The sequence below is a fragment of the Superficieibacter electus genome (assembly GCF_002915575.1).
Taxonomy (GTDB): domain Bacteria; phylum Pseudomonadota; class Gammaproteobacteria; order Enterobacterales; family Enterobacteriaceae; genus Superficieibacter; species Superficieibacter electus.
Genome location: NZ_PQGD01000014.1, coordinates 1 through 115,343 on the forward strand (window position 1 = coordinate 1; position 115,343 = coordinate 115,343).

The 115,343-nt window shown below is 52.9% G+C and carries 106 protein-coding genes and 1 rRNA gene; 51 read left to right on the top strand and 56 right to left on the bottom strand.

Features of this window, described 5'->3' with window-relative positions:
- The first annotated feature begins 163 nt into the window (after window positions 1-163).
- Window positions 164-279: ribosomal RNA gene (gene rrf / locus CHU32_RS17230) — 5S ribosomal RNA — on the top strand.
- Between the two features lie 77 nt (window positions 280-356).
- Window positions 357-734 carry a YjaA family stress response protein gene (locus CHU32_RS17235; protein WP_103677290.1) on the top strand — a complete coding sequence of 126 codons (378 nt, stop codon included), beginning with the start codon at window positions 357-359 and terminating at the stop codon, window positions 732-734.
- Between the two features lie 18 nt (window positions 735-752).
- Here CHU32_RS17235 and CHU32_RS17240 read toward each other — a convergent pair whose 3' ends face one another.
- Window positions 753-1,193: an acetyltransferase gene (locus tag CHU32_RS17240; protein WP_103677291.1), complete on the bottom strand. Its 441-nt coding sequence runs from the start codon at window positions 1,191-1,193 to the stop codon at window positions 753-755.
- A 155-nt stretch (window positions 1,194-1,348) separates the two neighbouring features.
- Here CHU32_RS17240 and metA point away from each other — a divergent pair, with 155 nt between their 5' ends.
- The 6 genes from metA to CHU32_RS17270 all read left to right on the top strand — a co-directional run bounded on the left by metA (window position 1,349) and on the right by CHU32_RS17270 (window position 8,233).
- The gene (gene metA, locus CHU32_RS17245) at window positions 1,349-2,278 is read left to right on the top strand and encodes a homoserine O-acetyltransferase MetA (RefSeq protein ID WP_103677292.1); all 930 of its coding nucleotides are present in this window, start codon (window positions 1,349-1,351) and stop codon (window positions 2,276-2,278) included.
- 266 nt (window positions 2,279-2,544) lie between these two features.
- Window positions 2,545-4,146: a malate synthase A gene (gene aceB, locus CHU32_RS17250; RefSeq protein WP_103677293.1), complete on the top strand. Its 1,602-nt coding sequence runs from the start codon at window positions 2,545-2,547 to the stop codon at window positions 4,144-4,146.
- A gap of 28 nt (window positions 4,147-4,174) precedes the next feature.
- Complete coding sequence (gene aceA, locus CHU32_RS17255; protein ID WP_103677401.1) at window positions 4,175-5,479, top strand: isocitrate lyase; 1,305 nt, start codon at window positions 4,175-4,177, stop codon at window positions 5,477-5,479.
- 55 nt (window positions 5,480-5,534) lie between these two features.
- A complete protein-coding gene (gene aceK, locus CHU32_RS17260) occupies window positions 5,535-7,265 on the top strand; it encodes a bifunctional isocitrate dehydrogenase kinase/phosphatase (protein ID WP_103677294.1) in 1,731 nt (576 codons plus the stop codon).
- A 145-nt stretch (window positions 7,266-7,410) separates the two neighbouring features.
- The gene (locus CHU32_RS17265; protein ID WP_245880232.1) at window positions 7,411-7,725 is read left to right on the top strand and encodes a type II toxin-antitoxin system TacA family antitoxin; all 315 of its coding nucleotides are present in this window, start codon (window positions 7,411-7,413) and stop codon (window positions 7,723-7,725) included.
- Entirely contained in the window at window positions 7,700-8,233 is a 534-nt protein-coding gene (locus CHU32_RS17270; protein WP_103677295.1) for a GNAT family N-acetyltransferase, read from the top strand. Before CHU32_RS17265 ends, CHU32_RS17270 begins: the two co-directional genes overlap by 26 nt.
- Window positions 8,234-8,264: 31 nt before the next feature.
- Here the strand turns inward: CHU32_RS17270 and iclR are convergent, their stop codons facing one another.
- A complete protein-coding gene (iclR, locus tag CHU32_RS17275) occupies window positions 8,265-9,092 on the bottom strand; it encodes a glyoxylate bypass operon transcriptional repressor IclR (RefSeq protein ID WP_103677296.1) in 828 nt (275 codons plus the stop codon).
- Window positions 9,093-9,272: 180 nt separating this feature from the next.
- On the opposite strand from iclR, the gene metH reads away from it, so the two are divergent.
- From metH to CHU32_RS17290, 3 genes are all read left to right on the top strand, one after another.
- Complete coding sequence (gene metH / locus CHU32_RS17280) at window positions 9,273-12,956, top strand: methionine synthase (protein ID WP_103750896.1); 3,684 nt, start codon at window positions 9,273-9,275, stop codon at window positions 12,954-12,956.
- 37 nt (window positions 12,957-12,993) lie between these two features.
- Window positions 12,994-13,434, top strand: coding sequence for a hypothetical protein (locus CHU32_RS17285; protein ID WP_103677298.1), 441 nt, complete (start codon window positions 12,994-12,996; stop codon window positions 13,432-13,434).
- 157 nt (window positions 13,435-13,591) lie between these two features.
- On the top strand, window positions 13,592-15,223 hold the full coding sequence (locus tag CHU32_RS17290) for a Na/Pi cotransporter family protein (protein WP_103677299.1): 1,632 nt from the start codon (window positions 13,592-13,594) through the stop codon (window positions 15,221-15,223).
- 98 nt (window positions 15,224-15,321) lie between these two features.
- On the opposite strand, the gene pepE is transcribed toward CHU32_RS17290, so the two are convergent.
- From pepE to CHU32_RS17310, 4 genes are all read right to left on the bottom strand, one after another.
- The gene (gene pepE / locus CHU32_RS17295; protein ID WP_103677300.1) at window positions 15,322-16,011 is read right to left on the bottom strand and encodes a dipeptidase PepE; all 690 of its coding nucleotides are present in this window, start codon (window positions 16,009-16,011) and stop codon (window positions 15,322-15,324) included.
- Window positions 16,012-16,368: 357 nt separating this feature from the next.
- The gene (ompL, locus tag CHU32_RS17300) at window positions 16,369-17,064 is read right to left on the bottom strand and encodes a porin OmpL (RefSeq protein WP_103677301.1); all 696 of its coding nucleotides are present in this window, start codon (window positions 17,062-17,064) and stop codon (window positions 16,369-16,371) included.
- A 114-nt stretch (window positions 17,065-17,178) separates the two neighbouring features.
- Complete coding sequence (locus CHU32_RS17305; protein ID WP_103677302.1) at window positions 17,179-18,417, bottom strand: oligosaccharide MFS transporter; 1,239 nt, start codon at window positions 18,415-18,417, stop codon at window positions 17,179-17,181.
- A gap of 1 nt (window position 18,418) precedes the next feature.
- The gene (locus CHU32_RS17310) at window positions 18,419-19,720 is read right to left on the bottom strand and encodes a BNR repeat-containing protein (protein WP_103677303.1); all 1,302 of its coding nucleotides are present in this window, start codon (window positions 19,718-19,720) and stop codon (window positions 18,419-18,421) included.
- Between the two features lie 757 nt (window positions 19,721-20,477).
- On the opposite strand from CHU32_RS17310, the gene rluF reads away from it, so the two are divergent.
- On the top strand, window positions 20,478-21,353 hold the full coding sequence (gene rluF, locus CHU32_RS17320) for a 23S rRNA pseudouridine(2604) synthase RluF (protein ID WP_103677305.1): 876 nt from the start codon (window positions 20,478-20,480) through the stop codon (window positions 21,351-21,353).
- Here rluF and CHU32_RS17325 read toward each other — a convergent pair.
- From CHU32_RS17325 to panS, 6 genes are all read right to left on the bottom strand, one after another.
- On the bottom strand, window positions 21,350-21,622 hold the full coding sequence (locus CHU32_RS17325; protein ID WP_103677306.1) for a YjbD family protein: 273 nt from the start codon (window positions 21,620-21,622) through the stop codon (window positions 21,350-21,352). The two genes, rluF and CHU32_RS17325, sit on opposite strands and share 4 nt — an antisense overlap.
- A gap of 62 nt (window positions 21,623-21,684) precedes the next feature.
- Complete coding sequence (locus CHU32_RS17330; protein WP_103677307.1) at window positions 21,685-22,443, bottom strand: DeoR/GlpR family DNA-binding transcription regulator; 759 nt, start codon at window positions 22,441-22,443, stop codon at window positions 21,685-21,687.
- 49 nt (window positions 22,444-22,492) lie between these two features.
- Window positions 22,493-23,293, bottom strand: a complete 801-nt coding sequence (locus CHU32_RS17335; protein ID WP_245880233.1) for a Cof-type HAD-IIB family hydrolase — start codon at window positions 23,291-23,293, stop codon at window positions 22,493-22,495.
- A gap of 22 nt (window positions 23,294-23,315) precedes the next feature.
- Entirely contained in the window at window positions 23,316-24,155 is an 840-nt protein-coding gene (locus CHU32_RS17340; protein WP_103677308.1) for a histidine biosynthesis protein, read from the bottom strand.
- 28 nt (window positions 24,156-24,183) lie between these two features.
- Window positions 24,184-25,770, bottom strand: a complete 1,587-nt coding sequence (locus tag CHU32_RS17345) for a PTS sugar transporter (protein WP_103677309.1) — start codon at window positions 25,768-25,770, stop codon at window positions 24,184-24,186.
- A gap of 236 nt (window positions 25,771-26,006) precedes the next feature.
- Window positions 26,007-26,945, bottom strand: a complete 939-nt coding sequence (gene panS, locus CHU32_RS17350) for a ketopantoate/pantoate/pantothenate transporter PanS (RefSeq protein ID WP_103677310.1) — start codon at window positions 26,943-26,945, stop codon at window positions 26,007-26,009.
- Window positions 26,946-27,165: 220 nt separating this feature from the next.
- Between panS and CHU32_RS17355 the strand changes: the two genes are divergently transcribed.
- On the top strand, window positions 27,166-27,726 hold the full coding sequence (locus CHU32_RS17355) for a serine acetyltransferase (RefSeq protein ID WP_103677311.1): 561 nt from the start codon (window positions 27,166-27,168) through the stop codon (window positions 27,724-27,726).
- Between the two features lie 58 nt (window positions 27,727-27,784).
- On the opposite strand, the gene rtcR is transcribed toward CHU32_RS17355, so the two are convergent.
- Window positions 27,785-29,368, bottom strand: a complete 1,584-nt coding sequence (gene rtcR, locus CHU32_RS17360) for an RNA repair transcriptional activator RtcR (protein ID WP_103677312.1) — start codon at window positions 29,366-29,368, stop codon at window positions 27,785-27,787.
- A gap of 484 nt (window positions 29,369-29,852) precedes the next feature.
- Here rtcR and CHU32_RS17365 point away from each other — a divergent pair, with 484 nt between their 5' ends.
- Entirely contained in the window at window positions 29,853-30,986 is a 1,134-nt protein-coding gene (locus CHU32_RS17365) for a slipin family protein (protein ID WP_103677313.1), read from the top strand.
- Entirely contained in the window at window positions 30,986-31,771 is a 786-nt protein-coding gene (locus CHU32_RS17370) for a nucleotidyltransferase domain-containing protein (protein ID WP_425444899.1), read from the top strand. Before CHU32_RS17365 ends, CHU32_RS17370 begins: the two co-directional genes overlap by 1 nt.
- A 12-nt stretch (window positions 31,772-31,783) precedes the next feature.
- On the opposite strand, the gene CHU32_RS17375 is transcribed toward CHU32_RS17370, so the two are convergent.
- From CHU32_RS17375 to CHU32_RS17470, 19 genes are all read right to left on the bottom strand, one after another.
- Window positions 31,784-32,239, bottom strand: coding sequence for a hypothetical protein (locus CHU32_RS17375; RefSeq protein ID WP_103677314.1), 456 nt, complete (start codon window positions 32,237-32,239; stop codon window positions 31,784-31,786).
- Window positions 32,236-32,943 carry a DUF4376 domain-containing protein gene (locus CHU32_RS17380; protein ID WP_103677315.1) on the bottom strand — a complete coding sequence of 236 codons (708 nt, stop codon included), beginning with the start codon at window positions 32,941-32,943 and terminating at the stop codon, window positions 32,236-32,238. Before CHU32_RS17380 ends, CHU32_RS17375 begins: the two co-directional genes overlap by 4 nt.
- Complete coding sequence (locus tag CHU32_RS17385) at window positions 32,940-34,823, bottom strand: phage tail protein (RefSeq protein WP_245880234.1); 1,884 nt, start codon at window positions 34,821-34,823, stop codon at window positions 32,940-32,942. Before CHU32_RS17385 ends, CHU32_RS17380 begins: the two co-directional genes overlap by 4 nt.
- A 2-nt stretch (window positions 34,824-34,825) precedes the next feature.
- A complete protein-coding gene (locus CHU32_RS17390; RefSeq protein WP_103677316.1) occupies window positions 34,826-35,542 on the bottom strand; it encodes a phage tail protein I in 717 nt (238 codons plus the stop codon).
- Window positions 35,535-36,650: a baseplate assembly protein gene (locus tag CHU32_RS17395; protein ID WP_103677317.1), complete on the bottom strand. Its 1,116-nt coding sequence runs from the start codon at window positions 36,648-36,650 to the stop codon at window positions 35,535-35,537. The genes CHU32_RS17390 and CHU32_RS17395 overlap by 8 nt, the downstream gene beginning before the upstream one ends.
- Complete coding sequence (locus CHU32_RS17400) at window positions 36,641-37,000, bottom strand: GPW/gp25 family protein (protein ID WP_103677318.1); 360 nt, start codon at window positions 36,998-37,000, stop codon at window positions 36,641-36,643. Before CHU32_RS17400 ends, CHU32_RS17395 begins: the two co-directional genes overlap by 10 nt.
- Window positions 37,001-37,099: 99 nt before the next feature.
- Window positions 37,100-37,843, bottom strand: a complete 744-nt coding sequence (locus CHU32_RS17405) for a phage baseplate assembly protein V (protein ID WP_103677319.1) — start codon at window positions 37,841-37,843, stop codon at window positions 37,100-37,102.
- Window positions 37,844-37,852: 9 nt separating this feature from the next.
- Window positions 37,853-38,893, bottom strand: a complete 1,041-nt coding sequence (locus CHU32_RS17410) for a phage late control D family protein (RefSeq protein ID WP_103677320.1) — start codon at window positions 38,891-38,893, stop codon at window positions 37,853-37,855.
- Complete coding sequence (locus tag CHU32_RS17415) at window positions 38,881-39,090, bottom strand: tail protein X (RefSeq protein ID WP_103677321.1); 210 nt, start codon at window positions 39,088-39,090, stop codon at window positions 38,881-38,883. The genes CHU32_RS17410 and CHU32_RS17415 overlap by 13 nt, the downstream gene beginning before the upstream one ends.
- Window positions 39,090-40,043: a phage tail protein gene (locus CHU32_RS17420; RefSeq protein WP_103677322.1), complete on the bottom strand. Its 954-nt coding sequence runs from the start codon at window positions 40,041-40,043 to the stop codon at window positions 39,090-39,092. Before CHU32_RS17420 ends, CHU32_RS17415 begins: the two co-directional genes overlap by 1 nt.
- On the bottom strand, window positions 40,043-42,337 hold the full coding sequence (locus CHU32_RS17425) for a phage tail tape measure protein (RefSeq protein WP_103677323.1): 2,295 nt from the start codon (window positions 42,335-42,337) through the stop codon (window positions 40,043-40,045). Before CHU32_RS17425 ends, CHU32_RS17420 begins: the two co-directional genes overlap by 1 nt.
- 187 nt (window positions 42,338-42,524) lie before the next feature.
- Window positions 42,525-42,842: a phage tail assembly protein gene (locus CHU32_RS17435; protein WP_103677325.1), complete on the bottom strand. Its 318-nt coding sequence runs from the start codon at window positions 42,840-42,842 to the stop codon at window positions 42,525-42,527.
- Window positions 42,843-42,889: 47 nt separating this feature from the next.
- The gene (locus CHU32_RS17440; protein ID WP_103677326.1) at window positions 42,890-43,414 is read right to left on the bottom strand and encodes a phage major tail tube protein; all 525 of its coding nucleotides are present in this window, start codon (window positions 43,412-43,414) and stop codon (window positions 42,890-42,892) included.
- Window positions 43,414-44,829 (bottom strand): phage tail sheath subtilisin-like domain-containing protein, encoded by a 1,416-nt coding sequence (locus CHU32_RS17445; protein ID WP_103677327.1) that lies wholly within the window; start codon window positions 44,827-44,829, stop codon window positions 43,414-43,416. The genes CHU32_RS17440 and CHU32_RS17445 overlap by 1 nt, the downstream gene beginning before the upstream one ends.
- A complete protein-coding gene (locus CHU32_RS17450) occupies window positions 44,819-45,016 on the bottom strand; it encodes a hypothetical protein (RefSeq protein ID WP_103677328.1) in 198 nt (65 codons plus the stop codon). Before CHU32_RS17450 ends, CHU32_RS17445 begins: the two co-directional genes overlap by 11 nt.
- Window positions 45,013-45,468, bottom strand: a complete 456-nt coding sequence (locus tag CHU32_RS17455; RefSeq protein ID WP_103677329.1) for a Gp37 family protein — start codon at window positions 45,466-45,468, stop codon at window positions 45,013-45,015. Before CHU32_RS17455 ends, CHU32_RS17450 begins: the two co-directional genes overlap by 4 nt.
- A 170-nt stretch (window positions 45,469-45,638) precedes the next feature.
- Window positions 45,639-45,956, bottom strand: coding sequence for a hypothetical protein (locus CHU32_RS17460; protein ID WP_103677330.1), 318 nt, complete (start codon window positions 45,954-45,956; stop codon window positions 45,639-45,641).
- A 15-nt stretch (window positions 45,957-45,971) separates the two neighbouring features.
- Window positions 45,972-46,574 (bottom strand): transglycosylase SLT domain-containing protein, encoded by a 603-nt coding sequence (locus tag CHU32_RS17465; protein ID WP_245880235.1) that lies wholly within the window; start codon window positions 46,572-46,574, stop codon window positions 45,972-45,974.
- Window positions 46,575-46,576: 2 nt separating this feature from the next.
- Window positions 46,577-46,864, bottom strand: coding sequence for a putative holin (locus CHU32_RS17470; protein WP_103677332.1), 288 nt, complete (start codon window positions 46,862-46,864; stop codon window positions 46,577-46,579).
- A gap of 658 nt (window positions 46,865-47,522) precedes the next feature.
- Between CHU32_RS17470 and CHU32_RS17475 the strand changes: the two genes are divergently transcribed.
- Window positions 47,523-47,870 (top strand): Mor transcription activator family protein, encoded by a 348-nt coding sequence (locus CHU32_RS17475; RefSeq protein ID WP_103677333.1) that lies wholly within the window; start codon window positions 47,523-47,525, stop codon window positions 47,868-47,870.
- A gap of 42 nt (window positions 47,871-47,912) precedes the next feature.
- Here CHU32_RS17475 and lysC read toward each other — a convergent pair whose 3' ends face one another.
- Window positions 47,913-49,274 (bottom strand): lysine-sensitive aspartokinase 3, encoded by a 1,362-nt coding sequence (lysC, locus tag CHU32_RS17480; RefSeq protein ID WP_103677334.1) that lies wholly within the window; start codon window positions 49,272-49,274, stop codon window positions 47,913-47,915.
- Window positions 49,275-49,703: 429 nt separating this feature from the next.
- On the opposite strand from lysC, the gene pgi reads away from it, so the two are divergent.
- From pgi to psiE, 6 genes are all read left to right on the top strand, one after another.
- Window positions 49,704-51,353, top strand: coding sequence for a glucose-6-phosphate isomerase (gene pgi / locus CHU32_RS17490; RefSeq protein ID WP_103677336.1), 1,650 nt, complete (start codon window positions 49,704-49,706; stop codon window positions 51,351-51,353).
- Between the two features lie 334 nt (window positions 51,354-51,687).
- Window positions 51,688-51,930, top strand: a complete 243-nt coding sequence (gene yjbE, locus CHU32_RS17495; protein WP_103677337.1) for an exopolysaccharide production protein YjbE — start codon at window positions 51,688-51,690, stop codon at window positions 51,928-51,930.
- Window positions 51,931-51,995: 65 nt separating this feature from the next.
- Entirely contained in the window at window positions 51,996-52,634 is a 639-nt protein-coding gene (locus CHU32_RS17500) for a YjbF family lipoprotein (RefSeq protein ID WP_103677338.1), read from the top strand.
- Window positions 52,631-53,368 (top strand): capsule biosynthesis GfcC family protein, encoded by a 738-nt coding sequence (locus CHU32_RS17505; RefSeq protein ID WP_103677339.1) that lies wholly within the window; start codon window positions 52,631-52,633, stop codon window positions 53,366-53,368. The genes CHU32_RS17500 and CHU32_RS17505 overlap by 4 nt, the downstream gene beginning before the upstream one ends.
- Window positions 53,368-55,464, top strand: coding sequence for a YjbH domain-containing protein (locus tag CHU32_RS17510; protein WP_103677340.1), 2,097 nt, complete (start codon window positions 53,368-53,370; stop codon window positions 55,462-55,464). Before CHU32_RS17505 ends, CHU32_RS17510 begins: the two co-directional genes overlap by 1 nt.
- Before the next feature lie 392 nt (window positions 55,465-55,856).
- On the top strand, window positions 55,857-56,267 hold the full coding sequence (psiE, locus tag CHU32_RS17515) for a phosphate-starvation-inducible protein PsiE (RefSeq protein ID WP_103677341.1): 411 nt from the start codon (window positions 55,857-55,859) through the stop codon (window positions 56,265-56,267).
- Between the two features lie 89 nt (window positions 56,268-56,356).
- Here psiE and malG read toward each other — a convergent pair whose 3' ends face one another.
- From malG to malE, 3 genes are all read right to left on the bottom strand, one after another.
- On the bottom strand, window positions 56,357-57,247 hold the full coding sequence (malG, locus tag CHU32_RS17520) for a maltose ABC transporter permease MalG (RefSeq protein WP_103677342.1): 891 nt from the start codon (window positions 57,245-57,247) through the stop codon (window positions 56,357-56,359).
- 14 nt (window positions 57,248-57,261) lie between these two features.
- Window positions 57,262-58,806 carry a maltose ABC transporter permease MalF gene (gene malF, locus CHU32_RS17525; RefSeq protein WP_103677343.1) on the bottom strand — a complete coding sequence of 515 codons (1,545 nt, stop codon included), beginning with the start codon at window positions 58,804-58,806 and terminating at the stop codon, window positions 57,262-57,264.
- Between the two features lie 210 nt (window positions 58,807-59,016).
- The gene (malE, locus tag CHU32_RS17530; RefSeq protein WP_103677344.1) at window positions 59,017-60,207 is read right to left on the bottom strand and encodes a maltose/maltodextrin ABC transporter substrate-binding protein MalE; all 1,191 of its coding nucleotides are present in this window, start codon (window positions 60,205-60,207) and stop codon (window positions 59,017-59,019) included.
- 369 nt (window positions 60,208-60,576) lie between these two features.
- Between malE and malK the strand changes: the two genes are divergently transcribed.
- The 5 genes from malK to ubiA all read left to right on the top strand — a co-directional run bounded on the left by malK (window position 60,577) and on the right by ubiA (window position 65,697).
- Window positions 60,577-61,686 carry a maltose/maltodextrin ABC transporter ATP-binding protein MalK gene (gene malK, locus CHU32_RS17540; RefSeq protein ID WP_103677345.1) on the top strand — a complete coding sequence of 370 codons (1,110 nt, stop codon included), beginning with the start codon at window positions 60,577-60,579 and terminating at the stop codon, window positions 61,684-61,686.
- A 75-nt stretch (window positions 61,687-61,761) separates the two neighbouring features.
- On the top strand, window positions 61,762-63,099 hold the full coding sequence (locus CHU32_RS17545; protein WP_103677405.1) for a maltoporin: 1,338 nt from the start codon (window positions 61,762-61,764) through the stop codon (window positions 63,097-63,099).
- 110 nt (window positions 63,100-63,209) lie between these two features.
- Window positions 63,210-64,136, top strand: coding sequence for a maltose operon protein MalM (malM, locus tag CHU32_RS17550; RefSeq protein ID WP_103677346.1), 927 nt, complete (start codon window positions 63,210-63,212; stop codon window positions 64,134-64,136).
- 174 nt (window positions 64,137-64,310) lie between these two features.
- Window positions 64,311-64,847, top strand: a complete 537-nt coding sequence (ubiC, locus tag CHU32_RS17555) for a chorismate lyase (RefSeq protein WP_103677406.1) — start codon at window positions 64,311-64,313, stop codon at window positions 64,845-64,847.
- On the top strand, window positions 64,822-65,697 hold the full coding sequence (gene ubiA / locus CHU32_RS17560; RefSeq protein WP_103677347.1) for a 4-hydroxybenzoate octaprenyltransferase: 876 nt from the start codon (window positions 64,822-64,824) through the stop codon (window positions 65,695-65,697). Before ubiC ends, ubiA begins: the two co-directional genes overlap by 26 nt.
- 302 nt (window positions 65,698-65,999) lie before the next feature.
- Here ubiA and plsB read toward each other — a convergent pair whose 3' ends face one another.
- On the bottom strand, window positions 66,000-68,420 hold the full coding sequence (plsB, locus tag CHU32_RS17565; RefSeq protein WP_103677348.1) for a glycerol-3-phosphate 1-O-acyltransferase PlsB: 2,421 nt from the start codon (window positions 68,418-68,420) through the stop codon (window positions 66,000-66,002).
- A gap of 129 nt (window positions 68,421-68,549) precedes the next feature.
- Between plsB and CHU32_RS17570 the strand changes: the two genes are divergently transcribed.
- From CHU32_RS17570 to CHU32_RS17580, 3 genes are all read left to right on the top strand, one after another.
- Entirely contained in the window at window positions 68,550-68,918 is a 369-nt protein-coding gene (locus tag CHU32_RS17570) for a diacylglycerol kinase (protein WP_103677349.1), read from the top strand.
- A 109-nt stretch (window positions 68,919-69,027) separates the two neighbouring features.
- On the top strand, window positions 69,028-69,636 hold the full coding sequence (lexA, locus tag CHU32_RS17575; RefSeq protein WP_103677350.1) for a transcriptional repressor LexA: 609 nt from the start codon (window positions 69,028-69,030) through the stop codon (window positions 69,634-69,636).
- A 207-nt stretch (window positions 69,637-69,843) separates the two neighbouring features.
- Window positions 69,844-70,053, top strand: coding sequence for a CsbD family protein (locus tag CHU32_RS17580; RefSeq protein ID WP_103677351.1), 210 nt, complete (start codon window positions 69,844-69,846; stop codon window positions 70,051-70,053).
- Window positions 70,054-70,130: 77 nt separating this feature from the next.
- Here CHU32_RS17580 and zur read toward each other — a convergent pair whose 3' ends face one another.
- Window positions 70,131-70,643, bottom strand: coding sequence for a zinc uptake transcriptional repressor Zur (gene zur, locus CHU32_RS17585; protein ID WP_103677352.1), 513 nt, complete (start codon window positions 70,641-70,643; stop codon window positions 70,131-70,133).
- 162 nt (window positions 70,644-70,805) lie between these two features.
- On the opposite strand from zur, the gene CHU32_RS17590 reads away from it, so the two are divergent.
- From CHU32_RS17590 to pspG, 4 genes are all read left to right on the top strand, one after another.
- Window positions 70,806-71,087 (top strand): type II toxin-antitoxin system RelB/DinJ family antitoxin, encoded by a 282-nt coding sequence (locus tag CHU32_RS17590; protein ID WP_103677353.1) that lies wholly within the window; start codon window positions 70,806-70,808, stop codon window positions 71,085-71,087.
- Complete coding sequence (locus CHU32_RS17595) at window positions 71,062-71,370, top strand: type II toxin-antitoxin system YafQ family toxin (protein WP_103677354.1); 309 nt, start codon at window positions 71,062-71,064, stop codon at window positions 71,368-71,370. Before CHU32_RS17590 ends, CHU32_RS17595 begins: the two co-directional genes overlap by 26 nt.
- Window positions 71,371-71,494: 124 nt before the next feature.
- Entirely contained in the window at window positions 71,495-72,502 is a 1,008-nt protein-coding gene (gene dusA, locus CHU32_RS17600) for a tRNA dihydrouridine(20/20a) synthase DusA (RefSeq protein WP_103677355.1), read from the top strand.
- 136 nt (window positions 72,503-72,638) lie between these two features.
- Window positions 72,639-72,881, top strand: a complete 243-nt coding sequence (gene pspG, locus CHU32_RS17605) for an envelope stress response protein PspG (RefSeq protein ID WP_103677356.1) — start codon at window positions 72,639-72,641, stop codon at window positions 72,879-72,881.
- Window positions 72,882-73,045: 164 nt separating this feature from the next.
- On the opposite strand, the gene CHU32_RS17610 is transcribed toward pspG, so the two are convergent.
- The gene (locus tag CHU32_RS17610; protein ID WP_103677357.1) at window positions 73,046-74,029 is read right to left on the bottom strand and encodes a quinone oxidoreductase; all 984 of its coding nucleotides are present in this window, start codon (window positions 74,027-74,029) and stop codon (window positions 73,046-73,048) included.
- A gap of 63 nt (window positions 74,030-74,092) precedes the next feature.
- Between CHU32_RS17610 and dnaB the strand changes: the two genes are divergently transcribed.
- From dnaB to CHU32_RS17650, 8 genes are all read left to right on the top strand, one after another.
- On the top strand, window positions 74,093-75,499 hold the full coding sequence (gene dnaB, locus CHU32_RS17615; protein ID WP_103677358.1) for a replicative DNA helicase: 1,407 nt from the start codon (window positions 74,093-74,095) through the stop codon (window positions 75,497-75,499).
- A gap of 38 nt (window positions 75,500-75,537) precedes the next feature.
- The gene (alr, locus tag CHU32_RS17620; protein ID WP_103677359.1) at window positions 75,538-76,617 is read left to right on the top strand and encodes an alanine racemase; all 1,080 of its coding nucleotides are present in this window, start codon (window positions 75,538-75,540) and stop codon (window positions 76,615-76,617) included.
- Between the two features lie 24 nt (window positions 76,618-76,641).
- The gene (gene pnuC, locus CHU32_RS17625) at window positions 76,642-77,199 is read left to right on the top strand and encodes a nicotinamide riboside transporter PnuC (protein ID WP_103677360.1); all 558 of its coding nucleotides are present in this window, start codon (window positions 76,642-76,644) and stop codon (window positions 77,197-77,199) included.
- Window positions 77,196-78,206, top strand: coding sequence for an AAA family ATPase (locus CHU32_RS17630; RefSeq protein WP_103677361.1), 1,011 nt, complete (start codon window positions 77,196-77,198; stop codon window positions 78,204-78,206). Before pnuC ends, CHU32_RS17630 begins: the two co-directional genes overlap by 4 nt.
- Window positions 78,207-78,276: 70 nt before the next feature.
- Window positions 78,277-79,470, top strand: coding sequence for an aromatic amino acid transaminase (tyrB, locus tag CHU32_RS17635; protein ID WP_103677362.1), 1,194 nt, complete (start codon window positions 78,277-78,279; stop codon window positions 79,468-79,470).
- A gap of 191 nt (window positions 79,471-79,661) precedes the next feature.
- On the top strand, window positions 79,662-80,375 hold the full coding sequence (gene aphA, locus CHU32_RS17640) for an acid phosphatase AphA (RefSeq protein WP_103677363.1): 714 nt from the start codon (window positions 79,662-79,664) through the stop codon (window positions 80,373-80,375).
- Between the two features lie 109 nt (window positions 80,376-80,484).
- Complete coding sequence (locus CHU32_RS17645; RefSeq protein ID WP_103677364.1) at window positions 80,485-80,901, top strand: secondary thiamine-phosphate synthase enzyme YjbQ; 417 nt, start codon at window positions 80,485-80,487, stop codon at window positions 80,899-80,901.
- Between the two features lie 2 nt (window positions 80,902-80,903).
- Entirely contained in the window at window positions 80,904-81,257 is a 354-nt protein-coding gene (locus CHU32_RS17650; RefSeq protein WP_103677365.1) for an MmcQ/YjbR family DNA-binding protein, read from the top strand.
- 1 nt (window position 81,258) lies between these two features.
- Here the strand turns inward: CHU32_RS17650 and CHU32_RS17655 are convergent, their stop codons facing one another.
- From CHU32_RS17655 to uvrA, 3 genes are all read right to left on the bottom strand, one after another.
- Entirely contained in the window at window positions 81,259-81,597 is a 339-nt protein-coding gene (locus CHU32_RS17655) for a hypothetical protein (RefSeq protein ID WP_103677366.1), read from the bottom strand.
- 3 nt (window positions 81,598-81,600) lie between these two features.
- A complete protein-coding gene (locus CHU32_RS17660; RefSeq protein ID WP_103677367.1) occupies window positions 81,601-82,029 on the bottom strand; it encodes a hypothetical protein in 429 nt (142 codons plus the stop codon).
- 139 nt (window positions 82,030-82,168) lie between these two features.
- A complete protein-coding gene (gene uvrA / locus CHU32_RS17665) occupies window positions 82,169-84,991 on the bottom strand; it encodes an excinuclease ABC subunit UvrA (protein ID WP_103750897.1) in 2,823 nt (940 codons plus the stop codon).
- Between the two features lie 246 nt (window positions 84,992-85,237).
- On the opposite strand from uvrA, the gene ssb1 reads away from it, so the two are divergent.
- Complete coding sequence (gene ssb1 / locus CHU32_RS17670; RefSeq protein ID WP_103677369.1) at window positions 85,238-85,777, top strand: single-stranded DNA-binding protein SSB1; 540 nt, start codon at window positions 85,238-85,240, stop codon at window positions 85,775-85,777.
- A gap of 54 nt (window positions 85,778-85,831) precedes the next feature.
- Here ssb1 and CHU32_RS17675 read toward each other — a convergent pair whose 3' ends face one another.
- Window positions 85,832-86,113, bottom strand: a complete 282-nt coding sequence (locus CHU32_RS17675) for a YjcB family protein (RefSeq protein WP_103677370.1) — start codon at window positions 86,111-86,113, stop codon at window positions 85,832-85,834.
- An 833-nt stretch (window positions 86,114-86,946) separates the two neighbouring features.
- Here CHU32_RS17675 and CHU32_RS17680 point away from each other — a divergent pair.
- Complete coding sequence (locus CHU32_RS17680; protein ID WP_103677371.1) at window positions 86,947-88,536, top strand: EAL domain-containing protein; 1,590 nt, start codon at window positions 86,947-86,949, stop codon at window positions 88,534-88,536.
- On the opposite strand, the gene soxS is transcribed toward CHU32_RS17680, so the two are convergent.
- Window positions 88,521-88,850: a superoxide response transcriptional regulator SoxS gene (gene soxS, locus CHU32_RS17685; protein WP_103677372.1), complete on the bottom strand. Its 330-nt coding sequence runs from the start codon at window positions 88,848-88,850 to the stop codon at window positions 88,521-88,523. The genes CHU32_RS17680 and soxS overlap by 16 nt on opposite strands.
- 85 nt (window positions 88,851-88,935) lie before the next feature.
- On the opposite strand from soxS, the gene soxR reads away from it, so the two are divergent.
- The 4 genes from soxR to CHU32_RS17710 all read left to right on the top strand — a co-directional run bounded on the left by soxR (window position 88,936) and on the right by CHU32_RS17710 (window position 93,661).
- The gene (soxR, locus tag CHU32_RS17690; protein ID WP_103677373.1) at window positions 88,936-89,394 is read left to right on the top strand and encodes a redox-sensitive transcriptional activator SoxR; all 459 of its coding nucleotides are present in this window, start codon (window positions 88,936-88,938) and stop codon (window positions 89,392-89,394) included.
- A 47-nt stretch (window positions 89,395-89,441) separates the two neighbouring features.
- The gene (locus tag CHU32_RS17695) at window positions 89,442-90,110 is read left to right on the top strand and encodes a glutathione S-transferase family protein (protein ID WP_103677374.1); all 669 of its coding nucleotides are present in this window, start codon (window positions 89,442-89,444) and stop codon (window positions 90,108-90,110) included.
- Between the two features lie 405 nt (window positions 90,111-90,515).
- Window positions 90,516-91,865, top strand: coding sequence for an NCS2 family permease (locus tag CHU32_RS17705; protein ID WP_103677375.1), 1,350 nt, complete (start codon window positions 90,516-90,518; stop codon window positions 91,863-91,865).
- A 149-nt stretch (window positions 91,866-92,014) separates the two neighbouring features.
- On the top strand, window positions 92,015-93,661 hold the full coding sequence (locus tag CHU32_RS17710; RefSeq protein ID WP_103677376.1) for a Na+/H+ antiporter: 1,647 nt from the start codon (window positions 92,015-92,017) through the stop codon (window positions 93,659-93,661).
- 27 nt (window positions 93,662-93,688) lie between these two features.
- On the opposite strand, the gene CHU32_RS17715 is transcribed toward CHU32_RS17710, so the two are convergent.
- Entirely contained in the window at window positions 93,689-94,576 is an 888-nt protein-coding gene (locus tag CHU32_RS17715; protein WP_103677377.1) for a LysR family transcriptional regulator, read from the bottom strand.
- 103 nt (window positions 94,577-94,679) lie between these two features.
- Between CHU32_RS17715 and CHU32_RS17720 the strand changes: the two genes are divergently transcribed.
- Both CHU32_RS17720 and CHU32_RS17725 read left to right on the top strand, forming a co-directional pair.
- Complete coding sequence (locus tag CHU32_RS17720) at window positions 94,680-95,090, top strand: CidA/LrgA family protein (RefSeq protein WP_103677378.1); 411 nt, start codon at window positions 94,680-94,682, stop codon at window positions 95,088-95,090.
- Entirely contained in the window at window positions 95,083-95,772 is a 690-nt protein-coding gene (locus CHU32_RS17725) for an LrgB family protein (protein ID WP_103677379.1), read from the top strand. The genes CHU32_RS17720 and CHU32_RS17725 overlap by 8 nt, the downstream gene beginning before the upstream one ends.
- A 36-nt stretch (window positions 95,773-95,808) precedes the next feature.
- On the opposite strand, the gene actP is transcribed toward CHU32_RS17725, so the two are convergent.
- The 3 genes from actP to acs all read right to left on the bottom strand — a co-directional run bounded on the left by actP (window position 95,809) and on the right by acs (window position 99,802).
- A complete protein-coding gene (gene actP / locus CHU32_RS17730; RefSeq protein WP_103677407.1) occupies window positions 95,809-97,458 on the bottom strand; it encodes a cation/acetate symporter ActP in 1,650 nt (549 codons plus the stop codon).
- Window positions 97,458-97,769: a DUF485 domain-containing protein gene (locus CHU32_RS17735; RefSeq protein ID WP_103677380.1), complete on the bottom strand. Its 312-nt coding sequence runs from the start codon at window positions 97,767-97,769 to the stop codon at window positions 97,458-97,460. The genes actP and CHU32_RS17735 overlap by 1 nt, the downstream gene beginning before the upstream one ends.
- Window positions 97,770-97,843: 74 nt before the next feature.
- Window positions 97,844-99,802, bottom strand: a complete 1,959-nt coding sequence (acs, locus tag CHU32_RS17740) for an acetate--CoA ligase (protein ID WP_103677381.1) — start codon at window positions 99,800-99,802, stop codon at window positions 97,844-97,846.
- Between the two features lie 414 nt (window positions 99,803-100,216).
- Here acs and gltP point away from each other — a divergent pair, with 414 nt between their 5' ends.
- Window positions 100,217-101,530 carry a glutamate/aspartate:proton symporter GltP gene (gene gltP / locus CHU32_RS17745; protein ID WP_103677382.1) on the top strand — a complete coding sequence of 438 codons (1,314 nt, stop codon included), beginning with the start codon at window positions 100,217-100,219 and terminating at the stop codon, window positions 101,528-101,530.
- A gap of 415 nt (window positions 101,531-101,945) precedes the next feature.
- Here the strand turns inward: gltP and CHU32_RS17750 are convergent, their stop codons facing one another.
- From CHU32_RS17750 to CHU32_RS17790, 8 genes are all read right to left on the bottom strand, one after another.
- Entirely contained in the window at window positions 101,946-102,926 is a 981-nt protein-coding gene (locus tag CHU32_RS17750) for a hypothetical protein (RefSeq protein ID WP_103677383.1), read from the bottom strand.
- Between the two features lie 779 nt (window positions 102,927-103,705).
- Window positions 103,706-105,853 (bottom strand): formate dehydrogenase subunit alpha, encoded by a 2,148-nt coding sequence (fdhF, locus tag CHU32_RS17755; protein WP_103677384.1) that lies wholly within the window; start codon window positions 105,851-105,853, stop codon window positions 103,706-103,708.
- Between the two features lie 204 nt (window positions 105,854-106,057).
- Window positions 106,058-107,515, bottom strand: coding sequence for an MdtP family multidrug efflux transporter outer membrane subunit (locus CHU32_RS17765; RefSeq protein ID WP_103677386.1), 1,458 nt, complete (start codon window positions 107,513-107,515; stop codon window positions 106,058-106,060).
- Window positions 107,512-109,536, bottom strand: coding sequence for a multidrug efflux transporter permease subunit MdtO (mdtO, locus tag CHU32_RS17770; RefSeq protein WP_103677408.1), 2,025 nt, complete (start codon window positions 109,534-109,536; stop codon window positions 107,512-107,514). Before mdtO ends, CHU32_RS17765 begins: the two co-directional genes overlap by 4 nt.
- Window positions 109,536-110,567: a multidrug transporter subunit MdtN gene (gene mdtN / locus CHU32_RS17775; protein WP_103677387.1), complete on the bottom strand. Its 1,032-nt coding sequence runs from the start codon at window positions 110,565-110,567 to the stop codon at window positions 109,536-109,538. The genes mdtO and mdtN overlap by 1 nt, the downstream gene beginning before the upstream one ends.
- A 19-nt stretch (window positions 110,568-110,586) precedes the next feature.
- A complete protein-coding gene (locus CHU32_RS17780; protein ID WP_103677409.1) occupies window positions 110,587-110,862 on the bottom strand; it encodes a YtcA family lipoprotein in 276 nt (91 codons plus the stop codon).
- Window positions 110,863-111,179: 317 nt separating this feature from the next.
- The gene (locus tag CHU32_RS17785; RefSeq protein WP_103677388.1) at window positions 111,180-113,168 is read right to left on the bottom strand and encodes an alkyl/aryl-sulfatase; all 1,989 of its coding nucleotides are present in this window, start codon (window positions 113,166-113,168) and stop codon (window positions 111,180-111,182) included.
- A 105-nt stretch (window positions 113,169-113,273) separates the two neighbouring features.
- Window positions 113,274-115,259: an alkyl/aryl-sulfatase gene (locus CHU32_RS17790; RefSeq protein WP_103677410.1), complete on the bottom strand. Its 1,986-nt coding sequence runs from the start codon at window positions 115,257-115,259 to the stop codon at window positions 113,274-113,276.
- Between the last annotated feature and the right edge of the window lie 84 nt (window positions 115,260-115,343).

Here is a 115,343-nt window from a genome sequence, read left to right on the forward strand (position 1 = left end):
CCGGGTGTGTAAGCGCAGCGATGCGTTGAGCTAACCGGTACTAATGAACCGTGAGGCTTAACCTTACAACGCCGAAGGTGTTTTGGCGGATTTGAGAGAAAGATTTTCAGCTTTGATACAGATTATATCGACAGGTCAGAGGACGTGTTGATAACAGAATTTGCCTGGCGGCACTAGCGCGGTGGTCCCACCTGACCCCATGCCGAACTCAGAAGTGAAACGCCGTAGCGCCGATGGTAGTGTGGGGTCTCCCCATGCGAGAGTAGGGAACTGCCAGGCATCAAATAAGTGAAAAGCCCATCCGTCAGGATGGGCTTTTTGCATTTTTATGTTTTAATGATGAAAAAGGAGTTTTCATGCCCATTCTCTATATTCAGATCCGTAAAAATCACATCATCCTGCGCGATGTTGAACACAAAAAGGAAGTATCAGGGCAGGCACGTTTTAGTAATACACGCCTTTTAATCGCTGAGTTTTTCCAGGCGGAGAAGGTCCTTTTCGATCTCATTCAACAGATTTACCCGCCAACATGGTTGAATCGCTTACTAAGAACCCGGCGTTTTGACATCGTGGTCAGCGCCCTGGAAATGAATGAAGGTGGCTTATCTCAGGTCGAGGAACGTATCCTCCAGGAAGTGGTTGCGGGAGCGACGGCAATGAAATATCGCCAGCTAAAAATACATGCGCAAACTCATCCGCTGAGTGACAGTGCTGTACTGGCGATGCTTGAGTAAAGACACAAACGTGTCAGCCTAGCTGCCATATTGCAGATGCAGTAAGGGATAGGGCCGCCCCAGATCGTCCACTGGCGAGCGTCCCGTCACGCTAAATCCCAACTTTTGATAAAATCCCACGGCCTGATGATTCTGTTCATTTACGTTAGTCGTCAGCTCAGGAGCAAGCGTTAACGCGTGCCCGACCAGTAATCGCCCTACGCCTTCACCCCGGAAATCAGGATCAACAAACAGCGCATCCATATGCTGAGCCGTAAGTAACATAAACGCGACCGGCTTATCTTGCTCCGTGACCGCTACCCACAGCGGCGCTTCAGGAAGAAAAGCCCGCACCAGTTCTTCCAGCTCCGTCCGGTAGGCGGGCGAGAGAAAATCGTGTGTGGCATCGACTGAACGACACCAGATATCGGCCAGTACATCCACTTCATCATGCCTCGATCGGCGGATTTTAATAACCATCTTCTCTCCTTTTAACCATGCTTATATTCTAACGTAATTCCTGCCTTGAAACTTTCTCACCTTCCGCCTGCATGCTCGACATTATGGATATTCCTGGGTATTGTCAGCTATCTGGATGTCTAAACGTTTAAACGTATGCAGTGAGGATATAAGTTATGCCGATTCGGGTGCAGGATGAGCTACCAGCCGTTAATTTCTTGCGTGAAGAAAACGTCTTTGTGATGACGGCATCGCGCGCAACAGGTCAGGAAATTCGTCCGCTAAAGGTACTCATTCTCAATTTGATGCCGAAAAAAATCGAAACGGAAAACCAGTTTCTGCGCCTGCTGTCAAACTCGCCGCTGCAGGTTGATATCAGGCTGCTACGAATCGATGCACGTGAATCACGCAACACACCGGCAGAGCACCTGAACAACTTCTACTGCAATTTCGACGAGATTTGTCACGAAAACTTTGACGGGCTGATCGTCACTGGTGCGCCTTTAGGACTGGTAGAGTTCAACGATGTGGCTTACTGGCCGCAGATCAAGCAGGTACTGGAATGGGCGAAAGATCACGTCACCTCAACGCTTTTTGTCTGTTGGGCAGTACAGGCTGCACTGAATATTCTCTACGGTATCCCGAAGCAAACCCGCAACGACAAGCTCTCCGGCGTCTACGAACATCATATATTACACCCGCACGCATTATTAACCCGTGGTTTTGACGATTCATTCCTCGCACCGCATTCACGTTTTGCGGATTTTCCCACGGCACTGATCCGTGATTACACCGATCTGGAGATCTTCGCTGAAACCGAGGGCGGAGATGCCTATCTGTTTGCCAGCAAAGACAAACGTATCGCCTTTGTCACCGGCCATCCGGAGTACGATGCCAACACGCTGGCCGGCGAATACTTTCGTGACGTTGAAGCGGGCCTCAGCCCGGATGTTCCGTACAACTACTTCCCGAAAAACGATCCGCAGAACACCCCACGCGCCACCTGGCGCAGCCATGGCAATCTGTTATTCACAAACTGGCTCAACTATTACGTCTACCAGATCACCCCATACGATTTGCGGCATATGAATCCTACGCTGGATTAATCTTCTGCTGTTCAGATCCTAAAGCGTTTCAGCACGCTATCTCAGGCACCTGCGGGTGCCTTTTTTGTTTCCGAAAACTGCTTCTCTCCTTGTAAAAATTTATCTCTATTGTTATCAATATGTTGTATTTAATTTATATTTAAAATGGAAATAGTTTTTGATTTTGAAATTTATTTAAGTAGTCTTGATTGTGCTGAACGAAAAAAACACAACGATCTTTCGTTTGCACTGAAGACGATCATGGATCAACGACGAGGAGCAGCGCAATGACACAACAGGCAGCAATAGCAGATGAACTGACGTTTAATCAGCCTTATGGCGAGCAGGAGAGGCAAATTCTGACGCCGGAAGCCACTGAGTTTCTCAGCGAACTGGTGACCCGGTTTACGCCGAAGCGTAATCAACTTCTTGCCGCTCGCGTGCAGCAGCAACAAGATATTGATAACGGCACACTGCCTGGTTTTATTTCGGAAACCGCTTCCATTAGAAATGGTGACTGGACGATTCGTGGCGTCCCGGATGATTTGCAGGATCGCCGTGTCGAAATCACCGGCCCGGTTGAACGCAAAATGGTGATTAACGCCCTGAACGCCAATGTAAAAGTGTTTATGGCCGATTTTGAAGATTCTCTGGCTCCCGACTGGCATAAAGTGATCGACGGGCAAATCAACTTGCGTGACGCGGTCAACGGGACTATCAGCTATACCAGCGATGCCGGAAAAATTTATCAGCTCAACCCTGACCCCGCCGTTCTGGTGTGCCGCGTACGCGGTCTGCATTTGCCGGAAAAACACGTGACCTGGCGCGCAGAAGCCATCCCCGGCAGTCTGTTCGACTTTGCGCTGTATTTCTTCCATAACCACAAAGCGTTACTGGCGAAAGGCAGCGGCCCGTACTTCTACCTGCCGAAAACCCAGGCATGGCAGGAAGCGGCCTGGTGGAGCGAAGTTTTCAGCTATACGGAAGACCGTTTTGACCTGCCGCGCGGTACCATTAAAGCAACGTTGCTGATTGAAACGCTGCCTGCCGTCTTCCAGATGGATGAAATCCTGCACGCCCTGCGCGATCATATCGTTGGCCTGAACTGCGGCCGCTGGGATTATATTTTCAGCTATATCAAAACGTTGAAAAATTACCCGGACCGTGTGCTGCCTGACCGCCAGGTCGTCACCATGGACAAACCATTCCTCAGCGCCTATTCGCGCCTGCTGATTAAAACCTGCCACAAGCGCGGTGCCTTTGCGATGGGCGGCATGGCGGCGTTTATTCCCAGTAAAGACGCTGCGCGTAATGCGCAGGTACTTAACAAAGTAAAAGCGGACAAAGCGCTGGAAGCAAACAACGGTCATGACGGTACCTGGGTCGCTCACCCCGGTCTGGCAGATACGGCCATGGCGATTTTCAACGAGGTTCTGGGCGAAAATAAAAATCAGCTGTCGGTAACCCGTAATGACGATGCACCCGTTAGCGCCGAACAGCTACTGGCTCCCTGTGAAGGTGAACGCACTGAAGAAGGCATGCGTGCCAACATTCGTGTCGCGGTGCAGTACATTGAAGCGTGGATCTCCGGCAACGGCTGTGTACCTATTTACGGCCTGATGGAAGATGCTGCGACAGCAGAGATTTCCCGCACCTCCATCTGGCAGTGGATACACCACCAGAAAACGCTGAGCAACGGCAAACCCGTCACCAAATCTCTGTTCCGGCAAATGCTGGCTGAAGAGATGCAGGTGATCCAGGAAGAACTCGGCGAGCATCGTTTCAGCAGCGGCCGCTTTACCGACGCCGCGCGCCTGATGGAACAAATCACCACCTCAGATGACTTAATCGACTTCCTGACGTTGCCAGGCTATCGCCTCCTGGCTTAATTCACCCTATAAAATGGAGCATCTGCATATGAAAACGCGTACCCAACAGATCGAAGAATTACAAAAAGAATGGACACAGCCGCGCTGGGAAGGCATTACCCGCCCGTATAGCGCAGAAGAAGTGGTGAAATTACGCGGCTCGGTAAATCCGGAATGCACACTGGCGCAGCTCGGCGCGGCCAAGATGTGGCGACTGCTGCACGGTGAAGCGAAAAAAGGCTATATCAATAGTCTCGGTGCGTTGACTGGCGGGCAGGCCCTGCAACAGGCGAAGGCCGGTATCGAAGCTATCTACCTTTCTGGCTGGCAGGTTGCGGCAGATGCGAACCTGGCGTCCAGCATGTATCCGGATCAATCGCTGTACCCGGCTAACTCGGTGCCAGCGGTGGTCGATCGGATCAACAATACGTTTCGCCGCGCCGATCAGATCCAGTGGTCAGCCGGTATTGATCCAAACGATCCGCGCCATATTGATTATTTCCTGCCGATCGTCGCCGATGCGGAAGCGGGATTTGGTGGCGTGCTGAACGCGTTTGAACTAATGAAATCAATGATTACCGCCGGTGCCGCCGCCGTTCATTTCGAAGACCAACTGGCCTCGGTGAAGAAATGCGGACATATGGGCGGCAAGGTACTGGTCCCGACCCAGGAAGCGGTACAAAAACTGGTTGCTGCACGTCTGGCCGCTGATGTGATGGGCGTACCGACGCTGGTGATTGCCCGTACTGATGCCGATGCGGCGGATTTGATTACCTCCGACTGCGATGCTTACGATAGTGAATTCATCACAGGCGAGCGCACCAGCGAGGGCTTCTATCGTACCCGAGCCGGTATTGAGCAGGCGATCAGCCGCGGTTTGGCCTATGCACCCTATGCCGACCTCGTGTGGTGCGAAACCTCCACGCCGGACCTTGCGCTGGCAAAACGCTTTGCTGACGCCATCCATGCAAAATATCCCGGCAAACTGCTGGCCTACAACTGCTCGCCGTCATTCAACTGGCAGAAAAACCTGGACGATAGCACCATCGCCAGCTTCCAGCAGCAATTGTCAGATATGGGCTACAAGTACCAGTTCATCACCCTGGCGGGCATTCACAGTATGTGGTTCAACATGTTCGACCTGGCCCACGCGTATGCGCAAGGCGAGGGCATGAAGCACTACGTCGAGAAGGTTCAGCAGCCGGAGTTCGCGGCGGGCAAAGAGGGCTACACCTTCGTTTCCCACCAGCAGGAAGTGGGTACGGGATATTTCGATAAAGTGACGAACATTATTCAGGGCGGCGCGTCGTCGGTGACCGCGCTGACCGGCTCGACGGAAGAATCGCAGTTCTGAGCCGCATCCTCCCCTCAGGGGGAGGGTGAGGAAATCCCGTCAGACAGGAGCCACCATGACGCGCAGCCTGGAATTACTGATAGCCCAGACCATTCTTCAAGGCTTCGATGCGCAGTACGGGCGATTTCTGGAGATCACGTCCGGTGCCCAACAGCGATTCGAGCAGGCGGACTGGCACGCCGTGCAGCAGGCGATGAAAAATCGTATTCATCTCTATGACCATCATGTCGGGCTGGTGGTTGAGCAACTGCGCTGTATCACCGATGGCAAAAGTACGGATGTCGACTTTTTGCTGCGCGTAAAACAGCACTATACCGACCTGCTTCCGGATTACCCTCGCTTCGAGATAGCGGAAAGTTTTTTTAACTCCGTCTATTGTCGGTTATTTGACCACCGCTCGTTAACACCCGAGCGGCTTTTTATTTTCAGCTCTCAGTCAGAACGCCGCTTTCGCACCATCCCTCGCCCGCTGGCAAAGAGCTTCGCACCCGAACATGGCTGGGAAACACTGCTGAATAACATGTTAAGCGATCTGCCGTTGCGCCTGCCATGGCAAAATCGCCATCGTGACGTTGGTTTTATCATAACGCAATTAACGGAAACCTTCGGTGAGGACTTTTTACGCCAGGCGAATCTGCAGGTGGCTAACGAACTTTTTTACCGTAACAAAGCCGCGTGGCTGGTGGGTAAAATCGTGACGCCCTCAGGGACGCTGCCTTTTTTACTGCCGATCCACCGTTCTGACGAAGGCGAACTTTTTATTGACGCCTGCCTGACCGGCATCGACGAAGCCAGCATCGTCTTTGGTTTTGCCCGTTCTTATTTCATGGTATACGCGCCACTCCCGGCGGCGCTGGTCGAATGGCTCAGAGAGATCCTGCCGGGCAAAACCACTGCCGAACTGTACATGGCGATCGGCTGCCAGAAACATGCAAAAACCGAAAGCTACCGGGAATATCTGGCCTACCTGAAAGGTTCTGACGAGCAATTTATCGAAGCTCCGGGCATTCGCGGCATGGTGATGCTGGTATTTACCCTGCCAGGCTTCGACCGGGTATTCAAAATTATCAAAGACCACTTTGCCCCGCAAAAAGAGATGTCCGCCGCTCACGTCCGTGCCTGTTATCAACTGGTTAAAGAGCATGACCGCGTCGGGCGAATGGCAGACACCCAGGAATTTGAAAACTTTGTGCTGGAGAAACGGCAAATCTCCCCGGCGCTGATGGCGCTGTTTCTGCAGGATGCGCCGGAAAAAATCACCGATCTGGGTGAACACATAGCGATTCGCCATCTTTATATTGAACGTCGTATGGTGCCGTTAAATATCTGGCTCGAACAGGTGGAAGGCCAGCAGCTCCGCGATGCGATTGAAGAGTACGGCAATGCCATCCGCCAGCTTGCCGCCGCCAACATTTTTCCCGGCGACATGTTGTTTAAAAACTTCGGTGTCACCCGTCACGGGCGCGTAGTGTTCTACGACTACGATGAAATTTGCTATATGACCGAAGTGAATTTTCGCGATATCCCCCCGCCGCGCTATCCGGAAGATGAACTGGCAAGTGAACCCTGGTACAGCGTCTCGCCAGGCGACGTCTTCCCGCAGGAGTTTCGTCACTGGCTATGCGCCGATCCGCGCATTGGGCCGCTATTTGAAGAGATGCATGCCGATCTGTTTCGCGCCGACTACTGGCGCGCATTACAGACGCGTATTCGCGAAGGACATGTCGAAGATGTCTACGCTTACCGCCGCCGCCAGCGTTTTAGCGTGCGCTATGGCGCGGTGTAAGCGGCGCTTTTGCGAGCCGCTTTCCAGCAATGACACGCGTGACTTGCCGAACAAAATAAGCCGCTATATTTTGACGCAGATGGTAAAAAGCCCTACTCTGTTGATACGGCTATTAGCCGTATCAACAGAGAACAGAGAGGCAGTTATGACTAAAGCCACTACCCTAGCAGGCGACGTCAGGGGAATGAAAAGCGCCCGGGTCGAATTAAAAACCAATCCTGAGTTGAAAGCATTACTACGAGAAGCCGCCGCCGCCGCAGGGCTTGATTTGAGCGCGTTTATCCTCAATGCAGCGCTGGAGCGCGCAGAGAATGTGCTGGACAATCAGCGTCGCCGCCAGCTCTCGGCTCAGAGCTGGCAGCAATTGAATCAGCTTCTGGCTGAGCCTGCCGCGCCGACCCTTGCCTTACAGGAATTGATGCAAAGGAAGAACAATGGAAGTAATGCAAACGGAAAATAAAGTGATAGTTTGCCCTTACCAGTGGGACATTACTTATCCAGGAAACAAGCATTTCGATTGCGGAAATGCTGTTATCAATTCATTCGTACGTAATTCACTGAAAAAAAACGTTAAGGATGGCAATTGCGCCGCCAAAGTACTGGTTGATAGCTGTTCAGGGGAATTGGTGGGTGTCTGCACGTTTACCGGGTATTCTCTAAGCCGTGAACGACTGCCCAATGTTATTGCAGGCTCCATGCCCAGCGATATTAGCGTTGTACGGCTGGTTATGCTCGGTATATCAAGACGTCAACAAAAGCAGGGTTATGGCCTGGACTTACTCTGTGAATTCTTTGCTCATGTCAAAACGATTCATCAGGTCCTTCCGGTAAAAGGGATTTACCTGGATGCAGACCCGGCGGCGATTAATTTTTATGCTCGTTTAGGCTTTGTTCAGTTGAATGAGCCGCCGAATACATTTGCTGCTGTACCCATGTTTCTGGCTATTCAGCATATTCTTGCTGCGTAAACGTTGATGGCTTCTCGTCTGTCTGCCAGAATCACCGCACTCCCCCATACGCCAGCGTCACTTCTTTCGCCGCCTTAATCACCATTGCGCCAAATTCGGTCACCCGGTCGTCGGTGATCCGCGATATCGGTCCCGAAATAGAAATCGCGGCAAACGGCTCGCGGTGTTCATCGTATATGCATGATGCCACGCAGCGCAGGCCGAGCGCGTGTTCCTCATCATCAAACGAATAGCCGCGTTTACGCGTCTGGGCGAGATCGTCTTTCAGATGCAGCGGCGATACCAGCGTAGCATGCGTATAGGCATGCAAACCCTGACGATGCAGCAAGCCGGTCACCTGCTCCTCGCTTAACTGCGAAAGAAACGCTTTCCCCGCGCCAGAGGCGTGCATCGGCAGTTTGCCACCGATAGGCGCTGACATACGCATTAACTGCGTACACTGCACCTGATCGATAATAATCGCCTGATGATCGCTTTGGTCGAGCACCGCCAGATTCACCGTCTCGCCGGACTCTTCCATTAGCGCACGCAGGATCGGATGGACAATCGCCAGCAGATTACGGCTCTGCAAAAAGCTGCTGCCAACCATAAACGCATGCGCGCCCACCGACCAGTGTCCCAGCTCGCCCACCTGACGGACAAAGCCAAGCTGCTGCATAGTGGTTAAAAGACGATGCGTTGTGGAGTTCGGTAAGCCTGCCTGCTGTGCCAGCTCGGTCAGCGCGACGCTACCATTAGATTCAGCAATCCACTCCAGCAGCTTTAAACCACGTGTCAGGGACTGAACCTGACCGGTTACCTGCTGGGCAGCGGCGGGGGCAGGTTTTCTGCCGCGTTTCGCGGGAACGGGGGCGACCATAAGCGACTCCTTTTCTGTATCGTGGAAATCATTTTCGTTTTATTCAAGTATAATGCAACAACTACTATGCTCATCGGATGAGTGTGAATGAACTTGTCTCATGTTAGGGGCTGCTCTCTTTTCCACCTGCACACTTTATGCCAGTATGGCGTGTTACGTTGAGCGTTGTCGGGAGCGAGTGTGAGCAGCAAAGTGGAACAACTGCGTGGGCAGTTAAATAAGCGGATTCTGGTGTTGGACGGGGGCATGGGCACCATGATCCAGGGCTACCGTCTGAATGAAGAGCACTTTCGCGGCGAGCGCTTCGCCGACTGGCCGTGCGATCTGAAAGGCAATAACGATCTGCTGGTGCTCACTCAGCCAGAGACTATTACGGCTATCCACAACGCTTACTTTGAGGCGGGCGCGGATATCATCGAAACCAACACTTTCAACTCCACGACCATCGCGATGGCGGATTACCAGATGGAATCGCTGTCGGCGGAAATCAACCTGGCGGCGGCGAAGCTGGCCCGCGCCTGTGCCGATGAGTGGACCGCGCGCACGCCGGAAAAACCGCGCTACGTCGCGGGCGTGCTTGGCCCGACTAACCGCACGGCGTCCATTTCGCCGGACGTCAACGATCCGGCGTACCGCAATATCACCTTTGATCAACTGGTGGCGGCGTATCGTGAATCCACCAGAGCGCTGGTGGAAGGCGGCGCGGATCTGATATTAATCGAAACCATTTTCGATACGCTCAACGCCAAAGCCGCCATCTATGCGGTGAAAGAAGAATTCGAGGCGCTGGGCATTGAACTGCCGATCATGATTTCCGGCACCATCACCGACGCCTCCGGCCGCACGCTCTCCGGCCAGACCACCGAAGCCTTCTATAATGCACTGCGTCATGCCGATGCGCTCACCTTTGGCCTGAACTGCGCGCTGGGGCCGGACGAACTACGCCAGTACGTGCAGGAGCTGTCGCGCATTGCCGAATGCTACGTCACCGCGCACCCGAACGCCGGGCTACCCAATGCCTTTGGTGAATACGATCTCGATGCCGACACCATGGCGACGCAGATCCGCGAATGGGCGCAAGCCGGCTTCCTGAATATCGTCGGCGGCTGCTGCGGCACCACGCCGGAACATATTGCCGCCATGAGCCGTGCAGTAGAAGGGCTGCCACCGCGCCAGTTACCGGACATTCCGGTGGCCTGCCGCCTTTCCGGTCTTGAACCACTGAACATCGGCGATGACAGCCTGTTCGTCAACGTCGGCGAACGTACTAACGTCACCGGTTCTGCTAAATTCAAACGCCTGATTAAAGAAGAAAAATACAGCGAGGCGCTGGATGTGGCGCGCCAGCAGGTGGAAAGCGGCGCGCAGATCATCGACATCAATATGGACGAAGGGATGCTCGACGCCGAAGCGGCGATGGTGCGTTTCCTGAACCTGATCGCCGGTGAGCCGGACATCGCCCGTGTCCCCATTATGATCGACTCCTCCAAATGGGAGGTCATCGAAAAAGGACTGAAGTGCATTCAGGGCAAAGGCATCGTTAACTCCATCTCAATGAAAGAGGGCGTTCAGCCGTTTATTGCGCATGCGAAAAAGGTGCGCCGCTACGGTGCCGCCGTGGTAGTGATGGCATTTGATGAAGTCGGCCAGGCCGATACCCGCGCGCGCAAAATCGAGATTTGCCACCGGGCGTACAATATTCTCACCGCAGAGGTGGGCTTCCCGCCGGAAGACATCATTTTCGACCCGAATATTTTTGCCGTGGCGACCGGCATTGAAGAGCATAACAACTATGCGCAGGATTTTATCGGGGCCTGCGAAGATATCAAACGTGAGCTGCCGCACGCGCTGATCTCCGGCGGCGTCTCTAACGTCTCGTTCTCGTTCCGCGGCAACGACCCGGTGCGTGAAGCCATACACGCGGTTTTCCTCTATTACGCCATTCGCAACGGTATGGACATGGGCATCGTTAACGCCGGACAACTGGCGATTTACGACGATCTGCCCGCTGAACTGCGCGATGCGGTCGAGGACGTGATCCTCAATCGTCGCGACGACGGTACCGAGCGTCTGCTGGATCTGGCCGAGAAATACCGCGGCAGCAAAACCGATGACGCTGCTAACGCGCAGCAGGCGGAATGGCGTAGCTGGGACGTAAAAAAACGCCTTGAATATTCGCTGGTCAAAGGCATCACCGAATTTATTGAGCAGGACACCGAAGAAGCGCGCCAGCAGGCCACGCGTCCGATTGAAGTGATCGAAGGTCCGTTGATGGACGGCATGAACGTGGTTGGCGATCTGTTCGGCGAGGGCAAAATGTTCCTGCCGCAGGTGGTAAAGTCCGCCCGCGTGATGAAGCAGGCGGTGGCGTACCTCGAACCCTATATCGAAGCCAGCAAAGAAAAAGGCTCCAGCAACGGTAAGATGGTCATTGCCACCGTGAAGGGCGATGTGCACGACATCGGCAAAAATATCGTTGGCGTGGTATTGCAGTGTAATAACTACGAAATTATCGATCTGGGCGTGATGGTCCCGGCGGATAAGATCCTCAAAACCGCGAAAGAAGTGAATGCTGACCTGATTGGCCTCTCCGGCCTGATTACGCCGTCGCTGGATGAAATGGTTAACGTGGCGAAGGAGATGGAGCGTCAGGGCTTTACCATTCCGCTGCTGATTGGCGGCGCGACCACCTCGAAAGCACATACGGCGGTGAAAATCGAGCAGAACTACAGTGGGCCGACAGTGTATGTACAAAATGCCTCGCGTACCGTGGGTGTAGTGTCAGCCTTGCTGTCTGACACCCAGCGCGATGAATTTGTCGCCCGCACCCGTAAAGAGTACGACACCGTGCGCATCCAGCATGGCCGCAAAAAACCGCGCACGCCGCCGGTGACGCTGGCGGCGGCGCGGGAAAACGATCTGGCCTTTGACTGGTCCAGCTATACGCCACCTGTCGCGCATCGCCTGGGCGTGCAGGACATCACCGCCAGCATCGACACTCTGCGTAACTACATCGACTGGACGCCGTTCTTTATGACCTGGTCGCTGGCGGGCAAATACCCGCGCATTCTTGAAGACGAGGTAGTAGGGGAAGAGGCGCAGCGTCTGTTTAACGATGCTAACGCCATGCTCGATCAATTAAGCGCAGAAAAATCGCTCAACCCGCGCGGCGTGGTGGGGCTTTTTCCGGCTAACCGTGTCGGCGATGATATCGAAATCTACCGCGATGAAACCCGCACCCATGTGCTGACGGTCAGCCGTCATTTGCGCCAGCAGACGGAAAAAGTCGGCTTCGCGAACTACTGTCTGGCCGACTTTGTGGCACCGAAGCTGAGCGGCAAAGCGGACTATATCGGCGCGTTCGCCGTCACCGGCGGGCTGGAAGAAGATGCACTGGCCGATGCTTACGATGCGCAGCATGATGACTACAACAAGATCATGGTGAAAGCCATTGCCGACCGACTGGCGGAAGCTTTCGCCGAGTATTTGCACGAGCGGGTGCGTAAAGTGTACTGGGGCTATGCGGCGCATGAAAACCTGAGTAACGAGGAGTTGATCCGCGAGAACTATCAGGGCATTCGTCCCGCGCCAGGCTATCCTGCCTGCCCGGAACATACCGAAAAAGGCACCATCTGGCAGTTGCTGGACGTGGAAAAACATACCGGTATGAAGCTGACCGAGTCGTTTGCCATGTGGCCAGGGGCATCGGTTTCCGGCTGGTATTTCAGTCATCCGGACAGCAAATACTATGCTGTGGCGCAGATCCAACGCGACCAGGTCGAAGATTATGCCCGGCGTAAAGGGATGAGCGTGGCGGACATTGAACGCTGGTTAGCGCCAAATCTGGGGTATGATGCGGATTAATGACTAACGGATTAATGATACGGAAAGGAAGCACACTATGCGTTTAAAAAAGGGAATTTATATTTTTTGGGGGATCATGGATGTGCTGGCGCTGGCGATTTATGTGGTGCTGGCAATCCATATGGGCAGGATCCCGTTTTATACCGATATTGTCCATTTTCAGGATTCAGCGATCCACTACAGTGACGGCGGCGGGCTGATCATCTGGATGCTGGCGCTATTTGCCGCTGGTTTTCTTCTGCGGCTATCGCTGTTTTACTCGGCATGGTCGTTTATCGGCAAAAAAGAAATCAACACATTGTTTTTTATCCTTCAGGAAGCAGGGCGAGTGATTACCTTCACGGGTTCTCTGCCTCTCCTGACGCTGTTAGCCTATGACGCTGGCATCGTGAGCGTTGCCGTGACCTTGTCCCTTTTCATCGTCTCTGAAATACTGAAAATCGGTTCTATTATCTGGTGTAAAACGCGGCCATTCTGACATAGCGTCTTACAACTCAACTAACGCTCTTTGAGCCTGTTGTCTCTTTATTACAATTAACCTCTTATACTGTAATAAACGTCAGGCCGCCCTGTGCGGCCTCATCCGGCGTTTTTGTCCCAGGGAACCCAATAACAATTAAGGAGGCACACCTTCCGTGTTAACGCTGTTACACCTGCTTTCTGCTGTCGCCCTGCTGGTCTGGGGCACCCACATCGTGCGAACCGGTGTGATGCGCGTCTTTGGCGCGAGACTGCGAACCGTCCTCAGCCGCAGCGTTGAGAAAAAACCGCTCGCCTTCAGTGCGGGCATCGGCGTTACTGCGCTGGTGCAAAGCAGCAACGCCACCACCATGTTGGTTACCTCGTTTGTTGCCCAGGATCTGGTGGCACTCACCCCGGCGCTGGTGATTGTACTGGGTGCCGACGTGGGTACTGCGCTGATGGCGCGTATTCTGACCTTCGATCTCTCCTGGCTGTCGCCCCTACTTATTTTCGTTGGCGTCATTTTCTTTCTCGGACGTAAACAGACCCGCGCCGGACAACTCGGGCGCGTGGCGATCGGCCTTGGCCTGATTTTGCAGGCACTGGAGCTTATCGTGCAGGCCGTGACGCCGATTACTCAGGCCAACGGCGTGCAGGTTATCTTTGCTTCGCTGACCGGCGACATCATGCTGGATGCGCTGATTGGGGCGGTCTTCGCCATCATTAGCTACTCAAGCCTCGCGGCAGTACTGCTGACCGCGACGCTGACCACGGCGGGGATTATCTCCTTCCCGGTCGCGCTGTGCCTGGTCATCGGCGCAAACCTCGGTTCCGGGCTGCTGGCGATGCTTAACAACAGCGCCGCCAATGCCGCCGCCCGCCGGGTAGCGCTCGGCAGCTTATTATTCAAGCTGGTGGGCAGCCTGATCATCCTGCCTTTCGTGCATGTCCTGGCCAATGCAATGGACAGCCTGCCATTACCGGAAGCCGAAATGGTGATTTACTTCCACGTTTTCTACAACCTGATCCGCTGTCTGGCGATGGTACCCTTTGCGGGTGTGATGGCGCGTTTTTGCGAACGAGTGATACGTGATGAGCCAGAACTGGATGCGCGCCTGAAGCCGAAACATCTGGATACCAGCGCGCTGGACACGCCGACCCTTGCGCTTGCCAACGCCGCGCGGGAAACCCTGCGTATGGGCGACGCGATGGAGCAGATGCTGGAAAGCCTGAAAAAGGTGATGCACGGCGAACCGCGCCAGGAAAAAGAGCTGCGCAAGCTCGCCGACGATATCAACGTGCTGTATACCGCCATTAAACTCTACCTGGCACGGATGCCGAAGGATGAACTGGCGGAAGAAGAGTCGCGCCGCTGGGCAGAGATTATTGAGATGTCACTCAATCTTGAACAGGCGTCAGATATTATCGAACGTATGGGCAGTGAAATTGCTGATAAATCGCTGGCGGCCCGCCGTGCGTTTTCACTGGAAGGGCTTAAAGAGCTGGATGCGCTTTACGAGCGGCTGCTGGGCAACCTGCAACTGGCGATGACGGTCTTCTTTTCCGGGGACGTCACCAGCGCCCGTCGTCTGCGGCGCAGCAAGCACCGTTTTCGCATCCTCAACCGTCGTTACTCGCACGCGCACGTTGACCGCCTGCATCAGCAGAACGTACAGAGCATTGAAACCAGTTCGCTACACCTGGGGTTGCTGGGCGATATGAAGCGCCTGAACTCACTGTTTTGTTCAGTGGCATACAGCGTGCTGGAACAGCCGGACGAAGATGACGAGCGGGATGAGTATTGATAACGGTCTTATGTGGCATGTACCAACCTGCTCACGCCAGAGCACGCGCCGCGTAGGCCGGATAAGCGCAGCGCCATCCGGCATTAGAGCACCAGTTGTCAAAAACGGTAGCCTGCCTCAAGGGCAACCGCGTCCTCTCCGGCCCTGAACACATAAGTCGTGTTCGGGCCGCCGAGGACCGCCTGATCCTCGCTCACCTTAATCCAGTTGCCTTCTGGTAGCCCAATCACCGTCAGCTCCGGCGCAACCACCAGCAGCTCGCGTATCCGCTGCTCACGAGTTTCGCCTTTGTGACCTTCCGGCAACGCGTTGGTGAAATGCGGGTTAATCTGCAAGGGGAACAACCCCAGTGCATCAAAGCCCTGTGGATCGACAATCGGCATATCGTTAGTCGTACGGATGGACGGGCAGGCCAAATTGGCCCCTGCACTCCAGCCGATATACAGCGCTCCGCGCTTAACCGCCTCAGCAACCGGCTCTAGCAGGCCGCGCGTCCGGCACTCCCTCAGCAACTGAAATGTATTACCTCCACCGACAATCACCAGCTCCGCGTTCTGAATCGCCATTACCGGATCGGCAGCACAGTGAATCCCCGTTACTGAAACGCCGAGCGGCGTAAAGAGTGCCGCCGTTTTCGCCGTGTAATCGTCCCAGCTCTGCGTAACGCCCGCAAACGGGATAAATACGGCGCTGCGGCGTCCCTTTAACTGGTCGACAATCAGCGGCAGCGCATGCTCCATCCAGCCTTTACCTGGCAGCGTTGAATTACTCAGTAATAACAATTCCATTTTTTCTCCCTGTGGTCAGAAAAATACAACACGCAGCAAGGCTAACATGGCTGGCGTAATGGCATGATGAGGTAAGTCACGGTGTGGGAAGACGCTATTCTATAGCGGGCAAACTATGGATGTACTCACTTTTTATTCATCGCCTGGCCATAATCCGGACACGCGAGCTGAGCCTGATGCGCCACTATAAACTCCCTGACCCCTGCCGAGCGGCAGGTAAAGGCCGTAAACGCTTAGACATCATCTCCTCTCTCAGTAGCTCGCTTACTGATGGCGGGACCAGTCTCTGCCAATATATCCTTTCTAAAAATAGATGATTAATTAGAACATCCCGCCATAAACGGGATGCCAAAATCATTAAAAATAATACCGGATTCCCGTCCTAAAACGGTATTGCTCGCGATCATATTGATTCCAGCGATCAAGCCAGGAGACTTCAAAATACGGCTTCCATTGAGGTGTTAATGTATAAGTAATTTTATTGTTTAGTTCCCAGTTATGGTCTTTACCATTCTTGCTGTGAAAATCATTTACATGGATGAAATAATCGGGTTCAAAAGTATAAGCCCATTTGTCGTTAAGTTTGAGATTCCAGTACATAACAAACTGATGAGTGCTGTCTTTATTTTCATCGCCATTAAGGTCAACGCTATCATAGTTCTTATTGTTATATCGATATCTAAACGTAACATTAAAATCTGGAGTGAATTTATAGTTAAAATCTACATACGGTGATACGGTTGAACCGTCCGTGTTGTCAGTAAGAATCAGTGCAGGTAAAATTGTAAACTCAGTTGTTGGTTTAAAAAGCGGGTACCATCCTTCAAGTTCATTATAACTATGCTTAAACTGATCCAGTTTGCCTGTATTGTAGGCATTAGTCAGCATGATGCCTGCACCCTGCTCAAAATTATATCCTCCTCGTAGCACAAACTCATGCTCTTCTGAAGCGGTGTTATAGGCTTCACGGCCTTCAATCCATGCGCCGGCCGCGAGCGATGAAAGGGGATAGGCAGTACTTATAATAATAAGGAGAGGTAACTTTACTTTCATTTTATTTTCCTGAAAATTGGGAAATGGTTGTTATAATGCCAGTCCAAATAAATGGCGTTAATATTAATTAATATGTAGAGGGTCTTATTTTACTACGTTTGCATGGGCTATTACTTAGCCTGGTAATTCCTGTAAAGATATCGCTTTTTGTTTGCCTAAAAATTTAATTCCGATAAGTGTTATCAGCCACGCTATGCACCCCATAACCATATATGTATATGCAAATCCATATTTGTCATAAAAATATCCGGCCAATGGGTTAATCGCAGTAATGCCGAGATAATTAAAGCATCCGAGCACCATATATATGGTTCCGGTCAGGCGTTTGTCGAAGTGTTCCGCAAGGAATTTAAAAATAGAAACCAACAAAAGTGCCATCTCCAGGCCATAAAGCGGTTTAATAACAATAATCATCCATGGATGTGTAGCGAGTGCAGACAGCACCAGGCGAAGCCCAATAAAGAATCCAGCCAGCAGAAGACCATTCCTTGCCCCAATGCGGTTAATTAAAAAGGGAATAGAGAACATGAGAATAAATTCACACGCGGACTGAACAAATCCCATGTATCCCAGCACGGCATTACCTGTCCGGTGATCGGCAAAGAAAGTAACAAAATAACGTGGGAATTGTTGTTCTGCACTTTGCATCATCCAGATGATGCCTCCGTAAAAGAGCATCAGAACCCAGAAACTGGCATGCTGGAACAGTACCCGGACGTCTTTACGATTTACTGGATCTTTTCTTGATTCATTAACCGCCTGCCAGTCAATCTCATCGCCTTGTGTTTTGAGGGTAAGGAGGATGAGTAACACCGCAACGGCACCACATGACGTTATCATGAAGTTAAAATGAGGATTGATGTTAAATAACTGTCCGGCAAAGATAGACGCTATTGCCCAGCCAAGAGATCCCCACATTCTGACGCGGCCGAATTCAAATCCGAATGCCCGACTGTATCGATCTGCATAGGTTTCAAAAACCAGCACACCCGCGAGGTAAGCAGTTCCCAGATATAAACCTCCCAGGATCATCCCTATAACCATACTGGTCATCAGAAAATACTGATATACATAAATAAAAAATGGTGCGGCGAAGACAGAAGCAATTGCCACACAAGTGAGCAACGATTTTTTCAGCCCTAGCTTGTCCATGATGAAGCCAAACACAGGTTTTATGGCAAGTGCAAACAATGCATTTACAGACAAAGTGTACCCTATCTGGGTACTGGTAAATCCAACATTATCTCCCAGCCATATCGCCAGAAAGGACCACGTCGCAGACCATGAAAAATAAAAAAGAAACAAACATAAGCTTATGCGGATATAAGCGTTTTTAGATGCTGAAAGATTCATTTCAATCTCCTTCCTTTCCCGATGAAAGCCCGGAACATACCAGCGTCAACATACTGGGACGTATAGTTTTTCCTGATGAGATATCTCTCTGTATAGGTAATGCCTCCCAGCGCAGGAAATATTTTGGTGAAGATGTATAAAGTTCAGGAATGATCTGCACTTTCGCCTCAGGATCAAGTTCTTCACAAGGTATATAAAAATCTTCCGGAAGAGGCGAAACAGAACAGGCATCCGTCCTGATCACTTTTAATGTTTCTTGATTCAATAGCCAGGTTCCGCTTTTACCGGAAGATAATTTAAAATCAACGCAGATATCCGTATCTTTTAAATAAGGTGCAGAAATGATGACATCTGGAGGAATTGAACCCATCCCGCTGAAGTCCCAGCGAAACTTCCAGTTGCTAATTTGATTTATCCGCCATTTATTTCCTTCTGGTCTGGCAATCCATGCCTGAGAAAAACCGTTATTATCATAACGGTGCCAGGTAATCAGCGGACGGCATTTGGCATCAAAACCGATATTCTGACTCATATTAATCAGCCCGCGTTTAACAGGACTCGCATCAACAATATCGCCCTTTTGCAGAGTGATGGGCACAGGTAAACGATACCCGTCGTGCGAGTACCATTTAAGCAGGTCCGGACTACGTGCATAGGAGAGGTCGTGGCAAGTCTCGCAATGCGGAGTATCTCGCCACATCCAGATCATATGCCACTGATTATCCGGGCCAGCTACCGGCAAACGGGCGTATGCATTTCTGAGTCCTTCACCACTGAGCAATGGGTTTTCCTGTAGTCTGATCCATTTACTGTCTGCTTCGTTCCAGTAGTTATAAATATCATCACCATTTCCACTTTCACCATCACGGTAACGGAAAAAAAATTCTCCGTTGTTGCCATAGAAAAATAGTGGATATGTAACACTATCTTCTCTTTCGCCCGTCATCGTTTTGGGTATAAGGGAATGAATATCGTAAGGTTTCGTTGAGTGGAACCAGACCATTTTATCTTTATGCATATTACCTGAAAGATGAATGTGACCTTTATTATCCATTGCCAGGGTCAGATAATTGTGGCTGTCATATTCAGTCTGATGCATAAACCGTTGTTTTTCAGGTAACCATTCTCCTTGCGGATGACTGATTACCCAATCATCTTCCTCAAAAGTACGGCTTGCTACCGTTATATGATGATTCTCATCATAGTAAGCGACATAGAATTTATCTTTCACCAGAAGAGCATAATCTACAGTAAAATCAGAACAACATGATCCAATTTTAGATATCATTATTTCCTGATGCATTTCAATCTTCCTCTTGCCAAATTCTCTTTGCTGATATTATGTATTTTACTGAAAGCATGAAAATATTAACGGCTTTTCGCCGGAGACATAAGCCGTTTAATGAAATGATAATAAAAACATAGATGCTGACAAAATGTTATCCACATCACAAAGAAACCTTGTTTTGATATATTATTCAGGGAAATTTAAACTGATTGCACACTAAAAACCAACGCTAACGTTAAATTTAATTTTATTGTCTTTGACCAGTTGCCAGCTCCAGCAAAATGTAGGAAATTAAGCACATTGTACTGAAAAAACATTGGGATTTTGCCAGGGGTAATAAAATCATGGCAGTAATACAAAGAATAAATCGTGGTATATGAAGCTGCCCGAATCGACTACGCGCTCTGCTATCCTGACCATATTCAGCCCACGACGGAACAAAACCTGGCGGGTCTCTGGCACACGCTCAATTTTCTCAGCGCAAGGCTGATAACCCTGGCCAGTGAAAACCTTGAACCTGTCTCTGATGAGCGCGAACTTCAGAAATGGACAAGGGAAAACGAAAAATCGATCGAGATGCTTAATCAGTGGGTGGATCGTTCAGTGACTTTCAGAGACCGTTTTGTTGAGCGAAATCTGGACACGCTTAAGGCGTTCGCTACTTTCTCCTTTAATCCAAAGCACCACAAACCGCATTTATCTAACGGAACCCGCACGCGACGGTTTTTCCTCCCCATCAGGTGCGGTATATTTCGCTTTTACAGGAGAATTTATGCTGCCCGACTCATCTATCCGATTAAATAAATACATCAGTGAAAGCGGCATCTGCTCGCGTCGCGAGGCGGATCGCTTCATTGAACAAGGGAATGTCTTTATCAACGGCAAGCGCGCCACCATTGGCGATCAGGTGAGTCCTGGCGACGTGGTCAAGGTCAACGGCCAGTTGATTGAACCGCGCGAAGCGGAAGATCTGGTGTTTATCGCCCTGAACAAACCGGTGGGCATCGTCAGTACAACTGAAGACAGCGAGCGCGACAACATCGTCGATTTCGTCAACCACAGCAAGCGCGTGTTCCCGATTGGCCGTCTGGATAAAGACTCCCAGGGGCTGATTTTTCTTACCAACCACGGCGATCTGGTAAATAAGATTCTGCGTGCCGGTAATGATCATGAAAAAGAGTATCTGGTGACGGTTGATAAGCCGGTCACGGACGATTTTATTCGTGGCATGGGCGCAGGCGTGCCGATCCTCGGGACGGTGACGAAGAAGTGCAAGGTTAAAAAAGAAGCGCCGTTTGTGTTTCGTATTACCCTGATCCAGGGGCTGAACCGCCAGATCCGCCGCATGTGTGAGCATTTTGGTTACGAAGTCACGAAGCTTGAGCGCACGCGCATTATGAACGTCGGCCTGTCGGGATTGCCGCTGGGTGAGTGGCGCGATCTGACGGATGACGAGCTGATTACGCTGTTTAAGCTTATTGAGAACTCGTCTTCAGAAGCGAAACCGAAAGCGAAAGCAAAGCCAAAAACAGCGGGTATTAAGCGCCCGGTGGTGAAGATCGAAGCCTCCGCCGGGAAAGAGAAAGCGCGCCCGGCGTCAAACGGTAAGCGTTTTACCGCGCCGGGACGCAAGAAGAAGGGGCGTTAGCGCCTGCCGCGCGTCGGCGTACTGGCTGACCAGGAGAACGACGCCTCGGTATCGGGTTTATAAGCCTGCTTTTTCTTTAACTGGCGGGCTTTTTTGGCGTCTGCTTCTCGCTGCACCATTAACTTATCAATGTACTCTTTCTTCACGCTGTTGGTCTCTGCGTTAGTCAGCAGACGACCGTGCGCAATACGGGCGCGGTCGAGCAGCGTTTTCAGTTCGCGCTGTTCACGCTCTGTCATCTCTTTTTGGGTAATACGCGGGAGTGCCATGTGGGTGCCCTCAGTCAACCGGATAACCCAGTGTACGGCAATACACAAAGGGCGGACAGTATTTACTCCGCCATCCGCACCTTCCCGGCGAAATCCTGCTGGCTATAACCAGTGGTTTTAAAGCCTTTATCGGTAATGATGTTATCGATCTCTTTCATAGTGGCGATGCACATCACGCCGTCCTGACCAAATTTAGTATGGTCAGCGAGGATCACTGATTTTTTACTCATGGTAATCATTGCTTTCGCCACGTAGGCTTCGTCAAAGCTTTTCACCAGCACGCCATGTTGAGGGGAAATACCGCCTGCGCCAATAAAACAAATATCGGCATGGATGGCGTTAATTTGCTGGCACACCGACACGCCGAGGTTGGCGCGAAAATGGTAATCATATTCGCCGCCCAATACATAAACACGGGCCTGAAGGTTATTTTCTTTAATTTTGTCGGCAATTAAGGCGGAGTTGGTAATAACGGAAAAGGCGACAAGCGGTAAGTGCCCGGCAAGAATCAGATTGGTGGTGCAGGAATCAATAAACAGCGTGTCGCGCTCGCTAACCATACCGGCGGCGAATTTAGCAATCGCCATTTTCTCTTCGCGGTGGGCATCAATTCGCGCGCTGAAGGCGTCTTCCTGAACGACTTGCTTTTTGACTGCGCCGCCGTGAATTTTGGTGATTTGACCTTCGGTCTCCAGCAAAGAGAGATCGCGGCGAATGGTTTCTGACGTGACGTTTAACGTTTCCGATAATTTAACAACGGTGACTTCACCGAATTTGTTTACTTCATCAAGAATATGTTTTCTTCTTTTTATCGGGTTCATTATGGTCCGCCAGCGTCATGCTTTGCCGCATGGTAACTGGATGCGCAGGTCAACGCAACCACTCCAACGCCCGGACGATACCCTCGTCATCGTTGGTGGCAGTGACGTAGCTGGCCCGCTGTTTTACCGCTTCCGGCGCATTACCCATCGCAATCCCGATGTCGGCCGCAGCAAACATACTGACGTCGTTTTGCTGGTCGCCAATCGCCACAACTTTGGTTGCAGCTGGAGATATATGGCGAATAAGCTGGCTGACCGCATAGCCTTTATTAATTTGCGCACGTTGAATATCGATATAATTTCCGCCGGTAATGGTGGCAATAAATCCAGGCGGAAGCTGGCTATTAATGTCGGTATGCAGCTGATTTATTTTTGATTGCTCCGCCACAACGGTAATTTTATAAATATCCGTGCGGCTAATAATGACGCCGGGCGCGGCGGGGATCAGCGGCAGCATAAACAATTCGGCCTCATAAGTTGTCCAGGGAGCAACGGGCCGGTCGTAACGGTGATAAATCGCCTCTGCGCTAAAGAAATGGTGCGCATAACGTGAAAGAGAAATATGTCGGTCGATATCGCGCAAATCCATGCCGGAGAGCGGCGCAGCATGCGTAATAGCGTGCTGCGCCATCTCCAGAATCTGCCCGCCGTTAAAGCCGGCGCACCAGCTAAACAGCGCGTCGACGTTTTGTTGTTCCAGCAGGTGCACCATGGAAGAAACCGGTCTGGCAGAACAGGCGGCAAGCAGACCGCCACGCTGGTGAAATTCCCCCAGCGCCTGACGCGTGCGCGGACTGATGGTCTTTTGCGACGTCAGCAAGGTTCCATCCAGATCGGTAACCAGTAACATATTTCCTTTCCCTGAACGTGAATTAATGGCTGATAAACGGTGTAACGGCCTGTTTAGCGGCGTTGCAGACCATGTTGTCGATGGCCGTGCCAACCACCAGAATATTAACGCCGGTGTCCTTAAACGCTTTGGCATTGGCGACGTTAATGCCCCCTTCGGCCAGCGTCGGCACGTTGACCGCGCCTACCAGCGCCTGAAGGCGATCTTTAATGGTTTGCGGGATATCACCCGCCGCCACGCCTTCATAGCTCATGCCGGTCATCAGGCCGATCATATCGACGCCAATCTCCTCCATCCGTTTCGCCACGCTGGCGACTTCGTCCGGGGTGCGGGCTGCAATGCCGAAGGTGTGCAGATCGTCCGGATGACCGATATAGGCATCGACGGTCAGCCCGTACTGATGGGCCAGGTTAACAATATCCTGCAAATCGTCCCAGTCGGATTTATGCGTGTGTAAGCCATCGGCACCGGCGCGGGCAATCTCCAGAATCTCCGTTTCGCTGAGCGGCACGGGCAGGGTTTCAGTAAAACCACCTGCAATGCCAACGGTGATGAAGATATCGTCCGGGACCACATTACGCACGCCCTGTACCGCCTCGGCCATCTGGCCGTTGGTGATTTCGTGGCGGATCTGCTCTGCCGCGTGCATGTTACTGACGCCTTTGTGACCGCGCGCCAGTGCCAGCGCGGGATGGTTCGGCTCCAGCAGCTTGACGCCTGCTTCGCATACCGCCTTCGCCAGCCGAGCATCGTCGCCGGTGATCCCGGTGCTGAGGATGGTTTGCCCGCCGTGAAGCGCGATGGCATCTTTGACTTTCTGTAACGCTTTGGCGCGTTTTTTATTCATATCGCCTTTAAACATGATGTACCTCTGGTGTTGGTGCATGAACTTAGTGAGCTGCCGTAACGGATTCTTTCTGTACGACGGCCTTAAAACGGTTAGCAATGATGGTGGTGATACAGGTCAGTACCATGATGGTGAACATCACAATCGCCATCTGTAGCGCATTGCTGGACAGGAACGGTGAGGCGAACGCAGGCACATAGGCCACGCCTTTGACGTTAAAGAAGCCGAGCATCATGCCGCCGAGGCCCGCCCAGACGATGGCAGAGCCGAAGACAATTTTGTTGGCGAACATAAACGGATAAGCGGATTCGACGAAGGTGCCGAAGCCCAGGTTGATAAGCAGGCCAGGCGTGGCAACCGCCGCTTCGCTTTTTTCCCGTGGCGCGATGACGTTAGCGAGGTTGATACCGGCAGCAACCATCACCAGGCCGACCATGTCGACTGCGCCGAGGAAGCTGACGCCGGATTTCTCCATCTCCAGCAGGACCAGCGGCAGGATCACTGCATGGTAGACGCCGCCAAGAATGGCGGGCCAGATCACCAGTCCCGCCAGCAACCCGGCCAGCACCGGGCTGAATGCCAGCGTGCTTTCGATCGCCAGTTTGATGTAGTTACCTGCGCCCAGCGCCAGCGGACTCAGCAGATAATGCATGATTAACCCGGCGGCCAGGCCCGAGATCCCGCCTGCCACAATGTTGACGGTGGTCATCGGGAAGCGCCAGTTGAGGCACAGTTCAAACAGCCAGCGCACGAATATACCGGCCAACAGGCCGCCGATAATCCCGCCGATCAGACCGCCTTCAACCGAGAGCACCCCGGCGACCACCCCGGAAACGATGGAAACTTCATCCAGCTCGGAAATCTGTTTCGCCGCGAGCACGGCGACCAGTACCGGCAGGCCCTTGAGCAGGATTTCAAAGATGTCGTTAAGTTTTTCCAGCCCCGGAATATGGCTGAGCGCCAGAACAATCGCCATGGCGATAAAGCCCGGCAGGGCAGGGATCATAATGCTGCGGATGTTAAAGCGCTTAAGTAGGCTTTTCCCGGAGCCGCCCTGTGAAGGGGAGGCGCTGCCCAGCTGCGGTTTGTACTTGATGCCCCAGTGTTTACACAGGGAGGCAACAAATGAAACCGCGCGGGTACGGCTGGTGGTGCCCGTTGTGCCCGATGTTGCAACCACGTTCGCACCTTTTGCGGCCACCAGCGCCATGGAGGTGCCGCCGGTGCCGACAATCGGCGTTTTCATCTCTACAGCCGCTGCGAAAACGGCCTGGTTGGCATTCACGGGATCGGCGCTCATGACCACGATCCCGTCGATCTCGCCGTTGCGGATCATCTCCGCGATCCGCCGATCGCTTTCCACCACCGAGGCGTTCACTTCCGACAATTTGCCCTGGAAGATGCGCTGTGGTTTTTGTTGGTTTTCTGTGGTTAATGCAAAAACGGATGCCGGCGTCGTGGGTTTGGCGACATCCATTGACGCTTCCGCCGCGATAAACTGCACGGCGGCGACATTGACACCTGCGGCGTCACATTGCTGGTAAATTTCCTGGAGCAGCTTTTCAGGCTCTGCGCCACCCAGGTTGTAGAGGTTGCCTCCACTGCTTCCAATAATCGCAATTTTTTTCATAGCGGCCTCGAAGATAGGGTAAGAGTATTTATCTGTGTTGTAGTGGAACTATAATTCCAACTAAAACAAAATAAAGCAACATTTAAAGACTGGCTATAAAGGGGTGAATTAGCTTATTATTAATATAATCCATTGAATTAAAATGATATTTTCTTTATGTTGATATTTGTTGTTTTGTGATGAATGTCAAAAGAAATGGCTAAATAATGGAGGGGAACCCCTCCATCATGCGGTGATCACAGACGCTTCACCGCGTCGCGCTTTTTATCAACGGGCTTTCCTGACCAGTAACCCGCCAGCAGCGAGCCGGAAAGGTTGTGCCATACGGAAAACAGCGCGCCGGGCAGGGCGGCCAGCGGTGAGAAGTAAATTTTACCCAGCGCGGCGGCAAGGCCGGAGTTTTGCATACCCACTTCGATCGCCAGCGTGCGGCAGGTGGATTCATCAAATCCAAACAATTTGCCGCCCCAGTAGCCGCCGAGCAGTCCGATGGCGTTATGCAGGATCACCGCCACGATGACCACCAGACCTACCGACGCAATATGGCTGGCGCTCCCGGCCACCACGGCACTAATAATTGCCAGAATGCAGAGCATTGAAAAGGCCGGCAGATAAGGCTCCACTGCCCGCACCACACGCGGAAAAAGGTGATGAACAATCAGACCAAGCGCTATCGGGATCACCACAATTTGCAGGATGCTTATCAGCATGCCCATCACATCTACCTGAATATGTGCGTCAACGTACAAACGCGTCAGCAGCGGCGTGGCCACCACGCCGACCAGCGTCGATACGGAAGAGATCGTCACGGAGAGCGCGACATCGCCTTTTGCCAGATAAATCATCACGTTTGACGCCGTCCCGCTGGCGACGCTGCCCACCAGCACCATTCCGGCGGACAGATCCGGCGGCATTTTAAACAGCAGCGCCAGCAGCCAGGCGGCCAGCGGCATCACCAGATAATGCAAAAAAATCCCCGCCGCCACAGGCGCAGGCCGTGATAACACGCGCTTAAAATCTGCAAGATTCAAATGCACGCCCATGCCGAACATAATCAGCATCAACAACGTGCTGACCCATGGGCCAATGGGCACGAATGTTGTGGGAGTGTAAGACGCGATAACGGAGAGCAGCAGCGCCCACAGCGGGAACAGCCGGGTCAGAATGGAGAGCATCGTGTTTTCCTCAGGGATGTTGTGTTTTGTTATAAAAAAGCCGGGATCGAGCCCGGTCATAGGTATTGTGTATCGTGCGATGAGGTTTTATTCAAACAAATTATGATGAAGAGGCTTCATGTCAGCGGGCAGAGGATGACAGCAGCGCATGCTTTACACTCGAGGTGCAGATCATCCACAATATCGTTAAAATCGTGCCAAAGGAAAAGGGCAGAAGACGATGATTCACATTATTATATTTTTATTATCGAAAAAAAGTGCTGATCTGAAAAGCTTCTGGCGCGAAGAAATAACGACTAAAAATAAAATTAGCCTGTTTCGTCTGTATCTTGCGCATAAAAATCGCAACCGACATTTTTTATTGTGGTGGCGGCTTGCCAGCCAGATGTATCTTCATGGAAATACGCGGCAAAAGCGAGTCGCCAAAAAAATTAACTGGTCACTACAGTCCCGATATGCATCCGATATCGCATTAAAAGCCACCATCGGGCGGAATCCTAAGTTTATTCACCTGACCGGAGTGGTTATTTCTGGGAAATCTATTATTGGCGATAACGCCGTTATCTATCAAAACGTAACTATCGGGTTACGCAAAGATGACGATCCGGCTGCGGCAACAGTAGGTAATAATGTTAATATTGGCGCGGGTACATGCATTATGGGCAACGTGAGCATCGGTCATAATGTTAATATCGGCGCGATGTCGCTGGTGTTATCTGATATTCCTGATGATGCGACTTATGTTTGTAAAATAAATCCGGAGATTATTTTGCGCTGTTAAGAATATTATGCGCCGGTGCGGTACCGGCTTTCAGTGAATTAACTGCTTGTAGCTTCATTCACGCGTTGTTGCGCACGCTCTCCCAGCTTAACCCAAATCGCGCCAGATACTTTCGCAGGCGATCCGCATCGTTCGGGTTGCTTTTCTTCTGCCGCGAAACGGCAAACAGCATCCGTCCGGCTTCAGAGAGTGAATGGCACTGGCGACAAACGCGGATCACCGTTTCCAGCTGACTCTGCTCAAAAAGGTCGATCTCCTCGCTTATGACCGGGAGAGCTTTTTGTGACGCAGGCTGCCAGCTTTGCGTCAGCCTTTGTATCTCTTCGTCCACCAACTCCACCGTGATCCGCCCCTGTTCAGCAAGCGTAGCCATACGGGCCACGGACGAACTCAGCTCGCGAAAATTACCCCGCCAGGCAGCCTGGGGAGAACGGGCAAAACGCAGATAACGCTCGCGAGCCTCTTTATCAAAGCGGACCTGCATCTGACGGCTGGCGGCAAAACGTTGCAGCTCATACTCCACGTTGGGCGCAATATCTTCGCGCCGTTCAGCAAGGCCCGGCAGGGCAAAGGTCCACATATTGATACGGGAATAGAGATCTTCCCGAAAGCGGCCCTCAGCTACCCAGGTCGGCATATCCCGGTGCGTACCGGCAATAAGCTGAAAGTCGCTGTAAACTTCTTTATCTGAGCCAAACGGGAAAAAGGTTTTCTCTTCAATCGCTTTCAGCAGCATCGCCTGTTCGTCCAGCCCCAGCTCTGCAATTTCATCCAGAAACAGTACGCCGCCGTCGGCTTCGCGCAGCAGGCCCGTGCGCGGCTGAAGTGCGCCGGTAAATGCACCTTTGACATGGCCAAACAGCGTTGACATGGCGTTATCCCCCCGCAGCGTGGCGCAGTTTACCGCCACCAGCTTGCCCGCCACTAAATGACGTGACTGGCGAAGCTGATAAATACGCTTCGCAAGGAAAGATTTACCGGCACCGGTCGGCCCGATCAGTAATATCGGCGCATCCGAGCGCAGGGCCACACGTTCAATCTGGTCGATCATCCGGTTGAACGTCGCGTTGCGGGTATCGATCCCGCTTTTCAGGAAGGAGACAGATTGTTGCTGTTCGTGCTGAAAACGGCTGGTCAGGGTGGTGTACCGGCTGAGATCGAGGTCAATAATCGAATACGTGCCTGCCGCGCGGTTATCGTCGTCGCGATTTTTCACAGGGCCGGTTTGCAGCAGGCTGGCGGGGAGATAGCGCGCTTCCGTTAACAGGAACCAGCAAATTTGCGCCACGTGGGTGCCGGTCGTGATGTGCACCAGATACTCTTCATTTTCGGTATCGAAGGCGTAATGGCGGGCGAAATCGAGAAACGCCGCGTAGACCTCTTCAAAATCCCACGGATCGTCAATGGCGACGGTATGCGTGCGCACCTCAGTGTGCGGAGAAACCTCGCGGATATCGTCGCTAAGTTGCTCCGTCATTCCCCGGTCTTTGGCCTGATAGAGCAATTCCAGACGGTCAACCGGCAGGTCCGGCTGCTGGCATAGCCCGACAGTTGGCCGCCATTTCACCCAGCGATTAGCCCGTTTACCACGCTTATCCAGTACGGTGCCAATTACACCGATGACAACCCGCCGCTTTTTCATTCTTATCCTTAAAAATAAGTTCTGATTTAACAGGATAAATTAAGCATAGCATCAGAAATTGATTACTCCAATGACCTGAAAATAAAAATGTTATATATCAATGAATTAAAAAATTAATTTACTGAATCAGGATTCTGGCACATTTCTGGCAATAGTAGTTTTGTCAGCACGCCGGGCTACGCAGGGGATTATACCCCGCCGGCGCTCCGGGAACGGCAAAGGCCGTTATCCAGGGAGCGTTCCGCCAGCGGAAAGACATTTGCGAAAAGTCGATTAACGCGGGTTCGATTCCTGCATTCGCCTCCATCAGGTGAACACTGGTTGTTTACAGCAGCAGTACCCGGCAGTCCGCAGTCAGGATTGCCTCAGGCTGAGGCCGGTAATGATGCTGGGTCAGCGGCAAAATCGTCAGGTACCCGATGGCGATTCCCCGCTGGCTTCGCAGCTGCACCCGCCTCAGCATTGATAAACAGAGGGAGTAAAAATGAATAAAATGAAAATACGTAAAGGGCAGTTAGGGTTACTGGCCAAAGAAGGTGACTACTACCAGATTCTGGAAGCGGGCGAGCACCGCATGCCGTGGTTTTCCACTCCTGACGTGACGCTGATTGCCCGCGATGGCAGTGAGGTCGCCGCGGATTTAGGCGACACGCTGCGCCGCTTTCACCCGGAGTGGGTCGAAAAATATTGCCTGGTGGCGGATACCACCGAACACGAGGCCGCCGCGCTTTATTCTCACGGCGTGCTGCTGGAGATTATCCCGCCCGCCTCGCGTCGCCTGTTCTGGCAGGATAGCGATAACCTGCGTCTGGTGCGGATGGATACGCGTGATGTGTCCGTGCCGACAGAGATTATGCAGGCGGTATTGCAGCCGCGCACCCGCGATAAAACGGTTAAAGGACGGGATATTATCCTGACGGTTAACGTACCCGCCTGGCATGCCGGCGTGCTGAAAATTGACGGTGAAACGCAGGCATTACTGCCGCCAGGGCTGTCTGCGTACTGGAAAGTTAATCATCTGGTGGAGGCGGAAATCGTCGATTTACGCCTTCAGGTACTGGAAGTGGCCGGACAGGAAATTTTGACGCGTGATAAAGTCAATTTACGCCTGAACCTGGCGGCGAACTGGGGCTACAGCGATGTATTACAGGCATTTAGCCAGCTCACAAAGCCTGTGGATCATCTTTACCGGGAACTGCAATTTGCATTACGTGAGGCAGTAGGGACACGAACGCTGGACGAACTGCTGGAAAATAAGCAGGTCATTGACGAGGTAGTGAGTGCGCAGGTGGCTGAACGCATGGCCTCTTTCGGGATGACCGTGGCTTCCCTCGGCGTAAAAGACATCGTGTTACCCGGTGATATGAAAACTATCCTGACCAAACTGGTGGAAGCGGAGAAATCCGCGCAGGCTAACGTCATCCGCCGTCGGGAAGAGACCGCAGCAACGCGTTCGCTGTTAAATACCGCCAAAGTGATGGAGAGCAACCCGGTGGCGCTGCGCCTGAAAGAGCTGGAAACGCTGGAACGCGTGGCCGAACGTATTGATAAAATTTCGGTCTTCGGTGGGCTGGATCAGGTGCTGCACGGCCTGGTAAATATCAAAGGAGGGGCCTGATGAATAACGTCAGTGAAGATATGCAGGTTCGCGTGAGGCGAAGCCTGCGCGACATTGAAGAAAAATACGCGGTGAAAGTACTGTACGCCTGCGAATCCGGCAGCCGTGGCTGGGGATTCGCGTCGCCAGACAGTGATTACGACGTGCGGTTTTTATACGTTCATCCGCCGGAATGGTATCTGCGGGTGGAAGCTCCGCGCGATGTGATTGAGCTGCCAATTGATGATGAGCTGGATATTAGCGGCTGGGAATGGCGCAAGGCGCTGGGCCTGTTAAAAAACGCCAACCCAACGCTCATCGAATGGCTGGATTCGCCGGTGATCTATGAGCAGGATGCGTCCGTCATGGCGACGTTACGCCATGAGGTGCCCCGCTGGTTTTCACCCCTGCGCGCACGCTGGCATTACTACTCCATGGCGCGGAAAAACTTTCGCGGCTATTTGCAGGGCGATGAGGTAAGGCTAAAAAAATACTTTTACGTGCTGCGCCCGTTGCTGGCCGTTCGCTGGATCGAAGCGGGGAAGGGTATGCCGCCGATGCGTTTTGCTGAGCTGCTGGCAGGAAGTGAGCTGGATGCCGCGCTACGTCAGGAAATTGATGAACTGCTGGAACGTAAACAGCGCGCCGGAGAAGCCGAATACGGCCTGCGCCGTCCGTTACTGCATGCGTTTATTCGTGCAGAACTGGCGCGGGGTGAGATTGCGCCTGTACTTCCTGATAGCCGGGAGGGCGATGTCAGGGCGTTAGACAGGCTGCTGTACCAGACGGTAATGCGCCGGGCATAATGCCCGGCGTTTTTACGGATGATATTGCCAGCTGCTGACCAGGGCATACAGGTGATTGGGCGAATAGCGCCAGCTATCGTTAAGCTGGAGAAATTCAGCGCAAAACTCACTGCAAAAGAGCCGCTCGCGCTGCTGTTTATTGCCCAGCACGATCCCGAGCGCCCCCTGCCAGTCATAGCTTTTACCGCTGTGTTTGCGGAAGAAAGCTTCCACCTCCTGCATGTCCGCCTGTAGTGGCAGTTTATCCCACTTATCCTCCGGGAGAGTCATTAACTTACCGCGCACGCCGCGATCGCGAAACGACGCGGAGTAGCACAGATACGTCTTCTCGCCGTGGGCCACCGCCAGCTCACAGTGGGAGTAGATCCCACGGGTGATTTTGCGGGTGGCCCAGTCAGCAAGCCGGGTGATGCCGCGATGCTCTGTCCGGCCTTTATAGCAGGCAAGCCAGACGGTCGGATCACTCATGGTTGCCAGCCGGTAGAGTAGTCATAATCAAGCACCGCCTGGATGTCCTCCAGCGCTTCCACCGCCGCGATATGACGCTGCGCGTTGGCAAACAGACGCATATCGTGGTCCATCGTTACCGACTCAAACTGCGCGGCGATCTCATTGGTCAGGGCAATCAGACCATTGTTTTTGGTCTGCCACATTAACCCTTCCGGGATCTGCTTCGTCTGTCCCATGCGGGTAAGCGACATCTGCTGGATGCGGCTGTTGGCGTCGCTGTGAAAATGGTTGCCGGAGATGATGATGTAGTCGGCGGTGACGGCATCGCGTTGGGCTTTGATTCCAGCTACTTTAGCCTGTTTTGCATCGGTGATGGAGGGCTGCCAGCTTTCACCATTCCAGCGATCAAAGGTGCTGGAGGGAGAAATCACCGTAGTACTTTCGGGCAATGCGCCTAATTCAGAAACGATAACTTCGTTACCGTATTGTTTATCATAGACAACCTGTCCCCGATGGTCTTCAACCAGTTCCCATTGTTCATCTCCCCAGACGGGAGTGAACCCGGCAGGGGCTTCAGGTGGCGTAATAAGCGTACAATACTCGGGCAAGCCAGTATTTGGGGCAACGTATACGTCAGACTCACCAATAAATTCTTTGGTATCTGGCGAAATATTAAAAATAGAAAAAATTTGTGGTTCGTCGGAAAAATTAAAGGTATTCATGCAAGCCTCACGATATAGTTAAATGCGATATTTTTTACGGTGTTTTCGTTATTGCCCATGTTGTTAATAGTAATACTATGTCCATGCCAACCCAGCGTAATATTATGAGCGTGGGAACCCAGTCCAATAGAATGAGCATGTGCTCCAATGGCAACACTATGAGAGTGATTACCATCAGTTGAGGTAACGTCATGGAACCCTTCATCACTATTATCGGTATCTTCAAGCGCTTTTACATTTGAGGACCCACTGGCATCGGTTGGTATTTTATGGTTATGCGCACCTCCAGTGCTTGTGTTTTTTGTTCCGTAATTAAAAGAGTTAGTGGTTTTTGAACCCAGGTCTGTAGTACTGCTATTTTTTGTCCCTAAATCAGTATTGCCGATATTACCAGTATGATTATGCGATTTGATCCCATCCTGTTCTACCGAAAGAATGGCCCGCCCACTGGCTGGCTTACCTTTTATTGTCCAACCGCGCATGTCCGGTATTTTTCCGGAGGGATAAGCCACCGCCAGTTTTGGATATTTTGTTTTATCAAAGGATTGACCGGTCATCAAGGCATAGCCCGAAGGTGCTTTGTCAGATGGCCAGGGGATTGGCGCACCAACGGGCAGTAATTCCGCAGGTTCGAAACCCTCATGGTAAAGGCGCACAGCTTTTGCTTCAGTTAATGTACCAATGTCATCTCGCCCGCGTGCGAAGATCTGTAGCCCTCCTTGACTATCCATTGATGAGCCATTAAAGAAAAGTTGGTAAGCACCATTATTGCCGCTGCGGCCATTGCCAACAGATATTACACCATAATCATAACCTTTAAGCATATCACCATCAGGGCCAGACCAACCCAACCAGGAATCTGTAGTCAATTCTCCCGGCTTGCTAGTTTGTAATATATGCTCAACGTAAACTTTATTATTAAATAATTCAATTAATGACCATTTTCCGGACATGCGATTCATTAATAGAACTTTATTTTGAAAGGCAGCACCATACTTACTTACTAATAATACGGCTGTCTGAGTATTGTCATTTGTTACATCAGTTGCCTGGACAACTGCCTGAATGAAACCGGTTAAAGGAAAGCCATCCGGTGCATTGGTACATTTGCTGGTATCGATTAATAGATGTTGGCCTGTCGTAAATTGAAATTGCGACCAGTCAAAAAATGTTGCTATCTGATTGGTAGAACCAATACCAATAGCGGGAGTAATATCCCCCCATTTATGCTTATGTGCGATATTTGTCCCGGCTTTTTCCAGTGCCTCAGTCGCCTTATCCATTGCCGCTTTCACCGCCTTCGGCGTCGCCGCCTGCGTTTCCAGCGTACTGTTAGTGGAACTATTCAGCTGCGTAAACCCTTTCTGCGTCAGCGTTGCATCCGGATGATTGCGTGATTTCTCATGCTCATCAATGCTGTTATCCACATACTCCCGCGTTGCCAGCACAATCGACGGATCGACCATCAACGTTACCGCCGCTGCGTTAGTGACCTCCATAACGGCGCGGATAACGATCTGCTTGCTTGCCCCCGCAGGCAGCAACGGTTTATACGTTTCCGGAAATTTGCCAATCGCGATTAGCGTGCCATCGGCGTCCAGCAGGCCCACTTCACGAACGTACCAGCCGCCGACGGACTCTGGCAGTACGGCTTCGGCAATTACCCATGCCGGGTTGTCGGGAGCGATTTTCAGGGTGTTAAGCTGGCCGCGCCAGACCTCATGGACCACTTTTGTCTGGCTTTCTTTCGGCTCGACATATTTGCCATTGCCGTCGCCGACGACCATCGTTTGCAGGCGGATCTGTTTTTGTTCCGCCAGCGCGGAGGCAATCTTCGATTTCCCCGCGGTGGTTAATATAGTAAAAAATTCATCAGACATAATTACTCCGGATAAACAGACATAATTTCAATACTCCAGTACCCTGCGCCAATAGAAACTGGCAGGGGTTGCGTAATACGATCGGGTTGGTAAGGCAGCAGCAGGGTATATTCCGTGGTGCTGCATCCCGTCGCGGTATAAATAATGGAAGACTGGCTGACGCTTTCCGCTATTGGCGGTAATACGGTGATCACTTCACCGCCTTGCGTGGCACAACCTATAACCGGGATCTGGCTCTGGTTAATTATCCAGATCGTGATCGCTTCCAGTTTTGAACGAACGTTTTTATATTCATGAATAAGCGCAAGCAGCGCATTAAATTCTTCTTCATGTAAACCCCGGTCGATTAATTCAATTTCCACTTTAAAAAAATAGGCTTTGCCGCCATATTCAAACCATTCTGCAATCGTGCCCGGCAACGATAATATTTCCAGTACGCGACGGACGGCCCAGACGGTGCCTTTATATTTGTGTAGCTCAATTGCCTGCTTAATTAATTCCCGTTTTTCCTGTTGGTTACTGGCAAATAGCCAGCCTTCCAGCCCCTGAACATGAAACTGTTCAGCCAGCGAGGGCAGGGCGGAGGCATCGACCAGATCCACCAGGTAAACCAGCAGCGCCGTCAGGTCAATTTGCGCAAAGCGCTCGGCGGCAATGTTCGCCAGGATCGAAAAGCGTTCATCACTGGCCAGCGGCGGCGGCAGAAGCAATTTATCCATCGCTGACTCCGGCAATCGTCACGTCGATGGCGGTGCATTCCGCCCATTCATGCGCCTGTAAAACCTTTTTGGCTGGCAGTTCCAGCGCGACGTCGTAAACGCCATCCACCTGCAACACTTTGATGATTTGGTTTGGCACGATGTCCTGACCCAGCCGGGTCTGGCGTTGCTGCGCCCATACGTTAATCGCTTCACGGGCGGCAGCAAGCGTGGACTCCTGATCGGCCGTGGTGAACAGCGTCAGCCGGGCGCGGATGGAATACGTTATCCGCGGTGATTTTTTGGCGCTCACCTTGTCGGTCAACGGACGCTTTTTCTCCTTGCTGACTTCCCGTTCTATCTGCTCAAGCAATTCTGCACCCGGCAGGCCATTAAGGGTCAGTGGATAGATCTCCACGCAGCCTTCAGGAAGCCCTTCGTCCGGCCCCAGTACTGCCACGTCAATAATGGACGGGCTGACCGAGAGCGTATGAAAACGATACGCGCCATAGCTGCCCGCATTACTGAAACTTTCCGGAGCCAGCTGGATGCGCATACGTAGCGCATCATCGTTTTCTTCCCCGCAGCCGCCTGTTGAAACCGTCAGGTTGGTTACGTTGATGTCGTCATTGCCCACACGATCTACCAGCGCGCTGATTTGTGCAGGTTGCCAGCCGTTGCCCGCCTCGCCCGTGGCGGTACAGGTGGCCGTCACGGCAATGCTCAGACTTCCGGATGGCAGCAGCACATCTTCATCGGTGGCAAACATAATGCTATCGGATGCACTGGCCCGGGTCCCTTGCGGGATCAGGATGTTATTCCTGTTAATCGTCTCGACAGAAAACTGTAATGTGGTTCTTGCCGACTGTGCGGGCAGGCGATGAACGCCTACCAGCTCACCTAAATAATCCAGCATGGGCGCGCGGGAATACGCGACCAGGTTTTGCTTCGCCGCTTCCTGGATGGCGATGCGCACAAGGTTTTCACGATAGGCAAACAGGTCGATGAGCAATCGCTCAGCCTGTGCCGGGTAGAGTTTTTTCCCGCTGGCATCCTCGTACTGCGCAATCATCTCTCGGGTGATTTGCGCCGGATCGCGGTCGATAAAATCGGGTTCGGCTATCGCCATAACACCTCCGTCGTGTTGATTACGTCATCTGTGGCGCGCCACTGCACGTGAAGCGTCAGGTGTTCGCCATCAATCTTCGGCGTCACTTTCAGCAACCGGCAGCGCGGCTCCCACATCCGAATCGCTTCTACCGATTCCCGCACCACGTGCGGGATCGCACGTTCAATCGGGTAATCGAGATAGCGCCACAGATTGCTGCCAAAGCGCGGTCTGTGGGGATCGCTGCCGCGCGGCGTGCGCAGGATGATATGTATCGCCTGATGAATATCATCCAGCCCACAGACGTATTCTTCAGGACGCTGCAAGGCGGGTTGCCAGTGCAGCGTTGAGGGTCGTGTTTTCGTGTTCATGAGGCTATTTTCGCCCCCGGACCGGGGAAGAGATAGTAAAGTGCTTTAAGGAAACTAGTTGATTACACAAACAAAACCCGCCGTTGCGGCGGGTCAGAATTAATGGGAATGATGGTTAGAGTTGCCGCCACTATCGATGAGTTTGCCACTGGTACTCACGTTACCCAGCACGTTAACGTTGCCGGTGATCACCGCACTGTTACCCACGCCACCGCTGCCTGCCATACCGCCAAGCCAGGTCAATTTTTTCATGACCGTCACGTCGCCGGTAAAGGTGCTGAGTGGCGCATCCACGGTAACGTCCATTGCTTTGATGCCGGTGCGGGCCGACTCAACGTGAACGTCCAGCGCCTTAACGTCCACGGTACTGGCCTCAACGCTAACGTCGGTGGCTTTTACGCTCACCGTGTCAGAGGTCACACAGACCTGCTGCGCCTTTACCTCCACGAGTGGCGAAGTGAGGCTGGTACTGATCTTGACGTCGATGACGATTTTTTCAATGCCGCCGTTGATGGTTAGCTGGTGTAGCTGACGGTCGTACTCAAATGCCGCGCCATCGGAAAACTGTACGTAGCGTTTATCGCGTGAAGCCAGAGGCGCAGTGTCTACGGTGGAGTAGACCGCTCCCAGCACTACACCGTCTTCACCATTATCGTCGAGCAGTATTTCGACCTGTTCGCCGATATCGGGCAGCCAGTAATCCTTATTATCCTGCGAGTTGCGATGCAGGATCGGTAGCCAGTTGCTTTTCAGGTTATCGCATTCCGGCAGCGTCACCCTGACGCGCACGGCCGCTTCATCAATATCGCTGATAATCCCTGTCTGGCGGGTAACACCTTTCATATTATCTCCTTACTGGCTGGTGGCTGGCCCACGTGAAATGTCGATTTCAGTGGTGTAGCCGCTACGGGTGAATTTATGCATCGACTTGTCGATGAGCCACTGGCCTGAAAGCACACCAAACCCGCTTAATTCGATTTTATTGCCCGCCGTCAGTTGCGGGCAGCCCATCATGGTGAGCGTACCGGTCTGCTGATATTCGTTATGGCTGTCCAGTGCCGCCGTTGCTTTAGCCTGCGCTGCGCCTGCGTCCGGGGCGCGGCTATTGAGCTTCAGTGTGTCAGCGCTGGTGGATGCACCCCGCGGCGAGGTTTTCTCCTGACTGTCGTGTGTGTAAATAACCAGTTCTTTTTTCTGGCTATTTTGATGCTGCACGGTGGCGTTTTTGTAGATACGGTTAATCGTATCTTTAAACGAGAAATGCGAAACTTCCGTTCGGGAAAGGGTGCGCAACGGAGCCAGACAGCGCAGCGTTGGCAAATGTGAAAAGATCAGTTCTTTTATCGTCACCTTCACGGTATACCCATATTCGCTTGCCAGACGCCGAAGAAACGCCAGGTCGGTTTCGGCATACTGCGTTACCCGATCAATCGTCAGTGGCGCAATGCGCCCCACCAGCGTTAAGCCGTGCTTTTGCGCGATACGGCTGGCGATGGCTGAGAGCGTGGTTTTCTCAAAACCCTGGCTGTTTTTAGTGCGCAACGCTTTGCTCACTGACGTGGCGATACCGTCGATATTGACGCTTGATGGCGGCGCTGAGACATCAATTTTATCAATGATATAGCTTCCACAATCGAGCAGTTCCTCGCCCTGATAGCCGAGATGAAGCGTCAGCATATCGCCTTTGCCCGGATACCATTCATTCAGCCAGCGACCAGCGGCATCTTCAAGCGTAATGGCTATCACGTCTGACTCGTTTTTAATACTGTCGCTGTAGCTGATGCTGGTAACGTAAGGGGCGATGTCATAAGTGATATTCTTGTGCTCATACCAGAGTGTAAAAATGGGTGTCAGAGTGGCGGATACACCACCAGAGACGGTTATCTCAGCCATGGCGGTAGTTCCTCTGTAGTTTGAGTAACACTGATAACCGGAATAATTAACCGTACCCCTGACGGTAATAGCGGCATGATGGCGACATGCGGATTGGCCGCGATAATACGTTCGTAGACCAGCGCATCACCGTAATAACGCCAGGCGAGGTTATCCCAGCGCTCGCCGTCGGTTGTCACATGTTCAAGGTAGTGCATTACAAACTCCTCGTAATATTTGCGGCAGCAAGCTGACTAACGGCGGGGGTGACTTGCCGTACCGTACCGCGTGCCTGGTTCACCAGCGAGCTGGCGCTATCGTAAGTTTCCTTCGCCACGCCGTCGGTTATCGCCGTAAATAACGTTTCGGCCTGTTTGATTAGCGCGGTTGCGTCGCTGGCGCACTGATGGATACCCGGCAGGCTGTTGATCAACTCCTGGACTTTCGCCGCCAGCGCTTTTGGCATCGCGGCCAGCGTTTTTAGATCCAACGGCTGCTTAAAAAGCGCTTCTATCCCGTCGATGGTTTTCTTCAGCGAGGCGATAATTTTGCTGCATTTTTCCTTCAGTGCTTTGGCTTGCTTCACCAGCGCTTTCACCTTAGCGATCGTTTTTTTGATGTCATCAATGGCATCGGCGATCTCGTCGAGCATTTCTTTGGCATCGTGCATGCCGTCCTCAATGGTGTGAATCAGGTCATCGAACCAGCTGTCTTTGAGCGCGGGGAAATCTTCCAGCATTTCGTCAATGTTGGGTTCTTGTGTCGTGATCGCTGGCGGCAATAACGGGTTTTTCGGATCGCCGATGTACTCCTGCAATGTCAGACTGCCGCTCTGGGCAATGACGTTGCCGTAAGGGTCGGTATGTTTATGGGTGGCCGTCAGGTCAGTAATCACGAACCAGCCGCGATACTCACCGTTGCCGAACACCAATGCCATCGCCTGATGCGCCGTCATCGCGCTGCGCAGGCGGTTCATCTCCGTTGCTGGCTGGCAAAACTGGCTGTGAAAGCTAAATTGCAGGGTGATTTTTTCCAGCTTATCACCAATAAACTGCACGCTCGGTTTGCCTTCAATACGGGCATGACTGGCGTAATCCACACCCATCGTGCTTTCAAAATTGTCCCAGCAAGCGACGACTTTGAATTCAATGTCTCCTAATACCGCATACATCAGGCGTACTCCCGGCGCTGTTTTTGCACCATTATGTCGTTGACCATTCGCTCCAATTCTCGTTTGCTCAGCGCCAGCACGTTGTGGATATCCCCTGCGGCATTCGCGGCGTTCCCTTGCACCGTGACCTGTGGAGAAAAATGGACCTGGACAGTACCCGGCGCGCGTGGCGGTTGCGGCACGGGCTTCGCGGCTGATTTTTCCGGTATGGCGAGGGGAGCTGGTGGGATTTTTGTTCCCGGCGTTAACGCTGGACTGACGGGACGAGGCAGCAGCGTTCCGGCTACGCCGGGCAGGGGAGCCGCGGCCATCGGTTTTTCTACGCTGATGCCCAGCGTGCTTTTCGCCCAGTCAGGGATCTGGTTTTTTATCTGCGCAATAGCCTCCTTCAGGAACGGCAGCGCGTTCAAAATGCCGTCGATCAGGCTATTGAGCAGTTTGCTTCCGAATTCGCTAAAACTGGCGGGTAGCTCAATGCCAAACCAGTCCATCACACTGGCAAACGCGCTATAAAAAGCGCCCAGCGGCGACCAGTCATAAATCAGACCGATAATACCCGCCAGACCGCCGTCAAAAGCTGTTTTGATACGCGCCCAGACGGCGGAAAAGAAAGCGCAAAGCGGTTCCCAGTAGCGATAAATCAGGTATGCCGCGCCTGCAATGGCGGTGATAGTTAAGCCAATGGGATTCATGAGCAGCGCCCGTCCCAGCCAGATAAATGCCTGGCCGACCCATTTCAGCGTGCTGACCAGCTGTCCTCCCAGCAATGTTGCCAGCGTTTTCGCGCCGTTACCCAGCGATTTCAGGAACGCCAGCGTTTTGCTGATACCGCCGCCCAGCGCCAGGCTGGCTTTTACCTTCAGGAAAATATCAATCAGGTTAATGAACGGTGAAGCGATAAGGTTTACCCCCAGCCGGAGGAGATTCAGTGCGCCGTTGAACAGCCACATAGCCGCAACCATTTTGGCTATTCCCTGTACCAGTACCGGATTTTCCCGCAGCCAGGCGCTGAACTGTCGAACGAGCGGGGTGAGAGTCTGCGCCATTTCACCCATGGCGGGCAGTAATTGCTGGCCGACGGTAAGCCACAGATCGTTTAACGCCAGCTGTAACGCTTTGGTTTGTTCCGTGGGTAATGCCATTCTGATAGTGAAATCATCGTCGATCAGGTTTTGGCTCATGGCCTGCATCGCGTCGGTCTTTAACTGGCGGTACTCGTCCATACTCGCCAGCATCGGGGTAATAAATTCCAGCGCCTGCGCGTCGTCGAACATGGCATTCAGATTGAATTGCGTCGAGAGAGCCTTTAGCGCATCGCCGCGGGCAGAAAGATCCTCAACCTTCATGGTTTGTTTTAACGCATTGAGGATCTGCGGGTTCATTTTATCCAGCTGCATCTGCACGATATGCGCCATTGCTTCCGTCACACCAACGCCGTTCTGCTGATGTTCCAGCAGGGAGCCACGCAGATCCACGCCCTGACTGGCGAACCAGTTATCGGTTTTTTTCGAGAAGGTCGCTTGCAGAAAATGGTCATAATTCTCTGCCGCCGCGCCAGCGTTCGGCGCATTTTGCATCGCGATTTGCATTGTCGCTGCCAGCGTGGCGAGACCTTCAGTCCCTGTCGCCATCGTTTTAGGGGCAAAGCGAGTGATCCACTGTGCTTGTTCCGCCACAGAAACGCCGCTGTTTTTGCTGACGCTGAACAGCATATTCTGCGCGGATCGGAAGTCAGCGGGATCAATATTAAGCTGACTGCGGGTCGCGATCGCCGCCTGCGCCCAGCTCTCCGCGCTATCGCGGGTGGCGGTGGCGGCTTTGGCGATATCCGGCATATAACGGCTAAGATCCTGTAATGAGGTGATGCCGCCCTCCATCATTGAGGCTGCCGCGTCTTGCAGGACCTGTTGATCCTGATTGAAATCCATACTCCAGTCGCGAAGACTCAGGCTTAGGGCGTCCCGCGTCCCGTCATCCATGCCGCCTTTAATCGCCATATCGACCATCTTGTCCTGAAAATGGTAAGGCAAGCTCCAGTCAGGGGCTTCAATAGTAAGAAGTTTGCTGAATTGCCCGGCGAAACGTTGCGTTTTTCCCAGTAATTCGCCGCGTAGCTTATCGTTTTCTTCCCGACGGAAGGCGGAATCGATAAGTTGCTGCGTCAGCCGGGTCATTTTGATTTGCTCAGTGCTGAGCGATTGCAGCGTGCTGGCATTGAGTGAGCCGTAACGGGCTATTGCCTGCGTCAACGTCTCATTACGCGCCTGAAGCTGAGTAATAATATCGTTGGCCAAAATGGTTTCTCATATAAGTTGATGATGGCCCGGTAACAGGTTTGTCGGAAAGAAGCAGGAGCAGCGTGAACCGGGCGCAGGTCTGGAGACCCGCAGGCTTTATTCCTGCGAGTCGTATTCATGTTTGATTTGTGTGCCGGCTTCATCCAGCCAGCAGGTAAAGTCGTCGACCGTCAGCGCGTCTATTTCACTGGGCGGAAAGCGAAACCATCTCGCCAGGAGTGCCATCGCCTGCCACAGTTGCTGCGGATTCTGTAGCCACGCCAAGCATGGCTTGAAATCGTTTCTGCAATGCCTGATAGTCCAGCAGATCCATCTCCGCCAGATCTTCCGGTACCAGCCCGGTCATCGCCGCCATAAGCGGTTCATCCCACTCTTCTGGTTTGGCACTGGTACGGCGCGCAGCACGCATATCTTTAACTTTCAGGCGATGCAGGGTGAGTTTTTCAATACGCTCACCGGCTCCGGAGGTAAAAGGGAATTGCAAAGTGTATTTTTCGTTCATGATATTTATCCTGAGTCAGTGGAATTCGGGGCCGCAGCCCCGAATGATTAGCCGCCGATGTTATTGCGGTAGGGGCTTAATTGATCCGTGCCGTTTACACGGAAAATATTCGCCATATAATCCAGTTCAAGAACCGTTTCACCGTCTATTACCTGTTTAATATAAGTACAGCTAAAACCGCTGCTGATATCCGGGTTTTCGTTTTGTTTAAACGTACCCAGCGGGTTCTTTTTAAACATCACTGTCATGTGCGTAACCAGCGCCAGCTGATCGGCTTTCCCTTGCGAGTTATAGCAGTCGATACTGGAACGGCACTGTAACGCCACCGCTTTCCACGGGTTGGCCGTTTTTCGCATGACTTCCGGATAAAACGCGTTCCATTTAATTTCACCTTCCAGTTTGTCAAAACCGGCAGGCAGTTCGATTTTGCCAACCATCCCCAGCGCTTTATGCTCCTGCATAATCATGCTGATATCCGGCAATTTAATTTCGCTTGCGCGACCTAAAAGGTTATTACCGTCGAGATAAATATTGGCGTTAGTAATACGGTTAATTTGAATTTTTCCGGCCATTAGCTATTGCTCTCCAGAGAGACTAAATATTCAGAGGTAATTTCAGTTTCAAATGTCAGGCGTTCCAGCGGCGGTGGCGGCGTGAATTTGTAGCTCAACAGAAGGTGCCCGGCCGCCAGTTCCGTCTGCGGATTACGCGCCGGGTCATACCAGCACTCGAAGCCCAGCAGCGCGCCGTCGGCAATCAGCTTGCGACCCCAGGTATTTACCGACTCGGTCAGGGCGTCGATCAGCGCCTGATTAATCGGCATATCCATATATTGTTGGCTGAAATAACGAATTGATTCGTTAATCATATCGCCGGTACGACGTACGTTCTCAAAGTTGCGCATATGCGTCACGGTTGGCCAGGCAGCGGTACGGTTGCCCCACAGACGCAGGCCCGAACCGTAGCTGTTGAACACGGTGGTAATGCCGTTTTCGTTCAACTGATTCACTTCGCTTTGCGGATCGTCAATCATTGCCGATAGAGAACGCTCAATACCGGTAATACCCTGAATCTCCTGGTTGGAGTTGCTCCACCAGAAGCCTTTTTCCAGGTCCACTTTGGCGCGCAGACCCGCGGCGCGTGAGGACAGTGGCTCCAGCTTTTCGGTATTAGTGACGCTGTCGTACACTTTAACGTGTGGATAGCACAGACGAGCACGGTCGGAACTGGTGTTGAAGTTGATTGCGCCCGCCGTGCCGCGTCCTGCCAGCACCTGCTGGAAGGTGGTGCCGATAGGGGCATCAATATAGGTGATGGCACCCAGATTTTCCGCCTGGGCGATAAGCTCCGTCGCCACTGATTTCTGCGTACAGAAAACCGGTGCTATCAGGATCTTGGCGTAGAAGCCGAACAGATTCCAGGTGTCCGGTAGCAGTTTCATCCCGGTGCGATCGCCTGCGGCATTGACCGCCCCAATAATGTCGGTGGCGGTAACCTTGGTAGGATCTGCATAGGTGTAGCTTACATTAACGGTTGAATCATTCGGGATTAACTCTCCCGTACGTGTAATGATCCCTGCACATTCATCCACGCTAAAGGCGGATGCCACATAAGTGATAGCACCGGAGGTTAGCACCACATCTCTGACCGCTTCGTGAGGTAGCTTTATTTGATTATTACGGTCAAATTTCAGTGAATAATGTTTGGCACTGGCGAAATGTTTCTTAGGATCAAGAACGTTAATAACGATAACGGTACCTGCACCATGGGCATAAATAGCGTTTAGCGCCTGAGGTATCGTGAAATTAGGTTGTGCTGAGCCAAACTGCGCCGCATCGCTTTCCGATAAACAGAGCGTCGGCTGGTTGACCGGGCCAAGCGGTGCTGTACCAATCAGTGCAATCACCGCCGATTTCACCGCTTTAATCGGGCGCGGGCCGGTTTCAATTTCAATCGTTTCAACGCCGTGCAGATAATTAGCTGCCATGAACAATTTCCTCTTCGTTTGTTTCTGCTTCTTCCGTGACAACGGGTGCCAGATGACGACGTGCAATCATTGTCATCACCCATTCATTGTCTTCGGGCAGTTCTACTTCACTCTCAGGCCAAAGCAGAATTTCCTGACCGTCAGCAAGCGTGACGCCGCTTGCCGGACCGCTGTAAAGATATTTCATTGCATTTCCTCGTAGTTAACCTGTGTGAGGACCGGCAAATCATTGCCTTCCTGACAGGGGATAAAAACCATTCTGATGGCCAGCTCCAGCGCGTAACGCCAGAATCCATTTGCCAGACCGTCATACTTCTCGCTAACCAGCCAGAGCGGACATTCACCGTTAACAATTGCCAGTCCACCCAGCGCCTGCCGCACCCGATCGAGCAGATGTAATGGGTTTTGGTCTTCAGGGGTGATGACCGTTGCCAAAAAATGCAGCGTTCGTGTTTGCACACCAGCATCGGTGGACTGTGGTGGGGTGAAATCCGCACCGGGATAGCTCAATACGACGGTCTCGCGCAGTTCTTCTGGCACAAACGACGGCGGGCAGACCGGCATAAACCGCGTTGCCAGTGCAGGTAATTGCTGCTGCAATTGAGCCAGGATAGCGTTGATAACCGCTGGTGTTTCCATCTCGGGTTCTCCTTAAAATGCGGATGATGTAAATATGTCAGCCGCCTTAATTCGCAGGTATTATTACGCTGAAGGTGCCGGGGATTCTTTTAATTCAGATTAGGGAAAGTATTTAAAATGAATAAATCCCTGCGGCAAAATACCTACAGGGATTTATTTTTAATGATGGCTTATAGCGTTGTGCCGCGCTGTAGTAGCTCTATTTTGTTATATAAAGCATCCAGCTTAGCTTCAATGACAGCCTGGCCACGAAGATAATCATCTCTTCTGACATAATGTAGCGGTAATTCACCCCGAAACTCCAGAAATTCCCTTTCCAGCTTGGCCCAGCCTGTTTCTGCCTCACGCCTTGCTAATTCCAGTGCTTCAAACCGTTCATTCAGCCTTTTTTCAATTTGAGCCAGCAGCAGTTTTCCGCCACCAAACATCAGGCCGACGAAAGACAGCAGTAGTGAAATGATTTCCCAGAAATCAACGGTGAGTTTCATTTTTCTCCTTTATTATTACATACAGCTGGATGCCCCCCATTGCAAATATCGGGGCGCATGCTGATAAAGAATTTTTTTCGGGTAATCTCGATTTTCGCGCCAGTTATTTTTACTCCGTCCGGCATTGACGCGCTCTACCTGATCAAACCAGATAAGCGCATTCAGACCTTTTGAGGTGGCCAGTTTTTTATCACGGTTAACCCACCCCTGACCGCCATTGTACGCGCTGAGGGTGAAGGCCATACGCTGACAGTCATCCTGCGCAGTGGTGTTTTGCCAGAGCCAGCGATCGTACTGCACCAGTGCGCGGATCGCCCAGCCAGGGTTCATCGGCGTATTCATCCGTAATTGGGGATAACGCTGACTCATCCAGTCCGCCGTGGCAGGCATAAATTGTGCCATCCCTTGTGCACCAACAGGAGAACGCGCATCAGGACGCCACCCTGACTCCTGCTGAAATTGTCCGGCGAAATCGGCGACGGGGGCATTAAGCCCCCATATCTCATGCGCGGTACGGATAAGTTCGCTGCGCCAGGGGAGAGAGGCTCTGGGTGGCTGCGCAGCGTTAACCGGTAGCATGAATAGCGTACCTATTACACACATTCCTGTACGCCACATCATTACAGCCCCATGGCAACGGCCAGACATACGGCAGAAACGATGATGGCCCGGCGGATCATGGCAGCAGCACAGCACAGCGACTCTTCCCAGGGGCAGAATGAGTCCGGGCGTGCCCACGGAAAAAGGCTGCGATCCAGCCAGTAACCCAGCACCGCCGAGAGCGAGACCAGACTGAGCTTATAAACCACCACCGGCATCTGGGCGGCAGATAGCCAACCAATAAGCGCTAACAATACAAGAGCTGCTACCAACCAGCCGGACAAACGTGGCAACGTTACTTTTTGCATAAATACCTCCTGATAATAGAGGAATAAGTGTCATCTTTTGCCTTAACGGAAGAACGAAAACCGCTTTAATAAATAACTTTAAAAAATGTATTAATGGCCAGCGTAAAAAAATCGGCAAACAGGGATTAATAAAAAGATCCAGTTCAGCTACCTACATAAATGCCTGGGCGACCAGCGGCCTTTGTCAGCACGATGTCGTTACCGTGACGCCAGGAGGAAACGGCACATTAAAGTGATGTTGGGACAACTTATTGAATTAATTTATTATTTATCGGGAAGGTGTGATTTTCCTGAAAGTTTAAAAAATCACAAGTACGGATTGCATGATGAAAATTTTTTCGATAAAAGACTGTATATGCATACAGTATGGTGTAAAATGCGATTTTCGGTGAAGGGCTGTAGGGCAGGTAAATATAAATATCAATTATCAATTAAATGGCTGTATTTATAATTTACCTGAATGATTTGCGCTAGCCATGGGAAATATATACGCAAAATAATTTCAGTCGCAGGAAAGCTACCACCCCCGCAACCTGAAGTATGACGTGTATATTCATTTTAATGATGTATTTACCCACAGCCTGGGTCACCTGTTTCTGTACTGTCCATGCAGCAGAAGTAGCGAAATAAACGTGGTGCAATCAATATGGAGATAAATATGATGCATAAATCACAAGATATAGGGCGTATCCCGGAAATTATCAGCGACCTGGCTTACCATGCTGCGCAGGTACTGATTGAAAGTATGAATGTTGATAGCGCATCGGCCAAAAACGTCGGCCATGCGATTGCGGACAGAATGATGCGTAACTGGGGAGGGCAAAGTATTTACTTCCCGAAAGGCATTTCTGGCAGGGCCTCCGACCGGGATTATCAAATCTACAGTGAATGTAATGGTCGTAACTATGCGGAGCTGGCGAAGAAGTATAATTTGACCTTGCAGTGGATTTACAAAATCGTAAAACGCGTCCATACCGAAAAGCAGCAGAAGCAACGTATGCTTTAAACCGGGCATGGCGTATAGCCTTCGCTATACGCCAGCGGGAATTTATTCGAACAAATTATAATGCAATTTCTGCACCACTTGTTCGGCTTCCGCTCCCGGCACCAGGAAACACAGGTTATGACTGGATGCGCCATAGCAAATCATGCGGATGTTAAACGGCTCCAGTACGCCAAACACCTCTTTGCCCACGCCGCAGGCTTTCGACAAATCGTTGCCAATCAGCGCCACCAGCGCCAGGTTTTCTTCAACTTCCACTCGACACAGTGACGACAGTTCCGTTAGCAGCGCCTGCGTCAGCAGCGTATCACCCGTTGAGGTGGAACCAGTGGTGTCAAGGGTTAATGCCACGCTCACTTCTGAGGTGGTGATCAGGTCGACCGAGATATTATGACGCGCGAGAATGCCAAACAGTTCGGCGAGAAAACCGCGTGAATGCAGCATATTCAGACTATGCAGGGTTAGCAGAGTCTGTTTGCGTCGCAGTGCCAGCGCGCGGAACAGCGGCGGATTTTGCGTTTGATTACAGACCAGCGTCCCGCCCGCTTTGGGATCTTTACTGGAGCCAACAAAGACCGGAATATCGCTGCGCACGGCGGGCAGCAGCGTCGCCGGATGCAGCACTTTCGCCCCGAAGGTCGCCATTTCCGCCGCTTCTTCAAAGGCAATTTCATCAATACGTTTGGCCGCAGGCACCACACGAGGGTCGGTGGTGTAGATACCTGGCACGTCGGTCCAGATATCCACGCGGGTGGCATGCAGCGCTTCGCCCAGCAGGGCTGCGGTGTAGTCGCTACCGCCACGGCCAAGGGTCGTCGTGCGGCCTTTGGCTTCGCTGCCGATAAATCCCTGGGTGATGGTTAATCCTTCTTCCAGACGCGGCGCAAGCAACTGAGCGGTGAGTTCAGCCAGTGCCCCAACGTCCGGCTCGGCGCGCCCGAAACGGTCGTTAGTGCGCATCACTTTACGCACGTCAAACCACTGCGCCTGTACGCGGCGCTCCCGGAGGATTTCAACGAACAGCAGGGTAGACATCAGTTCGCCGTGGCTGACCAGCTCATCGGTAAGCGCCGGTGACGTCGCCAGCGATGCCGCTTCCGCCAGCGTAGTAATGTTTTCCAGCAGACGTTCAATTTCTTCGCGAATGATATTCGGGTGCGTTAAACGCTCAAGGATATCGAACTGAATTTTACGCAGCGCGTCGAGTTTAACGAAGCGCTCCCCGGCTTCCAGCCCTTCGGCCAGCGCCACCAGCAGATTGGTGACGCCCGCCGAGGCAGACAGTACCACCAGCCGCACGCTGGGATCGGCAAGTACGACATCCGCACTGTGGTTCATGGCATCAAAATTGGCCACGCTGGTGCCGCCAAATTTGGCGACAACGAGCGGGGAAACAGCAGCAGTCATAACAACCTCGCGTCAGGGAATGAAAAAGCGACCTTGGCACAAGGGCAGAACGATCACCGGTCCATGTGCAAATACCTTATCCATAAATAAAAGCTGCGCCGGTTGATGTCAACGCCGGGGTTATGCGGATTTTTCATGCAGGACAATGCATCAGAAAAACTACTTATATACTCGTCGTCTTTCAAGTTGCAGGTGCGTTGGCTGCGCTCCCTCACCCGAATCACTTACCAGAGTAAGCTCATCGGGATTCGCTCACTTGCCGCCTTCCTGCAACTCGAAATCCATAGCGTATAAAGGCTATACTTTCCCTGTCTTTTTAGCCGTTGTTGCCCCCCGGCCTGAGCAATGGCATAAAAACCATCACAATTTTCCGCCACTGGCGCTACAATCGACCGCAGTTACAATTCTCATATCTGAAGAGTATTGCTCATGAAAAACATTAATCCGACGCAGACTTCTGCCTGGCAGGCATTACAGAAACACTTCGAAGAAATGAAAGACGTGACCATCGCGGATCTGTTCGCGAAAGACGCCGATCGTTTCACTAAGTTCTCCGCAACGTTTAATGATGCGATGCTGGTGGACTTCTCCAAAAACCGCATCACCGAAGAGACGCTGGCAAAACTTCAGGATCTGGCGAAAGAGACCGATCTGGCCGGGGCTATCAAATCTATGTTCTCCGGTGAGAAAATCAACCGCACCGAAGACCGCGCGGTACTGCATGTTGCGCTGCGTAACCGTAGCAACACGCCGATTATGGTTGACGGCAAAGACGTGATGCCGGAAGTGAACGCGGTACTGGAGAAAATGAAAACCTTCTCCGAAGCCATTATTTCCGGGCAGTGGAAAGGTTACACCGGCAAGCCAATCACTGATGTCGTCAACATCGGTATCGGCGGCTCTGATCTTGGTCCTTTCATGGTGACCGAGGCGCTGCGCCCGTATAAAAATCACCTGAATATGCACTTTGTGTCTAACGTCGATGGTACCCACATCGCCGAAGTGCTGAAAAAAGTTAATCCGGAAAGCACCCTGTTCCTGGTGGCCTCCAAAACCTTCACCACCCAGGAAACCATGACCAACGCCCACAGCGCGCGGGACTGGTTCCTGAAGACGGCTGGTGATGAAAAACACGTGGCGAAACACTTCGCGGCGCTGTCCACTAACGCTAAAGCGGTCGGTGAGTTCGGTATCGACACTGACAACATGTTTGAATTCTGGGACTGGGTCGGCGGCCGTTATTCTCTGTGGTCAGCGATCGGTCTGTCTATTATTCTGTCCGTGGGCTACGACAATTTCGTGGAGCTATTGTCCGGCGCGCACGCGATGGATAAACACTTCTCCACCACCGCCCCTGAGCAGAACCTGCCGGTGCTGCTGGCGCTGATCGGCATCTGGTACAACAATTTCTTCGGCGCTGAAACCGAAGCTATCCTGCCGTATGACCAGTATATGCACCGTTTTGCGGCCTACTTCCAGCAGGGCAATATGGAATCTAACGGCAAATATGTTGACCGTAACGGCAACGCCGTAGATTACCAGACTGGCCCAATTATCTGGGGTGAGCCTGGCACCAACGGCCAGCACGCGTTCTACCAGCTCATTCACCAGGGCACCAAAATGGTTCCCTGCGACTTTATCGCCCCGGCTATCACCCATAACCCGCTGTCCGACCATCATCCGAAGCTGCTGTCTAACTTCTTCGCTCAGACTGAAGCGCTGGCGTTCGGTAAATCCCGCGAGGTCGTCGAGCAGGAATATGCCGACCAGGGCAAAGATCCGAAAACGCTGGACCATGTGGTGCCGTTTAAAGTGTTTGAAGGCAACCGCCCGACCAACTCCATCCTGCTGCGTGAAATTACCCCGTTCAGCCTGGGAGCGCTGATTGCGCTCTATGAGCACAAAATTTTCACCCAGGGCGTGATCCTGAACATTTTCACCTTCGATCAGTGGGGGGTTGAGCTGGGTAAACAGCTGGCTAACCGCATCCTGCCGGAACTGAAAGAAGACAAAGAGATCGACAGTCACGACAGCTCGACTAATGGCCTAATTAACCGTTATAAAGCCTGGCGCGGTTAATAAATACTCACTAAAAATACCGGCAAATTGCCGGTATTTTTTTATCAGATAATTCTTCTTGTAGCTTATTCTCCCGCATTTTTATTTGTGAGCATAATCTGAAAAATATTTATGCTTTAGCGGTCACATTCTTTTCTTTTAGGATTATCCGTATATTTTATTTTAAAAAGTTATTGATTTTAAAGAATAATTTATTCGTGAAATATCCTGAATTCTAATTTACCTTAAATTTTGACTCTATTTCTTCACGATATCTCCTCAATTCTGGTTGTGTATACTCGAATCCGCCTGGATATTTCAGGCACCTCCATTCATTCAATGAAGGGAAATTGATATGCGTAAAATCCTGTATGGCATTTTTGCCATAACCGCCTGCGCGGCAGCGACCGCGTATGCAGCACCGGTTCAGGTCGGTGAGGCCGCAGGTTCGGCGGCGACGTCTGTTTCCGTGGGGAGTTCCACCACAAGCAGCGTTAGCCCCGTAAGCTCGGCCGTGGGTGTCGCCCTGGCGGCAACGGGTGGTGGTGATGGTTCCAATACCGGGACTACAACCACCACGACCACCAGTACCCGCTAACACCGGGTACATTAACCATAACCACACTTCGGTGTGGTTATTTTGCCCCTCCGGAGAAAAGAGTCGTGAAGCGACCAGCGCTCATTATGATTTGCCTGCTACTCCAGGCCTGTTCATCGACCACAAAAGGACTGGGAGACTCGTTGTGGAACAGCCTGTTTGGTACACCTGGGGTCCATCTCACGGACGATGATATTCAAAACATGCCTTATGCCAGCCAGTACGTTCAGCTCAATAATGGCCCGCAACTGTTTGTGGTGCTCGCTTTCGCCGAAAACGGGCAGCAGAAATGGGTGACGCAGGATCAGGCCACGCTGGTCACGCAGCACGGGCGTATCATCAAAACCCTGCTTGGCGGGGATAACCTGCTGGAAGTGAATAATCTGGCTGCCGATCCGCTGGCGACGCCGAATCAGATCATCGATGGGGCTACCTGGACCCGGACGATGGGCTGGACCGAATATAAACAGGTGCGTTATGCCACGGCTCGTTCCGTGTTTCGCTGGCAGGGTACTGACAATGTGGTGGTTGGCGGTGAAAGCACCGCCGTGCGCGTGCTTGATGAAGCGATTGAAACCGACCAGGCCCGCTGGCACAACCGTTACTGGATAGACGATGAGGGGCACATTCGTCAGTCCGAGCAGTATCTGGGCGCAGACTTCTTCCCTGTCAAAACCACCCTGATTAAGGCGGCGAAACCATGAAAAAACGGTTTATTGCGTCGCTGCTCCTGTGTCTGACATCCTCTCTGGCGACGGCGGCAGGCACGGTGCAGGTTTACTCAGCGCCTGGCGCGCAGCCGAAAACGCTCAGCGGCGCGGAACATCTTATCGATCTCGTCGGGCAGCCGCAGCTGGCGAACAGCTGGTGGCCGGGGGCGGTGATTAGCGAACGCCAGGCGACAGCCGTTGCGCAACAGCAGCATCAGGCATTACTGGCACGTCTGGCGGCAATGGCGCGAGAGGAAAGCGGGGACGATAGCGCGGCCATTAACGCGCTGCGCCAGCAACTGACGGCGATTAATGTCACCGGTCGTCAGTTTATTAATCTCGACCCGGATACCGTGCGCGTCAGCAATAGCGGCAATCCGCGTCTGCAAGGTGAGTACAGCCTGTGGGCAGGGCCGCGTCCCGATTCCGTGACGATTTTCGGCCTCGTCAGTCGGCCAGGGATATTGCCGTTTACGCCCGGTCGCGACGTCGCCAGCTATCTTGATGGCGTTAATCTGCTAAGTGGAGCCGATCGCAGCTATGCCTGGGTGATCTATCCGGACGGACGGACGCAAAAAGTGCCGGTGGCGTACTGGAATCACCGTCATGTAGAGCTAATGCCGGGCAGCACGATAGTGGTCGGTTTTGCCGATTCGTTATGGAGCCAGACTCCGGATGAACTCAATGCGGATATTGTTCGCTCCCTGACGCAGCGGGTACCTGAATAATGAAAAAAACCTTTCTTTACAGCTTACTGGCGCTGGGCGTCAGCGCGGCCTGCCACGCAGAAACGTACCCGGCACCCATCGGCCCGTCGCAATCCGACTTTGGCGGTGTGGGGTTATTACAAACGCCCACCGCCCGTATGGCGCGGGAAGGTGAACTGAGTCTCAACTATCGCGATAACGATCAGTATCGTTACTATTCCGCCTCCGTACAGCTATTCCCGTGGCTGGAAACCACGCTGCGCTACACCGATGTGCGTACCAAACCGTACAGTAGCGTGGAGTCTTTCTCCGGCGATCAGACCTACAAAGATAAAGCCTTCGACGTCAAACTGCGTCTGTGGGAAGAGAGTTACTGGCTGCCGCAGGTCTCCGCCGGGGCGCGTGACATCGGCGGTACCGGGCTGTTTGATGCCGAATATCTGGTGGCCAACAAAGCCTGGGGACCATTCGACTTCTCGCTGGGGCTGGGCTGGGGCTACCTCGGCACCAGCGGCAACGTCAGCAACCCGCTGTGCTCGGTGAGCGACAAATACTGCCAGCGTGATAACAGCTATAAGCAGGCGGGATCGATGGATACCGGCGAGATGTTTCGCGGCCCGGCGTCCCTGTTTGGCGGCGTGGAATACCAGACGCCGTGGCAGCCGCTGCGCCTGAAGCTGGAATATGAAGGCAATAACTACCAGCAGGACTTTGCCGGTCGGCTGGAGCAAAAAAGTAAGTTTAACGTCGGGGCGATTTATCGTGCGACCGACTGGGCTGATGTGAACGTCAGCTACGAGCGTGGCAATACGCTGATGTTTGGCGTGACGTTGCGCACCAACTTCAACGACCTGCGGCCGAAATATAACGACAACGCGCGTCCGCAGTATCAGCCGGAGCCGCAGGACGCCATCCTGCAACACTCGGTGGTCTCGAACCAGCTTACGCTGCTGAAATACAACGCCGGGCTGACCGATCCGAAAATTCAGGTGAAAGGCGATACGCTGTACGTCACCGGCGAGCAGGTAAAATACCGCGACTCGCGCGAAGGCATTGAGCGCGCGAACCGTATCATTATGAACGATCTGCCGGACGGTATTCGCACTATTCGCGTGACCGAAAACCGGCTGAATATGCCGCAGGTGACTACTCAGACTGATGTTGCCAGCCTGAAACGGCATCTGGAAGGGGAGCCGCTGGGGCAGGAGACGCCGCTGGCGCAACAGCGCGTCACGCCGATCGTGCCGGAGAGTACCGAGCAGGGCTGGTATTTCGACAAATCGCGCTTTGATTTCCATCTCGATCCGGTGCTCAATCAGTCCTTCGGCGGCCCGGAAAGCTTCTATATGTATCAGCTCGGGGTGATGGGCACCGCCGATCTATGGCTGACCGATCACCTGCTGACCACCGGCAGCGTGTTTGCTAACGTCGCCAACAACTACGACAAATTTAACTACACCAATCCGCCGAGCGACTCAAAACTACCGCGTGTGCGTACCCACGTTCGTGAATATGTAGAGAACGATGTGTATGTAAATAATCTCCAGGCTAACTACTTCCAGTATCTGGGGAATAATTTCTATGGTCAGGTATACGGCGGTTATCTTGAAACCATGTACGGTGGCGCAGGGGGTGAGGTGCTGTATCGTCCGGTAGACAGTAACTGGGCGGTGGGTCTGGATGCGAACTACGTTAAGCAGCGTGACTGGCGCAGCGCGCAGGACATGATGAAATTCACCGATTACAGCGTTAAAACCGGGCATCTGACGGCCTACTGGACGCCGCCGTTTGCGCAGGACGTGCTGGTGAAAGCCAGTGTCGGGCAGTACCTTGCCGGGGACAAGGGCGGCACGCTGGATATCGCCAAACGCTTTGACAGCGGCGTGGTGGTCGGTGGTTATGCGACCATCACCAACGTATCAAAAGAGGAATACGGCGAAGGGGACTTCACCAAAGGCGTGTATGTATCGGTGCCGCTGGATCTGTTCTCTTCCGGCCCGACCCGCAGCCGTGCGGCGATTGGCTGGACGCCGCTGACGCGCGATGGCGGGCAGCAGCTTGGGCGTAAGTTCCAGCTGTACGATATGACCAGCGACAAGAGCGTGAATTTCCGCTGAGTCTGTTACCGATAGTCTGGCCGCGGTGTAGCAATGCCCGGTGGCGCTGCGCTTACCGGGCCTACGTCAGGGTGCTTCCTCAAACGTAGGCCCGGTAAGGCGAAGCCGTCACAGGGCAGGTGAGTAAGATGGCCTACGTCAGGGCGCTTCCTCAAAGTAGGCCTGATAAGGCGAAGCCGCCCGGGCAGGTGAGTAAGATGGCCTACGTCAGGGCGCTTCCTCACAGTAGGCCCGGTAAGCGCAGCGCCACCGGGCAGGTTAACCCTCTGAAATAATGCCATTCTCCCGCCACGCCTTTACGTTGGCTGACTAAAACCAGGATAAAAAATGTAGATCTGGATCACACTTTTGCGCTATATCTGAGCCTGGTATTTTTAGCAAAAGGTGCTGCTATGTCATCGCTACCCCGCCCGGCCGTGGAATTTATCTCCACTATTCTTCAGACCGTCCTCAATCTGGGGCTGTTAAGCCTCGGCCTGATTCTGGTCGTGTTTCTCGGTAAAGAGACGGTCCATCTGGCGGAGGTGCTGTTTGCGCCGGAGCAAACCAGCAAGTACGAACTGGTCGAAGGGCTGGTGGTGTACTTCCTGTACTTCGAATTTATCGCCCTGATCGTGAAGTATTTTCAGTCTGGTTTTCACTTCCCGCTGCGCTATTTCGTTTACATCGGGATCACCGCGATTGTCCGGCTGATCATCGTCGATCATACCTCGCCGCTGGATGTGCTGGTCTACTCAGGCGCGATCTTGTTGCTGGTGATCACACTGTGGTTGTGTAATACCAAGCGGCTAAAACGCGAATAAAAAAGGGCGCTCCGAAGAGCGCCAACAAAGGTCACAAGTAAAGATCATTGAAAAGTTGAGGGTCTTGCAGTGGCTTCGAACGATGAAACTTAACCTTTCACTCCGCCTGCCGTCAGGCCATTAACCAGCCAGCGCTGGGCCAGCAGGAACACGGCGGTAATCGGGATAGCAGAGAGCACCGCTGCTGCCGCAAAGTCGCCCCACAGGTAGTTTTGTGGGTTGAGATACTGCTGCATCCCGACCGCCAGCGTATAGCTGTTCACATCACGCAATAACAACGAGGCGACGGGCACTTCGGTGATTGCCGCGATAAACGACAGAATAAACACCACCGCCAGAATCGGTACCGACAGCGGCAGCAGCACCAGACGGAACGCCTGCCACGGCGTTGCGCCATCCAGCGACGCCGCTTCTTCCAGCGAGCTATCAATAGTTTCGAAATAGCCTTTAATGGTCCAGACGTGCAGCGCGATGCCACCCAGATAGGCGAAGATCACGCCGCCGTGCGTGTTCAGACCAATAAACGGAATGTACTGTCCGAGACGGTCAAACAAGGCGTACAGGGCGACCAGCGACAGTACCGCCGGGAACATCTGGAATATCAGCATCCCTTTCAGCAATGTTGCTTTACCCGGAAAACGCATACGGGCAAAGGCATAGGCGCAGGTGGTGGAGAGGGCGACGATACCAATGGCGGTAATGCCCGCGATTTTTATCGAGTTCCACAGCCACAGCAGCACCGGGAAAGGCGGCGGGGTCACGCGACCGTCGGCATGCTCAACGCTGAAGCCGAGCGCCAGCCGCCAGTGTTCCCAGGAAATCTGTTCCGGGATCAGGCTACCGGTGGCGAAGTTACCTTCACGCAGCGAGATGGCGATGACCATCAGCAGCGGGAACATAATTGCCGCGATAAATACCAGCAACAGCAGGTGCGTCACGAATAAACGTAATTTTTGCGATTTGGGTTGGACCATGGCCATTATCGTTATCTCCCTTAATCAAACTTCATGCGCGTGGCTTTCAGATTCACAATCGCCAGCGCCCCGACCAGCAGGAAGATCAGCGTGGCGATGGCTGCCGCCAGACCAAAGTCCTGACCACCGCCGCCTTCAAAAGCGATGCGGTAGGTGTAGCTCACCAGCAGATCGGTATAACCGGCAGGCGTGGTGGTGCCGAGACGGTCCGGACCACCGTTGGTCAGCAGTTGGATCAGCACGAAGTTATTAAAGTTAAACGCAAAGCTGGCGATCATCAGCGGCGTTAGCGGTTTGATCAGCAGCGGCAACGTGATTTTAAAGAAGTTCTGGAATGGCCCCGCGCCGTCCATTGCTGACGCTTCGTATAAATCGTCCGGGATTGCTTTCAGCAGGCCCATGCACAGGATCATCATGTAGGGATAACCCAGCCAGGTATTGACGATCACAATCATCGCCCTGGCGGTGGTCGGGTCGCTGAACCAGGCCGGTTTAATGCCGAACAACGCGCTCAGCATCATGTTGATTTCGCCGAAGCTCTGGTTAAACAGTCCTTTGAAAATCAGGATCGAGATAAAGGACGGCACCGCGTAGGGCAGGATCAGCAGCAGGCGGTAAATGGCTTTGCCTTTCAGCGATTCCCACTGTACCAGACAAGCCAGCACCATCCCCACCGCGACGGTGAGGATCACGGTGAGTACCGAGAAAATGACCGTCCAGACAAAAATAGCGAAGAAGGGTTTCTGAATGCCTTCGTCGGTAAAGACGCGCATAAAGTTATCCCAGCCGATCGTTACCGTGTAGCCGGGGCTGAGTTTTTCATCGCCCCAGTTGCCGTCAGCGTTGATCGCCTGGTAGTAGCCGATGTCATTGTTAGGGCGGTATTTAACGCCGCTTTGATTGTTGGTCAGCGTCCCGTCACTGGCTGCGGTATAAAGAGGACGCGTGCCGGAGAACTGGCGCAGCGAACTCATTATTACGTTCGTTTCATCAGGCAGTACGGCGGTAAGCTGGGTTAATGCCTGGCGATTCTGAGTGATTGCCCGTAAATTCGCCCGCTCAGCCGTTGGCAGAGCCGCCACTTCCTTCAGGGCGATTTTCTGCTCGCCGCCAAAAGTGAAGGCGTCGGAGAGATAGTTTTTTCCGGTTTCGCCGTCGGTCAGCGCAAGTTGCCATTTAGCCTCCACCGGATACAGTCCGAAGTTATAGGTTTTACCCGCCTGATAAGAGCGGTCCATCAGCACTTGCTGTGCGCGCTCCTGGGTAAGCTGGTTGGTGCTGCTGTAGTTGGTAAAGGCGATGGCGATGGTGCAGACCAGCGGGAACAGGACAAACAACCCCATCCCGGCCATGCCCGGATAAACGTAGCGCCACGCGTAGGTTTTACGGTTAGCGAAAATATACAGGCCAGCCGCGCTTAAAATCAGCGTCATGATGGCAAATAAGTACTCCCCCTGGGCGTACATTAAAACCACAAGATAACCTACCAGCAGCGCCAGCAATCCAATCACTGACCATTTCAGCGTTTCGCTTTGCCACCAGTGTTTCTTTTTAACGACATCCATGGGGATCGTCCTCTACAACAATTGATCTCTTCTGACGGCAGACAAACGTAATACCGTGGCATTTTGCCTGGCGGCGCTTCGCTTGCACAGACCTACCGGTAAGGCGTAATACGTTGATATAGTTGTTTTTTATAGCCGGGTGAGCATGGTGTCACCCGGCAAAATGACCAACATAGCGATGAAAACGAGTTGGTCGTCAACCTGTTAGCCTTACTTCGTGATACGACCCTGAGCGTCTTTCAGCGCGGCATCCACCGTCTGACGACCGCTGGCGGCGTTGATTACCGCCGTACGAACCGCGTACCAGAATGCGGCCATCTGCGGAACGTTCGGCATGATCTCGCCTTTCTGGGCGTTATCCATGGTGGCAGCGATGCGCGGATCTTTCGCTAACTGATCCTGGAAGGATTTCAGCGCCACGGCACCCAGCGGTTTGTCCTTATTCACTTCATCCAGACCCTGATCGGTCAGCAGGTAGTTTTCAAGGAACTCTTTCGCCAGTTCTTTATTCGGGCTGGCGGCGTTGATACCCGCGCTCAGCACGCCAACGAACGGTTTGGACGGCTTGCCTTTGAAGGTCGGCAGCAGCGCGACGCCGTAATTTACTTTGCTCTTGTCGATGTTCGACCACGCCCATGGACCGTTAATGGTCATCGCCGTTTCGCCTTTATTAAAGGCCGCTTCAGCGATGGAGTAATCGGTATCGGCGTTCATATGTTTGTTTTTGATCAAATCGACCAGGAAGTTCAGGCCAGCTTTCGCGCCTGCGCTGTCCACACCGACATCTTTGACGTTGTATTTACCGTCAGCAAATTTGAACGCATAGCCACCGTCAGCGGCAATAAGCGGCCAGGTGAAGTACGGTTCCTGAAGGTTAAACATCAGCGCGCTCTTACCTTTCGCTTTCAGCGTCTTATCCAGCGCCGGGATTTCTTCCCAGGTTTTCGGCGGATTCGGTACGAGGTCTTTGTTATAGATAAGCGACAGCGCTTCTACCGCAATCGGGTAGGCGATCAGCTTGCCGTTGTAGCGCACGGCGTCCCAGGTGAAAGGATAGAGTTTGTCCTGGAAAGCTTTGTCCGGCGTCACTTCAGCCAGCAGACCAGACTGCGCGTAGCCACCGAAACGGTCATGCGCCCAGAAGATGATGTCCGGACCGTCGCCCGTCGCGGCAACCTGCGGGTATTTTTCTTCCAGTTTATCCGGGTGTTCAACGGTGACTTTGATGCCGGTATCTTTTTCAAACTTCTTACCCACTTCAGCAAGGCCGTTATAGCCTTTATCGCCGTTGATCCAGATAACCAGCTTGCCTTCTTCGATTTTGGCGAAAGCGGAGGCGGAAAGCATCATCGTTGTCAGTGCAGAGAGTGCGAAGATGCGTGCGCCAGTTTTGATATTCATAGTATCCCGTCCTTATGGTCATTACGCGTGGAGACGCTCAGGTGGCTTGACGATGCTCAGTCTCCGGGTTTGACAAGCCCTTTCCATCCTCCCCACCTCTACGCCCCACCGCGTCGTTCTGTGATCTGCGTTACATAAATTTGAGTTATGCGTTCCAGCGCACATAAAAACGCGCCGATTTTTGTTGGCTGTATCACGAAAATAGCCGCCGCGCCCCGCGCACGGTCTCAGAAGCACGCGTCTCATCCTCCTGACTCCTCCCCCATAAAAAAGAGAGGGGGTGGAGGATTTGCCGCGTGGTGCTTTGGCCCATAGTCAGCCCATCTTGAATGTTTCTGTTGATGACAGGTTGTAACGAAGGGAGAGGGCATGGCGAGCGTACAGCTACGGAATGTAACGAAAGCCTGGGGCGACGTGGTGGTATCAAAAGATATCAACCTCGAGATCCATGAAGGTGAATTCGTGGTCTTTGTTGGCCCGTCAGGCTGTGGGAAATCGACCCTGCTGCGCATGATCGCCGGATTAGAAACCATCACCAGCGGCGATTTATTCATTGGTGAAACCCGAATGAATGACGTGCCGCCCGCCGAACGTGGTGTGGGTATGGTGTTTCAGTCCTATGCGCTCTATCCCCATCTCTCCGTTGCCGAAAATATGTCGTTTGGTCTCAAGCTGGCAGGTGCCAAAAAAGAGGTTATGAAGCAGAGCGTGAATCAGGTGGCGGAAGTACTTCAGCTTGCGCACTTGCTGGAGCGTAAGCCAAAGGCGCTTTCCGGCGGGCAGCGTCAGCGCGTGGCGATTGGCCGCACGCTGGTGGCGGAGCCGCGCGTGTTCCTGCTCGATGAGCCGCTCTCAAACCTTGACGCCGCGCTGCGCGTGCAGATGCGCATTGAGATCTCTCGCCTGCACAAACGGCTGGGCCGCACGATGATTTACGTCACCCACGATCAGGTTGAAGCGATGACGCTGGCCGACAAAATCGTGGTGCTGGATGCCGGTCGCGTGGCGCAGGTCGGTAAGCCGCTGGAGCTGTATCACTACCCGGCAGATCGCTTCGTGGCGGGCTTTATCGGCTCGCCAAAAATGAATTTCCTGCCGGTGAAAGTGACCGCCACGGCCATCGACCAGGTGCAGGTTGAGTTGCCTAACCGCCAGCACGTCTGGCTGCCGGTAGATAGCGCTAATGTACAGGTCGGCGCAAATATGTCGCTCGGTATTCGCCCGGAACATCTGCTGCCCAGCGACATCGCTGATGTCACCCTGGAAGGTGAAGTTCAGGTGGTCGAGCAGCTAGGTCACGAAACACAGATCCATATCCAGATCCCCGCCATCCGTCAGAACCTGGTGTACCGCCAGAATGACGTGGTGCTGGTAGAAGAGGGTGCCACATTCGCTATCGGCCTGCCGCCAGAGCGTTGCCATCTGTTCCGTGAGGATGGCACTGCATGTCGTCGGTTGCATCAAGAGCCGGGCGTTTAAGCATTCCCATTAAATACGCAAAGTGTGTAAAGCCCGATGCGTAATAAAAGAAAAGCAATGATCTCAGGAGATAGAATAATGACTACTCTGCGCAAACTTCCACTGGCGATCGCCATTACCGCGGGCATTCTCTCTGCCCACGCTGGTGCCGTCGATTTTAAAGGTTACGCTCGTTCCGGCATTGGCTGGACCGGCAGCGGCGGCGAACAACAGTGTTTCCAGGCAACCGGTGCACAAAGTAAATACCGTCTCGGTAACGAATGTGAAACCTATGCGGAACTGAAATTAGGTCAGGAAGTGTGGAAAGAAGGCGATAAGAGCTTCTATTTCGACACTAACGTTGCCTACTCCGTCGCACAGCAAAATGACTGGGAAGCCACCGATCCGGCCTTCCGCGAAGCCAACGTGCAGGGTAAAAACCTGATCGACGCGCTGCCAGGTTCTACCATCTGGGCTGGTAAGCGTTTCTATCAGCGTCATGACGTTCATATGATCGACTTCTACTACTGGGATATCTCTGGTCCTGGTGCCGGTATCGAAAACATCGATCTGAACGGTATTGGTAAACTCTCTTTTGCCGCCACGCGTTCGCAGGAATCCGGCGGTTCTACCTCCTTTAGCAGCAACCATATTTATGACGCCACCAAAGACACCGCTAACGACGTGTATGACGTGCGTTTAGCCGGTCTGGAAACCAACCCGGACGGCATGCTGGAATTTGGTGTGGACTACGGCCGTGCTAACACCACCGATGATTATCGTCTGGCTGACGGCGCATCGAAAGATGGCTGGATGTTCACCGCTGAACATACCCAGAGCATGATGAAAGGCTTCAACAAATTTGTTCTGCAATACGCTACTGACGCGATGACCGCGCAGGGTAAAGGTATTCCGCAGGGCTCCTGGACCGATGATGACATTGCTGCCGATCGTAACGTTAACAACGACGGTTCTCTGTGGCGCGTTATCGACCACGGTGCAATTACTCTTGCTGACAAATGGGACCTGATGTACGTCGGTATGTACCAGAAAATCGACCGTGATGACGACCGTGGTACCGACTGGTACACCGTCGGTGTGCGTCCGATGTACAAATGGACACCGATCATGAGCACCTTGCTGGAAGTGGGCTACGACAACGTGAAATCGCAGCAAACCAGCGATCGCAACAGCCAGTACAAAATCACCCTTGCTCAACAGTGGCAGGCTGGCGACAGCATCTGGTCTCGTCCTGCTCTGCGTCTGTTCGCAACCTATGCGAAATGGGATGAAAAATGGGGCTACGCCAAAGATTCTAACGGCAATATCGGCCGCTCAGCGATCAGCGACTCCACCGGCAACGGCCAGTTCTCCAACAGCCGTGGTGACGACGATGAGTTCAGCTTCGGCGCACAGATGGAAATCTGGTGGTAATACCGGGTTAACCGTATGACCAAAAGAGGGGCGCAAGCCCCTCAATGTCTTAAGGGGTAGCGCGCTATTGCCTGGCCACCGCTATACCCGGCAATTTTGAGGTGATAATAATGAAAATGAACAAAAGTCTTGTTGCGCTCTGCCTGACAGCAGGGTTACTGGCCGCCGCGCCGGCAATCAGCCTGGGCGAGGTCAATTACGTACCGCAAAACACCGCTGCCGCGCCAGCCATCCCGGCCGCTGCGCTACAGCAGCTCACCTGGACGCCAGTTGATCAGTCAAAACAGCAAACCTCGACCATTGCTTCCGTCGGACAACGACTCGACGTTGCGGGCATTACTGGTCCGGTTATCGCGTACAGTGTACCGGCCAATATCGGCGAGCTGACCTTAACACTGACCAGTGAAGTCAACAAACAGAGCAGCGTCTTCGCACCGAACGTGCTGATCCTCGATCAGAACCTGACGCCGTCCGCCTTTTTCCCCAGCAGCTACTTTACCTATCAGGAGCCGGGCGTGATGAGCGCAGACCGTCTTGAAGGGGTGATGCGTCTGACACCAGCGCTGGGACAGCAAAAAATTTACGTGCTGGTCTTTACCACTGAGAAAGATTTACAGCAAACCACAACGCTGCTGGACCCTGCCAAGGCCTACGCTAAAGGGATCGGTAATGCGGTACCGGATATTCCCGATCCGGTTGCCCGTCACACCACAGATGGCGTGGTGAAACTGAAAGTGAAAACCAACAGTAGCTCCAGCGTACTGGTTGGCCCGCTGTTTGGTTCATCAAACCAGGGTTCCGTTACCGTTGGCAATACCGCAGCGCCTGCGTATAGCGCGCCTGCACCGACCGCCGCTCCCGTTGCCAAAAGCGAGCCGGTCCTCAACGATACTGAAGCTTACTTTAATCAGGCCATTAAACAGGCTGTCGATAAAGGCGATGTCGATAAGGCATTGAAACTACTTAACGAAGCAGAGCGTCTGGGGTCAACGTCAGCGCGTTCCACCTTTATCAGCAGTGTAAAAGGCAAGGGGTGATCGTTTCCCCACAATGCTGATGTTTAGGCTTAGCCTTTCGGTGCGTCCTTCGGGGCGCACTTTTTTTGTCTGCACGGCCGTGTTACATATCTGTTGCGCTTTTGCATCTAACCCGCCCCCTGTCGCGCTTTTCTGCGTTACAATAGCTTCAGGCTTTGTACCGGAGAAACAGGCATGTCACATCCTGCGCTAACGCAATTGCGTGCGCTGCGCTATCTTGATGTTATCCCCTCGCTGAAAACCACACTGCGTGAGTGGCTATTGCTGGAAGATTCGATGACCAAACGGTTTGAACAGCAGGGGAAAACGGTCACTGTTACTTTACTTCGCGAAGCGTTTGTTGGCCGGGAAGCCATTACAGAAGAACTGACGCTACTGCCGGAAGAGCCGCGTTACTGGCTGCGGGAGATTATTCTCTGCGCAGATGGCGTCCCCTGGCTGGTGGGCCGTACTGTCGTACCGGAATCGACACTCAGCGGCCCTGAACTGGCGTTGCAAAAACTGGGTAAGACCCCGCTGGGGCGTTATTTATTTACCTCATCGACCCTGACCCGAGATTTTATTGAAGTTGGGAGGAGCGACGAGTTATGGGGGCGGCGCTCGCGTCTTCGGCTCAACGGAAAACCCTTGCTACTGACAGAGTTATTTCTACCGGCATCACCGATTTACCAGAAGGAAGAGAGAGATGGAGTGGAGTCTGACGCAGAATAAGCTGTTGGCGTATCACCGCCTGATGCGTACCGACAAACCGATTGGTGCACTGTTACTATTGTGGCCGACGCTATGGGCACTCTGGGTGGCAACGCCGGGGCTGCCGCCGCTGTGGATACTGGCTGTTTTTGTCGCTGGCGTCTGGCTGATGCGCGCGGCGGGTTGCGTGATTAATGATTATGCTGACCGCAAGATTGATGGTCATGTGAAGCGCACAGCGAATCGACCGCTGCCCAGCGGGGCGGTTAGTGGTAAAGAAGCGCGGATGCTGTTTGTGGTGCTGGTGCTGTGCTCTTTCCTGCTGGTATTGACGCTGAACCGGATGACCATCCTGCTTTCCGTTGCTGCGCTGCTGCTGGCGTGGGTGTATCCATTTATGAAACGCTACACCCATCTGCCGCAGGTAGTGCTTGGTGCGGCTTTCGGCTGGTCGATTCCGATGGCGTTCGCCGCCGTCAGCGAAACGCTGCCGCTGAGCTGCTGGCTGATGTTCCTGTGCAATATTCTCTGGGCGGTGGCCTACGACACGCAGTATGCGATGGTCGATCGCGATGATGACCTGAAGATCGGCGTGAAATCAACGGCGATCCTTTTCGGTCGTCACGATCGGCTGATCATTGGTATTTTGCAGGCGGCGGTACTGGCGTTGATGGTTGCCATTGGCTGGCTGAATGGACTGGGCAGCGCATTTTACGCGGCGGTGGCCGTGGCGGGCGGGCTGTTTGTGTATCAGCAGAAGCTGATTGTGCATCGTGAGCGCGATGCCTGTTTTAAGGCGTTTATGAATAATAACTATGTCGGACTGGCACTGTTTGTCGGGCTGGCGGTAAGTTACTGGTCATTCGTATAACGTTGGCTTTTGAGAGTAGACCTGCCGGGTGACGGCTTCGCCTTACCCGGCCTACGAATGCTGGTCATTCGTATAACGTTAGCTTTTCAGCGTAGACCTGCCGGGTGGCGGCTTCGCCTTACCCGGCTTACGAATGCTGGTCATTCGTATAACGTTAGCTTTTCAGCGTAGATCTGCCGGGTGACGGCTTCGCCTTACCCGGCCTACGGATGCCTGAATGTCAGCCACTGTAGGCCTGTGCAAGCGCAGCGCCGCCAGGCATTGCAGCGGCGTTGCATATGCCCGTATCCCGGCCTTTTTTCTTACTCGCCCTGCGCCGCGCTCTCAATCGTTAACCGTACGTCAGACGTAATTAACTCTGCCAGCATCTGATACACCTTCATGGTTTCTGCTGGTTCTGCATCGCCGGTATCGCTGATATAGCCTTCATCACGCAGCGTGAGCACCAGAGAACTGAAGACCGCTTTATCGAAGAACTCAGGGGCGTTGATGCCGTGTAACACGGACAAACGTTGCGCCACGGTACGGCTCTCTTTCTCCAGCGTGCCACGGTTGATCGACGGGTTAGCACTGAGTAGCCAGAAGGTAATGGCATAGCGCTGTAGCGTTTCACGTGCGCCTGCCGCCAGCAGTTGTAACGTGCGGGCTCGGGCCGGGTTAATACGGAACTCCGCTTCCTCAAGGGTAATCAGACCCTGGCGCGCCATCTCTGCCGTCAATGCGTCAATCACCCCTGCCACTTCACTGCTATCCCAGCGCAGGAACAGTTCGGCTTTCAGCATCGGGTACAGCAATTCCACATGGCGCAGCAGCGCGTCACGTGAAATCTGCCGATACTGCGTCACAATGGCCGCAATCAGTGATGGCAGCATCAGCATATGCGCAATATTGTTGCGATAGTAGGTCATCAGCACCGCCTGCTCGCGTGGCAGGACGATAATATCGCCAATAGTATCTTTCTCGACCAGGAACTTATTCATCTGCAATGCATGTTCAATAAGCTCGTTTGCGCTCGCCACAGGCGCGGTCGCATCGGGCGAATAGGGCACGTTGCGTAACAGATCGAGATAACATTCCAGTTGCTGCGTTAATTGCTCGCGGGTAAGGGAACGTTGGCGGGAAGCCAGCAGGGCGGTGCAGCACAGGTTCATGGCGTTGGCTGCGCCCGCATTGTTGATGCGCACCATTAAATCGGCGGCAATATGGTTTACCGTTGGCGTCAACCAGGCCGGGCGTACCGCTTCAATGGGGTCGATAGCGTCACGCCACTCAGGAACGTGCTGGTTAAGGTACGTCATCAGCGGCATTGGCTCGCCAAAGTTAACGTAGCCCTGACCGAGATTACGCAGCTTGCTTAAACCACGCATCATTTGCAGCAGATTTTCTTTTTCTTTGGTCGCGCCGCGCAGCTCTTTGGCATAAGTGCCGACTTCCATCACGTGCTCGTAGCCGATGTAAATCGGCACCAGGGTAATTGGACGCGTACCGCCACGCAGCATTGCCTGAATCGTCATCGACAGCGTGCCGGTTTTCGGGTCCAGCAGGCGACCGGTGCGCGAGCGGCCCCCTTCGACAAAGTATTCGACTGAATAGCCACGGCTGAACAGCTCGCCCAGATATTCGCGGAATACCGTCGAATAGAGCTTATTGCCCTTAAACGTACGGCGGATGAAGAATGCACCCAGACGGCGGAAAATCGGGCCGGCAGGCCAGAAGTTCAGATTGATACCGGCGGCAATATGCGGCGGCACCAGGCCCTGATGATAAAGCACATAAGAGAGCAGCATGTAGTCCATATGGCTGCGGTGGCAGGGCACGTAGACAATCTCATGGCCATCATGCGCCAGTTGCCGTACCCGCTCGGCATTATGGACGTTAATCCCCTGATACAGACGGTTCCAGGTGAAGCCGAGAATGCGGTCGGTCAGGCGGATCATTTCGTAAGAAAAGTTAGCGGCAATCTCTTCCATCAGCGCAATGGCATTCTGCTGCGCTTTTTCATGGGAGATTTTTTTGCTCCGCGCTTCATCTTCAACCGCGCGAGCAATGGCTTTGGACGCCAGCAGCTTATTAAACAGATCCTGACGTGCAGGCAGGCGCGGCCCGACGGCCGCCAGACGCTGCCGGGCAAAGTGCATACGCGCAACGCGCGCCAGCTTTTGCGCAATGATTTTATCCGTGCCATGCTCGTCAGCCATGCGGCGTAAAGAGACGGACGGCGAGAAGCGAACAAAGCTGTCGCGCCCCAGCCAGGAAACGGCAAAAAACTTTTGTATGCCGTTAAGCATTCGCAGCGGCGGGTTAACCTCACCTTTTTCACGACCTGGCGAACGGCCAAACATCACGGATACTGGCACCATTTGTACGTCAAGGCCCGGATTACTGCGATGCAGATCCAGATAGTCGTGAAAGAGTTTGATAGACTCTTCTTTCGGCGTGTAGTAAGTAAACACGCGCGGTCCGCCGTGAATAAATACGTAACGCGGCAGCAAGGTACCGTCGATCTCCAGCGGCTCCAGCGGGTCGGGGAGATCGTGCGCCAGACACTGGGCGCGCAGCGTGAGCAGGTCCGCTTTTGAGTTGTACGGCAAGACGTACATGATAGGGCGGGAGGTATCCAGACCCAGTTCCTGCGCGGGTTCCGCCGGAATAGACTTGCTCTTTACCAGAACGCTTAATGGTAAATTCAGTAATTTGTAGTAAATTCGTGGCCAGCCGGACATAAACGATGTGAAGCCTCTGGTTAATCATGCAAATGCGCTGCAAGGATATCAGAAAGTGAACCGATTTTCTGAGCTTACGCAGGAAGCGCGCTATATCATTGACGCTAATAATGTAAAAAGGTTCTTTTAATGGCCAATAATACCACCGGATTGACCCGGATTATCAACGCAGCGGGTTATTCCTGGAAAGGATTTCGTGCGGCATGGATCAACGAAGCGGCTTTTCGCCAGGAAGGCGTGGCGGCCGTAGTGGCCGTCATCATCGCCTGCTGGCTGGATGTTGATCCGGTAACGCGCGTCCTGCTGATTGGTTCGGTACTGCTGGTAATGATCGTGGAAATTTTAAACAGTGCAATTGAAGCGGTCGTGGACCGTATAGGAACGGAGCGGCACGAGTTGTCGGGCCGTGCTAAGGACATGGGATCGGCGGCAGTGCTACTGGCGATTATTATCGCGTTAGTCACCTGGGCGACCTTATTGTGGTCTCATTTTGGTTAAAGGTCGCAAAAGCCGAAAAGACTCCTGTTTTTTGTGCGATTTACGGTTCCAAAATCACCGTTGACTGTATATACTCACAGCACAACTGTATATACACCCAGGGGGCGGAATGAAAGCGTTAACGGCCAGGCAGCAAGAGGTGTTCGATCTCATCCGGGATCACATCAGCCAGACAGGCATGCCACCGACGCGTGCGGAAATTGCGCAACGTTTGGGGTTCCGTTCCCCAAATGCAGCGGAAGAACACCTTAAAGCACTGGCGCGTAAAGGGGTGATTGAAATCGTTACCGGCGCATCACGTGGTATTCGTCTGCTGATTGAGGAAGAAGAAGGTATTCCGCTTATCGGCCGCGTGGCTGCAGGTGAGCCGCTGCTGGCGCAGCAACATATTGAAAGCCATTATCAGGTTGACCCGTCTTTGTTTAAACCGAACGCCGATTTCCTGTTGCGCGTTAGCGGTATGTCGATGAAAGACATTGGCATTATGGACGGTGATTTACTGGCGGTACATAAAACACAGGACGTGCGTAATGGCCAGGTGGTTGTCGCGCGCATTGATGAAGAAGTAACCGTTAAGCGGCTGAAAAAACAGGGTAACGTAGTCGAGTTGTTACCGGAAAACAGCGAGTTTTCCCCTATTGTCGTTGATCTGCGCAAACAAAGCTTCTCTATTGAAGGGCTGGCTGTCGGCGTGATTCGTAACGGCGAATGGCTATAAAATGCTTCTGATGACGGCGGCGCTCGCAGCACCGCCGTCACCCCCTTACTTGTCCTCGTTATCATCTCGCCCGCAGGGTTAAATATTCTTAATTCCCCGCAGAGTGCAGGATCGTCATCTACACTTATTCTTACGTTCAGCAGAAAACACAGCTTATCTGGACGACAGAATTCAAATGATTTGTACCCCAACAATGAGGACATAATTATGAATAAAGACCAAGTAGGTGGTAACTGGAAGCAGTTCAAAGGTAAAGCGAAAGAACAATGGGGTAAACTGACCGATGACGACATGACCGTCATTGAAGGTAAACGTGACCAGCTGGTAGGTAAAATCCAGGAACGTTACGGTTACGAGAAAGATCAGGCGGAAACGGAAGTAAAAGACTGGGAAACCCGTCACGATTACCGCTGGTAGTAGCGAACTCAGTCACCGCTGAGATGATCCTACCCGAGGTACATGGAGGTACCACCCCATGAGAAGCCGCGATGAGTTTAGCGCGGCTTTTTCTTTACCTGGATACTGTGATCGTGTTGACACTCACCCGGATGGCGGCAGGCCTCCACTTCGGCACAGTCTGCACACAGGCCGTGGGCTTCTATTACGTTGTGGCGCAGGGCAAAGCCCATCCGTGCCGCCAGCGCATGCATAATATCTTCCACCCCATCGGCACCTTCCTCTTTTACCACGCCACAGCGGTCACAGATAAACATCGCTGAGGTATGGGAATGATCGAAGAGATGGCACAGCACATAGCTGTTGGTTGATTCCACCTTATGTACAAACCCCTGCTCGAGTAAAAACTCCAGCGCGCGATAGACCGTCGGCGGTTTAGCCTGCGGTTCTTTATCACGCAGCAGATCGAGCAGGTCGTAAGCGCTGATCGCACCCTGTTGCAGGCTCATCAACCGCAGCACTTCAAGACGCTGCGGCGTCAGGCGCACATTGCGTTGCAGGCACAGCTTTTCAGCCTGCGCTAACATCTCTTGCGAAGTGGTCTTATCCATAGCGTCCTCACGTGGGGGAAATAATGGTGCAGTTTACCATGTTCTGCGGGAAGTCAGAAATGGCGGGAATTATATCTGGAAAAGTCGATTTCTTACGCACCAGGAAGATTTGAGGGGAAGCTGTTTTGTGAGTACAATGGATGCACGAAAAAGGAGGGATTTATGGATACCAGAATTAACACCCGTATTTCTGAAGAGCTGAAAAGCGACGTAACACATGTTTTGACTGGCTGTGGGTTAACCGTCAGCGCGGCTATCCGTCTGTTTCTGGAAAAGGTCGTTCAGACTCAGGGATTGCCTTTTGAAGTTACCCGTCGCCCCTCACCTAAAACCGCTGCCGCATTACGTGAGACGCAGGATATTCTTAACAGCCGTAGCGCTCGTTTTGATTCAATGGATGCCATGCTTAAAGGATTGAATGGCAATGGTGAACAAGAGAAGTAAATTACCGCGGGCGGTTGAATATACTAAAACCTTCATGAAGTCGTGGGAACGTTATAATCGCTCAGGTCGCTACAACATGAACGACGTTGTAGCTGTTATGCAGTTAATTTTTGCTAATAAAGTGCTTCCGGCTGAGTATCTTGACCATGAGTTGAAAGGTAACTGGATGGGAACGAGAGAGCTCCACATTGGAGGTGACTTTTTACTTTTATACCATATCGATGAGAAGCAGAATATTGTGGTCTTTGTCGATTTGGGTACTCACAGCGAGCTATTTGGTTGAGGTTTAGCCTCGACCGAAAGAGAATCCTGGGAAGTATGTTAATCTGGCTTTTCGTCATAAGTATGCCAGAAAGCCTTGCTCAAACCAGTAGAGGCTCAAATCCACCATACATCAGAAGTTTAAAATGCAGCAAAATAAAGAATGTGAAAACGTAACCGCTTTCCCCGCACACCGCTTCTCCATCGCGCCGATGCTCGACTGGACGGACAGGCACTGCCGCTATTTCCTGCGCCTGCTTACCCGCCACACGCTGCTGTATACGGAAATGGTGACCACAGGGGCGATAATTCATGGCAAAGGCGATTATCTGGCCTATAGCGAACAAGAGCATCCGGTCGCGCTCCAGTTAGGCGGCAGCGACCCGGCGGCGTTGGCGCAGTGTGCAAAACTGGCCGAAGCGCGCGGTTATGATGAAATCAATCTCAACGTGGGCTGTCCTTCAGACCGCGTGCAAAACGGCATGTTCGGCGCGTGTTTGATGGGCAATGCCGCGCTGGTGGCGGACTGTATAAAAGCCATGCGCGATGTGGTTTCCATTCCGGTGACGGTGAAAACGCGTATCGGCATCGACGATCAGGACAGCTACGCGTTTCTGTGCCAGTTTATTGACACGGTTTCTGGAAAAGGCGAGTGCGAGATGTTTATTATCCACGCCCGCAAGGCATGGCTCTCCGGCCTGAGTCCGAAAGAAAATCGCGAGATCCCGCCGCTGGATTACCCGCGCGTTTACCAGCTTAAGCGCGATTTTCCGCACTTAACCATGTCTATTAACGGCGGCGTTAAATCTCTCGACGAAGCGAAAGCGCATCTGGAGCATATGGATGGCGTAATGGTCGGGCGTGAGGCGTACCAGAACCCAGGCATGCTGGCATCGGTGGATCGGGAGATTTTTCAGGCCATGGGTGCGCACGTCGATACGGTGGCGACCGTGCGCGCCATGTACCCCTATATTGAACGCGAACTCAGTCAGGGTACGTACCTTGGACATATTTCCCGGCACATGCTGGGTTTGTTTCAGGGGCTGCCCGGCGCACGGCAGTGGCGTCGCTATCTGAGTGAAAATGCGCATAAGCCGGGAGCGGACATCAACGTACTGGAGCATGCGCTTAAGCTGGTGGCTGATAAACGTTAAGGTTTCGCTAAAATCTGGTCAAATTCACCACGCCTCGCACAGCCCGTGCGGGGCGTTTTTGTTTAATTTCAATAATTTAATTATGGCACGATTTTTGTAAAGACCACTGTATCAGGGGTATTCGGGAGATGTCGCCATGCTGGAACTATTATTTATCATCGGATTTTTTGTCATGCTACTTATGACCGGTATATCGCTGGTGGGTATCCTCGCGGCGCTGGTCGTCGCCACGGTGCTGATGTTTGTGGGGGGCTTGTTCGCGATAGTCATCAAACTGCTGCCGTGGTTGCTGCTGGCAGTCGCAATCGTATGGGTCATTCGGGTAATAAAAGCGCCAAAAGTTCCGCAATATCAGCGCAATAAGCGTTCACGTTACTAAGGAATGTGCCGGGGATCACAACCCCGGCACTTTCGTACAGAATCGCGTAGGTTTTGCCAGGCAAATCTGTCACTATTATCCGTCGAACGAATTCATCGAGCTGTACCCTACATACGGCCGAACTAAAAAAAGTAAGGGCTTCCCTCGTGGAAGCCCTAAACTTTTCAGGGGATCAGCAGACTTGAACCCTGCGTCGCCCGGCTCTCCAGCGTTTCATGTGCCTTCTGCGCCTCTTTCAGGGCGAATTTTTGCGCGTCTGTCACATCCACTTTAATCACGCCGCTGGCGATCAGGGAAAACAGCTCATTGCTGGCTTCCGTCAGTTCTTCGCGATTGGTGATATATCCCTGAAGAGAAGGGCGCGTCGCAAACAGCGAACCTTTCTGGTTCAGAATGCCAAGGTTAACGCCCGTCACCGGGCCGGAAGAGTTACCAAAGCTTACCATTAGCCCATGACGTTGCAGACAGTCCAGCGACGCCTCCCAGGTATCTTTACCTACTGAATCGTAAACAACGCGGACCTTTTTACCGCCGGTCAGTTCTTTTACCCGTTCGACCAGGTTCTCTTCGCGGTAGTTAATCACCTGCCATGCGCCTGCCTGCTTCGCGCGCTGGGCTTTTTCCGCAGAGCCGACCGTGCCAATAAGTTTTGCGCCAAGGGCTTTTGCCCACTGGCAGGCAATCAATCCGACACCTCCCGCTGCGGCATGAAACAAGAAGATCTCTTCCGGCTTAATTTCATACGTTTTACGCAGCAGGTAAAACACCGTCAGCCCTTTTAAAAACGACGCTGCTGCCTGCTCGAAGGAAATGGCATCGGGCAGAATAGCGGCTTTATCGGCAGGCACGTTATGCACTGAGCTGTAGGCCCCAAGCGCAGACTGCGCATAGACCACCCGGTCGCCAGGTTTAATGTCGGTGACGCCGCTACCGACTTTGCTTACCACACCCGCGGCTTCGGTGCCTAAACCGCTGGGCAGGGAGGGCGGCGGATAGAGGCCGCTGCGAATATAGGTGTCAATGTAGTTGATGCCAATCGCTTTGTTCTCTACCTGAATTTCGTTTTCCGCCGGTTCGGTCGGCGTAAACTCTGCCGCCTGCAACACTTCCGGTCCGCCGTGCTTGTTAAATTCAATGCGTGTTGCCATGCTTCCTCCTGAACAATGTGATAATCTTTCGACCCATTCATCATCTCGGTAACTCCATTCACTATGGCAGGAAATAAACCCTTCAACAAACAGACTGAACCTCGCGACCCGCAGGTTGCCGGGTTAAAAATGCCCCCGCACTCGATTGAAGCGGAACAGTCGGTGTTGGGGGGTTTAATGCTGGACAACGAACGCTGGGACGATGTTGCCGAGCGCGTTGTGGCGGACGACTTTTATACCCGGCCACACCGGCACATTTTCACCGAAATGGGGCGTTTGCAGGAGATGGGTAAACCTATCGACCTGATTACCCTCGCGGAATCGCTGGAGCAGCAGGGGCAGCTTGATAGCGTGGGTGGCTTCGCTTACCTGGCGGAATTATCGAAAAATACGCCAAGTGCGGCGAACATCAGCGCGTATGCTGACATCGTGCGTGAACGCGCGGTCGTCCGCGATATGATTTCAGTGGCCAATGAGATTGCCGATGCGGGCTACGATCCGCAGGGCCGCAGCAGCGACGAACTGCTGGATCTTGCCGAGTCCCGCGTTTTTCAGATTGCCGAAAATCGCGCCAATAAAGACGAAGGCCCGAAAAGCATCGATCAAATCCTCGACGCCACCGTGGCGCGTATTGAGACCCTGTTTCAGCAACCGCATGACGGCGTTACCGGGGTGGATACCGGCTATCAGGATTTGAATAAAAAGACCGCCGGGCTACAGCGTTCGGATTTGATCATCGTCGCCGCGCGTCCGTCGATGGGTAAAACCACCTTCGCGATGAACCTTTGCGAAAATGCGGCGATGTTGCAGGACAAACCGGTATTAATTTTCAGTCTGGAGATGCCCGGCGAGCAAATCATGATGCGTATGCTGGCGTCGCTCTCCCGCGTGGATCAGACGCGTATTCGTACCGGGCAGCTTGATGATGAGGACTGGGCGCGTATCTCCGGCACGATGGGCATTTTGCTGGAGAAGCGCAATATGTATATTGACGACTCCTCCGGCCTGACGCCGACAGAAGTTCGCTCCCGCGCACGGCGTATTTTCCGCGAGCATGACGGGCTTAGTCTTATCATGATCGACTACCTCCAGCTAATGCGCGTTCCGTCACTTTCTGACAACCGTACTCTGGAAATCGCTGAGATTTCCCGCTCGCTGAAAGCGCTGGCGAAAGAGCTTCAGGTACCGGTGGTGGCGCTGTCGCAGCTTAACCGCTCGCTGGAACAGCGCGCCGATAAGCGACCGGTCAACTCAGACCTGCGTGAATCCGGCTCCATTGAGCAGGACGCCGACCTTATCATGTTTATCTATCGTGACGAGGTGTACCACGAGAACAGCGATCTTAAAGGCATCGCGGAAATCATTATTGGTAAACAACGTAACGGCCCGATCGGGACGGTACGGTTGACCTTTAACGGACAGTGGTCGCGTTTTGATAACTACGCCGGGCCACAGTACGACGACGAATAATTCAGGTAACTCAAGCACACATTTATCAAGGAACACACATGCAAGCGGCAACTGTAGTTATTAACCGCCGCGCTCTGCGACACAACCTGCAACGCCTGCGCGAACTGGCTCCTGCCAGTTGCCTCGTTGCGGTGGTGAAAGCGAACGCCTACGGACACGGTCTTCTGGAGACCGCGCGAACGCTTACCGACGCTGACGCTTTCGGCGTCGCCCGTCTCGAAGAAGCCTTACGGCTGCGTGAGGGCGGTATTACCCGGCCCATCCTGCTGCTTGAGGGTTTTTTCAATGCCGCCGATCTGCCAACGATCGCCGCGCAGCACCTGCATACCGCCGTGCATAATCTCGAACAGCTTGCCGCGTTAGAACAGGCCGATCTTAGCGAACGCGTTACCGTCTGGATGAAAATTGATACCGGCATGCACCGCCTCGGCGTGCGCCCGGAAGAGGCAGAGGCGTTTTATCAGCGTCTGACGCAGTGTAAAAACGTGCGCCAGCCGGTCAATATAGTCAGCCATTTCGCCCGTGCCGATGAGCCAGAATGCGGGGCAACGGAAAGGCAGCTCGATATTTTTAATACCTTCTGCGAAGGCAAACCGGGGCAGCGCTCAATTGCCGCGTCAGGCGGTATTTTGTTGTGGCCGCAGTCGCATTTTGACTGGGTGCGGCCGGGCATTATTCTTTACGGTGTCTCACCGCTGGAACAAAAGCCCTGGGGGCCGGATTTTGGTTTTCAGCCCGTTATGTCGCTGACCTCCAGCCTGATTGCCGTGCGCGAGCATAAAGCCGGTGAACCGGTGGGCTATGGCGGGACCTGGGTGAGCGAGCGCGATACACGTCTGGGCGTGGTAGCGATGGGCTACGGCGACGGGTATCCGCGCGCCGCGCCGTCCGGGACGCCGGTGCTGGTCAACGGCCGGGAAGTGCCGATTGTCGGGCGTGTGGCGATGGATATGATTTGCGTTGATTTAGGACCGCAGGCCACCGAGCGGGCGGGCGATCCGGTGATCATGTGGGGCGACGGCCTGCCCGTTGAACGCATTGCCGATATCACAAAAGTAAGTGCTTACGAACTTATTACGCGCCTGACGTCACGGGTCGCGATGCACTATATCGATTAAGCCTGGCGCTCCAGGGAGGGAATGATGACATTGCCAGAAATCGCCGCCTGTCTCAGCTATGCCATTTCCGTCTGGCTGGCGGCGCGTAACAGCGTTCATACATGGTGGACGGGGATCATTGGTAGCGTGTTGTATGGCTGGGTATTCTGGTCTGTTCAGCTATATGCTGATGTGACGCTTCAGGTCTTTTTCATCATCACCAGCATTACCGGCTGGCTGCACTGGCTTAAAGGCCATCACGGCGAGGTGCTGCCCATCCGTAAAACGTCTGTTGGGCATCTTTTTTTACTGTTCTGTGGCGCAATTCTTGTTGCCGCTGGCTATGGTTTGCTGCTGCACACCTTTACCAACGCCTGGTCGCCGTGGCTGGATTCATTAATCCTGACGTTCAGCATACTGGCGCAGTTTATGCTGATGGGTCGCCGCCTGGAAAACTGGTATGTCTGGCTGGCGGTGAATACGCTGGCGGTGCCGCTGTATGCTTACCGGGGATTGTCCCTGACGGCGGTGCTGTATCTGATTTTCTGGTTCAATGCCTGGCACGGTCTGTGGAAATGGCGCAGGGAGCTGCGGGCGCAATGAAACGTTTTACGACCGGTCTGGTGGTTGGTAAGTTTGCGCCGCTGCACTGCGGTCATGAACGGCTGATTAACGCTGCGCTGGCGCAGTGTGAAACAGTATTGCTGCTGAGCTATTCGGTGCCGGAACTGCCAGGCTGTGAACCGGAAAAGCGCCAGCGCTGGCTGCAACTGCGGTTTCCACAATGTCAGTCGCTGGTGCTGATGCCTGAAAGGGTGGCACAGTGGCAACTGCCGGCGATTCCGCAAAATGACGACCCGGCGGATACGCACCGACATTATGTTGCCACAGTATGTGAGCAGGTCTTTCAGCAGCATCCGCAGGCGGTTTTTACCGGCGAAGATTACGGCGACGGCTTTGCAGCGGTACTCAGCGCGCGTTTTAATCAGCCAGTCACTCACGTCAGGCTCCAGCGCGGAACACAAGCGGATGCGCCGTCCGGGACGCTGATCCGTGCCGATGTCCACCGTCATCGTGCGCTGCTGGCGGAGGAGGTTTACCGTGATTTTGTCTTCCGCATTTGTCTGCTGGGCGGTGAATCAACCGGTAAGAGTACGCTCGCACAGGCGCTGGCCGCGGCGTTACATACTGATTTCGTTGCCGAATTTGGCCGCGAATACTGGGAAGCGAAGCACGGCGAATTAAGTTATGACGATCTGCTGCACATTGCCCGCACCCAGGTGAAGCGGGAAGACGCCGCGCATCCCGCACAGTATCTGGTCTGCGACACCTCGCCGCTGACCACGTTATTCTATACGCTCCATCAGTTCGGTCAGGCACCAGAAGAACTCCATCAACTGGCAGAACGTCCTTACTCCTTAATCATCCTGTGCGATACGGATTTTGCCTTTGTCCAGGACGGTACGCGGCAGGGCGAGGCGTTCCGCCATCTCCAGCAGGCGTGGTATGAGCGTGAACTGGCGCGCCGCAGGCTGCCGTTTATCCGGGTAAGCGGTGCGCTTACTGAGCGGGTAGCGCAAATTCTGGCGCATCTTTCAACATTGCATTAAACATTGTTATCTCCCTTCGGGCTGGTTTATTGTGTTATTCACTCAGACCGTAAACCTGGAGAACCACCACGTGTTTCAGAAAGTTGACGCCTACGCTGGCGACCCGATCCTCTCCCTGATGGAGCGTTTTAAAGACGATCCGCGCAGCGACAAAGTCAATCTCAGTATCGGCCTTTATTACAATGAAGACGGTATTATCCCGCAGCTACAGGCGGTGGCTGAAGCCGAGGCGCGGCTCAATGCGCAGCCGCACGGTGCTTCTCTTTATCTGCCGATGGAAGGTCTGAATACTTATCGCCATACCATTGCTCCTCTGCTGTTTGGTGCCGATCACCCGTTACTGGCGCAAAACCGCGTGGCAACGATTCAGACGCTGGGCGGCTCCGGCGCGCTGAAGGTCGGCGCGGACTTCCTGAAGCGCTACTTCCCGGATTCAGGCGTCTGGGTGAGCGATCCTACCTGGGACAACCACGTCGCCATTTTTGAAGGCGCTGGATTCAGCGTAAACACGTACCCCTGGTTTGATGATGAGACCAAAGGTGTTCGCTTTGACGCGCTTATGAAAACCCTGCATACGCTGCCTGCGCAGAGTATTGTTCTGCTCCACCCGTGCTGCCATAACCCCACCGGGTCCGATCTCACCAATGCGCAGTGGGATGCCGTGATCGAGGTCCTGAAGACCCGCGCGTTGATCCCGTTCCTCGACATTGCCTATCAAGGTTTTGGTGCCGGAATGGATGAGGATGCGTATGCCATCCGCGCAATCGCCAGCGCGGGGCTACCAGCGCTGGTCAGCAATTCGTTTTCCAAAATTTTCTCGCTGTATGGTGAGCGCGTGGGTGGCCTGTCAGTGGTTTGTGACGATGCCGATTCTGCCTCGCGCGTGCTTGGACAACTTAAAGCCACCGTGCGCCGCAACTACTCCAGCCCACCGAACTTTGGCGCGCAAGTTGTCGCGACAGTACTCGGCGACGAGGCATTAAAAGCGCAATGGCTGGCGGAAGTAGAGGCAATGCGCCTGCGAATTCTGGCAATGCGTCAGACGCTGGTGACGGTACTCAAAGACGCCGTGCCGGGCCGCAATTTCGATTACCTGTTACAACAGCGCGGCATGTTTAGCTATACCGGTCTGAGCGCAGCTCAGGTCGATCGTCTGCGCGATGAATTCGGTATCTACCTGATTGCCAGCGGGCGGATGTGCGTTGCCGGGCTGAATGACCATAATGTTCAGCGCGTCGCCCGGGCCTTTGCTGCTGTAATGTAAGTACTCACTTACTTTGAGCGTGAGACCTTGTGGCACAGTGCCGGGTCTCACACCATTGCCCTTTAGCTATTCATGTCACAAAAGCGGATAAAAACCTTCCTTTCGTCCGCCCCCGGGGGTAAGGTCTGCCAAAACGCGCTGTCTTGCGCGGGTTAAAACGATAATAAATTGCGACTCAGGGAAATGAATGTATGCGTAAGATCATTATGGCGCTTGGTGCCGCTGGCCTGGCTCTGGCGCTCAATAGCACCGTCGTGGCCCGCGCCTCCACGCCTTCTCCGCTGTATACCGGCACTAACGTTGCCCGGCTCGCCGAACAAGCGCCCATTCACTGGGTGTCCGTGGCGCAGATCGAAAATAGCCTGACAGGCCGCCCGCCGATAGCCGTCGGGTTTGATATCGACGACACCGTCCTGTTTTCAAGTCCGGGATTCTGGCGCGGTAAAGAGACCTTTTCGCCGGGTAGCGAAGACTACCTCCATAATCCGGCCTTCTGGGAAAAAATGAACAACGGTTGGGATGAGTTCAGCATTCCCAAAGAGGTGGCGCGCGCGCTGATTGCCATGCATGTGAAACGCGGTGACCGTATTTATTTCATTACCGGGCGCAGCCAGACACAGACGGAAACGGTGTCAAAAACGCTTCAGACTGATTTTGCTATTCCGGCGGCCAACATGAATCCGGTTATTTTTGCTGGTGAGAAGGCGGGCCAGAATACCAAAACGCAATGGCTGCATGATAAGCAGGTTAAGGTGTTCTACGGCGATTCTGACAACGACATAACCGCCGCGCAGGAAACGGGCGCGCGGGCCATTCGCGTTTTACGTGCGTCAAACTCAACCTATAAACCGTTGCCGCAGGCCGGGGCGTTTGGTGAAGAGGTCATTGCTAACTCTGAATATTAATACGTGCGCGTGAAACGCTGATTTTTTAAACAAAAAGACGCTAAAGGGTTTACCTTTTGGCGTCTTGCTGCACACTTAGAGAGATTCATCTTTCTGACTGGAGCAGCTTATGTGGTATCAGCAAACCCTGACATTACGCGCGCAACCGCGTGGATTTCACCTTGTCACCGATGAGGTGCTCGGACAAATTCATGCGCTTTCCCGCGTTAATACCGGTTTGTTGCACCTGCTGCTACAGCACACTTCCGCTTCCCTGACCCTCAATGAAAACTGCGATCCGAGCGTGCGGCGCGATATGGAGCAGCATTTTCTTACGACCATTCCCGACGACGCGGCTTATGAGCATGATTATGAAGGGCCGGACGACATGCCGTCGCATATCAAATCGTCAACGCTGGGCGTCTCTCTGCTGCTGCCGGTAAAAAACGGCCGCGTACAGTTGGGAACCTGGCAGGGGATCTGGCTGGGAGAGCACCGTATTCACGGCGGTTCGCGTCACATTATTGCGACCCTGCAAGGAGAATAACCATGACCGATTCGGAACTATTACAATACTGTATGGCAAAGCCCGGCGCAGAACAAAGCGTACATAGTGACTGGAAGGCCACGCAAATTAAGGTCGCAGATGTCCTTTTTGCGATGGTTAAAATTGTGGAAGAACGCCCGGCCGTCTCCCTGAAAACCAGTCCGGAGCTGGCAGAACTGTTACGTAATGAACATAAAGATGTGCGTCCCAGTAAGCATCTTAATAAGGCGCACTGGAGCACCGTTTATCTCGACGGCACGCTACCGGCTTCACAGATTTACTATCTGGTCGATGCCTCTTACCAGCAAGCCATCGCTACCTTGCCGGATGAGAAGCGCAAACTGCTACCGCTCTGATTCAGAGGGCGGCAATCAGCGATGCCAGGATGATATCCAGTAAGCGGATAGTGATCGACTGAATACGATTGCGCAGAGCAATCTCCGCATTATTGGCGCGCAGGCGAGCGATATCACGCTGGCCTTCCAGCAACACGATCAGGTCCTCCTGCGTGAGCCAGCCGCGTGCTTTTTCACGCAGTGCCATTGCTATGAGTCCACCGGCATCGCGAATGCCGGCATCTTCATCTGCCAGGGCACATTTAAGCAGCGTGAAAAACTCTGTGGCGGTCGCGCCGGGCCCCGAAAGCGGGATATCGGAAGCAGTGAGTAGGGTCTGTATTGCGTCTGTGGAGGACATCACTTAGCTCCCGGAATGGCAGGCAGCACCGGCGCGCAGGCATTCGCCGTCGATAGCCAGCTGGCAGGCTTGTTGTACTTGTTGCCCATACAATTTCGCCTGTAGCGGGCTCAACGGCGCGTTCTGATGCATCAGTCGCGCATGCAGACGAAAATACCCGCCCTCCAGCACATTCAGATTTTCTATCCGCAGCGTGTCGTTGAGCGTTGCCGCCAGCATTAAGGCGTCGTCAAATTCCTGACGTAAGATGGCATCGTCCTGGGCAATGATTTTTTGATCTAACGGCGCGGCGGCGGCATCAGTCAGAAAACGCTGATAGGACGCTTCCAGCGTTTGCAGTTGCTGATAGGCCTGCGCATTGTAATTGTCGACCGGGGTGCAGGCCGAGAGCAGAAGGGCGCAGCACAGAGTAAGAAATGGTTTCCGCAGCATGGTGGTTTCCGGCAATAAACAGAGGCAACCATCTCATAACGTCCCGGAAGACATGGCAAATCATAAATACTCACGCAGGAGAAATGAGAAAAAATGAGGGAGAATGATGCCGCTTCCCGGAGCAGGAAGCGGCAGAAGATCACAGCATGGGTTTAAGGAAACGAGCCGTGTGCGAGGCTTCGCACTCCGCTACGGTTTCTGGTGTGCCGGAGACGAGGATTTCGCCGCCGCCGCTGCCGCCTTCCGGACCAAGATCAACAATCCAGTCAGCGGTCTTGATCACATCAAGGTTATGCTCAATGACCACGATAGTGTTGCCCTGGTCCCGCAGTTGATGCAGTACTTCCAGCAATTGTTGAATATCGGCGAAGTGCAGACCGGTGGTCGGCTCGTCAAGGATATACAGCGTCTGGCCAGTGCCGCGCTTCGAGAGTTCACGCGCCAGTTTCACACGCTGGGCCTCACCGCCGGAAAGCGTGGTCGCTGACTGACCGAGGCGGATGTACGACAGGCCAACGTCCATCAGCGTCTGGAGCTTACGCGCCAGCGCCGGAACGGCATCAAAGAACTCACGGGCGTCGTCGATAGTCATATCCAGCACTTCATGAATGTTCTTGCCTTTGTACTTCACTTCCAGCGTTTCGCGGTTATAACGCTTGCCTTTACACTGATCGCACGGCACATAAATGTCCGGCAGGAAGTGCATTTCGACTTTAATCACGCCGTCGCCCTGGCAGGCTTCGCAGCGCCCGCCGCGCACGTTAAAGCTAAAACGTCCTGGCGTATAGCCACGCGAGCGTGATTCCGGTACGCCGGCAAACAGTTCACGCACTGGCGTAAAGACGCCGGTGTAGGTCGCCGGGTTAGAGCGTGGTGTGCGGCCTATGGGGCTTTGGTCAATATCAATGACTTTATCGAAATGCTCCAGACCCTGCACATCACGATACGGCGCTGGCTCGGCGATAGTCGCGCCGTTTAGCTGGCGCTGGGCAATCGGGAACAACGTGTCGTTAATCAGCGTCGATTTACCCGAGCCAGAAACGCCGGTCACGCAGGTAAACAGCCCTACCGGCAGCGTCAGCGTTACATCCTTGAGGTTATTACCGCGCGCGCCGGTCAGGCGCAGCACTTTTTCCGGATCGGCTTTCACGCGTTCTTTCGGCACTTCAATCTTACGCTTGCCGCTCATGTACTGGCCGGTGAGGGATTCCGGGACTGCCATAATGGCATCCAGCGGGCCTTCTGCCACTACCTGACCACCGTGAACGCCTGCGCCGGGGCCGATGTCAATGACATGGTCCGCCGCGCGGATGGCATCTTCATCGTGCTCAACCACAATAACGGTGTTACCAAGATCGCGCAGGTGAACCAGCGTGCCCAGCAGACGCTCGTTATCGCGCTGATGAAGGCCGATAGACGGTTCATCCAGCACGTACATCACGCCCACCAGGCCGGCACCGATCTGGCTTGCCAGACGAATACGCTGGGCCTCGCCGCCGGACAGGGTCTCCGCCGAGCGCGACAGCGTCAGGTAATTCAGGCCGACGTTAACCAGAAATTTCAGACGATCGCCAATCTCTTTGAGTACTTTCTCAGCAATTTTGGCGCGCTGACCGGACAACTTCAGGTTAGTGAAGAAGTCCATCGCATGACCGATGCTCATGTCGGAAATGGTTGGCAGCGCGGTGTTTTCGACAAACACATGGCGTGCTTCACGGCGCAGGCGCGTACCGTCACAGGTGGCGCACGGGCGGTTGCTGATGTACTTTGCCAGCTCTTCGCGCACCGCGCTGGACTCGGTCTCTTTGTAGCGACGCTCCATGTTATGCAGCACGCCTTCGAACGGATGCCGACGTACAGACGTGTCGCCGCGATCGTTCATATATTTGAATTCAATTGACTCTTTACCGGAGCCGAAGAGAATGACTTTTTGCACGTTGGCGCTCAGGCTACCCCACGGCGCATCAACGTCGAATTTATAGTGCTCTGCCAGCGAGCGCAGCATCTGGAAATAGTAAAAATTCCGCCGGTCCCAGCCACGGATCGCGCCGCCAGCCAGCGACAGCTCCGGATTTTGCAGTACACGATCGGGATCGAAATACTGCTGCACGCCCAGCCCATCACAGGTAGGACACGCGCCAGCCGGGTTGTTAAACGAGAACAGGCGCGGTTCAAGCTCACGCATGCTATAGCCGCAAATCGGGCAGGCAAAGTTGGCGGAGAAGAGTAACTCCTCTGCTTTTGGATCGTCCATATCAGCGACGATTGCCGTGCCGCCGGAGAGTTCCAGCGCCGTTTCAAAGGATTCGGCCAGACGCTGTGAAAGATCCTCACGCACCTTAAAGCGGTCAATCACCACCTCAATGGTGTGTTTCTTTTGCAGCTCCAGCGACGGCGGATCGGAGAGATCGCAGACTTCGCCGTCAATCCTGGCGCGGATGTACCCCTGGCTTGCCAGGTTTTCCAGAGTTTTGGTGTGCTCGCCTTTACGCTCTTTAATGATCGGGGCGAGCAGCATCAGGCGCTTGCTCTCAGGCTGCGACAGCACGTTATCAACCATCTGGCTGACGGTTTGCGCGGCCAGCGGCACGTCGTGGTCCGGGCAGCGCGGCTCGCCCACGCGGGCAAACAGCAGGCGCAGGTAGTCGTGGATCTCGGTAATCGTGCCCACGGTAGAACGTGGGTTATGCGAGGTTGATTTCTGTTCGATAGAAATCGCCGGCGATAACCCTTCAATATGATCGACGTCCGGCTTTTCCATGAGTGACAGGAACTGACGCGCATAAGCGGAAAGGGATTCGACGTAGCGACGTTGCCCTTCAGCATATAACGTGTCAAAAGCCAGAGAAGATTTGCCAGAACCCGAAAGCCCGGTGACGACAATCAGTTTGTCGCGAGGGATGACGAGGTTGATGTTTTTTAGATTGTGGGTACGTGCGCCCCGAACTTCTATCTTATCCATTCACCTTTCCCGGTAGCCTGATTTGTTTGAAGGACAAACGGCGTTTTTGCAACTGAAACGGCTAATTATGACACAAATTAACCTGAATGAATATACAGTATTGGAATGCAACTTCCGCGCGGATGTGCAAAAATGTCACCAGGAAGTTGTTTCATGGAATCGACTTCACAAGGTATCAAAGCGCGGGCTGGAAATGCTACAATCGCGCGTTTACACTCATTAAGAACGTTTTCAGGAGACACAATTATGGCCAGCAGAGGCGTCAATAAGGTGATTCTCGTCGGTAATCTGGGGCAGGACCCGGAAGTACGCTACATGCCGAGTGGTGGCGCAGTTGCCAACTTCACGCTGGCTACTTCCGAATCCTGGCGTGATAAGCAGACCGGCGAAACCAAAGAGCAGACAGAATGGCACCGTGTGGTGATGTTCGGCAAACTGGCGGAAGTGGCCGGTGAGTATCTGCGTAAAGGTTCTCAGGTGTATATCGAAGGTCAGCTGCGTACCCGTAAGTGGACCGATCAGAGTGGTCAGGAGCGTTATACCACTGAGATCAACGTCCCACAGATTGGCGGCGTTATGCAGATGCTGGGTGGTCGTCCGCAAGGTGGCGGTGCGCCAGCAGGCGGCGGTCAGCAGGGCGGTTGGGGTCAACCTCAGCAGCCGCAGCAGCAGTCGCAGGGCGGCAACCAGTTCAGCGGCGGCGCGCAGTCTCGCCCGCAGCAGCAGGCAGCCCCGGCTCAGTCTAACGAACCCCCGATGGACTTTGACGACGATATTCCGTTCTAAGAGCGTGATACCCGACCAGCCCCGCCCGGGGCTGGTCAGTTGCCCGACAAGTCATTATGTTATGACTACGGGCCATTCCGGCGGCATCTGCCCCATTGTTTCAACCATTACATCCTTGACGTTGCCCCAAATCACAGAGACGTCAGCCATTGTGATCCCCAGCAGGTTGGTGGCAAACCAACAGGCGGCAATCATCCCCAGAAGAGTGCTGATGACCGCCAGGCCGATATAGTCCGCTTTGCGAAACTGAATGTTTAATGTGCTGGCTAAAAACATTAGCCCGGCGCTCACCAGTGGCCAGCGTAGCAACACGACGCTGGTAGTAATGGTAGCCATGAAATCTTGCCCTCAACGAAAAACGACATGCCTTCGGCCAGCAGCCCGGCCGTGAGGCGCAGACTGTCGTCAGGCTGGTGGATTTTTATGAAACAGTGTTCCTGTGTCACAGGATTTGTGAACTATATCACATTTGTTCTTTTATTCGCCAGAAGAAGAGGGCGCTTCTTGCTAATCTGCGCAGAAAAAAATGTCCTACACCGCAGCAAAACTCAGCTATATTGTTAGCTGATTCGTAGTTGCTAAATGCTGAATGTTTCAGTTAAATTATGAGTAAGAATTAAGCTACGATAAAATGTTTCTGTGCATACCCTTTTTATAAAATGGTGGTAGATACTTTTGTTCTCTTTGAGCTAACTTTATAGCACGCCTTTTATAGCGCGCTGTTTAATTCATTGAGCATTTTTTTCTGTATCGGTTTTTATGCTTTTCAACGGCAGATTTGTTTCGTCCTAATTTAACTAATACTTAATTATTACGCGGTTTATCATGGCTGTATATCATGCAAAAGCGCTAGAGCTAATTCCTCATGCGCATCTTAAAGCGCAACTCATCAACCAGTTGATGCAGAACTATACAATACGCTTAGTTGCTTAGCTGGTATCTCCCGCTTTTAAACCAGGCGACGTACATTTTCTCTTCTCCTTAATAAAAACGTGACCTGCACTTTAAGTTTGCCTTACGGAAAAATATTATCATCATCGCTAAATATTAGGTTTTTGCGATAAAAAGTCGGTTGCTAATGTCGTATGATTCATGCAACGTAATCACCTCTTTATCAAAGTATCCATTTCGGAGCTCAGGCACATAAAATGCAGGGATATTAGGCTGAAATGAACCATAGCGTGCAACGCAAGGTGCTGAGAGTCCTCGGGATTATCATGGTAGTTCTGCTACCTGTGATGCTTGCGCTATGGTTTGCTCATTTAAGAGCCGTTTCAGAAACGCGCGATCAACTCCGTTCATTTGCGCAACTGGCGCTCAGTAAAACGGAGAAAGTAATTCGCCAGGCCGATCTGGCACGCGATGCTGCTGAACAATTTCATGGTAAGATTTGCAGCGTTCAACATCAGCAACAAATGCTGAATATTGTTCACGGCCGCCTGTACGTTGATGATTTAATCTACGCTGAAGGCGATCATTTTTTATGTTCGACCGCAATTCGGCCTGCGCACGCATATCAGATGCCGAGACAGAATTACTGGCGCAAGCCTGATATTTTTATTTACTACTACCGCGATACGCCTTTTTACCCTGGCTATAAAATGAACTATATGCGGCGAGGAAATTATGTTGCCGTTATTAATCCCCTTTCCTATAGTGAAGTTATCTCGGAAGATCAGTCACTGGCTTATGGCGTATATGACACGGTGACCAATGAATTTTTTTCCGTTAGTGAGCAAGCTGATCCAAAAATATTAAAAAAATTATTGCTGAATAAAGACTATACCTTTCAGCATCACGGGCGATTTTATACTATTGCCCGATCTGAACGGCGACCCATCGCGATTATTGTTTCAACCCTTTCATCCCGGTTTCACGATAATTTTTATCATCAGGCATCGCTCACGCTACCTTTAGGAATGATATGCAGTATTTTGATCCTGCTGGTTTGGGCGCGAACACACCGGGAGTATAACTCTCCGCGTCGTCTGCTACAGCGTGCGCTGCAAAAACGCCAGCTCCGCCTGCATTACCAACCCATTATTGATATCAAAAATAATCAGTGTGTGGGTGCGGAAGCACTATTACGCTGGCCCGGGTTCGAAGGTCAGGTAATGAGTCCGGCTGAGTTTATTCCGCTGGCGGAAAAAGAGGGGCTAATTGAACATGTAACCGATTACGTGGTAGAGGAAGTATTTACTGATTTAGGCGATTTTCTTGCTGCGCATCCCCAACTTTATATCTCGATCAATCTATCGGCATCTGATTTTCATTCCTCACGGTTAATCGCCTTAATCTCTGATAAAGCACAGAAATACTCGGTACTGGCCCAACAAATCAAAATAGAAGTGACCGAGCGTGGATTTATAGATGTGCCCAAAACGACGCCAGTTATTCAGGCATTTCGCCAGGCTGGCTATGAAGTGGCAATCGACGATTTTGGTACGGGATATTCCAACCTGCATAATCTCTACTCCCTGAACGTCGATATATTAAAAATCGATAAGTCCTTTATTGATACATTAAGTACCAATAACCTGATTGCTGAACATATTGTTGAAATGGCGCAAAGCCTGCGTCTGAAGACTATTGCCGAAGGGGTAGAAACGGCAGAGCAGGTGTCGTGGCTACTGAAGCGTGGCGTACAGTATTGTCAGGGCTGGCACTTTGCGAAAGCCATGCCGCCACAGGAATTCATTACGTGGCTACAGCAACCCATCAGACTGCTGAAGCCGCGTAAACGTCACGCCGAAATCTGATGGCGATAATCCGTCGGTGTACGGTCGAACTCACGGCGAAACACGCGGGAGAACGTCTGCTGCGAGACATACCCCAGATCCATGGCAATATCAAAAATCGGCCGTTGCGTGGTGCGCAGTGCTTCCGCCGCCAACAATAAACGCCGCTGACGGATATAGTCTCCCAACGTCTGATGCATCACGGTACGGAACATTCGCTGCAAATACCACTTTGAATAGCCTGATTTTCTGGCAACCATATCGATGTTAAGTGGTTGATCGATATGCTCATCAATCCATTCAATCAGTGTTTGAATTATTTCACGATGCGACATACAGCGTCCTCTTCTCATCATAAGATTCGTCGTTTTCTCTGCGGGCGAGTATAATTCCTCAAGTTAACTTGAGGTAAAGTGGTTTATGGAAAAGAGATCGCCCCGTATTAAAGCGATGCTCACGCCAGGCGAAGTCGCCAGGCGCAGCGGCGTTGCTGTCTCGGCCCTGCACTTTTATGAAAGTAAGGGATTGATTAAGAGCGTGCGTAATAGCGGCAATCAGCGGCGTTACTCGCGCGATGTACTGCGATATGTGGCGATTATTAAAATTGCCCAGCGCATTGGCATTCCACTTTCAACGATTGGCGAATCTTTCGGCGTACTGCCTGAGGGACATAATTTGAGCGCCAGAGAGTGGCAGCACCTCTCTTCGCAATGGCGAGAGGAGCTGGACCGACGCATTCACACTCTGGTCGCGCTGCGCGATCAACTGGATGGCTGTATTGGCTGCGGTTGTCTTTCCCGCCGCGATTGCCCCCTGCGTAACCCTGGCGATAAGCTGGGAGAAGAGGGAACCGGTGCGCGGCTGCTGGAAGAAGAATAAAAGCTAAACCTCTCCTATAGTTAACAGCTTAACGACAGGAGAAAACTATGCTGAAGGTGCACCATCTCAATCAGTCTCGTTCACAGCGTGTGCTCTGGGCGCTTGAAGAATTAAACGTGCCCTACGACATCATTCGCTATGAGCGCGAAAAAACCATGCTTGCCCCGGCGTCATTAAAGAAAGTGCATCCGCTTGGCAAATCACCGGTGCTGGAAGACGACGGACTCATTATTGCCGAATCTGGCGCGATCCTTGAGTACCTGGAAGAGTATTACGATCCCACCCATCAACTACAGCCGCAGGATAAAGCACAGAAATTGCAGTACCGCTTCTGGCTTCACTACGCCGAAGGGTCGTTGATGCCGCTATTGTTAATGAAGCTGGTATTCGGACGCCTGGGGAAACCACCGGTACCCTTCGGACTGCGCACGCTGGGTAACGCGCTGGGGCAGGGCGTACAAAAGGCATATTTGAATCAGCAGATTGAAACGCACGCCCGATTTATCGAAGCAGAACTGGCACATAAGCCGTGGTTTGCCGGGGACAATCTGAGTATGGCGGATGTGCAGATGAGTTTTCCGGTGTTTGCTCTGCTGTCGCGCGGCAGTATTGATAACCTGCCTAATTTGCAGGCCTGGAAAAAACGCGTCGAAATGCGCCCGGCCTGGAAACAGGGTATTGAAAAAGGCGGGCCGTTTACTCTGCCTGGTGAATAACATTTTTCAGCGGCAGCAAGTCTTGCCCTGCAGAATTGAAAATAATCCTCAACAATAATGTTGCCAGCTTGCGCATAAACGATAACGTTTGCGCATCGACTGCTGATTTCTTCACCACCATAAGCGAATCTTAGCAAAATGGTGCAAAGTTCAGTTGAAAAAGGCGGGTTAAACGCTGGATAATCGTTTGCCTTTTGTTTAGTGGGTGGAAGATCGTCAATAAAGCCGTTTTCAGGAGCCCACTAAATAACATTGTTAAGCCGTTTTGTCTGCGCGGAGTTAAACGTTTGCTTTTTACGGTGCCTCTTTGCCGTAACGTAGCACAGGGAGATGACGTTTACCTGGCAGTGGATTGTCCACCACGCTGACCAACGAAAGATAAAAAATTCTCAGGGGATGTTTTCTATGTCTACGCCATCAGCGCGTACCGGCGGTTCACTCGACGCCTGGTTTAAAATTTCTGCTCGTGGAAGCTCTGTTCGTCAGGAGATTGTTGCGGGATTAACCACTTTTCTGGCGATGGTCTATTCCGTCATTGTTGTACCGGGAATGTTAGGTAAAGCAGGTTTCCCGCCTGCCGCTGTCTTTGTCGCAACCTGTCTGGTGGCAGGGGTTGGCTCGCTGTTAATGGGGCTGTGGGCGAACCTGCCGCTGGCGATTGGCTGTGCCATCTCTCTGACCGCTTTTACGGCCTTCAGTCTGGTGCTGGGGCAACATATCAGCATTCCGGTTGCGCTTGGCGCGGTCTTCCTGATGGGGGTGCTGTTTACCATTATTTCAGCGACCGGCATTCGTAGCTGGATTTTGCGTAATCTGCCGCAGGGCATTGCGCACGGTACCGGGATTGGTATCGGCCTGTTCCTGTTGCTCATCGCAGCTAACGGTGTGGGACTGGTGATCAAAAACCCGCTGGACGGGCTGCCGGTTGCGCTGGGCCATTTCGCCAGTTTCCCGGTGATCATGTCACTGATTGGTCTGGCGGTGATTATCGGCCTGGAAAAACTGAAAGTGCCTGGCGGTATTTTACTGACGATTATCGGTATCTCCATCGTCGGCCTGTTATTTGATCCGAACGTCCATTTTTCCGGGATTTTTGCCATGCCGTCGCTAAGCGATGAGCACGGTAACTCCCTGATTGGCAGCCTGGATATCATGGGTGCGCTGAACCCCGTGGTGCTGCCAAGTGTGCTGGCGCTGGTCATGACCGCCGTCTTTGATGCCACCGGCACCATTCGCGCGGTCGCTGGTCAGGCAAATTTGCTGGATAAAGACGGTCAGATCATTAACGGCGGCAAAGCGCTGACCACCGACTCCCTGAGTAGTGTCTTCTCCGGTCTGGTGGGCGCAGCACCGGCAGCGGTGTATATTGAGTCCGCAGCAGGGACGGCGGCAGGCGGTAAAACCGGTCTGACGGCGATTGTGGTGGGCGTACTGTTTCTGCTGATCCTGTTCCTTTCTCCGCTCTCTTATCTGGTTCCGGCCTACGCCACCGCTCCGGCGCTGATGTATGTTGGACTGTTGATGTTAAGCAACGTCGCGCGCATCGACTTTGCCGATTTTGTTGATGCCATGTGTGGCCTGATTACCGCTGTGTTTATCGTTCTGACCTGTAACATTGTTACCGGCATCATGATCGGTTTTGCCGCGCTGGTGATTGGTCGGGTTGTGTCAGGCGAATGGCGTAAACTGAATTTTGGCACGGTGATTATTGCAATAGCGCTGGTGGCTTTTTATGCGGGTGGCTGGGCGATCTAGCTCGTCTCGCGATTAATCTGTCAAACGGGTGGCTCAGGCCGCCCGTTTTTTGTTTTTAAGCCACATCCTGTTTCCCTTATGTTAATCACAATGTTTTACTATGAATATGCGCAGTGCGCTTGATTCCACACAAAGCAAACAGGGACAGCATGGAAATATTCTTTACAATACTGATCATGACACTTGTGGTCTCGCTCTCCGGAGTAGTGACCCGCGTTCTTCCTTTTCAAATTCCGTTGCCGCTTATGCAGATTGCCATCGGAGCGCTGCTGGCCTGGCCAACGTTTGGTCTGCATGTCGAGTTTGACCCGGAGCTTTTCCTCGTCTTATTTATCCCGCCGCTTCTGTTCGCTGACGGCTGGAAAACCCCGACCCGCGAATTTCTTGAACATGGACGAGAGATATTCGGTCTTGCGCTGGCGCTGGTGCTGGTCACCGTCGCTGGAATTGGGTTTCTCATTTACTGGATGGTACCAGGCATTCCGTTAATCCCGGCTTTTGCGCTGGCGGCCGTCCTGTCACCCACCGATGCAGTGGCACTTTCCGGTATCGTGGGTGAAGGACGTATTCCTAAAAAAATCATGGGCATACTTCAGGGTGAAGCATTAATGAACGATGCCTCCGGCCTGGTATCGCTGAAGTTTGCCGTTGCGGTCGCGATGGGCACCATGGTCTTTACTGTAGGTGGCGCGTCGCTTGAGTTTATGAAGGTGGCGATTGGTGGCCTGCTGGCAGGTTTTGTTGTCAGCTGGCTGTACGGACGCTCGCTGCGCTTTCTCAGCCGCTGGGGCGGCGATGAACCGGCCACCCAGATTGTGCTGCTGTTCCTGTTGCCGTTTGCCTCTTATTTGATTGCTGAACATGTTGGCGTATCAGGTATCCTGGCGGCGGTGGCAGCGGGAATGACCATTACCCGTTCTGGCGTTATGCGCTCTGCGCCGCTGGCCATGCGTCTGCGCGCCAATAGCACCTGGGCAATGCTCGAATTTGTGTTTAACGGTATGGTATTTCTGCTGTTGGGCCTGCAATTACCGGGGATCATGGAGTCGTCGCTGGCGGCGGCAGAAATCGACCCGAATGTCGAAACCTGGATGCTGTTCACCGATATCGTGCTGATTTATGCCGCGCTGATGCTGGTGCGTTTTGGCTGGCTGTGGACGATGAAAAAGTTCAGCATGCGTTTTCTGAAGAACAAGCCGATGGAATTTGGATCGTGGAGCACCCGTGAGCTGCTGATCGCCACGGTCGCCGGGGTGCGCGGGGCGATTACGCTGGCCGGTGTGCTTTCCATTCCTCTGCTACTGCCGGACGGCAACGGCTTCCCGGCACGTTATGAACTGGTATTCCTCGCCGCAGGTGTGATCCTCTTTTCGTTGTTTATTGGCGTAATCGTGCTGCCAATGCTGCTTCAGCAGATTGACGTCCGCGATCATGCCCAGCAGCAGAAAGAAGAGCGGCTGGCGCGAGCGGCAACGGCCGATGTGGCGATTGTCGCCATTGAGAAAATGGAAGAGCGTCTGGCCGCTAATACGGAAGAGAATATAGATGACCAGTTGCTGCGCGAAGTGAGTTCGCGGGTGATTGGTAATCTGCGTCGTCGCGCTGACGGGCGTAATGATGTTGAGCACTCGTTCCAGGAAGAGAATCTGGAACGCCGCTTCCGCCTGGCGGCACTGCGCTCTGAGCGAGCCGAGCTTTACCACTTGCGGGCGACGCGGCAAATCAGCAATGAGACGCTGCAAAAGCTATTGCACGATCTGGACCTGCTGGAAGCCCTGTTAGTCGAGAGCAAATAATACTTTTCGCCGGGGCCTTCCCGGCGATTATTTTTCTGCCAGCCAGAACCCTTCACAACACGTTAACCATGCTCGCGCGCTGTGTGACAAATACACTCCCTCGCGCCAGATCATGCCCAGTTGCCAGCGCAACTCACTTTGCAATGGGAGCCAGCGCAGCGTGTCTTTATTCAGCCTTTCACAGATAGGTTCGGGTAAAATCGCCAGCCCCACGCCAGCCTGCACCATTGCCGCCAGAAAGTCCCACTGGCCGCTGCGCACGGCAATTCTCGGTTTTACGTCATGCTGGTTAAAGAGCTGCATCAGCTGACGGCTAAGGGCGAAATCTTCGTTATAGATAAGCAGCGGATGCGCCGCAAGCTGGCGGGGCGATATCGATTCTTTATTCAGCCATTCGCCCGATCGGGGAACCAGCACGCACAGCGGATGACTAAACAGCGGCAACGCCGTCAGGCTACTTTCTTCTTCCACGGGCAGAGCCGTCATCGCGACATCCAGTTCGCCATTCATTACCGCCTGCTGTACCGTCAGCCCGCCAAACTCGGAAATTTTTAGCTCAACGCCAGGATAGCGCTGGCGAAACAAACTGATGGGACCTGCCATCAATACGCCGACCATTGGCGGAATACCGAGCCTCAATAATCCCTTATTGAGATGATTGATGTCGCTGAGTTCGGCCTCAAGCTGGCTAAATTCATCGAGGATCGCCAGCCCTCTTTCGAACACCACGCGTCCGGTATCGGTCAGCAGTAGTCTGCGCCCGTCGCGGATCAGCAGCGTGCAGTTAAGCTCATCTTCCAGATTTTTTAGCATTTTACTGATCGTCGGCTGGGTGACGAAAAGCCGCTCCGCCGCGCGCGTAAAACTCTGCTGGCGTACCACTTCGACAAAATAGCGTAATGTTCTCAGATCCATGGCTATTCCTTAAAACTATGGGAGCGATGATTTTAATTCATTTTTTTCATCGACTGGCGCTCACTATAATGCTGGCTCTGATCCTATCCCAGGAATGTTCTCCATGGCTGTGGCCTCCGGGCGCGTTGTGCCTGCTGTTTTTCAACACCTTCAGACACCGGTGCAGGTTTTACTGTACGCCGGTTTTTTTGTGATTGCTGAGTATCTCGTCGCATGGTTGCATTTACCCCTGCCAGCCAATCTGGTGGGAATGGTAATGCTATTAGCGCTGATCGCCTGCCGGGTGATCCCACTGGCGTGGATTCGGGCTGGTTCGCGCTGGCTACTGGCAGAAATGTTGCTCTTTTTTGTGCCAGCAGTGGTGGCGGTGGTGAACTATGTCCAGCTTCTGATGATCGACGGCTGGCGTATCTTTGCAGTGATTGCCCTCAGTACCCTGATGGTGCTCGGTGCGACAGCCTGGGTCGTGGATCGGGTGTATCATTATGAAATGCGCAGGCTAAAAGATGAATAACCTGTGGCTAAGCCTGCTGTGCCTGGCAGTGACGCTGGGGCTGTATTACGCCAATAAGCGCCTGTATCGCCGCTTTCATTCGCTCCCACTAATGCCGCTGGTACTGACGCCCGTTCTTTTAGTACTGATGCTGGTTGTGGGCCACATCTCCTGGCAAAATTACATAGGAGAATCTCACTGGTTACTGTGGTTGCTGGGGCCTGCCACCGTAGCGTTTGCGGTGCCTATTTACGACAATCTGATGACTATTCGCCGCCACTGGATGTCTCTGTCGGCGGGCGTGATAACGGCAACGGCCGTCGCCGTCACCAGTTCAGTCTGGCTGGCGCGCCTGTTTATGTTGCCGGACGAGATCCAGCGCAGTCTGGCCGTACGCTCGGTGACCACGCCTTTTGCGCTGGCCGCCGCCAGACCGCTGGGCGGCCAGCCGGATTTAGTTGCATTATTTGTCGTTGTCACGGGCGTGTTTGGAATGGCCGTAGGGGATATCCTTTTTCTACGTCTTTCCATTCGGGCTGGGGTGGCAAAAGGGGCAGGATTCGGCGCAGCTTCGCATGGAGCCGGTACGGCACGTTCATGGGAGCTTGGTCCGCAGGAGGGCGTTATCGCCAGTCTGGTGATGATGCTTTCAGGCGTCCTGATGGTATTAGTCGCGCCGCTGGTGGCGTGGATAATGTTTTAAACGCCCCGGCCGGATGACCGGGGCAACAGGACGTGATTAATGCGCTTTACCCTGCTCAATACCAATGCCAGTTTGAGAGCGGATGAACTGCGCGCGGAACTGCTCACGCTCCAGTTTTCCGGCCGCCGTATTATCGGTCGCGGAGAAAACCCAGATGCCGATAAAGGCAACGGCAATAGAAAACAGTGCCGGATACTCATACGGGAAAATGGCCGATGTGTGACCCAGAATTTGCACCCAAATCGTCGGGCCGAGGATCATCAGGATCACAGCGGTTAATAGACCCAGCCAGCCGCCAATCATCGCTCCACGGGTGGTCAGTTTTGACCAGTACATTGAGAGCAGAATGATCGGGAAGTTACAGCTGGCGGCGATGGAGAACGCCAGGCCCACCATGAAAGCGATATTCTGGTTTTCAAACAGAATGCCCAGCAGAATCGCTACCACGCCCAGCACCAGCACCGTGATTTTCGACACTCTCAGCTCATCGCGCTCAGACGCGCCTTTGCGGAATACGTTAGCATACAGGTCGTGAGATACCGCCGATGCCCCCGCCAGCGTCAGACCGGCCACCACCGCCAGAATGGTCGCGAAGGCAACCGCCGAGATAAAGCCAAGGAACAGGTTCCCGCCCACCGCATTCGCCAGATGCACCGCGGCCATGTTATTGCCGCCAATCAGCGCACCAGCGGCATCTTTAAAGGCCGGGTTTGCGCCCACCAGCATGATCGCACCGAAGCCGATGATAAAGGTCAGAATATAGAAGTAACCCATAAAACCGGTGGCGTAGAACACGCTTTTACGCGCTTCCTTCGCATCGCTTACCGTGAAGAAACGCATCAAAATATGTGGCAGGCCAGCGGTACCGAACATCAGACCCAGCCCGAGCGACAGCGCGGAAATCGGATCTTTCACCAGTCCGCCCGGACTCATGATGGCTGCGCCTTTCGGGTGTACCGCCATGGCTTCAGAGAACAGATTGCTGAAGCTAAAGCCGACATGTTTCATTACCATAAAGGCCATAAAACTGGCACCGAACAGCAGCAGCACCGCTTTGATAATTTGCACCCATGTGGTAGCCAGCATGCCGCCAAACAGCACGTACATCACCATCAGCACGCCCACCAGCACCACGGCAACGTGATAGTTAAGGCCAAACAGCAGCTCAATTAACTTACCCGCGCCAACCATCTGCGCAATCAAGTAGAGCGCCACCACGACCAGCGAGCCGCAGGCGGAAAGAATACGGATAGGACCCTGCTTCAGCCGGTAAGACGCGACGTCGGCAAAGGTAAAGCGCCCGAGGTTACGCAGCCGTTCGGCGATCAGAAACAGGATGATCGGCCAGCCAACCAGGAAGCCGAGCGAGTAAATTAACCCGTCATAACCGGAAGTGTATACCAGTGCGGAGATGCCAAGAAATGAGGCCGCCGACATAAAGTCGCCGGCAATCGCCAGCCCGTTCTGAAAGCCGGTAATATTGCCGCCCGCGGTATAGTAGTCGCTGCGTGAACGTACCCGTTTTGACGCCCAGTATGTGATGTAGAGTGTCAGGGCGACAAAAATCAGGAACATGATGATCGCCTGCCAGTTGGTGGGCTGACGTTCTACCGCGCCGGTAATGGCATCGGCGGCGTTAGCAGCAAAAGGAAGCGTGGCGGCGAATGCAGTCAGGAGCCTTTTCATCATACGTTTACCTCGCGGATGACGGCATGGGTCAAACGATCAAATTCACTGTTGGCCCGCCAGACATAAACGCCCGTCAGCACGAAAGAAATGACAATCACGCCAATCCCGATGGGAATACCGCGCGTCACGCTGGTACCTGCATGCAACGGTGTTCCCAGCCAGCCCGGTGCAAAAGCAATTAGCAGGATAAAACCGACGTAAATAACCAGCATAATGATGGAGAGGATAACGGCAAAACGCTGCCGTTTATCCACCAGTTCCCGAAAATGCGCACTGCTTTCTATCCGCTGATAAATGGTGTCATTCATCACAGAGTCTCCAGAGGTAGGGTAGGTTTTGTTTTAATAGCCCTCTCCCTTATCGGGAGAGGGAAGAGGCTGGCTTAAGACGGTATGGCCAGCGCTTGTTTCTCTTCGAGCAGTTTTTCTACTACGCCAGGATCGGCCAGCGTTGAGGTATCCCCCAGATTGCTGGTATCACCGGCGGCGATTTTGCGCAGAATACGACGCATAATCTTGCCAGAGCGGGTTTTCGGCAGCGAATCGGTCCAGTGCAGCACATCTGGCGTCGCCAGTGGGCCGATCTCCTTGCGCACCCAGTTGCGCACGTCGGTGTACAGCTCTGCGGACGGCTCTTCACCGTGATTCAGGGTGACGTAGGCGTAGATCGCCTGGCCTTTAATGTTGTGGGGAATACCCACAACCGCCGCTTCGGCGATTTTCGGATGCGAGACCAGTGCAGATTCGATTTCCGCCGTCCCCAGACGGTGACCGGAGACGTTCAGGACGTCATCCACACGGCCAGTGATCCAGTAGTAGCCGTCTTCGTCACGGCGCGCGCCGTCCCCGCTGAAGTAGCAGTTTTTAAAGGTGGAGAAATAGGTCTGCTCGAACCGTTCGTGGTCGCCAAATAGCGTACGCGCCTGGCCGGGCCAGGAGTCGGTAATCACCAGGTTGCCTTCGGTCGCGCCATCCTGCGGGTTGCCTTCGTTATCAACCAGCGCGGGCTGGACGCCGAAAAACGGTCGCGTCGCGGAACCGGCTTTTAGTTCAATCGCGCCGGGTAATGGGGTGATCATAAAGCCGCCGGTTTCGGTCTGCCACCAGGTGTCCATCACCGGGCATTTTTCATTACCGATTTTTTTCCAGTACCATTCCCACGCTTCCGGGTTGATCGGCTCGCCGACGGACCCGAGGATACGCAGTGAAGAACGGTCGGTTCCCTCGATGGCTTTATCGCCTTCAGCCATCAGCGCACGAATAGCGGTAGGGGCGGTATAAAGAATGTTGACCTGATGCTTGTCAACCACCTGCGACATACGCGCCGGGGTCGGCCAGTTTGGCACGCCTTCAAACATCAGCGTCGTCGCGCCGCATGCCAGTGGACCGTACAGCAAATAGCTGTGCCCGGTCACCCAGCCAACGTCAGCGGTGCACCAGTAAATCTCGCCGGGATGATAATCAAAGACATACTTAAAGGTGGTGGCGGCATAAACCAGATAACCGCCGGTCGTGTGCAGCACGCCTTTTGGTTTACCGGTAGAGCCTGACGTATAAAGAATGAACAGCGGATCTTCTGCGTTCATCTCTTCTGGCTGGTGGTCTGCGCTGGCGTTTTCAGTTAACTCGTTCCACCACAGATCGCGGCCTTCCTGCCAGTCAATTTGGCCCCCCGTACGATTAAGCACGATGACGTGCTCAACGCTTTTTACGTTGGGGTTTTTCAGCGCATCGTCGACATTTTTCTTCAGTGGAATGGGACGTCCGGCACGGACACCTTCGTCAGCGGTGATCACCAGTCGTGAACTGGAGTCAATGATACGCCCGGCCACGGCCTCAGGAGAAAAACCGCCAAAAATGACCGAATGCACTGCGCCAATACGGGCGCAGGCCAGCATGGCGACCGCCGCTTCCGGCACCATCGGCATATAAATCGCTACCACGTCGCCTTTTTTGATCCCCAGCCCGGCCAGCGTATTGGCAAAGCGGCAAACGTCTGCATGCAGTTCACGATAAGTGATGTGCTTGCTCTGACTGGCGTCATCACCTTCCCAGATAATGGCGGTCTGATCGCCACGCTCAGACAAATGGCGATCGAGACAATTTGCCGCCAGATTCAGCGTGCCGTCCTCATACCATTTAATCGAGATGTTGCCGGGCGCAAAAGAGGTATTTTTGACCTTTTGATAGGGCGTTATCCAGTCGAGAATTTTACCCTGCTCGCCCCAGAAGGCATCAGGATCGGTAATGGATTGCTGATATTTTTCTTGATACTGCTTCGGGCTGATCAGGCAGTGTTCCGCAATATTTTCGGGAATGGCGTGTTTGTGTATTTGGCTCATGGCTTTTTTTCTCCTTGTAAGATGTTAATGATATGTCACATAAACGTTAATTACAGGAGGGGGAATGAGCTTTGTTTATTTTTTGGGCGGCAGATCACGCATTAAATGCAGTGTTTGAAAAACCAGCAAACAGATGTTTGATGCGTAATAATTTTTATCAGTAATTATTAAAAAATCAACAATAGTTTATTTATTTATAACAAAAGGTTATAGAAAGTAACTGGCAATAATCTGACTTAACGCCCTCATTTTCGTCCAACAACCCTGCCGGGAAAGGGTTGCACAGGATGGGCTGCAAGTGATACTGATTATAGGCGCTAAAAATCCTAAAAAGGACGCAACACAATTTCATACCGTTCATCAGCTCTCATTCACATTTTTGAGTGAGGCTGCTCGTTAAGGAAGTCCACTACTATGAAAAACATTAAACTCAGCCTGGCATGGCAGATTTTGCTGGCCCTTGTGCTGGGTATCCTGCTGGGAAGCTATCTGCATTACCATAGCGACAGCCGTGAGTGGCTCATTGTAAATCTGCTTTCTCCGGCCGGTGATATCTTTATTCACCTAATCAAAATGATAGTCGTCCCTATTGTTATTTCCACCTTAATTGTGGGTATTGCGGGGGTAGGTGATGCTAAACAGCTTGGCCGCATTGGTGCGAAGACTATTCTTTATTTTGAAGTGATCACTACCATTGCCATTGTTATTGGTATTACCCTGGCGAATGTGTTTCAGCCAGGCGCGGGTATTGATATGGCACAGCTGGCGACGGTAGATATTTCGAAATACCAGAGTACTACAGCAGAAGTGCAAAGCCATGCGCATGGCCTGATGGGCACCATTTTGTCACTGGTCCCGACCAATATTATCGCCTCAATGGCTAAAGGCGATATGCTGGCGATTATCTTCTTCTCGGTGTTGTTTGGCCTTGGCCTTTCCTCGCTGCCCGCCACGCATCGTGAGCCGCTGGTGACCGTATTCCGTTCAATTTCTGAGACCATGTTTAAAGTCACCCATATGGTGATGCGCTATGCGCCGGTAGGGGTGTTTGCCCTTATTTCAGTAACGGTGGCAAACTTTGGTTTCGCTTCGCTGTGGCCGCTGGCAAAGCTGGTGATCCTGGTGCATTTTGCCATTATCTTCTTTGCGCTGGTGGTACTTGGTGCAGTGGCGCGGCTGTGTAAACTCAGCATCTGGACGCTGATCCGTATCCTGAAAGATGAGCTGATCCTGGCCTATTCAACCGCCAGCTCCGAAAGCGTTCTGCCGCGTATTATTGAAAAGATGGAAGCCTATGGCGCACCGGCTTCTATTACCAGCTTTGTGGTGCCAACGGGGTATTCCTTTAACCTTGATGGTTCGACCCTTTATCAAAGTATTGCGGCTATTTTTATTGCTCAGCTTTACGGTATTGATCTCTCGCTGGGCCAGGAAATTATTCTTGTGCTGACGCTGATGGTGACTTCGAAAGGCATCGCTGGCGTGCCAGGCGTTTCATTCGTTGTACTGCTGGCAACCCTGGGAAGCGTCGGTATTCCGCTGGAGGGGCTGGCATTTATCGCCGGTGTTGACCGTATTCTTGATATGGCCCGTACCGCGCTAAATGTGGTGGGCAACGCGCTGGCGGTACTGGTAATTGCCAAATGGGAACATAAGTTTGACCGTAAAAAAGCGCTGGCCTACGAGCGTGAAATGCTGGGCAAATTTGATAAGACCGCCGATCAATAATCAGGGGTGCATTAAGACCTCTGCTGCGGACAAGAACAGGCGGGTTTCCCCGCCTGAGGTTGATGACAACCCAGTTTTGCTACTGTGCTCGCCGTTTTGCCGGGTAGCGGCTTCGCCTTACCCGGCCTTCTAAAACCTAATTATCAATACGTTATGTGTAAGTCGTGGGCCTGTGCAAGCGAAACGCCGCCAGGCATAATTCCACGGTATAGCGTGTGTCAGCAGTCTGAAAAATATAAATGCCCTTTCGGGCATTTATATTTTACTGGCAGTTATCCTGATATGACTGGTTAAAATGCCATGTTGTCACACAAGCCTTAATGGAAAAACAAGGCAATCAGGATAATGATTGGAATGGGTACACCTAAAAAGAACAGTAATAATGAGCGCATTTTAAACCTCCCACATAAATAGATTATAAATCACGTTGACGGCCACCGAAGGTCGCACACAGGCTGGCTACGAAGGCACCTGCCAGTAGAGAAATGAATGTCCAGAGCATCAGATAGCTCGTGGCTTTGCGTGCGGTATCGGCGGCTTGCTGCGCTTTCTGCTTCGTTTCTTTTAATTTAGCCTGGGCTTTGTCATAGGTGCTCTGTACCCGCTGTTCAGCCTCTTGCTGGCTGATACCCGTATTTTGAGCAATCAGACGGGCGACATACTGACGATCGTCCTGGGGTAAAGCGCCGGTGGTAATGCTGTTAACAAAAATACCGCTCACTTCACCTAACTGTGCAGGAGAAACGGGTTGTTGAGGTGCTGTTGGCGTTGCAGGAGCCGTTGGTGACGCGGGATCGGCAGCGTTGTTGGCAGGTGTGGCAGGACTGCTCGCCCTGAACATCGAGTTAACGAAATAATCCATCGACGAATCCTGTACGACAGATGACCCGTTCGCCATACTGGCTGCACCCGCTGCCGTGGTCGCCGCAGCACCCCCGGCCACGGTACCCACGATTTTAGCGCCTCCGCCAATGATGGAACCCACCGTGCTCGTTAACAGCACAGCAGATATCAGCGCCGCCACGGCCCAGGTCAAAAAACCATGTGCGGTATCGCGGAAGTAAACTTCGTCCCGGTGTGTATCGATCCATTTCGTGCGCAGTCGTCCGGATAAATAGCCTCCCATACCCGATGCCACAATTTGCGTAAACGTCAACCAGGCGATGGCAGCGATACCCACCGTACCTGCATCAAGCCCGCGGCTTTCCCATGGCGAAACGGACGTAAGTCCTAAACCGGCACCCAGCATAAGTAAAATCAAAGAAAGGGATGCCGCTGCTGCTGCGCCGGCAAAGATAGCACCCCATGATACCGCGCTGCTGCTCACGGCAGGCAGGGGCAGACGAGTATCGGGATACGTGTTATTTATTGGGGCGTGTTCGTGGATGTGAGTCATAGCTGTTATCCTTTGATTAATCTTTGCGTTCGTAACCAGGAACTGATTGAAGAAACAGGAAACATAAACACCTTCAACACTAAGGCTCTTCATGAGCCGGGGATGCCATTTATAAAAAAGGAAGGCTGTAAAACTTAAAAAATTAAAAACTAAATATCACAATGGAAATTTATTCCATGTACTAAAGATAGTAGATGATTTTCTGCTAAATGGATTTTGAGCTTTAAAAATCCGTTACCCTTTAAGATGGCGGCTTTTATCGTGAGCTTTAGATTTACCAGGCGCGCCAGCGTTAATGGCAACAGAATTACGTGACGTCGCACGGTAGTCCAGGCCCCACTCCTGACCGCAGACAGACCAATACTCTTCAGATGCTAACAGAACATTCAGGGGCGCAATCTCTACGAGCTGATTCGGACTTCCCAATGCAAAATCATCCCCACGGTTGCACCGCTAACTGGTTTGCCTGCGCTCAGGCAAAATATAAACCGTGACCTTTCAAAATGCGTCGGCAAATGCGCAAGTAATAACGGACTTCCGCTTCACGCTCTGAGCAGAGATGTGCCTCCTCGCGTCCAGCGACGCTTATGCTCCGGGCTTTCTGTTCCTCATCATGCTGAAGACGCAACGCCTTAATTATCCGGGGAATATCATATTCTTTTTATTCGAAAATTATATTTATCTGCAATAAGATTTGCAGATTTTATTAATAAAGGCTACGAATAAAAAAGCGGCGAGTATATCGCCGCTTTTATTACCTGAACAGCTAAACTGAAGTTTTAACCCATTGCGCTCTCACGCAAACTGCTTTTCAGCTTGTTGTACTCATCAATCACATACTGCTCAGCAGCGCGTTGATCGGTGATCCGTTCAACATTAACAGCACAGTATTTGTACTCCGGCGTTTTGGTAATCGGACTCAGGTTCTCCGTGACCAGTTCGTTACAGGCACCAATCCACCACTGATAGGTCATGTAAATCGCCCCTTTATTCGGACGATCGCTGACCTGCGCACGGGTAATGATTCGACCTTTACGCGAGTTCACCCATACCAGCGCTTCATCTTCAATGCCCAGACGCGCGGCGTCGGCAGTGTTGATTTGCGCATAGCCCGGTTCGTCCGCCAGCGCCGCCAGCGCCGCACAGTTGCCGGTCATTGAACGACAGGAGTAGTGGCCGACTTCACGCACAGTGGAGAGCACCATCGGGTACTCGTCGGTGAGTTTGTCGATTGGCGCTACCCAGTCGCAGGTGAAGAACTGCGCCAGGCCGTTCGGGGTATCGAACTTCTCTTTAAAGAGATAAGACGTACCCTGGTCGGCATCTGACGTGTCCCGGCAAGGCCACTGAATGTACCCCAGTTCGCCCATTTTCTCATAGGTCGCACCGTAGAAATCCGGACACAGATTACGCAACTCATCCCAGATTTCCTGGGTGTTGTTATAGTGCATCGGATAACCCATCCGGGTAGCGATTTCGCTGATGATCTGCCAGTCGGTTTTCAGATCCCACTTCGGTTCGACGGCCTTAAAGAAGCGCTGGAAGCCACGGTCGGCGGCTGAGAAGACGCCTTCATGCTCGCCCCATGAGGTAGACGGTAAAATAACGTCTGCGGCAGCGGCCGTTTTGGTCATGAAGATATCCTGCACGATGACCAGTTCCAGATCTTCAAAGCCTTTACGCACGGCGGAAAGTTCCGCATCGGTCTGAAGTGGATCTTCACCCATAATGTACGCCGCACGCACTTCACCATGCGCCGCCCGGTGTGGCAGCTCGCTAATGCGGTAGCCAGTATGTGCCGGCAGGCTTTCGACGCCCCAGGCTTTGGCAAACTTCTCGCGGTTTTCCGGGAACTTAACGTACTGGTAGCCCGGGTAGGTATCCGGTAATGCGCCCATGTCGCATGCGCCCTGGACGTTGTTCTGTCCGCGGACCGGGTTGACGCCTGCATGCGGCTTACCGAGGTTGCCGGTCAGCATCGCAAGGCTGGTCAGCGAGCGCACGGTTTCTACACCCTGATAGAACTGGGTGACACCCATACCCCACAGGATGGCAGCGGATTTTGCGCCTGCGTACATGCGCGCGCATTTGCGGATCTCATCGGCGCTGATGCCAGTGATATCCTCAACGGACTCCGGCGTGTAGCCTTCGACAATCTTGCGGTATTCTTCAAAGCCTTCCGTACGTGAGGCGACGAACGCCTGATCGTAGAGTTTCTCTTCAATGATGACATGGCCAATCGCATTCAATAGCGCGATATTCGAGCCGTTTTTCAATGCGATATGCATATCAGCAATGCGCGCGGTTTCGATTTTGCGCGGATCGCAGACGATAATTTTTGCCCCATTGCGTTTGGCGTTAATCACGTGATTCGCCACGATAGGGTGAGAGTCTGCCGGGTTGTACCCAAAGACGAACACTAAGTCCGTATTATCAATTTCATTGATGGCATTACTCATTGCGCCGTTACCGACCGACTGGTGCAGACCTGCAACCGAGGGGCCGTGTCAGACGCGTGCGCAGCAGTCGACGTTATTGGTACCAATCGCCGCGCGTGCAAATTTTTGCATTACATAGTTGGTTTCGTTACCCGTCCCGCGTGAAGAACCGGTCGTTTGAATAGCATCCGGGCCGTATTTCGCTTTGATCGCACTCAGGCGGTCAGCAACGTAATTCAGCGCTTCATCCCAGGAGACCGCTTCCAGCTTGCCACCGCGCTGGCGACGGATCATAGGGGTTTTCAGGCGCGGGGTCAGGATCTGGGTATCGTTAATAAAATCCCAGCCATAATAGCCTTTCAGACACAGAGTCCCCTGATTGGTTTTCCCCTGCGCCGCCTCCGCCCGGACGATTTTGCCGTTATCGACGACCAGATTGATTTTGCAACCTGATGCGCAATACGGGCAAACCGTGACGACTTTTTTCATCGGTCTTGCTCCAGTTAATCAAATCGCGCTTGCGCGCTTGCCGCCCCTCAGTATGCATCTTTTATGCCATGTTTATATTGTGGGCTTTCCCTGATGTTAGAGAGAAATTTCGGTCAAAACCCTGACGAAAAACAGGCCATCGTCAGATTTGACGTGTCGAATGAGAAAAGGCGTGACGTTGAGACAACATCACGCTCACACAGATTATTTCTTCTCGTTAATAGCCTGATAGCCGCCGCCGAGAGACTTGATCAACTGGATATTCTGGATGACGCGCTGAGTATCAAGCATTAACAGCGATATCTCTTCCGCCAGCACCGGCAGGCTGGCTTCAGTGGCCTGTAAGCGGCTCCCCAGCCCACGTTTATAGGCTGCTTCCGCTGCTTTCTGGGTATACCGTGTTGCCTCCACGCGCTCTGCCTGCATCGCCCGCTCGTCATTCAGCGTTTGCAAGCGCGTGCCGTTGATCGCCACATCACGCACCGCGTTAAGCACTGACTGGTTGTACCGTTCAATCATCATATTGCTGCTGGCCCGTGTGCTTTCGAGGTTGGCGTTAAGCCGTCCTCCGTCGAACAGTGGCAGGCTGAGCCCCGGAATGACGTTAAACTGGCGACTGCCCCCTTTGAACAACTGGTCGATATGGATGGAGTCCAGACCAAAGAATGCTTTGATATCAAAGCCTGGATAGAACATGGCGCGCGCGGCATCGACCTGGCTTAGCGATGCCTGAACGTACCAGCGCATCGCCTGTAAATCCGGGCGTCTGGCGAGCAATTCATAAGAGAGTGAGGAGGGGAGGCCAGTTTGTACTTGTGGCAGGGAAACCGGTTTGATTTCCGGCAGCGAGTCCGCACCAGCACCGACCAGCGCGCGCAGGGACTCCCGCGTTTCTTTGATTTGCCCCTTCACGGCGGCAATTTGTTTGTCTACCGCCAGCATCTGGGCACGTGCGCCATGATAAGGTACTTTCGCCTCCAGGCCATGAGCTACCTTACTCTGGTGGGCTTTTACGGCGTAATCAATCACAGCGCGGGTTTGCTCCAGCAGGTCAAGCATCTGGTAGCTGGCCTGAATGCTGTAATACAGCTGTGCAACCCCGGCTGAGAGCGACAGTTCGACCGCTGAGGTTTCGGCCAGCGCGGCGTTTTTGGCCCCAATCGCCGCATCGACAGCTGAGCGGTGCTTGCCCCACAGATCAAAGTCAAAACTGGCTAACAGACCGACAGTACCCTCGGTATAGTAAGGGCCGTCCATCCCGACCCGTGGCGCGTCCAGCGCATAAGGACCAAGAAAACCGTTGGCAGAAGCCCGCTGGCGGTTGACCATACCTAAAGCCGCCATTTGTAACTGCGATGCACCCTCCAGCAAATCGGCTTGCGATTGCGCTTTTTCTGCGCGTAGTTTCGCCTCGGCAAGCGAGTGTGAACCTTTCAGCGTTTGTTGGATCAGCGCATCCAGTTGTGGGTCATGAAACTGCTTCCACCATTGCGCCTGTGGCCAGCCCGAACTTGCCAGATGGATATCATCGGCAAGCTTAATTTGCTCCGGCTGGATCTGCTGATGCGGCGCGGAATCTTTACGTACCAGCGCACAGCCAGAGAGCACTGTGGCGCTGCCAAGGATACCGCAAAGGACCAGGCGTGAAAGATTACGGGTCATAGTTGAGTGGCTCCTTGCACCTGCTCTTTGGCTGGCATCTGCGTCGGGGTCGTCCAGTCCGGTAAACGGGCTATGTGCTGCATGACGCGTTGCTCCTGTTGGGATAACGTGGGCGAAATTTTTTCAAGGTCGGGCGTGATAACGGGAGACGCGCAGGTCCCGCTTGTTAATCCGGCAACGTAACTGTCCAGCAGGTCGGCAAGACAGACTGCCTGTCCGGCTGAAGACGCGTTTGTTTGAGCCTCGTCCCAGCTGTAGAGGATCTCACGACCCTGACGGATCACCGCCTGGCTATGGGCCACTAATTGGGTACGTTCCTCGTCATCAAGCTGCGGTTCCAGCGCAACCCGTTCGCAGATCTCTTCACTGGCATTGAGGGCAGCATGTACGCCAACCCGTAGCTGCAGATAGGTCCGCTGAGCTGCGGCATCCTGTTGATAAGGCATACGCAATAGTTTGCCGAGCATACCTAATACTGCCGTCAGTTTTTGCGGCAGTGCTTTAGCCTCGCTTTCCGGCCAGACGAAGGTGTAGATCACCGCGGAAACTGCCGTACCAATCAAAATACCGACGGCGCGATCGCGAATTTCAACCAGGTTGTAGACCGGGCCAAAGACGTTTTCCAGCGTTGCCAGAGCGAAGGTAACGATCATTTGTGTGCCGATATACGAAGAACGTTCTGAACCGGTGGCGATCCATGCTCCCAGCAGGAATATCGGAGCCAGGACCAGCAGTAGTTCGACAATATCATCCAGAAAAGGCATCACAAAAATGGTGATCAGTAAGGCGAGGACAGCGCCCATGAATGCGCCGCCAAAACGCAGCGCCATTTTTTGATACGATGAGCCGATGCTGGGGTTAGCGACGATAACGCAGGTCAGCATACAGGTATGAATGCCTTCCCAGTCGACCCCGGAATAGAAAACATAGCAAATCATGCATGCCAGCAGCGTTTTCAGGGCATAGCGAATATAGTTCGGATTAGTGAAGGCATCTGGCACCATTGAGGGCGCTTTTGCCGCTGGTGCTGGAGGGGTTGCCGGGTCCATGTGCCCAAGCTGGATCAGCATCTGACAAAGATTTTCCAGACCACAGTCGTGAGCGGCAGCGCGCGCTTCGGCGTTGAGTTCCCACTCACTCTGCCAGGGCTCACCCTGCGCGATAGCCACATGCAGGTCGGCAATCTCTTTTCGTAATTTCTGCACCAGATGCTGCGTCACCGGGTCTTCAGGCAATGCGGCACTATTGTAACGGTTGAGCGTTGAGTACAGATAGGTCACCGTAGTGACGCACGTCTGCCACCAGGCGCTTTTTGCCCGCCAGTCCGCATCGTCAGCCATACAGAAAACATTCAGTTTTTGCAGCGCCAGAACTTCCCGCTCAATGCGTTTTTCCGGCAGTTGAACGGCAGACGCGGTTAAATGGCTGACGGCATCATCAAGCCTGGCGCAAAGGGCTTCACGCATCTGACCCACTGCACGATTGGGAAACCACAGAACGGCGGTTAACGTCATTAGCAGCGTGGGGTACAGCCCAACGACAATACACCATAAAGTCAGACGAACCACGATCTCCGGATAGTCGAGCATGCCGGGAAAGGTTTGTCCGTACACGGCGATAATGGCAACAGCGAAAAACAGTAGCCCGAGGCGATGGGTACGCATCATGAACATGCAGCCCAGCACAATCATGCTGGCGACGATCATACGGATAAGCGGATAGCTGTAAGACCATTTGTAGATCAAAAACATGCTACCGATCTCCAGTACCGTGGCGATGACAAACAGGATCGCCACGAACCGGGTATAGAAGGCGTTCGACTGCACACCGTAAAACAGTACCGCCAGCGAAATTGCCAGGAACGGGACCTCGCAGGTCATTGAGATCAGTACCACCAGCAGGCAGCCCACCCACAGCTGCATAATCTGTGCAACCCGGCCAGGACGCTGCTCGCTTAACTCCTCATGAAAAAACGCCAGCAGCCTGACCAGTGGCAGTGGCAGAACGTTGAGGGCTTTCATCATTGTGGCTCAAGCGTGGCGACCGCCGATGCCCCGATGCGGAACATCTCCGCGTCCGGTTTTTCTATCATAATTTTTACCGGGAAACGTTGGGCAACGCGAACCCAGTTGATAGAACGGGACACACGCGGCAGGCCACCCAGTATGATACCGCCGTCATCAGGCAGGACGCCGTAACCGATAGAATCCACTTTTCCGGTAAAGACTTTCCCGCTGTCACTCATCAGACGAACCTTGGCAGGTGTACCGGCGTGGATATTTTTTAACTCCGTCTCACGGAAATTGGCAATAACGTACCAGTGGCGAGTGTCGATCAGAGTGAAAATCGGCCGCATCGCAGAGGCGAATTGACCAACAGATGTTTTCAGGGCAACTACGCGACCATCGAACGGCGCACGGACAGTGGCCATTTCAAGATGCAGTTTTGTGAGTGCAATATCGGCTTCTACCGCGGCGCGTTGGGCGACCAGGGCATCAACGCCACTGACAGCGCTGGCGGCTGACTGTGCCTGCAACAGTACGGCATTAAGATCGGCTTCGGCTGCACGCTGCGCGGTACGAGCACGATCCACCTCTTCGGCAGAAACGAACCCTTCCGACAGCAGCGGTTCGGTACGGTGCAGGGTGTCACTGGCCTGTTTAGCCGCGGCGCGCGCTTTATCGACCGCCGCCTGCACGGAATCCGCACCGTATTTTTGCGCATCGACACTACGCTGGGTCAGCATGATTTGCTTATCCAGAGCTGCCAGTGAGGCTTCGGCCTTTGACAGACTGGCTTCATAAATACGTGGATCGATACGGAACAGCAGGTCCCCTTGCTTCACCAGTTGGTTATCGGTGACAGCCAGTTCCACAATACGCCCGCTGACTTCCGGCACCACATCAATGGTATCAGCAGAGGCATAGGCATCGTTGGTAGCAGGAGCGCTATCCAGTTTCCAGATAACGAAGATCAAAACAACCACTGCCAGCACAACCAGAATCAGTGCAGGCAGCTTGTTACGAGGGGCTTTTTTCAGCGAACTTTCCATGGGCGCGTCTCAAAATGGGTTAGAAAAATACCAGCCAGAACAGCATGGAGTAGAGAGCAAAAAGGGCGGTATAAATAACGCCTGCAAAGGCTGGCATTTTATATTTACGCAGAATAACCCGCCGCGTGATAAGTGTGAGGATGACACCAGCAATAATGCAGAAAAGCCAGCAGGGATAATAAGCCCCGATAACCGGGATCGCGGGTGATAATTTACATCCGGTGAGTAAAGCTACCGGCGTGAGCCAACCTGTTTTTTTTAGCTGCATCACAATCCTGGATTTAACCGTTTGCATAATAAAATACATCCTGTCTATTGCGAGCAATATCCTGGGTGAATGTAAAATGTTCAGAGAGCTTCCAGTATGACTATTTTACCAGGAGAGTAAAATAGCTTTGTTATTTAACCGCATTCATAACTTATTTATGTTTTGTATTTATATTTATTTTATATTTATATTGTGAATAAAAATGGTGACGGAATGCATCGGCCGTCATCCAGAAAGGGTATTAACGGTGAATAGCAGGGGAATGACCGTGCTTATATGACACATATCCACATGATCATAAGCGTATTAAAGCCCCGCCCAACCAGGGCGGGGGGCCGCAGACCTTAATTGGGCGTTACCACATTGACCCAAAGCTCAAACTGATCCAGCGTGCCGATAATTTCATCCAGCTTCGCAGCATTGCCGATCACTTTGACTTTCTTCGCTTTCACCAGATCGGCGATTTTCGCCTGGCCCAGCAGAACGTCATGCAGATCGGCACGACTGATATAGAACGATGCATCTGCCTTCGGCTGCAACGTCTGGCGATAATTGAGAACGCTGTTATTCAGCGTCAGGTTCAGGTTCTCATGGTTATCCAGATTGAAGTTCAGACTGATGTTCTTACCCGCGGCTTTCGCGCTGTCCAGCCGTACGCCCATATAGTCAAACAGCATTTCTACTGTCATCCCCTTAAGGGTATCCGGAGAGTCGGTGCTGCCGTGCTTAAACTTATGTACGCCTTCACGCAGCTCCTTCGCGCCAGTCAGATAGAAGCCGCGCCAGGTAGCCGATTCCGCCTGATAGCCCAGTTGTTCAAACGTATCAGCCTGTAGATTGCGTGCCACCTGATAGTTAGGTTCAGCGGAGAGAACCTGTTTTAACAGTTCGGCTGCCCAGCGATAGTCGCCGCTGTTATAAGCTTCCTGCGCCAGTTTTACCGCATGAGCCGAGCCGCCCAGCGCTTTTACATAGCGTTTGCCCATATCGACCTGGCTGTAAGGGTCGAGGTTCGCCGGGTTGCCATCAAAATAGCCGAGATAGTAGTTGTACACCGCACGGGCGTTGTGGCTGACGGAGCCGTAGTAGCCGCGACTGGCCCAATTCTGCTCCAGGGTTTTCGGCAGTTTAATCATGTTGCCGATTTCGTTCATTGTATAACCCTGGTTGGCCAGGTGCAGGGTCTGGTCATGGATATACTTGATGGTATCGCGGTATTTACCGATATAGTCATTAATGTGCTGATTACCCCAGACCGGCCAGGTATGTGGCATAAATAAGACTTCCGCCTGGCTACCCCACATATCCAGCGTTTCATTGAGATAAGAAGCCCACTTGCTGGTATCACGGGTTTTCGCGCCGCGCAGGGTATAGAAGTTATGCTGCAGATGCGTGGCGTTTTCCGCCGTGCACAGCGCCTTCAGCGCCGGAATGTAGAAGTGCATTTCCGCTGGCGCTTCACTACCCGGGGCCATCAGGAAATCAAACTCCAGACCATCAATCACCATTTTTTCGCCCGTTTTGGTGATCGATTTGGTGGGCGCGATAATGGTTGGGAAACTGGCTGCTGGGGTAACGCCCAGACCGTTGCCGATATTCCCTTGTGGGTTATGTGGCAGCAACAGGCCGTAGGAGTAGAGCGAACGGCGGCTCATGATATTACCCAGTAACACGTTCTCGCTGATGGCTTCATTCATAAATCCAGCCGGGGCGATAACCTGTACTTTGCCAGCTTTTACGTCATCTTCGGAGATAACGCCCTTAACACCGCCGTAATGGTCAGTATGGCTGTGGGAGTAGATTACGGCGACAACGGGTTTTTTCGGACGATGCTGATAATAAAGCTCAAGGCTGGCTTTTGCCGCTTTATCGCTCAGGAGCGGGTCAATCACAATGATTCCGGTATCGCCTTCAATAAAGGTGATGTTGGCAATGTCCAGCCCGCGAACCTGGTACATGCGGTCAGTGACTTTAAACAGACCAGAAATGCCATTGAGCTGACTCTGTCGCCACAGGCTGGGGTTGACCGTATCCGGCGCTGGCGCATTGATATCAAAACGATAATCATAAGCACGGTAGACCGCTTTCCCCTCAGCGTTTTTCAGCACGCCTTCATCAGGCAGCGGCGCGATAAAACCGCGTTGTGCATCGTCAAAGTCCTGCCGGTTACTAAATGGCAGCGTTTGCTGATATTGCTGGTTAACCTGTTTGGTCTCAGAGGTAGCATCTTTTGCTACTGCAGCGGCAAATGCCGGGCTGAATGTGAATAAACCGTAAGCGGCAGCGATAGCGATCGCTATTCGGCTAGTGCGTGATTTTATGGATACTAACATTTTGCTTTCTCTTTCCCTTTAGATTTTGCCGTCAGCAAACGCGGTACGCGTGTCGTCGCGGCACAACAATGCCCATCCAGTCCGGATGGGCTGGTGTGTAAATGATTAATTGGGCGTTACCACATTGACCCAAAAGTCGAACTGATCCAGCGTGCCGATGATTTCATCCAGCTTCGTGGCATTGCCGATCACTTTGACTTTCTTCGCTTTCACCAGATCGGCCATCTTCGCCTGACCCGTCAGCACGTTGTGCAGATCGGCACGGCTCATATAGAACGATGCATCCGCCTTCGGTTGCAGCGTCTGACGATGATTGAGCACGCTGTCATTCAGGGACAGATTCAGGTTGTCACCGTGATCCAGATTGAAGTTCAGGCTGATGTCTTTGCCCGCGGCCTTCGCGCTGTCCAGGCGGATCGCCATATAATCAAACAGCATTTCTACCGTCATACCTTTAAGGGTATCCTCGGAAGCGGTTGCGCCAACGGGGACCTTCCTTACACCAGTACGAAGCTCTTGCGCACCGGTCAGGTAAAAACCGCGCCAGGTGGCGGACTCAGCTTGATAGCCCAGTTGTTCGAAGGTATCGGCCTGCAGGTTTTTGGCGATCTGGTCGCCAGGATCGGCGGCAATAACCTGTTTGAGCAGCTCTGCCGCCCAGCGGTAATCACCCTGCTTATAGGCATCACTCGCCAGATTGATAACGTGTGCTGAACCGCCGAGCGCTTTGACGTAGCGTTTGCCCATATCAACCTGACCGTAAGGATCGAGATTAGCCGGATTGCCGTCGAAGTAGCCGAGATAGAAGTTATAAACCGCGCGGGCGTTGTGGCTGACAGAGCCATAGTAGCCACGGCTGGCCCAATTCTGCTCCAGGGTTTTCGGCAGTTTAATCATGTTGCCGATTTCATTCATCGTATAACCCTGGTTGGCCAGGTGCAGGGTCTGGTCATGGATATACTTGATGGTATCGCGGTATTTACCTATATAGTCATTAATATGCTGATTACCCCAGACCGGCCAGGTGTGTGGCATAAATAAGACTTCGGCCTGACTGCCCCACATATCCAGAGTTTGGTTCAGATACGCTGTCCATTTACTGGTGTCACGAGTTTTTGCCCCGCGCAGGGTGTAGAAGTTATGCTGCAGATGCGTGGCGTTTTCGGCGGTGCACAGCGCTTTGAGTGCCGGAATGTAGAAGTGCATTTCGGCAGGCGCTTCGCTGCCCGGTGCCATCAGGAAGTCAAATTCCAGACCGTCAATAATACGTTTCTCACCGGTTTTGGTGATGGAGAAGGTGGGGGGAATAATGGTAGGTGTACCGCCGCTGACGGCAACGCCCAGTCCATTGCCGATATTGCCTTTGGCGTTATGTGGCAGTAAAGAGCTATAGGAATAGGAACCACGGCGACTCATAATGTTGCCGGTTAGCACGTTTTCGCTGATGGCTTCCTCCATAAAGCCTACCGGAGCGATAATTTGCACCTTACCAGACTTCACGTCGGCTTCTGAAACGATGCCTTTTACGCCACCATAGTGATCGACGTGGCTGTGAGTATAAATGACCGCCACAACGGGTTTTTGTGGGCGATGCTGAAAGTATAAATCGAGGCTGGCTTTAGCTGCTGGAGCGGAAACCAGCGGGTCAATAACGATAATCCCGGTATCACCTTCGATAAAGGTTATATTGGAGATATCCTGACCGCGCACCTGATACATGCGGTCTGTCACTTTAAACAGACCAGAAATACCGTTGAGCTGCGACTGACGCCACAGGCTGGGGTTTACCGTCTCTGGTGCGGTGGCATTGATATCAAATTTATAATCTTCCGCCCGATAATACTGTTTTCCGTCTGCGTTTTTCAGGATGCCCTGATCCAGCAGTGGTGCGATAAATCCGCGCTGGGCATCTTCAAAATCCTGGCGGTCACTAAAAGGTAATGACTGGATATACTTTTGGTTGATCTGTTGAGTATATTTTGTTGCATCTTTAGGGGCTTCAACGGCGAAGGCGGAGTTAACAAGGAACCCCGTTGCTGCGGTGATAGCAATGAACGTCCTGCTCAGGCGAAATAACCGGGAGTTATTCATATAAATCTCCATTTATTATTCATGGTGTAAATTAATCAAGCTGAAAAGAAAGGTCGCAATTTCTGGAAGTATCATATGATCCAA

Coding starts and splice junctions, on each gene's coding strand:
- CHU32_RS17235 (WP_103677290.1), top strand. CDS start 357: ATGCCCATTCTCTATATTCAGATCCGTAAAAATCACATCATCCTGCGC.
- CHU32_RS17240 (WP_103677291.1), bottom strand. CDS start 1,193: ATGGTTATTAAAATCCGCCGATCGAGGCATGATGAAGTGGATGTACTG.
- metA (WP_103677292.1), top strand. CDS start 1,349: ATGCCGATTCGGGTGCAGGATGAGCTACCAGCCGTTAATTTCTTGCGT.
- aceB (WP_103677293.1), top strand. CDS start 2,545: ATGACACAACAGGCAGCAATAGCAGATGAACTGACGTTTAATCAGCCT.
- aceA (WP_103677401.1), top strand. CDS start 4,175: ATGAAAACGCGTACCCAACAGATCGAAGAATTACAAAAAGAATGGACA.
- aceK (WP_103677294.1), top strand. CDS start 5,535: ATGACGCGCAGCCTGGAATTACTGATAGCCCAGACCATTCTTCAAGGC.
- CHU32_RS17265 (WP_245880232.1), top strand. CDS start 7,411: ATGACTAAAGCCACTACCCTAGCAGGCGACGTCAGGGGAATGAAAAGC.
- CHU32_RS17270 (WP_103677295.1), top strand. CDS start 7,700: ATGGAAGTAATGCAAACGGAAAATAAAGTGATAGTTTGCCCTTACCAG.
- iclR (WP_103677296.1), bottom strand. CDS start 9,092: ATGGTCGCCCCCGTTCCCGCGAAACGCGGCAGAAAACCTGCCCCCGCC.
- CHU32_RS17285 (WP_103677298.1), top strand. CDS start 12,994: ATGCGTTTAAAAAAGGGAATTTATATTTTTTGGGGGATCATGGATGTG.
- pepE (WP_103677300.1), bottom strand. CDS start 16,011: ATGGAATTGTTATTACTGAGTAATTCAACGCTGCCAGGTAAAGGCTGG.
- ompL (WP_103677301.1), bottom strand. CDS start 17,064: ATGAAAGTAAAGTTACCTCTCCTTATTATTATAAGTACTGCCTATCCC.
- CHU32_RS17305 (WP_103677302.1), bottom strand. CDS start 18,417: ATGAATCTTTCAGCATCTAAAAACGCTTATATCCGCATAAGCTTATGT.
- CHU32_RS17310 (WP_103677303.1), bottom strand. CDS start 19,720: ATGCATCAGGAAATAATGATATCTAAAATTGGATCATGTTGTTCTGAT.
- rluF (WP_103677305.1), top strand. CDS start 20,478: ATGCTGCCCGACTCATCTATCCGATTAAATAAATACATCAGTGAAAGC.
- CHU32_RS17325 (WP_103677306.1), bottom strand. CDS start 21,622: ATGGCACTCCCGCGTATTACCCAAAAAGAGATGACAGAGCGTGAACAG.
- CHU32_RS17330 (WP_103677307.1), bottom strand. CDS start 22,443: ATGAACCCGATAAAAAGAAGAAAACATATTCTTGATGAAGTAAACAAA.
- CHU32_RS17335 (WP_245880233.1), bottom strand. CDS start 23,293: ATGTTACTGGTTACCGATCTGGATGGAACCTTGCTGACGTCGCAAAAG.
- CHU32_RS17340 (WP_103677308.1), bottom strand. CDS start 24,155: ATGTTTAAAGGCGATATGAATAAAAAACGCGCCAAAGCGTTACAGAAA.
- CHU32_RS17345 (WP_103677309.1), bottom strand. CDS start 25,770: ATGAAAAAAATTGCGATTATTGGAAGCAGTGGAGGCAACCTCTACAAC.
- panS (WP_103677310.1), bottom strand. CDS start 26,945: ATGCTCTCCATTCTGACCCGGCTGTTCCCGCTGTGGGCGCTGCTGCTC.
- CHU32_RS17355 (WP_103677311.1), top strand. CDS start 27,166: ATGATTCACATTATTATATTTTTATTATCGAAAAAAAGTGCTGATCTG.
- rtcR (WP_103677312.1), bottom strand. CDS start 29,368: ATGAAAAAGCGGCGGGTTGTCATCGGTGTAATTGGCACCGTACTGGAT.
- CHU32_RS17365 (WP_103677313.1), top strand. CDS start 29,853: ATGAATAAAATGAAAATACGTAAAGGGCAGTTAGGGTTACTGGCCAAA.
- CHU32_RS17370 (WP_425444899.1), top strand. CDS start 30,986: ATGAATAACGTCAGTGAAGATATGCAGGTTCGCGTGAGGCGAAGCCTG.
- CHU32_RS17375 (WP_103677314.1), bottom strand. CDS start 32,239: ATGAGTGATCCGACCGTCTGGCTTGCCTGCTATAAAGGCCGGACAGAG.
- CHU32_RS17380 (WP_103677315.1), bottom strand. CDS start 32,943: ATGAATACCTTTAATTTTTCCGACGAACCACAAATTTTTTCTATTTTT.
- CHU32_RS17385 (WP_245880234.1), bottom strand. CDS start 34,823: ATGTCTGATGAATTTTTTACTATATTAACCACCGCGGGGAAATCGAAG.
- CHU32_RS17390 (WP_103677316.1), bottom strand. CDS start 35,542: ATGGATAAATTGCTTCTGCCGCCGCCGCTGGCCAGTGATGAACGCTTT.
- CHU32_RS17395 (WP_103677317.1), bottom strand. CDS start 36,650: ATGGCGATAGCCGAACCCGATTTTATCGACCGCGATCCGGCGCAAATC.
- CHU32_RS17400 (WP_103677318.1), bottom strand. CDS start 37,000: ATGAACACGAAAACACGACCCTCAACGCTGCACTGGCAACCCGCCTTG.
- CHU32_RS17405 (WP_103677319.1), bottom strand. CDS start 37,843: ATGAAAGGTGTTACCCGCCAGACAGGGATTATCAGCGATATTGATGAA.
- CHU32_RS17410 (WP_103677320.1), bottom strand. CDS start 38,893: ATGGCTGAGATAACCGTCTCTGGTGGTGTATCCGCCACTCTGACACCC.
- CHU32_RS17415 (WP_103677321.1), bottom strand. CDS start 39,090: ATGCACTACCTTGAACATGTGACAACCGACGGCGAGCGCTGGGATAAC.
- CHU32_RS17420 (WP_103677322.1), bottom strand. CDS start 40,043: ATGTATGCGGTATTAGGAGACATTGAATTCAAAGTCGTCGCTTGCTGG.
- CHU32_RS17435 (WP_103677325.1), bottom strand. CDS start 42,842: ATGAACGAAAAATACACTTTGCAATTCCCTTTTACCTCCGGAGCCGGT.
- CHU32_RS17440 (WP_103677326.1), bottom strand. CDS start 43,414: ATGGCCGGAAAAATTCAAATTAACCGTATTACTAACGCCAATATTTAT.
- CHU32_RS17445 (WP_103677327.1), bottom strand. CDS start 44,829: ATGGCAGCTAATTATCTGCACGGCGTTGAAACGATTGAAATTGAAACC.
- CHU32_RS17450 (WP_103677328.1), bottom strand. CDS start 45,016: ATGAAATATCTTTACAGCGGTCCGGCAAGCGGCGTCACGCTTGCTGAC.
- CHU32_RS17455 (WP_103677329.1), bottom strand. CDS start 45,468: ATGGAAACACCAGCGGTTATCAACGCTATCCTGGCTCAATTGCAGCAG.
- CHU32_RS17460 (WP_103677330.1), bottom strand. CDS start 45,956: ATGAAACTCACCGTTGATTTCTGGGAAATCATTTCACTACTGCTGTCT.
- CHU32_RS17465 (WP_245880235.1), bottom strand. CDS start 46,574: ATGTGGCGTACAGGAATGTGTGTAATAGGTACGCTATTCATGCTACCG.
- CHU32_RS17470 (WP_103677332.1), bottom strand. CDS start 46,864: ATGCAAAAAGTAACGTTGCCACGTTTGTCCGGCTGGTTGGTAGCAGCT.
- CHU32_RS17475 (WP_103677333.1), top strand. CDS start 47,523: ATGATGCATAAATCACAAGATATAGGGCGTATCCCGGAAATTATCAGC.
- lysC (WP_103677334.1), bottom strand. CDS start 49,274: ATGACTGCTGCTGTTTCCCCGCTCGTTGTCGCCAAATTTGGCGGCACC.
- pgi (WP_103677336.1), top strand. CDS start 49,704: ATGAAAAACATTAATCCGACGCAGACTTCTGCCTGGCAGGCATTACAG.
- yjbE (WP_103677337.1), top strand. CDS start 51,688: ATGCGTAAAATCCTGTATGGCATTTTTGCCATAACCGCCTGCGCGGCA.
- CHU32_RS17505 (WP_103677339.1), top strand. CDS start 52,631: ATGAAAAAACGGTTTATTGCGTCGCTGCTCCTGTGTCTGACATCCTCT.
- CHU32_RS17510 (WP_103677340.1), top strand. CDS start 53,368: ATGAAAAAAACCTTTCTTTACAGCTTACTGGCGCTGGGCGTCAGCGCG.
- psiE (WP_103677341.1), top strand. CDS start 55,857: ATGTCATCGCTACCCCGCCCGGCCGTGGAATTTATCTCCACTATTCTT.
- malG (WP_103677342.1), bottom strand. CDS start 57,247: ATGGCCATGGTCCAACCCAAATCGCAAAAATTACGTTTATTCGTGACG.
- malF (WP_103677343.1), bottom strand. CDS start 58,806: ATGGATGTCGTTAAAAAGAAACACTGGTGGCAAAGCGAAACGCTGAAA.
- malE (WP_103677344.1), bottom strand. CDS start 60,207: ATGAATATCAAAACTGGCGCACGCATCTTCGCACTCTCTGCACTGACA.
- malK (WP_103677345.1), top strand. CDS start 60,577: ATGGCGAGCGTACAGCTACGGAATGTAACGAAAGCCTGGGGCGACGTG.
- malM (WP_103677346.1), top strand. CDS start 63,210: ATGAAAATGAACAAAAGTCTTGTTGCGCTCTGCCTGACAGCAGGGTTA.
- ubiC (WP_103677406.1), top strand. CDS start 64,311: ATGTCACATCCTGCGCTAACGCAATTGCGTGCGCTGCGCTATCTTGAT.
- ubiA (WP_103677347.1), top strand. CDS start 64,822: ATGGAGTGGAGTCTGACGCAGAATAAGCTGTTGGCGTATCACCGCCTG.
- plsB (WP_103677348.1), bottom strand. CDS start 68,420: ATGTCCGGCTGGCCACGAATTTACTACAAATTACTGAATTTACCATTA.
- CHU32_RS17570 (WP_103677349.1), top strand. CDS start 68,550: ATGGCCAATAATACCACCGGATTGACCCGGATTATCAACGCAGCGGGT.
- lexA (WP_103677350.1), top strand. CDS start 69,028: ATGAAAGCGTTAACGGCCAGGCAGCAAGAGGTGTTCGATCTCATCCGG.
- CHU32_RS17580 (WP_103677351.1), top strand. CDS start 69,844: ATGAATAAAGACCAAGTAGGTGGTAACTGGAAGCAGTTCAAAGGTAAA.
- zur (WP_103677352.1), bottom strand. CDS start 70,643: ATGGATAAGACCACTTCGCAAGAGATGTTAGCGCAGGCTGAAAAGCTG.
- CHU32_RS17590 (WP_103677353.1), top strand. CDS start 70,806: ATGGATACCAGAATTAACACCCGTATTTCTGAAGAGCTGAAAAGCGAC.
- CHU32_RS17595 (WP_103677354.1), top strand. CDS start 71,062: ATGGCAATGGTGAACAAGAGAAGTAAATTACCGCGGGCGGTTGAATAT.
- dusA (WP_103677355.1), top strand. CDS start 71,495: ATGCAGCAAAATAAAGAATGTGAAAACGTAACCGCTTTCCCCGCACAC.
- pspG (WP_103677356.1), top strand. CDS start 72,639: ATGCTGGAACTATTATTTATCATCGGATTTTTTGTCATGCTACTTATG.
- CHU32_RS17610 (WP_103677357.1), bottom strand. CDS start 74,029: ATGGCAACACGCATTGAATTTAACAAGCACGGCGGACCGGAAGTGTTG.
- dnaB (WP_103677358.1), top strand. CDS start 74,093: ATGGCAGGAAATAAACCCTTCAACAAACAGACTGAACCTCGCGACCCG.
- alr (WP_103677359.1), top strand. CDS start 75,538: ATGCAAGCGGCAACTGTAGTTATTAACCGCCGCGCTCTGCGACACAAC.
- pnuC (WP_103677360.1), top strand. CDS start 76,642: ATGACATTGCCAGAAATCGCCGCCTGTCTCAGCTATGCCATTTCCGTC.
- CHU32_RS17630 (WP_103677361.1), top strand. CDS start 77,196: ATGAAACGTTTTACGACCGGTCTGGTGGTTGGTAAGTTTGCGCCGCTG.
- aphA (WP_103677363.1), top strand. CDS start 79,662: ATGCGTAAGATCATTATGGCGCTTGGTGCCGCTGGCCTGGCTCTGGCG.
- CHU32_RS17645 (WP_103677364.1), top strand. CDS start 80,485: ATGTGGTATCAGCAAACCCTGACATTACGCGCGCAACCGCGTGGATTT.
- CHU32_RS17650 (WP_103677365.1), top strand. CDS start 80,904: ATGACCGATTCGGAACTATTACAATACTGTATGGCAAAGCCCGGCGCA.
- CHU32_RS17655 (WP_103677366.1), bottom strand. CDS start 81,597: ATGTCCTCCACAGACGCAATACAGACCCTACTCACTGCTTCCGATATC.
- CHU32_RS17660 (WP_103677367.1), bottom strand. CDS start 82,029: ATGCTGCGGAAACCATTTCTTACTCTGTGCTGCGCCCTTCTGCTCTCG.
- uvrA (WP_103750897.1), bottom strand. CDS start 84,991: ATGGATAAGATAGAAGTTCGGGGCGCACGTACCCACAATCTAAAAAAC.
- ssb1 (WP_103677369.1), top strand. CDS start 85,238: ATGGCCAGCAGAGGCGTCAATAAGGTGATTCTCGTCGGTAATCTGGGG.
- CHU32_RS17675 (WP_103677370.1), bottom strand. CDS start 86,113: ATGGCTACCATTACTACCAGCGTCGTGTTGCTACGCTGGCCACTGGTG.
- CHU32_RS17680 (WP_103677371.1), top strand. CDS start 86,947: ATGAACCATAGCGTGCAACGCAAGGTGCTGAGAGTCCTCGGGATTATC.
- soxS (WP_103677372.1), bottom strand. CDS start 88,850: ATGTCGCATCGTGAAATAATTCAAACACTGATTGAATGGATTGATGAG.
- soxR (WP_103677373.1), top strand. CDS start 88,936: ATGGAAAAGAGATCGCCCCGTATTAAAGCGATGCTCACGCCAGGCGAA.
- CHU32_RS17695 (WP_103677374.1), top strand. CDS start 89,442: ATGCTGAAGGTGCACCATCTCAATCAGTCTCGTTCACAGCGTGTGCTC.
- CHU32_RS17705 (WP_103677375.1), top strand. CDS start 90,516: ATGTCTACGCCATCAGCGCGTACCGGCGGTTCACTCGACGCCTGGTTT.
- CHU32_RS17710 (WP_103677376.1), top strand. CDS start 92,015: ATGGAAATATTCTTTACAATACTGATCATGACACTTGTGGTCTCGCTC.
- CHU32_RS17715 (WP_103677377.1), bottom strand. CDS start 94,576: ATGGATCTGAGAACATTACGCTATTTTGTCGAAGTGGTACGCCAGCAG.
- CHU32_RS17720 (WP_103677378.1), top strand. CDS start 94,680: ATGGCTGTGGCCTCCGGGCGCGTTGTGCCTGCTGTTTTTCAACACCTT.
- CHU32_RS17725 (WP_103677379.1), top strand. CDS start 95,083: ATGAATAACCTGTGGCTAAGCCTGCTGTGCCTGGCAGTGACGCTGGGG.
- actP (WP_103677407.1), bottom strand. CDS start 97,458: ATGAAAAGGCTCCTGACTGCATTCGCCGCCACGCTTCCTTTTGCTGCT.
- CHU32_RS17735 (WP_103677380.1), bottom strand. CDS start 97,769: ATGAATGACACCATTTATCAGCGGATAGAAAGCAGTGCGCATTTTCGG.
- acs (WP_103677381.1), bottom strand. CDS start 99,802: ATGAGCCAAATACACAAACACGCCATTCCCGAAAATATTGCGGAACAC.
- gltP (WP_103677382.1), top strand. CDS start 100,217: ATGAAAAACATTAAACTCAGCCTGGCATGGCAGATTTTGCTGGCCCTT.
- CHU32_RS17750 (WP_103677383.1), bottom strand. CDS start 102,926: ATGACTCACATCCACGAACACGCCCCAATAAATAACACGTATCCCGAT.
- CHU32_RS17765 (WP_103677386.1), bottom strand. CDS start 107,515: ATGACCCGTAATCTTTCACGCCTGGTCCTTTGCGGTATCCTTGGCAGC.
- mdtO (WP_103677408.1), bottom strand. CDS start 109,536: ATGAAAGCCCTCAACGTTCTGCCACTGCCACTGGTCAGGCTGCTGGCG.
- mdtN (WP_103677387.1), bottom strand. CDS start 110,567: ATGGAAAGTTCGCTGAAAAAAGCCCCTCGTAACAAGCTGCCTGCACTG.
- CHU32_RS17780 (WP_103677409.1), bottom strand. CDS start 110,862: ATGCAAACGGTTAAATCCAGGATTGTGATGCAGCTAAAAAAAACAGGT.
- CHU32_RS17785 (WP_103677388.1), bottom strand. CDS start 113,168: ATGTTAGTATCCATAAAATCACGCACTAGCCGAATAGCGATCGCTATC.
- CHU32_RS17790 (WP_103677410.1), bottom strand. CDS start 115,259: ATGAATAACTCCCGGTTATTTCGCCTGAGCAGGACGTTCATTGCTATC.